The 108,897-nt window shown below is 60.4% G+C and carries 109 protein-coding genes and 10 pseudogenes (1 of these 119 cut by a window edge); 68 read left to right on the top strand and 51 right to left on the bottom strand.

What is annotated here, in order from left to right:
• Positions 1-337 precede the first annotated feature (337 nt).
• The 9 genes and pseudogenes from FW796_RS26770 to FW796_RS26730 all read left to right on the top strand — a co-directional run bounded on the left by FW796_RS26770 (position 338) and on the right by FW796_RS26730 (position 8,399).
• Positions 338-979: a DUF1345 domain-containing protein gene (locus FW796_RS26770; RefSeq protein WP_404937007.1), complete on the top strand. Its 642-nt coding sequence runs from the start codon at positions 338-340 to the stop codon at positions 977-979.
• Positions 980-1,057: 78 nt separating this feature from the next.
• Positions 1,058-1,897 (top strand): AraC family transcriptional regulator, encoded by an 840-nt coding sequence (locus FW796_RS26765; protein ID WP_346635387.1) that lies wholly within the window; start codon positions 1,058-1,060, stop codon positions 1,895-1,897.
• 50 nt (positions 1,898-1,947) lie between these two features.
• Positions 1,948-2,556, top strand: a complete 609-nt coding sequence (locus FW796_RS26760; protein WP_446440368.1) for a LysE family translocator — start codon at positions 1,948-1,950, stop codon at positions 2,554-2,556.
• Between the two features lie 81 nt (positions 2,557-2,637).
• Positions 2,638-2,955: pseudogene (locus FW796_RS26755) on the top strand (alpha/beta hydrolase fold domain-containing protein); the annotation flags it as partial.
• A 156-nt stretch (positions 2,956-3,111) separates the two neighbouring features.
• Positions 3,112-4,137 (top strand): LacI family DNA-binding transcriptional regulator, encoded by a 1,026-nt coding sequence (locus tag FW796_RS26750; protein ID WP_446440367.1) that lies wholly within the window; start codon positions 3,112-3,114, stop codon positions 4,135-4,137.
• A gap of 76 nt (positions 4,138-4,213) precedes the next feature.
• On the top strand, positions 4,214-4,996 hold the full coding sequence (locus FW796_RS26745) for a sugar phosphate isomerase/epimerase family protein (RefSeq protein ID WP_446440366.1): 783 nt from the start codon (positions 4,214-4,216) through the stop codon (positions 4,994-4,996).
• Positions 4,989-5,951, top strand: a complete 963-nt coding sequence (locus FW796_RS26740; RefSeq protein ID WP_346635391.1) for a sugar kinase — start codon at positions 4,989-4,991, stop codon at positions 5,949-5,951. The genes FW796_RS26745 and FW796_RS26740 overlap by 8 nt, the downstream gene beginning before the upstream one ends.
• A gap of 138 nt (positions 5,952-6,089) precedes the next feature.
• The gene (locus FW796_RS26735; protein WP_446440365.1) at positions 6,090-7,385 is read left to right on the top strand and encodes an MFS transporter; all 1,296 of its coding nucleotides are present in this window, start codon (positions 6,090-6,092) and stop codon (positions 7,383-7,385) included.
• Positions 7,386-7,403: 18 nt separating this feature from the next.
• The gene (locus tag FW796_RS26730) at positions 7,404-8,399 is read left to right on the top strand and encodes a 2-hydroxyacid dehydrogenase (protein ID WP_346635393.1); all 996 of its coding nucleotides are present in this window, start codon (positions 7,404-7,406) and stop codon (positions 8,397-8,399) included.
• Positions 8,400-8,520: 121 nt separating this feature from the next.
• On the opposite strand, the gene FW796_RS26725 is transcribed toward FW796_RS26730, so the two are convergent.
• The 3 genes and pseudogenes from FW796_RS26725 to FW796_RS26715 form a co-directional block, all read right to left on the bottom strand.
• Positions 8,521-9,720: a pyridoxal phosphate-dependent aminotransferase gene (locus FW796_RS26725; protein ID WP_346635394.1), complete on the bottom strand. Its 1,200-nt coding sequence runs from the start codon at positions 9,718-9,720 to the stop codon at positions 8,521-8,523.
• Between the two features lie 85 nt (positions 9,721-9,805).
• Positions 9,806-10,510: a methyl-accepting chemotaxis protein gene (locus FW796_RS26720; protein ID WP_446440374.1), complete on the bottom strand. Its 705-nt coding sequence runs from the start codon at positions 10,508-10,510 to the stop codon at positions 9,806-9,808.
• A gap of 201 nt (positions 10,511-10,711) precedes the next feature.
• Positions 10,712-11,431 (bottom strand): annotated as a pseudogene (locus tag FW796_RS26715) (MCP four helix bundle domain-containing protein); the annotation flags it as partial.
• A gap of 379 nt (positions 11,432-11,810) precedes the next feature.
• On the opposite strand from FW796_RS26715, the gene hpaB reads away from it, so the two are divergent.
• Together hpaB and hpaC are read left to right on the top strand one after the other, a co-directional pair.
• Positions 11,811-13,373 (top strand): 4-hydroxyphenylacetate 3-monooxygenase, oxygenase component, encoded by a 1,563-nt coding sequence (gene hpaB, locus FW796_RS26710; RefSeq protein WP_346635396.1) that lies wholly within the window; start codon positions 11,811-11,813, stop codon positions 13,371-13,373.
• A gap of 237 nt (positions 13,374-13,610) precedes the next feature.
• Positions 13,611-14,123, top strand: a complete 513-nt coding sequence (hpaC, locus tag FW796_RS26705) for a 4-hydroxyphenylacetate 3-monooxygenase, reductase component (RefSeq protein WP_123725454.1) — start codon at positions 13,611-13,613, stop codon at positions 14,121-14,123.
• Positions 14,124-14,140: 17 nt separating this feature from the next.
• Here hpaC and FW796_RS26700 read toward each other — a convergent pair whose 3' ends face one another.
• Together FW796_RS26700 and FW796_RS26695 are read right to left on the bottom strand one after the other, a co-directional pair.
• Positions 14,141-14,491, bottom strand: a complete 351-nt coding sequence (locus tag FW796_RS26700; protein ID WP_346635397.1) for a VOC family protein — start codon at positions 14,489-14,491, stop codon at positions 14,141-14,143.
• A gap of 83 nt (positions 14,492-14,574) precedes the next feature.
• Positions 14,575-15,426, bottom strand: coding sequence for a helix-turn-helix domain-containing protein (locus tag FW796_RS26695; protein ID WP_404937010.1), 852 nt, complete (start codon positions 15,424-15,426; stop codon positions 14,575-14,577).
• A 214-nt stretch (positions 15,427-15,640) separates the two neighbouring features.
• On the opposite strand from FW796_RS26695, the gene FW796_RS26690 reads away from it, so the two are divergent.
• The 4 genes from FW796_RS26690 (at position 15,641) to FW796_RS26675 (ending at position 20,026) form a co-directional block, all read left to right on the top strand.
• Positions 15,641-16,618, top strand: a complete 978-nt coding sequence (locus tag FW796_RS26690) for a helix-turn-helix transcriptional regulator (RefSeq protein WP_346635399.1) — start codon at positions 15,641-15,643, stop codon at positions 16,616-16,618.
• Between the two features lie 136 nt (positions 16,619-16,754).
• A complete protein-coding gene (locus FW796_RS26685) occupies positions 16,755-17,627 on the top strand; it encodes a transporter (RefSeq protein WP_346635400.1) in 873 nt (290 codons plus the stop codon).
• 24 nt (positions 17,628-17,651) lie between these two features.
• The gene (locus FW796_RS26680) at positions 17,652-18,842 is read left to right on the top strand and encodes an MFS transporter (RefSeq protein ID WP_446440364.1); all 1,191 of its coding nucleotides are present in this window, start codon (positions 17,652-17,654) and stop codon (positions 18,840-18,842) included.
• A 62-nt stretch (positions 18,843-18,904) separates the two neighbouring features.
• On the top strand, positions 18,905-20,026 hold the full coding sequence (locus tag FW796_RS26675) for a class II histone deacetylase (protein WP_446440363.1): 1,122 nt from the start codon (positions 18,905-18,907) through the stop codon (positions 20,024-20,026).
• Between the two features lie 648 nt (positions 20,027-20,674).
• Here the strand turns inward: FW796_RS26675 and FW796_RS26670 are convergent.
• Positions 20,675-21,682 (bottom strand): helix-turn-helix domain-containing protein, encoded by a 1,008-nt coding sequence (locus FW796_RS26670; protein WP_346635403.1) that lies wholly within the window; start codon positions 21,680-21,682, stop codon positions 20,675-20,677.
• A gap of 307 nt (positions 21,683-21,989) precedes the next feature.
• On the opposite strand from FW796_RS26670, the gene FW796_RS26665 reads away from it, so the two are divergent.
• Genes FW796_RS26665 through FW796_RS26645 form a run of 5 tightly spaced genes read left to right on the top strand, consistent with a single transcriptional unit; the run spans position 21,990 to position 27,939 of the window.
• Complete coding sequence (locus FW796_RS26665) at positions 21,990-22,523, top strand: 2,4'-dihydroxyacetophenone dioxygenase family protein (RefSeq protein WP_346635404.1); 534 nt, start codon at positions 21,990-21,992, stop codon at positions 22,521-22,523.
• 33 nt (positions 22,524-22,556) lie between these two features.
• Positions 22,557-23,828, top strand: coding sequence for an MFS transporter (locus tag FW796_RS26660; protein ID WP_404937013.1), 1,272 nt, complete (start codon positions 22,557-22,559; stop codon positions 23,826-23,828).
• On the top strand, positions 23,825-24,889 hold the full coding sequence (locus tag FW796_RS26655) for a 2,3-butanediol dehydrogenase (protein ID WP_446440362.1): 1,065 nt from the start codon (positions 23,825-23,827) through the stop codon (positions 24,887-24,889). The genes FW796_RS26660 and FW796_RS26655 overlap by 4 nt, the downstream gene beginning before the upstream one ends.
• 51 nt (positions 24,890-24,940) lie before the next feature.
• Positions 24,941-26,242, top strand: a complete 1,302-nt coding sequence (locus tag FW796_RS26650; RefSeq protein WP_404937015.1) for a carbohydrate porin — start codon at positions 24,941-24,943, stop codon at positions 26,240-26,242.
• Positions 26,243-26,277: 35 nt separating this feature from the next.
• Positions 26,278-27,939: a GMC family oxidoreductase gene (locus FW796_RS26645; protein ID WP_446440361.1), complete on the top strand. Its 1,662-nt coding sequence runs from the start codon at positions 26,278-26,280 to the stop codon at positions 27,937-27,939.
• A gap of 8 nt (positions 27,940-27,947) precedes the next feature.
• Here the strand turns inward: FW796_RS26645 and FW796_RS26640 are convergent, their stop codons facing one another.
• Complete coding sequence (locus FW796_RS26640) at positions 27,948-29,039, bottom strand: DUF1176 domain-containing protein (RefSeq protein ID WP_446440360.1); 1,092 nt, start codon at positions 29,037-29,039, stop codon at positions 27,948-27,950.
• A 126-nt stretch (positions 29,040-29,165) separates the two neighbouring features.
• Entirely contained in the window at positions 29,166-30,095 is a 930-nt protein-coding gene (gene hpaA, locus FW796_RS26635; protein ID WP_446440359.1) for a 4-hydroxyphenylacetate catabolism regulatory protein HpaA, read from the bottom strand.
• 206 nt (positions 30,096-30,301) lie between these two features.
• Here hpaA and FW796_RS26630 point away from each other — a divergent pair, with 206 nt between their 5' ends.
• From FW796_RS26630 to hpaI, 8 genes are all read left to right on the top strand, one after another.
• Complete coding sequence (locus FW796_RS26630) at positions 30,302-30,961, top strand: fumarylacetoacetate hydrolase family protein (protein ID WP_346635411.1); 660 nt, start codon at positions 30,302-30,304, stop codon at positions 30,959-30,961.
• Positions 30,962-30,970: 9 nt separating this feature from the next.
• Positions 30,971-31,771 (top strand): fumarylacetoacetate hydrolase family protein, encoded by an 801-nt coding sequence (locus FW796_RS26625; protein WP_446440358.1) that lies wholly within the window; start codon positions 30,971-30,973, stop codon positions 31,769-31,771.
• Complete coding sequence (gene hpaE, locus FW796_RS26620) at positions 31,772-33,232, top strand: 5-carboxymethyl-2-hydroxymuconate semialdehyde dehydrogenase (RefSeq protein ID WP_325984799.1); 1,461 nt, start codon at positions 31,772-31,774, stop codon at positions 33,230-33,232. It abuts the gene before it with no gap.
• 54 nt (positions 33,233-33,286) lie between these two features.
• A complete protein-coding gene (gene hpaD / locus FW796_RS26615) occupies positions 33,287-34,144 on the top strand; it encodes a 3,4-dihydroxyphenylacetate 2,3-dioxygenase (RefSeq protein WP_325984801.1) in 858 nt (285 codons plus the stop codon).
• A gap of 135 nt (positions 34,145-34,279) precedes the next feature.
• Positions 34,280-34,669, top strand: a complete 390-nt coding sequence (locus FW796_RS26610; protein WP_325984803.1) for a 5-carboxymethyl-2-hydroxymuconate isomerase — start codon at positions 34,280-34,282, stop codon at positions 34,667-34,669.
• A gap of 161 nt (positions 34,670-34,830) precedes the next feature.
• The gene (locus FW796_RS26605; protein WP_346635414.1) at positions 34,831-36,138 is read left to right on the top strand and encodes an MFS transporter; all 1,308 of its coding nucleotides are present in this window, start codon (positions 34,831-34,833) and stop codon (positions 36,136-36,138) included.
• Between the two features lie 2 nt (positions 36,139-36,140).
• Positions 36,141-36,944 (top strand): 2-oxo-hept-4-ene-1,7-dioate hydratase, encoded by an 804-nt coding sequence (hpaH, locus tag FW796_RS26600; RefSeq protein ID WP_015635875.1) that lies wholly within the window; start codon positions 36,141-36,143, stop codon positions 36,942-36,944.
• Between the two features lie 10 nt (positions 36,945-36,954).
• Positions 36,955-37,755 (top strand): 4-hydroxy-2-oxoheptanedioate aldolase, encoded by an 801-nt coding sequence (hpaI, locus tag FW796_RS26595; protein WP_446440357.1) that lies wholly within the window; start codon positions 36,955-36,957, stop codon positions 37,753-37,755.
• Between the two features lie 84 nt (positions 37,756-37,839).
• Here hpaI and FW796_RS26590 read toward each other — a convergent pair whose 3' ends face one another.
• The gene (locus FW796_RS26590; protein ID WP_346635416.1) at positions 37,840-38,982 is read right to left on the bottom strand and encodes a glycerate kinase; all 1,143 of its coding nucleotides are present in this window, start codon (positions 38,980-38,982) and stop codon (positions 37,840-37,842) included.
• 207 nt (positions 38,983-39,189) lie between these two features.
• Positions 39,190-40,320, bottom strand: coding sequence for a sugar diacid recognition domain-containing protein (locus tag FW796_RS26585; protein WP_346635417.1), 1,131 nt, complete (start codon positions 40,318-40,320; stop codon positions 39,190-39,192).
• Positions 40,321-40,475: 155 nt separating this feature from the next.
• Here FW796_RS26585 and FW796_RS26580 point away from each other — a divergent pair, with 155 nt between their 5' ends.
• Positions 40,476-41,786, top strand: coding sequence for an MFS transporter (locus tag FW796_RS26580; protein WP_446440356.1), 1,311 nt, complete (start codon positions 40,476-40,478; stop codon positions 41,784-41,786).
• A gap of 78 nt (positions 41,787-41,864) precedes the next feature.
• Here the strand turns inward: FW796_RS26580 and FW796_RS26575 are convergent, their stop codons facing one another.
• On the bottom strand, positions 41,865-42,275 hold the full coding sequence (locus tag FW796_RS26575) for a hypothetical protein (protein ID WP_446440355.1): 411 nt from the start codon (positions 42,273-42,275) through the stop codon (positions 41,865-41,867).
• Positions 42,272-43,003 carry an SDR family oxidoreductase gene (locus tag FW796_RS26570; RefSeq protein WP_404937021.1) on the bottom strand — a complete coding sequence of 244 codons (732 nt, stop codon included), beginning with the start codon at positions 43,001-43,003 and terminating at the stop codon, positions 42,272-42,274. The genes FW796_RS26575 and FW796_RS26570 overlap by 4 nt, the downstream gene beginning before the upstream one ends.
• A gap of 100 nt (positions 43,004-43,103) precedes the next feature.
• Here FW796_RS26570 and FW796_RS26565 point away from each other — a divergent pair, with 100 nt between their 5' ends.
• The 3 genes from FW796_RS26565 (at position 43,104) to rarD (ending at position 46,288) form a co-directional block, all read left to right on the top strand.
• On the top strand, positions 43,104-44,003 hold the full coding sequence (locus FW796_RS26565; protein ID WP_346635421.1) for a LysR family transcriptional regulator: 900 nt from the start codon (positions 43,104-43,106) through the stop codon (positions 44,001-44,003).
• Between the two features lie 185 nt (positions 44,004-44,188).
• Positions 44,189-45,202, top strand: a complete 1,014-nt coding sequence (locus FW796_RS26560; RefSeq protein ID WP_446440354.1) for an aldo/keto reductase — start codon at positions 44,189-44,191, stop codon at positions 45,200-45,202.
• A 204-nt stretch (positions 45,203-45,406) separates the two neighbouring features.
• On the top strand, positions 45,407-46,288 hold the full coding sequence (gene rarD / locus FW796_RS26555; RefSeq protein ID WP_346635423.1) for an EamA family transporter RarD: 882 nt from the start codon (positions 45,407-45,409) through the stop codon (positions 46,286-46,288).
• Positions 46,289-46,339: 51 nt separating this feature from the next.
• On the opposite strand, the gene hpaR is transcribed toward rarD, so the two are convergent.
• From hpaR to FW796_RS26540, 3 genes are all read right to left on the bottom strand, one after another.
• On the bottom strand, positions 46,340-46,762 hold the full coding sequence (gene hpaR / locus FW796_RS26550) for a homoprotocatechuate degradation operon regulator HpaR (protein WP_123725484.1): 423 nt from the start codon (positions 46,760-46,762) through the stop codon (positions 46,340-46,342).
• Between the two features lie 129 nt (positions 46,763-46,891).
• The gene (gene hppD, locus FW796_RS26545) at positions 46,892-47,968 is read right to left on the bottom strand and encodes a 4-hydroxyphenylpyruvate dioxygenase (RefSeq protein WP_346635425.1); all 1,077 of its coding nucleotides are present in this window, start codon (positions 47,966-47,968) and stop codon (positions 46,892-46,894) included.
• Positions 47,969-48,219: 251 nt separating this feature from the next.
• The gene (locus FW796_RS26540; protein WP_404940037.1) at positions 48,220-49,176 is read right to left on the bottom strand and encodes a DMT family transporter; all 957 of its coding nucleotides are present in this window, start codon (positions 49,174-49,176) and stop codon (positions 48,220-48,222) included.
• Between the two features lie 85 nt (positions 49,177-49,261).
• Between FW796_RS26540 and FW796_RS26535 the strand changes: the two genes are divergently transcribed.
• The 3 genes from FW796_RS26535 to FW796_RS26525 all read left to right on the top strand — a co-directional run bounded on the left by FW796_RS26535 (position 49,262) and on the right by FW796_RS26525 (position 52,386).
• Complete coding sequence (locus FW796_RS26535; RefSeq protein ID WP_346635426.1) at positions 49,262-50,155, top strand: LysR family transcriptional regulator; 894 nt, start codon at positions 49,262-49,264, stop codon at positions 50,153-50,155.
• An 81-nt stretch (positions 50,156-50,236) separates the two neighbouring features.
• Entirely contained in the window at positions 50,237-51,775 is a 1,539-nt protein-coding gene (locus FW796_RS26530) for an EAL domain-containing protein (RefSeq protein ID WP_446440353.1), read from the top strand.
• 245 nt (positions 51,776-52,020) lie between these two features.
• On the top strand, positions 52,021-52,386 hold the full coding sequence (locus tag FW796_RS26525) for a histone-like nucleoid-structuring protein, MvaT/MvaU family (RefSeq protein WP_123725488.1): 366 nt from the start codon (positions 52,021-52,023) through the stop codon (positions 52,384-52,386).
• A 230-nt stretch (positions 52,387-52,616) separates the two neighbouring features.
• On the opposite strand, the gene FW796_RS26520 is transcribed toward FW796_RS26525, so the two are convergent.
• Positions 52,617-53,144: a DUF4946 domain-containing protein gene (locus FW796_RS26520; protein WP_446440352.1), complete on the bottom strand. Its 528-nt coding sequence runs from the start codon at positions 53,142-53,144 to the stop codon at positions 52,617-52,619.
• A 199-nt stretch (positions 53,145-53,343) separates the two neighbouring features.
• Between FW796_RS26520 and gloA the strand changes: the two genes are divergently transcribed.
• Positions 53,344-53,865 (top strand): lactoylglutathione lyase, encoded by a 522-nt coding sequence (gloA, locus tag FW796_RS26515; RefSeq protein WP_346635429.1) that lies wholly within the window; start codon positions 53,344-53,346, stop codon positions 53,863-53,865.
• A gap of 168 nt (positions 53,866-54,033) precedes the next feature.
• On the opposite strand, the gene ahpF is transcribed toward gloA, so the two are convergent.
• The 3 genes from ahpF to FW796_RS26500 all read right to left on the bottom strand — a co-directional run bounded on the left by ahpF (position 54,034) and on the right by FW796_RS26500 (position 57,386).
• Entirely contained in the window at positions 54,034-55,599 is a 1,566-nt protein-coding gene (ahpF, locus tag FW796_RS26510) for an alkyl hydroperoxide reductase subunit F (RefSeq protein WP_446440351.1), read from the bottom strand.
• A 133-nt stretch (positions 55,600-55,732) separates the two neighbouring features.
• Entirely contained in the window at positions 55,733-56,296 is a 564-nt protein-coding gene (gene ahpC / locus FW796_RS26505) for an alkyl hydroperoxide reductase subunit C (protein WP_011061677.1), read from the bottom strand.
• A gap of 151 nt (positions 56,297-56,447) precedes the next feature.
• On the bottom strand, positions 56,448-57,386 hold the full coding sequence (locus FW796_RS26500) for a site-specific integrase (protein WP_446440350.1): 939 nt from the start codon (positions 57,384-57,386) through the stop codon (positions 56,448-56,450).
• Between the two features lie 181 nt (positions 57,387-57,567).
• On the opposite strand from FW796_RS26500, the gene FW796_RS26495 reads away from it, so the two are divergent.
• Complete coding sequence (locus FW796_RS26495; protein WP_346635432.1) at positions 57,568-58,575, top strand: DNA-binding protein; 1,008 nt, start codon at positions 57,568-57,570, stop codon at positions 58,573-58,575.
• Here the strand turns inward: FW796_RS26495 and gorA are convergent, their stop codons facing one another.
• Together gorA and galU are read right to left on the bottom strand one after the other, a co-directional pair.
• Entirely contained in the window at positions 58,576-59,934 is a 1,359-nt protein-coding gene (gorA, locus tag FW796_RS26490; protein ID WP_404937027.1) for a glutathione-disulfide reductase, read from the bottom strand.
• Positions 59,935-60,065: 131 nt separating this feature from the next.
• Complete coding sequence (gene galU, locus FW796_RS26485; protein WP_003182953.1) at positions 60,066-60,905, bottom strand: UTP--glucose-1-phosphate uridylyltransferase GalU; 840 nt, start codon at positions 60,903-60,905, stop codon at positions 60,066-60,068.
• 465 nt (positions 60,906-61,370) lie between these two features.
• Between galU and FW796_RS26480 the strand changes: the two genes are divergently transcribed.
• Positions 61,371-61,652: a hypothetical protein gene (locus tag FW796_RS26480; protein ID WP_102863257.1), complete on the top strand. Its 282-nt coding sequence runs from the start codon at positions 61,371-61,373 to the stop codon at positions 61,650-61,652.
• A 15-nt stretch (positions 61,653-61,667) separates the two neighbouring features.
• Here the strand turns inward: FW796_RS26480 and FW796_RS26475 are convergent, their stop codons facing one another.
• From FW796_RS26475 to FW796_RS26460, 4 genes are all read right to left on the bottom strand, one after another.
• The gene (locus FW796_RS26475) at positions 61,668-61,898 is read right to left on the bottom strand and encodes a hypothetical protein (RefSeq protein WP_102863256.1); all 231 of its coding nucleotides are present in this window, start codon (positions 61,896-61,898) and stop codon (positions 61,668-61,670) included.
• 69 nt (positions 61,899-61,967) lie between these two features.
• A complete protein-coding gene (locus FW796_RS26470; RefSeq protein ID WP_430962747.1) occupies positions 61,968-62,819 on the bottom strand; it encodes a c-type cytochrome in 852 nt (283 codons plus the stop codon).
• Between the two features lie 65 nt (positions 62,820-62,884).
• The gene (locus FW796_RS26465; RefSeq protein WP_446440349.1) at positions 62,885-63,535 is read right to left on the bottom strand and encodes a c-type cytochrome; all 651 of its coding nucleotides are present in this window, start codon (positions 63,533-63,535) and stop codon (positions 62,885-62,887) included.
• 157 nt (positions 63,536-63,692) lie between these two features.
• Positions 63,693-64,043 carry a hypothetical protein gene (locus tag FW796_RS26460; protein ID WP_346635436.1) on the bottom strand — a complete coding sequence of 117 codons (351 nt, stop codon included), beginning with the start codon at positions 64,041-64,043 and terminating at the stop codon, positions 63,693-63,695.
• A gap of 209 nt (positions 64,044-64,252) precedes the next feature.
• On the opposite strand from FW796_RS26460, the gene FW796_RS26455 reads away from it, so the two are divergent.
• The 5 genes from FW796_RS26455 to ada all read left to right on the top strand — a co-directional run bounded on the left by FW796_RS26455 (position 64,253) and on the right by ada (position 67,406).
• Positions 64,253-64,555: a DUF1883 domain-containing protein gene (locus tag FW796_RS26455; RefSeq protein WP_011061687.1), complete on the top strand. Its 303-nt coding sequence runs from the start codon at positions 64,253-64,255 to the stop codon at positions 64,553-64,555.
• 32 nt (positions 64,556-64,587) lie between these two features.
• The gene (locus FW796_RS26450) at positions 64,588-64,758 is read left to right on the top strand and encodes a hypothetical protein (protein WP_317068900.1); all 171 of its coding nucleotides are present in this window, start codon (positions 64,588-64,590) and stop codon (positions 64,756-64,758) included.
• 102 nt (positions 64,759-64,860) lie between these two features.
• On the top strand, positions 64,861-65,577 hold the full coding sequence (locus FW796_RS26445) for a 2OG-Fe(II) oxygenase (RefSeq protein ID WP_446440348.1): 717 nt from the start codon (positions 64,861-64,863) through the stop codon (positions 65,575-65,577).
• Positions 65,567-66,247 (top strand): DNA oxidative demethylase AlkB, encoded by a 681-nt coding sequence (gene alkB, locus FW796_RS26440; RefSeq protein WP_446440347.1) that lies wholly within the window; start codon positions 65,567-65,569, stop codon positions 66,245-66,247. Before FW796_RS26445 ends, alkB begins: the two co-directional genes overlap by 11 nt.
• 85 nt (positions 66,248-66,332) lie before the next feature.
• Positions 66,333-67,406 carry a bifunctional DNA-binding transcriptional regulator/O6-methylguanine-DNA methyltransferase Ada gene (gene ada, locus FW796_RS26435; protein WP_446440346.1) on the top strand — a complete coding sequence of 358 codons (1,074 nt, stop codon included), beginning with the start codon at positions 66,333-66,335 and terminating at the stop codon, positions 67,404-67,406.
• Here the strand turns inward: ada and FW796_RS26430 are convergent.
• Positions 67,370-67,858 carry a GyrI-like domain-containing protein gene (locus FW796_RS26430; protein ID WP_446440345.1) on the bottom strand — a complete coding sequence of 163 codons (489 nt, stop codon included), beginning with the start codon at positions 67,856-67,858 and terminating at the stop codon, positions 67,370-67,372. The genes ada and FW796_RS26430 overlap by 37 nt on opposite strands.
• A 202-nt stretch (positions 67,859-68,060) precedes the next feature.
• On the opposite strand from FW796_RS26430, the gene FW796_RS26425 reads away from it, so the two are divergent.
• The 4 genes from FW796_RS26425 to modC all read left to right on the top strand — a co-directional run bounded on the left by FW796_RS26425 (position 68,061) and on the right by modC (position 71,872).
• Positions 68,061-69,125: an NAD(P)H-dependent flavin oxidoreductase gene (locus FW796_RS26425; protein WP_446440344.1), complete on the top strand. Its 1,065-nt coding sequence runs from the start codon at positions 68,061-68,063 to the stop codon at positions 69,123-69,125.
• A 211-nt stretch (positions 69,126-69,336) separates the two neighbouring features.
• Complete coding sequence (gene modA / locus FW796_RS26420; protein ID WP_446440343.1) at positions 69,337-70,104, top strand: molybdate ABC transporter substrate-binding protein; 768 nt, start codon at positions 69,337-69,339, stop codon at positions 70,102-70,104.
• Complete coding sequence (gene modB / locus FW796_RS26415) at positions 70,105-70,785, top strand: molybdate ABC transporter permease subunit (protein ID WP_346635442.1); 681 nt, start codon at positions 70,105-70,107, stop codon at positions 70,783-70,785.
• A 4-nt stretch (positions 70,786-70,789) separates the two neighbouring features.
• Positions 70,790-71,872: a molybdenum ABC transporter ATP-binding protein gene (modC, locus tag FW796_RS26410; RefSeq protein WP_346635443.1), complete on the top strand. Its 1,083-nt coding sequence runs from the start codon at positions 70,790-70,792 to the stop codon at positions 71,870-71,872.
• 194 nt (positions 71,873-72,066) lie between these two features.
• On the opposite strand, the gene FW796_RS26405 is transcribed toward modC, so the two are convergent.
• On the bottom strand, positions 72,067-72,822 hold the full coding sequence (locus tag FW796_RS26405) for a carbonic anhydrase (protein ID WP_446440342.1): 756 nt from the start codon (positions 72,820-72,822) through the stop codon (positions 72,067-72,069).
• Positions 72,823-73,225: 403 nt separating this feature from the next.
• On the opposite strand from FW796_RS26405, the gene FW796_RS26400 reads away from it, so the two are divergent.
• Together FW796_RS26400 and FW796_RS26395 are read left to right on the top strand one after the other, a co-directional pair.
• Entirely contained in the window at positions 73,226-74,866 is a 1,641-nt protein-coding gene (locus FW796_RS26400; protein WP_446440341.1) for an ABC-F family ATP-binding cassette domain-containing protein, read from the top strand.
• Positions 74,867-74,954: 88 nt separating this feature from the next.
• The gene (locus FW796_RS26395) at positions 74,955-75,347 is read left to right on the top strand and encodes a VOC family protein (RefSeq protein WP_446440340.1); all 393 of its coding nucleotides are present in this window, start codon (positions 74,955-74,957) and stop codon (positions 75,345-75,347) included.
• A 45-nt stretch (positions 75,348-75,392) separates the two neighbouring features.
• On the opposite strand, the gene FW796_RS26390 is transcribed toward FW796_RS26395, so the two are convergent.
• From FW796_RS26390 to FW796_RS26375, 4 genes are all read right to left on the bottom strand, one after another.
• The gene (locus tag FW796_RS26390) at positions 75,393-75,713 is read right to left on the bottom strand and encodes a YbjQ family protein (protein ID WP_346635447.1); all 321 of its coding nucleotides are present in this window, start codon (positions 75,711-75,713) and stop codon (positions 75,393-75,395) included.
• A 144-nt stretch (positions 75,714-75,857) separates the two neighbouring features.
• The gene (locus FW796_RS26385; protein ID WP_221811941.1) at positions 75,858-76,016 is read right to left on the bottom strand and encodes a hypothetical protein; all 159 of its coding nucleotides are present in this window, start codon (positions 76,014-76,016) and stop codon (positions 75,858-75,860) included.
• A gap of 224 nt (positions 76,017-76,240) precedes the next feature.
• Positions 76,241-76,633, bottom strand: coding sequence for an MliC family protein (locus FW796_RS26380; protein WP_346635448.1), 393 nt, complete (start codon positions 76,631-76,633; stop codon positions 76,241-76,243).
• A 182-nt stretch (positions 76,634-76,815) separates the two neighbouring features.
• On the bottom strand, positions 76,816-77,415 hold the full coding sequence (locus FW796_RS26375; protein ID WP_346635449.1) for a GNAT family N-acetyltransferase: 600 nt from the start codon (positions 77,413-77,415) through the stop codon (positions 76,816-76,818).
• A 203-nt stretch (positions 77,416-77,618) separates the two neighbouring features.
• Between FW796_RS26375 and FW796_RS26370 the strand changes: the two genes are divergently transcribed.
• Both FW796_RS26370 and mddA read left to right on the top strand, forming a co-directional pair.
• A complete protein-coding gene (locus FW796_RS26370; protein WP_446440339.1) occupies positions 77,619-78,554 on the top strand; it encodes a hypothetical protein in 936 nt (311 codons plus the stop codon).
• Between the two features lie 112 nt (positions 78,555-78,666).
• Positions 78,667-79,440, top strand: a complete 774-nt coding sequence (gene mddA, locus FW796_RS26365; RefSeq protein WP_404937033.1) for a methanethiol S-methyltransferase — start codon at positions 78,667-78,669, stop codon at positions 79,438-79,440.
• 148 nt (positions 79,441-79,588) lie between these two features.
• On the opposite strand, the gene FW796_RS26360 is transcribed toward mddA, so the two are convergent.
• The 3 genes from FW796_RS26360 to FW796_RS26350 all read right to left on the bottom strand — a co-directional run bounded on the left by FW796_RS26360 (position 79,589) and on the right by FW796_RS26350 (position 81,154).
• Complete coding sequence (locus FW796_RS26360) at positions 79,589-80,320, bottom strand: ABC transporter substrate-binding protein (protein WP_346635452.1); 732 nt, start codon at positions 80,318-80,320, stop codon at positions 79,589-79,591.
• Between the two features lie 493 nt (positions 80,321-80,813).
• On the bottom strand, positions 80,814-80,951 hold the full coding sequence (locus tag FW796_RS26355) for a PA0050 family protein (RefSeq protein ID WP_259744916.1): 138 nt from the start codon (positions 80,949-80,951) through the stop codon (positions 80,814-80,816).
• Positions 80,952-81,013: 62 nt separating this feature from the next.
• Complete coding sequence (locus tag FW796_RS26350) at positions 81,014-81,154, bottom strand: PA0050 family protein (RefSeq protein WP_346635453.1); 141 nt, start codon at positions 81,152-81,154, stop codon at positions 81,014-81,016.
• A 321-nt stretch (positions 81,155-81,475) separates the two neighbouring features.
• Here FW796_RS26350 and FW796_RS26345 point away from each other — a divergent pair, with 321 nt between their 5' ends.
• The 4 genes and pseudogenes from FW796_RS26345 (at position 81,476) to FW796_RS26330 (ending at position 82,955) form a co-directional block, all read left to right on the top strand.
• Positions 81,476-82,006, top strand: a complete 531-nt coding sequence (locus tag FW796_RS26345) for a GNAT family N-acetyltransferase (protein WP_346635454.1) — start codon at positions 81,476-81,478, stop codon at positions 82,004-82,006.
• A gap of 33 nt (positions 82,007-82,039) precedes the next feature.
• A pseudogene (locus FW796_RS26340) lies at positions 82,040-82,177 on the top strand (XRE family transcriptional regulator); the annotation flags it as partial.
• Between the two features lie 46 nt (positions 82,178-82,223).
• The gene (locus FW796_RS26335) at positions 82,224-82,433 is read left to right on the top strand and encodes a hypothetical protein (RefSeq protein WP_346635455.1); all 210 of its coding nucleotides are present in this window, start codon (positions 82,224-82,226) and stop codon (positions 82,431-82,433) included.
• Positions 82,434-82,706: 273 nt separating this feature from the next.
• Complete coding sequence (locus FW796_RS26330) at positions 82,707-82,955, top strand: hypothetical protein (protein ID WP_446440338.1); 249 nt, start codon at positions 82,707-82,709, stop codon at positions 82,953-82,955.
• Positions 82,956-83,132: 177 nt separating this feature from the next.
• Here the strand turns inward: FW796_RS26330 and FW796_RS26325 are convergent, their stop codons facing one another.
• On the bottom strand, positions 83,133-83,516 hold the full coding sequence (locus FW796_RS26325) for a c-type cytochrome (protein ID WP_446440373.1): 384 nt from the start codon (positions 83,514-83,516) through the stop codon (positions 83,133-83,135).
• A gap of 1,112 nt (positions 83,517-84,628) precedes the next feature.
• Between FW796_RS26325 and FW796_RS26320 the strand changes: the two genes are divergently transcribed.
• Both FW796_RS26320 and FW796_RS26315 read left to right on the top strand, forming a co-directional pair.
• Complete coding sequence (locus FW796_RS26320) at positions 84,629-85,516, top strand: ETX/MTX2 family pore-forming toxin (protein WP_346635457.1); 888 nt, start codon at positions 84,629-84,631, stop codon at positions 85,514-85,516.
• Positions 85,517-86,248: 732 nt separating this feature from the next.
• Complete coding sequence (locus FW796_RS26315; RefSeq protein ID WP_446440337.1) at positions 86,249-88,654, top strand: acyltransferase family protein; 2,406 nt, start codon at positions 86,249-86,251, stop codon at positions 88,652-88,654.
• Positions 88,655-88,863: 209 nt separating this feature from the next.
• Here FW796_RS26315 and FW796_RS26310 read toward each other — a convergent pair whose 3' ends face one another.
• Positions 88,864-89,271 carry an acyl-CoA thioesterase gene (locus FW796_RS26310; protein WP_346635459.1) on the bottom strand — a complete coding sequence of 136 codons (408 nt, stop codon included), beginning with the start codon at positions 89,269-89,271 and terminating at the stop codon, positions 88,864-88,866.
• Positions 89,272-89,396: 125 nt separating this feature from the next.
• Here FW796_RS26310 and FW796_RS26305 point away from each other — a divergent pair.
• A pseudogene (locus tag FW796_RS26305) lies at positions 89,397-89,704 on the top strand (hypothetical protein); the annotation flags it as partial.
• A gap of 143 nt (positions 89,705-89,847) precedes the next feature.
• Here the strand turns inward: FW796_RS26305 and FW796_RS26300 are convergent.
• Positions 89,848-90,165 carry a hypothetical protein gene (locus FW796_RS26300; RefSeq protein WP_346635460.1) on the bottom strand — a complete coding sequence of 106 codons (318 nt, stop codon included), beginning with the start codon at positions 90,163-90,165 and terminating at the stop codon, positions 89,848-89,850.
• 335 nt (positions 90,166-90,500) lie between these two features.
• Between FW796_RS26300 and FW796_RS26295 the strand changes: the two genes are divergently transcribed.
• Together FW796_RS26295 and FW796_RS26290 are read left to right on the top strand one after the other, a co-directional pair.
• Positions 90,501-90,692: a DUF4224 domain-containing protein gene (locus tag FW796_RS26295; RefSeq protein ID WP_446440336.1), complete on the top strand. Its 192-nt coding sequence runs from the start codon at positions 90,501-90,503 to the stop codon at positions 90,690-90,692.
• A gap of 20 nt (positions 90,693-90,712) precedes the next feature.
• Positions 90,713-91,745, top strand: a pseudogene (locus FW796_RS26290) (tyrosine-type recombinase/integrase).
• Positions 91,746-91,967: 222 nt separating this feature from the next.
• Here FW796_RS26290 and FW796_RS26285 read toward each other — a convergent pair.
• Positions 91,968-92,165 (bottom strand): annotated as a pseudogene (locus FW796_RS26285) (DUF4113 domain-containing protein); the annotation flags it as partial.
• A gap of 411 nt (positions 92,166-92,576) precedes the next feature.
• On the opposite strand from FW796_RS26285, the gene FW796_RS26280 reads away from it, so the two are divergent.
• The 7 genes and pseudogenes from FW796_RS26280 to FW796_RS26250 all read left to right on the top strand — a co-directional run bounded on the left by FW796_RS26280 (position 92,577) and on the right by FW796_RS26250 (position 100,044).
• Positions 92,577-93,113, top strand: coding sequence for an AidA/PixA family protein (locus tag FW796_RS26280; RefSeq protein ID WP_346635462.1), 537 nt, complete (start codon positions 92,577-92,579; stop codon positions 93,111-93,113).
• 467 nt (positions 93,114-93,580) lie between these two features.
• A pseudogene (locus FW796_RS26275) lies at positions 93,581-93,787 on the top strand (hypothetical protein); the annotation flags it as partial.
• 1,235 nt (positions 93,788-95,022) lie between these two features.
• Positions 95,023-95,259, top strand: a complete 237-nt coding sequence (locus FW796_RS26270) for a hypothetical protein (protein WP_041752391.1) — start codon at positions 95,023-95,025, stop codon at positions 95,257-95,259.
• An 820-nt stretch (positions 95,260-96,079) separates the two neighbouring features.
• A complete protein-coding gene (locus FW796_RS26265; RefSeq protein ID WP_015636211.1) occupies positions 96,080-96,406 on the top strand; it encodes a hypothetical protein in 327 nt (108 codons plus the stop codon).
• A gap of 112 nt (positions 96,407-96,518) precedes the next feature.
• Positions 96,519-98,393: a D-arabinono-1,4-lactone oxidase gene (locus tag FW796_RS26260; protein WP_446440335.1), complete on the top strand. Its 1,875-nt coding sequence runs from the start codon at positions 96,519-96,521 to the stop codon at positions 98,391-98,393.
• A gap of 67 nt (positions 98,394-98,460) precedes the next feature.
• Positions 98,461-99,174 (top strand): SOS response-associated peptidase family protein, encoded by a 714-nt coding sequence (locus FW796_RS26255; RefSeq protein ID WP_446440334.1) that lies wholly within the window; start codon positions 98,461-98,463, stop codon positions 99,172-99,174.
• Positions 99,175-99,354: 180 nt separating this feature from the next.
• Positions 99,355-100,044 carry an EndoU domain-containing protein gene (locus tag FW796_RS26250; RefSeq protein ID WP_446440333.1) on the top strand — a complete coding sequence of 230 codons (690 nt, stop codon included), beginning with the start codon at positions 99,355-99,357 and terminating at the stop codon, positions 100,042-100,044.
• A gap of 88 nt (positions 100,045-100,132) precedes the next feature.
• On the opposite strand, the pseudogene FW796_RS26245 reads toward FW796_RS26250, so the two are convergent.
• The 13 genes and pseudogenes from FW796_RS26245 to FW796_RS26185 form a co-directional block, all read right to left on the bottom strand.
• Positions 100,133-100,647: pseudogene (locus tag FW796_RS26245) on the bottom strand (lysis system i-spanin subunit Rz).
• Positions 100,644-101,053 (bottom strand): annotated as a pseudogene (locus tag FW796_RS26240) (lysozyme). The pseudogenes FW796_RS26245 and FW796_RS26240 overlap by 4 nt, the downstream one beginning before the upstream one ends.
• 78 nt (positions 101,054-101,131) lie before the next feature.
• Positions 101,132-101,650 carry a hypothetical protein gene (locus FW796_RS26235; protein ID WP_446440332.1) on the bottom strand — a complete coding sequence of 173 codons (519 nt, stop codon included), beginning with the start codon at positions 101,648-101,650 and terminating at the stop codon, positions 101,132-101,134.
• Positions 101,651-101,662: 12 nt separating this feature from the next.
• Entirely contained in the window at positions 101,663-101,851 is a 189-nt protein-coding gene (locus FW796_RS26230; protein WP_446440331.1) for a hypothetical protein, read from the bottom strand.
• A 12-nt stretch (positions 101,852-101,863) separates the two neighbouring features.
• Positions 101,864-102,610 (bottom strand): TipJ family phage tail tip protein, encoded by a 747-nt coding sequence (gene gpJ, locus FW796_RS26225; RefSeq protein ID WP_446440330.1) that lies wholly within the window; start codon positions 102,608-102,610, stop codon positions 101,864-101,866.
• A 57-nt stretch (positions 102,611-102,667) separates the two neighbouring features.
• The gene (locus tag FW796_RS26220; RefSeq protein ID WP_446440329.1) at positions 102,668-103,267 is read right to left on the bottom strand and encodes a tail assembly protein; all 600 of its coding nucleotides are present in this window, start codon (positions 103,265-103,267) and stop codon (positions 102,668-102,670) included.
• A gap of 646 nt (positions 103,268-103,913) precedes the next feature.
• A complete protein-coding gene (locus FW796_RS26215; protein WP_346635472.1) occupies positions 103,914-104,324 on the bottom strand; it encodes a hypothetical protein in 411 nt (136 codons plus the stop codon).
• 128 nt (positions 104,325-104,452) lie between these two features.
• The gene (locus FW796_RS26210; protein WP_346635473.1) at positions 104,453-104,812 is read right to left on the bottom strand and encodes a DUF2388 domain-containing protein; all 360 of its coding nucleotides are present in this window, start codon (positions 104,810-104,812) and stop codon (positions 104,453-104,455) included.
• 514 nt (positions 104,813-105,326) lie between these two features.
• Positions 105,327-105,710, bottom strand: a complete 384-nt coding sequence (locus FW796_RS26205; RefSeq protein WP_306393865.1) for a Rap1a/Tai family immunity protein — start codon at positions 105,708-105,710, stop codon at positions 105,327-105,329.
• 42 nt (positions 105,711-105,752) lie between these two features.
• On the bottom strand, positions 105,753-106,523 hold the full coding sequence (locus tag FW796_RS26200) for a C40 family peptidase (RefSeq protein ID WP_346635474.1): 771 nt from the start codon (positions 106,521-106,523) through the stop codon (positions 105,753-105,755).
• Positions 106,524-106,525: 2 nt separating this feature from the next.
• Positions 106,526-106,669, bottom strand: coding sequence for a hypothetical protein (locus tag FW796_RS26195; RefSeq protein ID WP_346635475.1), 144 nt, complete (start codon positions 106,667-106,669; stop codon positions 106,526-106,528).
• On the bottom strand, positions 106,606-107,328 hold the full coding sequence (locus FW796_RS26190) for a hypothetical protein (protein WP_346635582.1): 723 nt from the start codon (positions 107,326-107,328) through the stop codon (positions 106,606-106,608). Before FW796_RS26190 ends, FW796_RS26195 begins: the two co-directional genes overlap by 64 nt.
• Positions 107,329-107,629: 301 nt before the next feature.
• On the bottom strand, positions 107,630-107,806 hold the full coding sequence (locus tag FW796_RS26185) for a hypothetical protein (RefSeq protein WP_170003564.1): 177 nt from the start codon (positions 107,804-107,806) through the stop codon (positions 107,630-107,632).
• A gap of 105 nt (positions 107,807-107,911) precedes the next feature.
• Between FW796_RS26185 and yejK the strand changes: the two are divergent.
• A pseudogene (gene yejK, locus FW796_RS26180) lies at positions 107,912-108,897 on the top strand (nucleoid-associated protein YejK); it runs 22 nt beyond the window's last position.

Here is a 108,897-nt window from a genome sequence, read left to right as displayed (position 1 = left end):
CCCCCGGAGCAATGCCGAAGCGAGGGAACCCCGAGCCCCAGCGAGGGGCCCATGGAGGGGCAAGCGTTTTTGCTTACTTTTTTGGCGTTTGAAAAAAGTGAGTCGCCGTAAGGGCGAAACCATAAGTGGCCACACCCGCAGCACCGGATATGTACCCCAACCCCGCTGTAAGAGCGAAACCGCCAGCGGCCACACCCGCAGCAACGGATATGTACCCCACCCCCAAGCCATCAAGACGAACCCGCCAGCCGCCACACCCGCAGCAACCACTATGCCCCCCGATCCAAATCCCCCCACATGCTAATGTTCCCCCTCTGCCCAGAAGCTGCGAGCCCCCATGTCTTTCGTGATCCGAACCCACCCCCGCTTGACCATCGGCGTACTGATCGGCTGTGCCATCGGCCTCCTCGCCCCCGCCCAGACCCTGACCGGCAAGATCCTCATCGGCTGGAACGCCGCGGTCTGGACCTACCTGGCGCTGATGTTCTGGCTGACCGTGCGGGCCCAGGCCGAGGACGTGAAACGCATCGCCGAAGTCGAGGACGAAAACGCCGGGCTGGTGCTGTTGATCGTCTGCGTCGCCGCCATCGCCAGTCTGGTGACCATTACCCTGGAACTGGTGGGCAGCAAGGATCTGGATACCACTCAGCGCCTGCTGCATTACGGCTTCACCGGGCTCACGGTGATCGGTTCCTGGTTGCTGGTGGGGGTGATCTTCAGCGTGCATTACGCCCGCCTTTACTACACCTGGAACGGTAAGGAGCCGGCCCTGCGCTTCGCCGAGGAACTGACTACGCCGAACTATTGGGACTTCCTCTACTTCTCCTTCACCATCGGCGTGGCGGTACAGACTTCGGACGTCGGCGTGGCCACCCGCGAGCTGCGCAAGATCGTCCTCGCCCAATCCTTGATCGGCTTTGTGTTCAACACCGCGATCCTCGGCTTTTCCATCAATATCGCCGCCGGGCTGTTCAGCTGAAGCTGCACAAAACTTCTAGACCCAAGCCCTGGCACAGGCGCTAACTGCCAGGGTTGAACCTCGCTTTTCAGGTAGCCCATGACCGCCGACAACTGGATCGATCTGGCCCAGGACGCCGACACCGGCATCGAGACCCTGCGCGCCCATTTCACTGGCCACGCCTATGACCCTCACTGGCATGACAGCTATCTGGTGGGCGTCACCGAGCAAGGGGTGCAGCAGTTCAATTGCCGTCGGGCCCGGCACCAGAGCACACCGGGCAAGGTGTTCCTGCTGGAGCCCGGGGAAATTCACGATGGCGAGGCGCCCACCGCGGGCGGTTTCACCTATCGCATGCTGTACCTGGACCCACAGTGGCTGGAGCGGGAACTGGGGGCGCTGTTTGCCGAGGCGCCGGCCAATACCCAGCTGGGCTTCGGCACGACCCTGGCCAGTGACCCGCGCCTGGCCCAGGCCACCAGCGCCGCCTTTCACAGCCTGCATCACGGTGAACTGCGGATTGTCCGCCAGAGCGCCCTGGACCAGTTGCTCGAACAATTGACCGGGCATCTGCATTGGCGCCAGCGCTATGGCCAGGACCCGCGCCTGCCGCTGGTGGCGCAACGGGCCCGGGACTACTTGCATGCCCAGCTGTGCCAGGACTTGAGCCTGGACGCTCTGAGCCGGGCCTGTGGAGTTGACCGTTTTCGCTTGAGCCGCGCCTTCAAGGCGGCTTTCGGCTTGCCGCCCCACGCCTATCTGGTGCAACTGCGCCTGAGCCGGGCCCGGCGCCTGCTGGCTGGCGGCGCAGCCCCGGCGGACGTGGCCACGGCCCTGGGTTTTGCCGACCAGAGTCATCTGGGGCGCTGGTTCATGCGTGCCTATGGCCTGAGTCCGGCGCTGTACCGCAAGCGCTGCACAAAGCTTCCAGACGCTTGACGGGCCGACGGCGAAGATCACCTTCTCGATCTTCTCTGGAGTTGCCGGCCATGTCCCCTTCCATCTCGACCCTGCTGCCGTTCGTGCTGTTCGCCTTTGTCGCCTCCATCACCCCGGGGCCCACCAATATCCTGGTGTTGAGCAACAGCGCCCGCTATGGCCTGCGGGCCGCGCCGCCGATCATCCTCGGTGCCGCCTTGGCCGCGGCGAGTATCGTGCTCCTGGTCGGCAGTGGTTTGGGTGACTGGCTGGGGCGCCTGCCCGAAGTCCGGCAGAGCATGCAGTGGGCCGGTCTGTTGTGGCTGAGCTGCCTGGCCTGGCAGATCTGGCGGGCACCGGCCACGAACCTGGACGCCAATGGCCACGGCCGGCGCCTGGGGCTGCTGGGGGCCGCGGCCTTGCAACTGGTGAACCCCAAGACCTGGATGATGGCCCTGGCGGTGGTCAGTGTGTTCGCCGGCAATGGCGCCGAGCGCCAGGCCCGGGTGCTATGCCTGTCCCTGGTGTTCTTCTTCGTCGCCCTGCCCTGCCTCGGCACCTGGGCCCTGCTGGGTGCCGGCTCCGCCCGCTGGTTAGGGTCGCCCAGGGCGCTGCAACGCTTCAACCGCGCCATGGCCCTGCTGTTGCTGATCGCTACCTGGATGAGCCTGTGGGCGTGAGCGCGCCCAGGCAGTCGTCACCGTGCAAAAGCCGGTCGCCACAGAGCGTTTCCCGGACCGTTGGCGCCACGTAAGGTGGCCAGCAGCAGCGACTTGGACTGTTTCCAGGCGCTGTACCTGCCCGGGCCCGAACAAAGGTCGCCCTACGCCCGGCCGCTGCTGGCAGAGGACCTCAGTAACCTACCGGCGGCCTTTATCGCCCTGGCACAGTTCGACCCTTTGCGCGATGACGGCCAGTGCTATCACCAGCGCCTGTTGCACGCCGGCGTCACCAGCCAGCTGTACCCGGGCCTGGGCCTGGTGCACGGCTGCTTGCGGGCCAGAGGGCTGGTGGCGGAAGTCGATGAGCTGTATGACGCCCTGCTGCAGGCCCTGCGCCCATGCCTTGAGCAACCCTGAGCCCCTACCGTTGGTCAGCCACCTTCAGCGCTGATGCAGATTTATCGATGCTTCGCCCTTGACGACAGAATGGGTTTTGCGGTTTCCTGAAACCGGTTTCAGCGCCGCACTCGGAAGGACTGCAAACCGATAATTCCAAGAATAAGGTCGTCGCCCGTGAATCAGTTTTCCGCCGCCCAGCGCAGCCGCGTCACCATGCTCGATGTTGCCCGTCATGCCGGGGTCTCCAAGGCCAGCGTGTCGCGCTTTATCGGCGAAGACCGGGCCCTGCTCTCCGATGCCATTGCCTTGCGCATCGAGCAGGCCATCAGCGCGCTGGGCTACCGCCCGAACCAGATGGCCCGCGGCCTGAAACGCGGGCGCACCCGCCTGATCGGCATGCTGGTGGCCGATATCCGCAACCCCTACTCGATTGCCGTGATGCACGGCGTGGAAACCGCCTGCCGCCAGCACGGCTACAGCCTGGTGGTGTGCAACACCGACCGTGACGATCAGCAGGAAGCCCAGCACCTGGCCAACCTGCGGGCCTACAACATCGAAGGCCTGATCGTGAACACCCTGGGTCATCACCTGGAGCAGTTGCTGGAGTTGCAGCAGGAAATGCCCATGGTCCTGGTGGACCGCAAGCTTGAATCACTGCACGCCGATCTGGTGGGCCTGGACAACCCGGCGGCGGTGCACAGCGCCGTCGAGCACCTGGAACAACAGGGTTATCGCGACCTGCTGCTGGTCAGCGAACCCCATGACGGCACCAGCTCACGGCTCGAACGCAGCGCCGCCTTCCAGGACGAGGTCGCCCGGCGCCCGGCCTTGCGCGGCCAGTCACTGGAGACCGGCGAGACCCTGGCCCGCCATCTGAAAGACTTTCTCGACGCTCCAGGCCCCGGCCCCAAGGCGCTGTTCTGCGCCAATGGCGTGGCGGCCCTGGCGGCGACCCGGGTCCTGCGTGAACTCCAATGCCCGTTATTCGACGGCATCGGCCTGATCGCCCTCGACGACCTGGACTGGTACCCCCTGGTGGGCAGCGGCATCAGTGCCCTGGCCCAACCCACCGAGGCCATAGGCACCGCCGCTTTCGAATGCCTGCTCAAGCGCCTGCGAGGCGATGCCGGCCCGGCGCGGGTGCTGGACTTTGCGGCGCAACTGATGATTCGCGGCTCCACCCGAAAACACTCTGTGTAGTCCTGGGAACCCCTGCATTGCAGCGCGTCCCGGGTTTTCTCGAATAAAAATGAAACCGGTTTCAGAGGTCTGAAGCATGCATCAATCTCCCGTCTCCATCAGTCTGTCCAGCTACGGCGCGGATCTGGTCCGCCGGCACGGCCAGGGCCATTTCATTGCCCTGGTGGCCGCCGCCGGCGCTTCGTGCATCGAATGGCGCGAAGAACTGCTGACCCACGAGAAACCCGAGGAGCTGGCCCGCAGCGCCCGGGAACAGGGCCTGGAAAGCGTGTTTTCCTCGCCGCTGGAGCTGTGGCCGGCCGAGCACAGCGAACCCAATCCCGAACTGTCCGCCACCCTGCAGCGGGCCCGGGCGTTCGGCGCCAAGCGGCTCAAAGTGTCCCTCGGCCACTTCACCGAACATCACGACCTGCACAGCCTGGCCAGCCTGCTCTCAGGCCAGCCCCTCGCCCTGCTGGTGGAAAACGACCAGACCGCCCATGGCGGGCGCATCGAGCCCTTCCAGCGTTTTTTCAACGCCGTGCAAGGGTGGAACCTGCCCCTGCGCATGACCTTCGATATCGGCAACTGGGAGTGGCAAGAGCAGTCGGCGCTGACGGCCGCGCACTTGTTGGGCCGGCATGTGGACTACGTGCACTGCAAGGCAGTGCGCCTGCGGGTCGACGGCAAGCGTGTAGCCCTACCGCCCGGCGCCCCACAGTTGCAGCAGTGGGAACAACTGCTGCGGCACATGACTCAAGGTATTACCCGGGCAGTGGAATACCCCCTGCAAGGCGACGACCTGCTGCAAGTAACCACCGAGCAGGTCGACCTGCTGGCCCGCCTCGGCCAGTGGCGACTGGAGCCAGCCGATGTCTGAGATCGATATTCTGTCCTTCGGGGAAACCATGGCCATGTTCGTCGCCGAGCACAGCGGCGACTTGGCCCGGGTCGAGCACTTTCACAAGCGCATTGCCGGTGCCGACAGCAACGTGGCCATCGGCCTGTCGCGCCTGGGTTTCAAGGTGGCCTGGCTGAGCCGGGTCGGCAACGACTCCCTCGGGCGTTTCGTGCTCGACACCTTGCAGGCCGAAGGCCTGGACTGCCGCTTCGTGCGCCGCGACCCGCTGCACCCCACGGGCTTTCAGCTCAAGTCCCGCGAGGAAACCGGCGACGATCCACGGGTCGAGTACTTCCGCCGTGGCTCGGCCGCCAGCCACCTGAGCCTCGACGATCTGGCTCCGGCCCTGCTCCAGGCCCGCCATCTGCATGCCACCGGCATTCCCCCGGCGCTGTCGGAGTCGGCCCGGGAGCTGTCCGGCCACCTGATGCAGACCCAGCGCGCCAGCGGCCGCAGCGTGTCTTTCGACCCCAATCTGCGTCCCGGCCTGTGGGCCAGCGAGGCTCTGATGATTCGCGAGATCAACCGCCTGGCGGCCCTGGCCCACTGGGTGCTGCCGGGCTTGAGCGAGGGGCGCCTGCTCACCGGGCGGGACGACCCGGCGGACATCGCCGCCTTCTACCTGGACCAGGGCGCCGAAGCGGTGGTGATCAAGCTCGGTGCCCATGGCGCCTACTACCGCACCCATCTGGATGCCGGCTTCGTCGACGGCGTACCGGTGGCCCAGGTGGTGGACACCGTAGGTGCCGGCGATGCCTTCGCCGTGGGCCTGATCAGTGCCCTGCTGGAAAGCCGCAGCGTGATCGAGGCGGTACAGCGGGCCAACTGGGTCGGCAGCCGCGCCGTACAAAGCCGTGGCGACATGGAAGGCCTGCCCTTGCGCCACGAACTACCGGAGCACACGCCCGCCCTGAAAACCGCCAGCGCCCTGTAGGAGCTGGCTTGCCAGCGAAGTTGCCCGCCAGGGCGATACAAGGCTAAAGGGCCTCTTCGCCGGCAAGCCGGCTGCTACGGAAAACGAAAACCAAGAACCACCTGTTGCGACAAAAACAACAAGCTCAGGAGAACTTTCATGGACACGCTCAAACTCGCCGCCCGCCGCTGGTGGTACATCATGCCCATCGTCTTCATCACCTACAGCCTGGCCTACCTGGACCGCGCCAACTACGGCTTCGCCGCCGCCTCCGGGATGGCCAATGACTTGCAGATCACCCCGGGGCTGTCATCGCTGCTGGGGGCGCTGTTCTTCCTCGGCTACTTCTTCTTCCAGGTGCCGGGGGCGATCTACGCGCAAAAACGCAGCGTGAAGAAACTGATCTTCGTCAGCCTGATTCTCTGGGGCGGGCTGGCCACCCTCACCGGCATCGTGTCCAACGCCTACATGCTGATCGCCATCCGCTTCATGCTCGGGGTGGTGGAAGCCGCGGTGATGCCGGCGATGCTGGTGTACCTGTGCCACTGGTTCACCCGCGCCGAACGCTCCCGGGCCAACACTTTCCTGATCCTCGGCAACCCGATGACCATGCTCTGGATGTCGGTGGTCTCGGGCTACCTGGTGGAGCATTTCAGCTGGCGCTGGATGTTCATCATCGAAGGCTTGCCGGCGGTGATCTGGGCCTTTATCTGGTGGCGCCTGGCCGATGACCGGCCCAGCCAGGCCCAGTGGCTCAGCAACCAGGAGAAGCAGGACCTGGAAAGCGCCCTGGCCGCCGAACAGCAGGGCATCAAGGCGGTGAAGAACTACGCCGAGGCCTTCCGCTCGCCCAAGGTGATCATTCTCGCGCTGCAGTTCTTCTGCTGGAGCATCGGGGTCTACGGTTTCGTCCTGTGGCTGCCATCGATCCTCAAGCACGGCGCGCAAATGGACATGGTGGAGGCCGGCTGGCTCTCGGCCCTGCCCTATCTGGCGGCAGTGATTGCCATGCTCGTGGTGTCCTGGGGCTCGGACCGCACCCAGAAGCGCAAGCGCTTCGTCTGGCCGCCACTGCTGGTGGCCGCCATCGCCTTCTACGGCTCCTACCTGCTGGGCGCCGAGCACTTCTGGTGGTCCTACAGCCTGCTGGTGATCGCCGGGGCCTGCATGTACGCGCCTTACGGCCCGTTCTTCGCCATCGTCCCGGAAATTCTCCCGGCCAACGTCGCCGGCGGCGCCATGGCCCTGATCAACAGCATGGGCGCCCTGGGCTCGTTCGGCGGCTCCTACCTGGTGGGCTACCTGAACAGCGCCACCGGCTCGCCGGGGATGTCCTACCTGCTGATGAGCGGCGCCCTGCTGCTCTCGGTGCTGCTGACCCTGCTGCTCAACCCCGGTGCCAGTGCCCCCCAGGCCAAGGGCCTGCCCCTGCGTCGCCGTCTGGCCCACCCCTGAATTGCCACCGAGACCCTCATGAAAAAACACCTGGTGCTGTACAAGAAACTCTCACCGTCGCTGATGGCCCGCCTGCAGGAACAGACCGAGGTCACCCTGATCGAAGACCTGGGGCCCAGCGGCCTCAAGGCCCTGCGCCAGGCCCTGCCCAGCGCCGATGGCCTGCTGGGGGCGAGCCTGCGCCTGGACGCCGACCTGCTGGACCTGGCGCCGCGCCTGCAAGCGGTGGCCAGTGTCTCGGTGGGGGTCGACAACTACGACATCGACTACCTGACCCAACGGGGGATTTTGCTCAGCAACACCCCGGACGTGCTCACCGAAACCACCGCCGACACCGGTTTCGCCCTGATCCTGGCCACCGCCCGGCGTGTGGTGGAGCTGGCCAATATGGTTCGCGCCGGGCAATGGAACCGCAACATCGGCCCACTGCATTTCGGCAGCGACGTGCACGGCAAGACCCTGGGCATCATCGGCATGGGCCGCATTGGCGAGGCGCTGGCCCAGCGTGGGCATTTCGGCTTCGGCATGCCGCTGATCTACCACAGCAACAGCCCCAAGCCCGCGGTGGAGCAACGTTTCAATGCCCGCTACCGGAGCCTGGAGCAACTGCTGCAAGAAGCCGACTTCGTCTGCCTGACCTTGCCCTTGACCGAGAAGACCCAAGGACTGATTGGCCGTCGGGAGCTGGCGTTGATGCGCCCGGAGAGCATCTTCATCAATATTTCCCGGGGCAAGGTGGTGGACGAAGCAGCCTTGATCGAAGCCTTGCAGGAGCGACGGATACGGGGCGCCGGGCTGGACGTGTTCGAACGCGAACCGCTGGATCACCGTTCACCGCTGCTGCAGTTGCCCCATGTGGTGGCCACTCCGCACATCGGTTCGGCCACCCACGAAACCCGCGAAGCCATGGCCCGCTGCGCGGTGGACAACCTGCTGGCGGCCCTGTCGGGACAGCGCCCGCCCAATCTGGTGAACACCGCCGCGTGGACCACCAAGACACGGCAGGCCGGATAACGGCTTGACAACAACACAGCGCCCCCTTGTAGAAGCTGGCGTGCCAGCGAAGGCGCCCGCCAGAGCACCACAAGGCCCAAGGCCCTCTTCGCCGGCAAGCGCAACGCCGCCCGACAGGCGCCTACGGGTGGCGGGTTGGGGGGCGGCGTTCGAGGAGTTCGCCGGTGCAGCGGGCAATGCGCCGGCAGGCCTCGGCCAGGCGTTCGCAATCCAGCACCAGGCCTATGCGAATGTGGCCTGCCGCGCTGGGACCAAAGGCCTCTCCGGCCAGTACCGAAACCCCGTAGCCCTCCAACAGGCAGTCGGCAAAGGCCTGGGCGTCCAGCCCGGTGCAGCGTATATCCACCATGACGAACATGCCGCCATCCGGGCAGATCGGGGTCAGCCCCGGACACTGGCCCAGCAGCGTGCACACCAGGTCCCGACGCCGACGGTACTCGTCGCGCATCTGCGCCAGCTCCGGCAGGTCGCGGTCCAGGGCCACCACCGCGGCGTTCTGCACAAAGTCCGGCAGGCCATACAGCATGCACAGGGCCAGATTGCTCAGGTGCCCGACCAGGGCCGGCGGGGCAATCACCCAACCCACCCGCCAGCCACTCATGGCATGGGACTTGGACAGGCTGTTAATGGTGGCCGTACGCTCACCCATGCGCGGCAGACTGCCGGGGCTCAAGTGCTGGCCCTCGTACAGCAGGTCGCAATAGACCTCATCGGAAATCAGCCACAAGTCATGCGCAAAGCACAGCCGCGCCAGGGCTTGCCAGTCGTCGAGGGACAGGCTCGCGCCTGATGGGTTGTTCGGGCTGTTGAGCAACATCGCCCGGGTGCGCGGAGTGATCCGCGCCGCCATCTCCCGCGGGTCGACGCGAAACCCCTGCTCGGCCCGCACCGGCACCGGCACGATGCGCGCCCCGCAGGCACCGAATACGCCTTCGTAGGTGACATACATGGGCTCGGCCACCAGCACCTCGTCCCCGGGATTGAGCAGGCACTGGGCCACGGAAAACACCGCACATTGGGCGCCCGGCAAAACCACCACATGCTCGGCGTCGACAATCTGCCCGCTGCGCTGATGATGGCGACGGGCAATGCAGCTGCGCAGGGCCAGGTTGCCGCGCACGTCCGAATAGTGGGTATCACCGGCCAGCAAGCTGTCGATTGCTGCCTGGACCACGGGCTTGGGGGTATCGAAATCCGGGTCGCCGATGGTCAGCAACAACACATCCCGCCCCTGCTCGCGCAGGGCCAGGGCCCGGTAGTGGATGTTCCAGGCTGCGGAACCTTCTCCGACAATCCGTTGGGTCAGGGCTGAGTAGCGCATCGTTTTCTCCATGAAAGATGCTTCAGCCAAAACCCTAGGTGCTGGCGGGGCACTCGTCGAGCGCCCCGCCCCACCGTTCGCGCCCTTAGACCACGAAGCGCGCCACCATGGCGTTGAGATCCACCGCCAGGCGCGACAGCTCATGGCTGGCTGAACTGGTCTGGTTGGCCCCGGCCGCCGACTGGATCGCCAGGTCGCGGATGTTCACCAGGTTGCGGTCCACCTCGCGGGACACCTGGGCCTGCTCTTCCGAGGCACTGGCGATCACCAGGTTGCGTTCGTTGATCTGGTTGATGGACTCGGCGATCTGCTCCAGGGACACGCCAGCGGCGCGGGCCAGTTCCAGGGTGCTCTGGGTCCGCTGATTGCTCTGCTGCATGGACTCCACCGCTTCGCCGGTGCCGTTCTGGATACCGGCCACCATCTTCTCGATTTCCTGGGTCGACTGGGCGGTGCGATGGGCCAGGGCCCGAACCTCATCGGCCACCACGGCAAAGCCGCGCCCGGCCTCACCGGCACGGGCCGCTTCGATGGCGGCGTTGAGCGCCAGCAGGTTGGTCTGTTCGGCGATGGCGCGAATCACGTCCAGCACCTTGCCAATGTCCCGGCCCTGAGTCGCCAGGCCTTCGATCATCACCGAGGTGTTTTGCACGTCGTGGGCCATGGTCTGGATCGCCTCGACGGTCTGCACCACGCGGTCGCGGCCTTCACGGGCGGCCTGGGTCGACTGCTGGGAAGCCTCGGAGGTGGACACCGCGTTGCGTGCCACCTCTTCCACCGCCGCGGTCATTTCGTTGACTGCGGTGGCGGCCTGTTCAATCTCGGTGTTCTGCTGCTGTACGCCGCGAGAGGCCTCCTCGGTCACCGCGCTGAGTTCCTCCGAAGCCGAAGCCAGCTGAGTCGCCGAGCCGGCGATCTGCTCGATGGTGCGGCGCAGGCTGGCCTGCATTTCCGCCAGGGCGCGCAACAGGCGCGCCGGTTCGTCCTTGCCGTCGACCTCGATGGCCTGGCGCAGGTTGCCGCCGGCGATCACCTCGGCGGCGTTGAGGGCCTTGTTCAGGGGGGTGACGATGCTGCGGGTCAACAACAGCGCCAGCACGATGGTCAGCAACGCGGCCAGCAGCGCGACGATGACGATCCCGGCAATGGCACTGTTGTAGTGCTCGCCGGCCGCCTTGGAGGCACTCTTGGCGTCCGCGGCATTGATCGCGATGAGCTTGTTCAACTGCTCACCCATCTGGTCGGTGCCGTCCTTGATCCGGGTGTTGATCAGGGTGCGCAGCTCTTCCAGCTTGTCCTGGCGCGACAGTTCGAGCATCTCCTTCTGCGCCTGCAGGTAGTTGTCCAGGGTCGCGCTGAAGGTCTTGTACAGCGCCACTTCTTCCGGACCCGCCGGCAACGCCGCGTAGCTGGCCTGGGCCTGCTTGGCCTTGTCCACCAGCACGCCGATGCGGGTCTGGGCTTCGGCAAGGCCGGCCGGTTCGCGGTTCACCAGCACGCGAAATGACAGAATCCGCAGGCGCAGGACGTTCTCGGTCAGGTTGCCGAGGTAACCGACGCTGGGCAGCTGATTGCTTTCCATCTCCAGGGACGCGTCGCGGATGATCGACATGCGGTTCACCGCAAACACGCCCAGCACCATGACCAGCAAGGCAATGAAGGCAAAACCGAGGAAAGCACGCGGGGCGATATTCAGGTTACGCAAGGACATAGGGCGAGTCTCGAAGGAGAACGGGGCGGCGAGCATCCATGCCCTTGATCCGCCGACGCATCAGGACTGCATCGACGTGGGACACCATGGAAACAGTGTCCATGGGCCTATCAGAGATATCGGCCGAACTTGAGCTTTCATCTGGCTGATTGGCAAAAATATTTCGAAATGTGACCCCTGTTTCAGGACTGATACAGCACAACGCGAAGTGAATCGATAAAGCAGTGATTCGCTGCTCCGGGACAGTGCGCTGTATCCCGCCCGAGAGCACCAACGCGCCCTATGAAAAGTGCAATTCATTCGCCGTAAAAGCCATTTTTTCAGCGCCCACCCCTGCCCATCATGGTCCCAGTCAATAAAAACAACGCCGAGACTGGATATGAAACCCGAAGACTTTCGTGCCGCAACCAACCGTCCGCTGACCGGTGCCGAATACCTGGCCAGCCTGCGCGACGACCGTGAAATCTACATTTATGGCGACCGGGTCAAGGACGTCACCACCCACCCGGCTTTCCGCAACTCGGCGGCCTCCATGGCCCGTCTGTACGACGCCCTGCACGACCCGGCCACCAAGGAGCAACTGTGCTGGGACACCGACACCGGCAACGGCGGCTACACCCACAAGTTCTTCCGCTCGGCGAAAAGCCCCGATGAACTGCGCCAGCAGCGCGATGCCATCGCCGACTGGTCGCGCCTGACCTATGGCTGGATGGGCCGCAGCCCCGACTACAAGGCCGCCTTCGGCAGTGCCCTGGGGGCCAATCCGGAGTTCTACGGGCGCTTCGCAGACAACGCCCGCACCTGGTACAAGCGCATCCAGGAAGCCTGCCTCTACCTCAATCACGCCATCGTCAATCCGCCCATCGATCGCGACAAACCAGTGGATCAGGTCAAGGACGTGTTCATCTCGGTGGACGAGGAAGTCGAGGGCGGGATCATTGTCAGCGGCGCCAAGGTGGTGGCCACCAACTCGGCCCTGACCCACTACAACTTCGTCGGCCAGGGCTCGGCCCAGCTGTTGGGAGACAACACCGACTTCGCCCTGATGTTCATCGCGCCGATGAACACCCGGGGCATGAAGCTGATCTGCCGCCCCTCCTACGAATTGCAGGCCGGCATGACCGGCTCGCCCTTCGACTACCCGCTGTCCAGCCGCTTCGACGAGAACGACGCGATCCTGATCATGGACAAGGTGTTCATCCCCTGGGAGAACGTGCTGATCTACCGTGACTTCGAGCGCTGCCGCCAGTGGTTCCCGCAAGGTGGTTTTGGCCGGCTGTTCCCGATGCAGGGCTGCACCCGGCTGGCGGTGAAGCTCGATTTCATCACCGGGTTGCTGGTCAAGGCCCTGCAGTGCACCGGCTCCCTGGAGTTTCGCGGGGTCCAGGCCCAGGTCGGCGAAGTGGTGGCCTGGCGCAACCTGTTCTGGTCCCTCACCGACGCCATGCATGGCAACGCCAGCGAATGGATGAACGGCGTCTACCTGCCCAGCACCCAGGCGCTGCAGGCCTACCGGGTCCTGGCGCCCCAGGCCTACACCGACATCAAGAAGATCATCGAGCAAGTGGTGGCCAGCGGCCTGATCTACCTGCCGTCCGGCTCCCGCGATCTCAAGGACCCGGTGCTCAACCAGTACCTCGGCACCTACTGCCGCGGCTCCGGCGGCATGGGCCACGAGGAGCGGATCAAGATTCTCAAATTGCTCTGGGACGCCATCGGCACCGAATTCGGCGGCCGCCACGAGCTGTACGAGATCAACTACGCCGGCAGCCAGGACGAGATCCGCATGCAGTGCCTGCGCCACGCCCAGGCCAGCGGCTCGATGAAGGCCATGACCGACTTGGTGGACAAGTGCCTGGGTGACTACGACCTCGACGGCTGGACCGTTGCGCACCTGACCAACCCCGACGACATCAACATGCTGGACCGCATCCGCCAGTAACCGCTGGCGTCTGGTAGGAGCTGGCTTGCCAGCGAAGGCGACCGCCAGAGCGGCACAAGGCTCAAGGCCCTCTTCGCCGGCAAGCCGGCTCCTACAGGAAAGGCCAATGTCCACCTGTCGTCGTAGGAGCGGGCTTGCCAGCGAAGGCGACCGCCAGAGCGGCGCAAGGCTCAAGACTCTCTTCGCCGGCAAGCTGGCTCCTGCAGCGCAATGCCCTGCGTCCATGAGGAATTCGTTATGTCTGTACTCGATCCCAAGCAACTCGCCTTCCGCAACGCCATGGCCCACATGACCGCTGCGGTCAACGTCATCACCAGCAACGGCCCCGCCGGCCGTTGCGGCATCACCGCCACCGCGGTCTGCTCGGTCACCGACAGCCCGCCGACCCTGATGGTCTGCGTCAACCGCAACAGCGCCCTGAACCCGGTGTTCAAGGGCAACGGCCATTTGTGCATCAACGTCCTCAGCGGCGAACACGAGGAAGTGGCCCGGCACTTCGCCGGCATGACCGGGGTGGCCATGGACCAGCGCTTCGGCCTGCACCCCTGGCGCGACGGCCTGCAGGCCCTGCCGGTGCTGGACGGCGCCCTGGCCAGCCTCCAGGGACGCATCACCGAGGTCCAGGAAATCGGCACCCACTCGGTGATGCTGGTGGAACTGGATGAAATCAGCGTGCGCGAGCAAGGCGACTCGCTGGTGTATTTCAGCCGTTGCTTCCATCGCCTGCAGCGCCCTGGCCAGGCTGCCTGAACAGCTCCCAGCCCTGGCTAGGATTCAAGGAGGTCCGGCTGATGCAGGCCGAAGCACACGCCCTGGGGATCGTGGCACTGGCAGAACCGGCCGAAACCGGGTTCGTGGGGACTGATGTCACCGGCCTGCCCCCCCAGAGCCCGGACCCGGGACACGCTGTCGGCCATGTCGCTGACCCGGAAATACACGACCATGCGCGACTGCGGATCGTCGCCATGGACGCCGACCCGGATCGAGGGCGCCTGCAACCAGGCATCCTCCGTTGCACCTAACCGCTGCGGCGACCAGTCGAACAGGCGCTGGAAAAAAACCAGCGACTGCGAAGCGTCGGCAACCCCGATTTCCACATGAGAAAGACTTCCTGGCATACATCCTCCACGTTCACAGAGACAGAGCCATCACTGTCCGCTGCAAAGGCTCGGCGGGTCTTGAATAAAACTGACCGGGCCACTCAATTCTCCCGGCCTTCGAGCAACGATGCCGGTTTGCCAGGAATATCGGCCCAGCCGCCTCGGGCATAGGCTCCCGGGGAGCAGCCGGCGAATGCCTGGAACTCCCGGGTGAAGTGGCTCTGGTCGCTGTAGCCGCACAGCACCGCAACCTGCACCAGCTCCAGCGCCGGTAGCGATTCCAGCAACTGCTGGGCGCGAGCAAAACGAATATGCCGGGCGCAGGCCTTGGGCCCTTGTCCCAGATGGGCCTTGAAGCGACTGGCGAAATGCCGTCCGCTGCAGCCGGCCTGCCGACTCAGATCAGCGATCGAGGTACCGCCAGCGCTTCGCTGCAGTTCCTCCCAGGCCCGGCGCAGCATCTCGGGCACCTCACGGCGCGAGTTGTGCAAACGCTCGGCAAGAAAGGTTTCGACCCGCTGCAATCGACTCGTCCAGCAAGGGCTTTCTTCCAGTGCCTCGACCAACAAGCCAACCGACGTGCCCCACAGTTCCCGCAGATCCAGCCAAGGGCTGGCAAGCACTTGGCCATCGCCCTGAAACAGGCGATACGCGGCCCAGGGTGGTAGCTCCACCTCGATGCATGAATGCACACCGCGCTGCTCGACGAGCATCGGAGCTGCCGGGCGGCTCACCACGAACGCCTGACACCGCTCCTCGCGCCCATTGGCGGCAAGCCCGTAGGGGGACGCCAGCCCGATGACCAGCTTGACCTGTGGCTGCGCGACCTCAAGTCGCCGCACGGTGCCCGGCAGCGTCTCGCTGAAGCCATACAAGCGACCGCCCCAGGGCCGCAGCCTGACGGCATCAAACCCTGTGACGCAGTGCGAAACAGAGAAAGGCTGCATTGGCATCGAACTCACTCCCAATAGTGATCATGGTTTACCAACTGAAGCATAAGCGACCCGCGCCGCCGGGCCATGGGCCACCTCCTGCATCTGTAGGATGGCGGTGGCCGGCCAAGCCATCGATACTCGCACCAGGCCCTGCCCACGTCCCCCCGGCGTAACGGTCCTCAACCACTTCCGTGACGAAAACAATAACAACGTCGCACAGAGGTAAAGCCCCATGAACCGACCCGATCATGCTCCGGCCAGCCTGTTGCAGGCCTTCAGCGAGCTGACCCTGGAACTGCAGCAACTGGCGCAGAACAAGGACATCGAAAACCTTCACCAGCATGCCCTGGCGCGCATCAGCAAACTCTTGCCCTTCGACAGTGCCTGGTGGGGCCGCGCCGCACTGATCGACGGCTTGCCGGATGAACACAGTTGCTACCTGTACCGCCTGCCACCAAGCTACCTGCCGGACTGGCAATCGATCCGCCACACCGATGTCACCGTCAGCCGGGTCCACGAGGTGCCGGGACGGGCGGTGATCGTCAACATGGCCGATCCGCACAGCGGCCCTGGCCTCAACTGGCTGAGCCGGCTCTATAACATCGGCGAACTGCTGTGCGTGGTGCACATCGATCCCCATACCCAACTGAGCAACCACCTGGCCCTGTACCGTGCCCCTGGCGCCCCGGCTTTCACCCTGGACGACTGCCATGTGCTGAACAACCTGATGCTGCATCTGGTGGCAGCGGTATCGGCCAATCAGATCCGCACCCTGGTGGCCATGCGCGAGAAGCTCACCCGCCCGCGCAACCTGGCCCTGGCCGTGTGCGACCGGCGCGGTGTGCTGCAATGCGCCGAGCGCGGTTTTGTCGATCTGCTGCTCCATGAATGGCCGCAGTGGAACGGTCCGCAACTGCCCATGGCGCTGGACAGCAACGGCTTCGAAGGCAAACGCCTGCAGATCGACTGCTCGGCCGTGGGCGACCTGTACCTGCTGGCCGCCCGCAGCCGCAGCCTCCTGCCCAAACTCAGCCCCCGGGAAAATGCCGTCGCCCAGTGCTTCGGCGACGGCAAGACCTACAAGGAAGTGGCCCGGGACCTGGGTATGTCGCCCAACACCGTGCGCCATCACATTCGCGCCATCTACAGCAAGCTCGGGGTCAAGGACAAGGCGCGCATCGCCCAGTTGCTTCACGCCCCGCCCGACTGACCCCGGCCCCTGACCAGCGCTGATTTGCGCCGTCGCATTTGACGGCCACGGGCTGCCTTTGCCCTTTTTTTGCCCCACTGCCGTGTGCCGGCGAGCCCCTCGCCGAACAACAACGCCAACAAGAGACGCACCGCCCATGACAAGGCTCATTACCCGTACCACCCTGGCCGTGGCTGGCGCCCTGGCCAGCCTGTCGCTCAACGCCGCGGACCTCAACGCCCGGGACTTCTTCGCCGCCCCCGTGGGTACCAGCCTGGGGGTGCTGTACCTCCCGGCCACCCGCGCCGGCGACTTTCACGGCCCGGCCGACAGCACCGGCAAGGCCGAGCTGCGAGTCAATGCCATGGCCTACCGCCAGGTGTTCTTCAGCGACCTGTGCGGCACCCTTTGCACCCCCCAGTTCATCGTGCCCTTCGCCGACATCAACGCTCGCTTGCCCGGCGCCGAACGCCATACCGGGGAAAGCGGCTTCGGCGATCCCCAGGTGGGGGGCACGCTGTTTTTCATCAACCAGCCGCAAACCCGCACCTACAGCGGCCTGTTGACCCTGATCACGCTGCCGGTGGGCGAGTACCACAGCCGTAACCCGGACGTCTCCCCGGGAGCCAATCGCTGGGGCGCGACCTTTGTCTACAACTACACCCAGGGCCTGGGGGAGAAATGGGTGCTGGAGGCCAACCTCGAAGCCCAGTTGTACGGCACCAACGACGACTATTTCGGCAGTGACCTGAAGCAGGACCCGCTCTATCGCCTGCAAGCCTTCGCTTCCTACGACTTCACCCCCAGCACCTACGGCGCCCTGCGCCTGATCCACGCCGATGGCGGTGAACTGCGGATCAACGACCGGCGCATCGACGACACCCACAAGCGCTACACCCAGGTCGGCATCGAGCTCGGGCACTGGCTGGACAAGCGCAACCAGCTGATGTTCAGCCTGTCGCAGAACGTCGCCACCGATAACGGCTTTGCCGGCACCGACGCCCTGCTGCGCCTGGTCCACGTGTTCTGAATCCCTTGCCTTTGGAGCCTGTCCATGAACACCCAGAACCCTGTTTTGAGCGCCACCGCGCCGGCCACCCGCCAACCCCTGGGGCTGCTGGCAGCCATAGTGCTGTTCGCCGCCATCACTCCCGCCGTGCTGCTGATGGCCCCGGCCATCGCCGCCCAACTGGCCAGCCAGTGGCACTTGAGCCCCGCACAGATCGGCGACCTGTTCTCCGCCGAACTGGGCGCCATGAGCCTGGCCACGCTGCCGGCCATCTGGTGGCTGAAACACATCGACTGGCGCCGCGCCGCCCTGTGCAGCGCCGTGCTGTTCATCTGCGCCAACCTGCTGTCGATGCTGGCCCATGACTATTCGCTGCTGCTGATGGCGCGCATTGGTAGTGCCCTGGCCGGCGGCTCGCTGATGATCATCTGCCTGGCCAGCGCTGCCGCCAGCCCCAGCCCCAGCCGTGCCTACGGCTTCTGGGTGATGGGCCAGCTGGTGCTGGGCGCGGTCGGCCTGAGCCTGCTGCCGATGCTCTTCGAACGCTTCGGCCTGGGGGCCTGCTACCTGATCCTGGCGCTGCTGATGACCCTGTGCCTGCCCCTGGCCCGTTGCTTTCCAGCAGGCGCTGCGCGCCCGGCCGTCGACGCCCCGCAAGCCCCGGCGATCTCCTGGCTCAAGGCGAGCCTGGGTATTCTCGGCATCCTCACCTTCTACATCAGCCTCAGCGGCGTCTGGACCTTCATCGGCTCCATCGGCAGCCAGTCCGGCCTCTCGGCGCAGACCAACGGCGACATCCTGGCCATTGCCACCTTGATGGGCATAGTCGGCGCCTTGTGCGCCACCCTGTTCGGCGACCGCTTGCCCCGCAGAGCTCTGCTCCTGCTGGGCTACGGCCTGATGGCCGGCTCGGTGCTGCTGCTTCTGGGGCAGCCGCAGCTGGCGCGCTTCGCGCTGGCGGCGCTGGTGTTCAAGTTCACCTGGACCTTCATCCTGCCGCTGATCCTCGCACGCATGGCAGAGATGGATCGCAGCGGCCGGTTGATGAATGCCTCCAATCTGGTGATCAGCGCCGGCCTGGCCATAGGCCCGACCCTCGCCGGACGCCTGATCGAAAGCAGCGGCGGCTTCCAGGGCCTGTTGCTGGGGGGCGCCGTCATCACCCTGCTGTCCCTGGCCCTGGTACTCAGCTGCCGGCCCGCCCTCCAGGCCCCTTCCCATCCCCAAGGGCGATGACTGCCACCGGGCAGCGCCAGCGTGTCCTTGAACAACACTTTCCTTGAAAAATGGATATCACCATGACCTGTAGAACCGCTTTTTTCTTCGATGAACTCTGCCTGTGGCACAGCGGCGGCCCCCACGTCCTGACGCTCCCGGTAGGCGGCTGGGTCCAGCCGCCGTCTGCCGCCGGGCACGCCGAATCACCGGAAACCAAGCGCCGGCTGAAAAGCCTGATGGATGTCTCCGGCCTGACCCGACAGTTGCACCTGCGCAGTGCCCCAGCAGCCACCGAAGACGACCTGCTGCGGGTCCACAGTGCCGCCTACCTGCAACGTTTCAAGGCCTTGAGCGATGCCGGTGGTGGTCACCTCGGTGACGAGGCGCCGGTGGGCCCCGGCAGTTATGAAATCGCCAAGCTGTCCGCCGGGCTGGCCATGGCCGCCGTGGACGCCGTGCTCAGCGGCGAAGCCGATAACGCCTATTCCCTGTCCCGTCCACCGGGACACCACTGCACCCGCGACCAGGCCATGGGTTTCTGCTTCCTGGCCAACATCGCCATTGCCATCGAGGCCGCCAAGGCCCGTCATGGACTGGGCAAGGTCGCGGTCATCGACTGGGACGTGCACCACGGCAACGGCACCCAGTCGATCTACGAGGAACGGGCCGACGTACTGACCCTGTCCCTGCACCAGGACGGCTGCTTTCCAGCGGGTTACGGCGGTGAACAGGACCGTGGCCGCGGCGCCGGGCTGGGCTGCAACATCAACGTCCCGCTGTTGCCCGGTGGTGGTCATGACGCCTACCTGTACGCCATGCAGCGCATCGTGATACCGGCCCTGGAACGCTTCGAACCCGAGCTGATCATCGTCGCCTGCGGCTATGACGCCAACGCCGTGGACCCATTGGCGCGGATGCTGCTGCACAGCGACTCCTTCCGCGAGATGACCCAGTGCCTGCGGGACGCCGCCGAACGCCTGTGCGGGGGGCGCCTGGTGCTGGTGCATGAAGGCGGCTACTCCGAGGCCTATGTGCCCTTCTGTGGGCTGGCCACCCTGGAGGCGCTGTCGGGCGTGCGCACCGCGGTCAAAGACCCGATGCTGGCCTTCGTGCATCTGCAGCAACCCAAGGAAGCCTTCATAACCTTCCAGCGCCAGTTGCTGGACCGCCAGGCCGAGGCCATAGAGGCCGCCGGTCGCTAAATTCCCTTTGCAGTGGTGGCCGATGATCATCGGTCGCCAACTGTCCGGCAGCGCCCGTCGCCGGACAGCCAGCCTCACGGGCCTTTTCGGCCTTTTCGCCGGCAAGACGGCTCCTACGATCGTGCTGTAGGGGCCGACTGGCCGGCGAAGGCATTCTCTCTGTCCAGCACATTGGTCTCGGCAAAGCTGAAAGGTTTCCTATCCTCTCCTCAGCTACATGACCCTCAGGACAAGCACCTCAACACCCAATAACCCTGCGTGCCGCTGCGCCCCATGCCTTGAAGGCCGGGTGTGCCGCGCGCGCGGGGCTGCCCGTCTGCTTGTCCGCCCCTCCCTCGATGCCAGTGCTGTCCGGCAACGAGTCACTTGCGTTCCCGCTGAGACAAAGGAGATGTCCATGCACCGCAAAACCACGGATTACCTCGACGAAATCGGCTTCTGGCACTGCGCCCGGAGCCGACTGCTGCACCGCGCGGCCCAACTGCGGAACAGCCCCGAGGTCCCGCCGCAACCAAGCCCACCCACGATGCCCAGGGCCGCCCTGGATGACCTGTTGCAGAGGTGCGGCCTGGGGGAGCTCTGTCGCTGCTCCAGGCATGCAACACGAGGTGGTCCCGAAAGCGACTTGCCGGACTCACCCTCCGACTCTCAGGACTGATGGGCACCCGGGGCTGTTACTGGCCACTCCGATAAGGCGCCCTGAGCCCGCGCTTCACTGGGTGTGTGCTGATAACGAGCCTTGAATGCCCGGGCAAAATGCGCCTGGCTGGCAAAGCCATGACGGTAGGCGATTTCACTGATGTCCAGGCCCGCCCCCTGGCTGCTGCAGAGCAGCTGGCGGGCCTGCTGCAGGCGTTTTTCCAGGATGAAGCGGCTGGGCACGGTGTCTTCCATGGCGAACAGCCGGGCCAGGTGCCGGGTAGAAATACCGGTCTGGGCCGCGACCCGTTCGCAGCTCAGGGTCGGGTCCCCCAACTGTTCATGGATGCACTGTTTGGCCGCCAGCAGGTAGGAGGCACTCAGGGCATTGATGGGCCGCTCTCCCACCTGTCCGGCGATGATGCTGGCCAGGAGTTCGAAGGCCTGCTCCTGGTAGGCCTCGGCCTCGCCACACAGCGGCTGCTGGAAAAACGCCCGGGTGTGCTCCCCAAGGGTGCGCAACAACAGGCGCTGGACTCCGCTGTGCACGCTGATCTTCAGCGTCCGGTCGAAACGCTTCAGACAGCGCGCGGCAAACTGCTCCTGGGGAATATCGAAAATGAACTGGCGCATCGCCCCGGAGAAGCCGAACAGGTAAGGCTTGTCGGTGCGGTAGACCACCAGTTCCCCCGGCTCCAGTACCTGGCAGGCGCCGTCCTGATAGAAGAACGAACCGCTGCCGGTGACCAGGGACACGAAGATCGAGTCCTTGGGCACGCCACGGATCATCGAAGTGTCGCGTTCCACCACATGTTCATTGCCAACGATGCGCGCCAGGCGCATGGCACCCAACTGCAGGTTGTCCTGGCTGGCCATGAAACCGTCTTCGGCGTAGGAGTTGCACTTGAGCCCCACCAGGGTGCTGGCGTTGTAGTCCTCCCAGAACCTCAGGCGGTGATCCGGGTCGACCGCCTGGGTGCTGGCGTGCCGGGTTTCGAGCAAGGCGCATGGAGACATTGTTGTTCTTCTCATGGGCGGCGGGATGTTCCCCGGACGGCAAGGCAGTGTCCGGGCACCTGGGCCGCATGATCTGCGGGCTGCGGCCATTCATTAACATCTGAACTATATAGCCTGTCAACTTGAAACGCAGTGGGAGCCGTTCGCCGGAACGACCTCATTACATCGCTATTTTCGGTAGGAAAAATCCCTGTCCGAAACAGACAACAAACCGGTCCGATTCGATCAAACCGGCGCCCAGCCATGGGCCTAAAGTCGCCTCAGTCACCCCCATGACGCCCCCCTATAACAACAATCGAGGTCGACCATGCCTGAAGCCGCCACCCGTGAGTTCTGGAAAGACCTGCAACCCATCGCCAACTGTTTCAAGCCCGATGCCAAACCCGAGGTCTACCTGCCGGATGCCGCCAGTGACGACCTGAGCCTGTACGTGCCCTTCACCGAAACCGTGTCTTCGCGACCGCTGTGGATTTCCCCCAGCGAGAACCGCTGGTGCGACATCCTCATGGCCCGCAGTGCCGGGTTGGTCAACCGCCACTACCACCCCCACGAAGTCTTCGCCTACACCCTGTCCGGCAAGTGGGGCTACCTGGAGCATGAGTGGACCGCCAGCGCCGGCGACTTCGTCTACGAAACCCCGGGCGAAGGCCACACCCTGGTGGCCTACGAGCACGAGCAGCCGATGCGGGTGTTCTTCATCGTCAAGGGCCCGCTGATCTGGCTCGACGAACAGGGCGAGCCCGACGGCTACTTCGACGTGCACTCCTACATCGCCCTGTGCCGCGAACACTACGAAAAGATCGGCCTGGGCGCGGCCCATATCGACACTCTGTTTCGCTGATCGGCGTTTCTCACGCCTCCTCGGAGAACCACCATGGCTTATAAAAACAACAAGGCCGGTTACGAGAACACCTTGCTGGGGGTGCTGTTCCTGACCTTCGGCTTCGTCTTTTTCGATCGTCTTGCGCTGTCATTCCTGTTCCCCTTCATGGCCGACGAACTGCAATTGAGCAACAGCCACCTGGGCATGCTGTCGTCGGTGCTGGCCCTGGCCTGGGCGGTGTCCGGTGCCCTGGTGGGCGCCTGGTCGGACCGCCGAGGCGTGCGCAAGCCGCTGCTGATCGTCGCGGTGATCCTGTTTTCCCTGTGCTCGGCCCTTTCCGGGCTGGTCACCGGCTTCCTCAGCCTGCTGCTGTTTCGCGCCATCATGGGGCTGGCCGAAGGGCCGATCCTGCCCTTGTCGCAATCCTTGATGGTTGAGGCTTCATCGCCCCAACGCCGGGGCCTGAACATGGGCCTGCTGCAAGGCTCGGCGGCCGGGCTGCTGGGGGCCGTGATCGGACCGCCGGTGCTGATCGCCCTGGCCGAAGCCTATGGCTGGCGCCACGCCTTCATCATCTCGCTGGTTCCCGGCCTGCTGATCGCCCTGTTGATCTGGCGCTACGTGCACCCGGACCCGCCACGGGGCGAGCCCCGGACCAACGCCGCACCGAGCAACGGCGGCGGACATCGGCTGGCCCTGTTGAAAAGTCGCAACATCGTGCTCTGCACCCTGATCAGCTGCGTGTTCCTGACCTGGTTCATCATTCTGATTTCCTTCACCCCGACCTTTCTGGTCAAGGTCCGCGACTACAGCCCGGCCAGCATGGGCACGGTGATGAGTTGCCTGGGCGGCGCCTGGGTGCTCTGGGGCTTCGGCGTGCCGGCGATCTCCGATCGCATCGGCCGGCGACCGACCCTGGTGCTGTTCTCGCTGATCGCCGCCTGCTGCCCCATGGCCCTGCTCTACGCGTCTTCGCCCTGGATGCTCGGCGTACTGATGCTGCTGACCTACACCGGCCTGGGCTGTTTCACCCTGTTCATGGCCACCATTCCGGCGGAGACCGTGCCCCGTGAAGTCATGGCCACGGCCCTGGGCATGATCATGGGGATTGGTGAACTGGTGGGCGGCTTCGTCGCCCCGACCATCGCCGGGTTCGCCGCCGACCGCTTCGGCCTGTCCATCGTCATGTGGATGTCATGTGGCGGCGCCTTGCTGGCAGCGGTACTGGCGTTGTTCCTCAAGGAAACCGCCCCGGCGGTGCTGGCCCGTCAACAGCGCCGGCACGCCGACGCCTCCTCTGTCCTGCAAGGAAACCAGCCATGAACGCACTGCGTTGGCACGCCGCCCGGGACCTGCGCCTGAGCCAGGTACAACTGCGCCAGCCCGGCCCCGGGGAAGTCCTGTTGCAGGTGGCCTATTGCGGTATCTGCGGCAGCGACCTGCATGAGTACGCCGATGGGCCGCACTCGATTCCCCAGCACGCGGCCCATCCGCTGTCCGGCTGCCGGGCGCCACTGACGCTGGGCCATGAGTTCTGCGGCCAAGTGGTGGCCCTGGGCCCCGGCGTCGACCCACGTCTGCTGGGGCAGCGGGTGGCGGTGGAGCCGGAGTATCGCTGCGGTGAATGCCAGTACTGCCGCATGGGCCAGTACAACCTCTGTGAATCCATGGGTTTTATCGGCCTGATGGGCGACGGCGGTTTTGCCGAGCAGGCGCTGGTGCCCGCCTACATGCTGCACCTGCTGCCGGAGCGCGTCAGCTTCAAGCAGGCCGCCGTGCTGGAGCCGGCGGCGGTGGCCTACCACGCCCTGAACCAGAGCAGCCTGATGGCCGGCGACAGTTGCGTGGTGTTCGGTCTGGGCCCCATCGGCCTGCTGCTGATCCTGCTGGCACGGCTGCGGGGCGTGGAGCGCATCTACGCCGTGGACCTGGACCCGCAGCGCCGACGCCTGGCCCTGGAACTCGGCGCCTCGGCCGCCCTGGACGGCCGCGATCCGCAACTACAGGAACACCTGCGGCAACTGAGCGATGGCGGCCTCGACACGGCCTTTGAGGCCGCCGGCACCCAGCAGACCCTGAGCCATGCCCTGCACTGCCTACGCAAGGGCGGTGAAGCGGTGCTGGTGGGCTTGATGGGTCAGGTGCAATTCGACGCCTTTCATCTGGTGAACAACGAACTGCGCCTGCTCAGCAGTGTCGGCTACCGCCATGTGTATCCCGAACTGATCGAGCTGCTGGCCAGCGGACGCCTGGACCTGTCCCGAGTGGTGACCCGCTGCCTGGCCCTGGAGCAGGCGGTGGAACAGGGTTTCGAGGTGTTATTGCACGACAAGAGTCAGATCAAGGTGCTGGTCAACCCGACACTGGCCCTGGCCGAGGCCTGACCCATCGGTTTCAACACTCAAGACAAAAACAACAAGAAACGAGTACCCGACATGAATGCTTCCTATGCGCTGTGCCCGCTGCTGGCAGCCCTGCTGCTGCCCCTTGATTGCTTCGCCGATGCCCCAGTTGCGCCTCGTAGCGGGCCGCTGTCCGGTCTGGGCGACTACCTGGCCGACCGGGGCATTACGCCCCACGTGCAGTTTCTCAGCCTGGCCATGAAGAACCTCGACACCGGCCCCCGCCCCCACAGCTTCGGCAACAGCGGCGATCTGTTCGTCGGCGCCGACATCAACCTGGGGACCTTCGCCGGGCTCGACGGCGCAGCGCTGCACTTCGAGCAGACACTGTTCATCCTCGACCACCAGACCGGCGTGCCCACCTCACGCAACTGGCAGGGCGCCGCCGGCAGCTACTTCGGCGGCGCGCCGATCCACAACGACCTCACCAGCAACCAGTTGAGCCTGCTGACCTACCAGCAGACCTGGCTCGACGGCCAGGTCGACCTGAGCCTGGGGCGAACCAACGCGCGGCGCTACTTCTATATCTACAACTGCGAAAGCACCATCACCTGCAACGACCCGATCATCGATTCTTCCACCGGCATCCTGCCGCCGCCCTACGGCAGTTGGGGCGGCTACCTGAAGTACCAGCTGACACCCCAGTGGTACGTGCACGGCGGCGCCTTCGAATCCAACCCGGTGGACTACCTGAAGGAGCGCAAGGGCCTGGATTTCAGTACCGACGACGCCAGCGGCACCAGTCTGTTGCTGGGCATCGGCAGCCAGAACCGCGATGCCTACAGCTCCCACTACGAACTCAACGGCTACTACAACACCTCCAAGCAGGTGGACCCGCTGACCGGGGCCATGGCATTCGGCAGCGGCGGCGCCTTCTTCAAGTTCCAGCAGTCGCTGTGGCGCGCCGACGCCGGCACCGGTACTGCGCCCCAAGCCTTGCTGCTGTTCGGTTCGCTGTCGGCGGCGGCCGACGATAAACAGCCCTTCAGCCAGTTCGCCGAAGCCGGGCTGACCTACCTCGCCCCCTTCGACCGGCCCCAGGACAAGCTCAACCTCAAGGCCAGCTACCTGCGCCTCAACGATCACCAACTGCGCTTCCAGCAGCAGGCACGGACCGCCAACGGCGGCGACCCGCGCCTGGGCGAGCGCAATGTCTATGCCCTGGAAGCCAACGCCCACATCGCCCTGACCCGGCAACTGGCCCTGGAGCCCAGCGTCCAGTACCTGATCAACCCGGACAATTTCTACAACCCCGAAGCCCGCGAGCTGAGCGGCAACGGCTTTGTCGTCGGCCTGCAAGTGACCCTCGACGTCGGCTCGCTGCTGGGGCTGTGAGATGGATTTCTGTGACTGCCCAAGAGGTATCCCCCATGAGTGAACACACCACGCAAACCTTCGACTACATCGTGGTGGGCGCCGGTTCCGCCGGTTGCGTGCTGGCCAACCGTCTGTCCGCCGACCCCAAGCTCAAGGTGTGCCTGATCGAGGCCGGGCCCAGTGACCGCACCGTGCTGCCCGCCGCCTATGTGCGCACCCCGGCGGGGATCATCCGCCTGATCGCCAACCCGCGCTGGAACTGGATGCATCAATTCAGCGCCCAGGCCGCCAGCGGCGACCAGCCCATCCCCTGCCCTCGTGGCCGGGTCTGGGGCGGCTCCAGCGCCATCAACGGCATGATCTACATCCGTGGTCACCGTCAGGACTTCGACCGCTGGGCTGCCGCCGGCAACCAGGGCTGGAGCCATGACGAGCTGCTGCCCTATTTCAAGCGTTCGGAGCATTTCGAACCGGGAGACTCGCCCTGGCATGGCCAGCACGGCGAGCTCAACGTCGCCGAGCAGCGCAGCCCGAGCCCAGTCAATCAGGTGTTCTATGAAGCGGCCACGGAGCTGGGCTGGAGCTACAACCCAGACTTCAACGGCCCGGAACAGGAAGGCTTCGGGCCCTTCCATGTCACCCAGATCAACGGCGAACGCTGCAGCGCGGCACGGGCCTTCCTGCATCCGATCCTGCAGCGGGAAAACCTCACCCTGCTCAGTTCCACCCTGACCCACAGAGTGCTGCTGCAAGGCACTCGCGCCAGCGGCGTGGAGATCAGTCAGAACGGACAGGTCCGTCAGTTGCAGGCGCGCCGGGAAGTGATCCTGTGCGCCGGGGCGATCAACTCGCCGCAGTTGCTGCTGCTCTCCGGTATCGGCCCGGCAGAGGAACTGAAACCCCACGGCATCCTGCCGCGCCACCCGTTGCCGGGGGTCGGCCTGAACCTGCAGGACCACCAGGACATCGTGCTGATGTACCGCAGCGACCCCGAGCTGAGCTACGGCCTTTCGCCCAAGGGACTGTTGCCCCTGGCCCGTTCGCCCTGGCAGTACCTGACCCGGCGCCAGGGCCCGCTGACCTCCAACACCGTCGAGTCCGGGGCCTTTCTGCGCCTTACGCCCGAGGACCCGGTGCCGGAGCTGGGGCTGATCGTCGCCCCGGCCCTGAAGAACCAGCCCCAGCGCCTGATTCCCGTGGGCCATGGCATCAGCCTGCATGTGGCGGTGATGCACCCGCAAAGCCGAGGTCGGGTGCGCCTGAACTCCGCCGATCCCCACGACAAACCGCTGATCGAGGCCAACTTCCTCAGCCACCCCGAGGACTTGCGCAAACTGGTGGCCGGCTTGCGCCTGGTGCGCCAGCTGGCCGCGACCCGGGCCTTCTCCCGGCGGCTCAAGGGCGAACTGGTGCCCGGCCCGCAGGTACAGAGCCAGGAGCAGATCGAGCAATGGATTCGCCAGCACCTGGGCACCGTGTTCCACCCGGTGGGCAGCTGCAAGATGGGCCATGACGAACTGGCGGTGGTGGACGATCAACTGCGGGTCCACGGCCTCCAGGGTTTGCGGGTGGCGGACGCCTCGATCATGCCGAGCCTGATCACCGGCAACACCAACGCGGCGGCGATCATGATCGGGGAAAAGGCCGCCGACCTGCTGCTGGGCACGGCACCGGCGCAACCGCGCAGCATGCCTCAAGGCGAAACATGCACTTGAACCGGGGCTCAGGGGCGCTTCGGCGCCTCGGCACTCCAGAGTACCGGCCAGTTGTCGTAGCCCAGGCCACTGCAATTGGGCATGCGCCGGTAGTCGGTGAGCTGGAAGGCCTGGCCGTCGAAGTGCCAGCTGGCCATTTCACCGCAGTCACCCATCCCGCGGCCCATGAGGAAACTGCTGAGCTCGCCGGTCTCGGGGTAATAGTTGATGCCCCCGGCATGGTCGACGCTACCGTTCGGCAATGCCTGCATCTGCAGGGGTTGCAGCGCATAGGGCGCGGTGCGCGAGCGGCTGCTGATATCGAACAGGCAGATGTAGGCGCCGCAGTCGGAGAACTCGAACACCAGCGCCTGCTGCGCGGTCAGGGGATAAAGCTCGATCCTCGGCGGCATGACGTAGTCGTCGTCCTCTTCAGACTTGGGCGGCGGCAAGGTTTTCTGCACCGCTGCCCGCAGCCCGCTGCGTTCCCGGGCACTCAGGGGCGTCACCCCGGGATAGGCGCCCAGGGCCTTGGCCGCCTGGACCCTGGGCACCGCACTGACCGGTTGCGCGCCGGGAGCCGCCAGAGCGCTGACCGTACCCAGGCGTTCCTGTACCTGATCCACCCGTTGCAGCAGATCCGGCAACCCCTTGAGCTGCACCTGGGCCGGCTCCTCTCCCGGCAGTTCCAGCACCTGCCCGGTGCGCAGCCGCGCCAGCCATTGCCGGGCCAGGGCCTGATCGTCAACCCGGTAGTACTGTTGTTGACGGGTGCTGTCGGAGGCCTCCACTTCTTGCACCAGGGCTGCCAGCAAGCCGGGTTCCAGCGGCTGGCCATCCAGGCGCAGCGCGGCCGGATCGAAGGGCGCGCCCTGGTGTTCCAGTTGCAGCTGCACCTGGCCCTCGGGACCGGCCTGGCTGCGGATCAACAGGGTCAGGTGGTTGACCTGCTCGGCAAAGGCGATGTTCGGCGCGTAGAGCAGTTGACAGTCGCGGCGGTTGTCGCACGCGCTGATCCAGCCTTCTTGCTGCAGCCACAGCGGCGTCAGTTCCGGCAGCTCTCGAGCCAGGCACGGCGTGGCGCCAAGCGCCAGCAGGGACAACACAACGGCACGCAGCATGACGACGCTCCTTGTCGGGCAAAGGCGCGGATTCTGCCATGGTCGAAAGGCTTCGAATACAGCCATTGGCGACGGTCTGTGCAACGCCACGCGGCCCCCGCGGTCAACCTTGCCCTTCCCGCGGTCTCAGGGGCCGGGCGCCTCGGCCACTGGCGGGTTCGTCAGCCCCTGGCGCGCCCGGTATTCCCCCGGTGCGGTCTTGGCGTAGCGCTGGAAAAACCGACTGAAATAGGCCGGATCCTTGAAGCCCAGCTGGTAGCAGATTTCATTCACCGAGCTGGCGGTGAACAGCAGCAAGCGCTTGGACTCTTGCATCAGGCGCTCGTACACCAGGCGTTTGGATGGCAGATCGGCGATGCGACGGCAGACGTCGTTGAGGCGCGCTTCGGTGACCCCCAGCGTGCTGGCGTAGCGCGCCAGGGGCCAGTGCTCCAGGTAGCGGGCCTCGATCAGTTCGTTGAAGCGATGGAAGATCTGCAAGTCTTCATGCCGGGCCGGGCGGGCCTTGAGGGAATTGGCCGAAAGCCTGAGCAGGCTGATCATCAGCAGCCGGGTCAGGGCTTCCAGGGCCGGCTCGCGCCCAGCCCCCTGCCCGCCGATTTCCTGCTGCAACTCCTGGAACAGAGACTCCAGGCGCCGCACCTCACCGGCAAACTCCGGCCCCAGGCGCGTCAGCGCCACACACACCGGCGGCACCTGGGGCGCGGGGGCCAGCGTCGGATCGGCACCGATCAATTCCCACACCAGCTGTTGGCGCACGGTGAGTACGTGGCCTTCGCTGTCGGCCTCGGTGACGAAGGCATGGGGAATGGTCGGTGGCGTGAGAAAGAACATCGGTCCCGACTCCAGGTATTGCTGGTCGTCCAGATAGACCCGCACCGCGCCGCTTTGCACGTAATGCACCTGGAAGAAGCGGTCGTGGCGATGCACGGGCATGTTGCGCCCGAAGAAGCCGGCGAGATTGCTCAGCTTGTCGTAATGCACCTGGGCATCGGCGTAGCGCTGATCGTAGACCTGGCCGATGTTGATATTGGGAATGGGTTGGCGTGGGTTCATGGCACCCTTCTGTTTTTATTTTTCAGCACGCAGAGCGTTGGCATCCTGCGGGATTCACGGCTTGCCCGCCAGTGCACGAAGCAATCGATCAGGCTGTCGCTTGACGATCGTTAACATATTAAATATAACGTTAATACATTAACGAATTCACCCCGCGAGCGGCAAGCGCATTGCGGGCCCCGACACCAGGAACCAGGAGACGCTCGATGAGCCGTGCACTGAACGATCACGCCGGCGGCACCCTGTTCGGCGTTGCGCTGAACTACCAAGGGTTGCTGCAGAGCCATCTGCAAAGCTTCACCCAGCCGCCCTACCAGAAGCCTCCGGTGAAACCGGTGCTGTTCATCAAGACCCCCAACACCCGCAATACCCATGAGGCGCCGGTGGTGTTCCCCAAGGACGTCGAACGCCTGCAACCGGGCCCGGCCCTGGGGGTGGTGATCGGCAAGCGTGCCAGTCGCGTGCGCCTGGAGGACGCCCTGGAGCATGTGGCCGGCTACACCATCGTCAACGAGTTCAGCCTGCCGGAAGACAGCTACTACCGCCCCGCGGTGAAGGCCAAGTGCCGGGACGGCTTCTGCGCCATCGGCCCGCAACTGGTGCCGGCCGCCCAGATCAGCGACCCCCACGACCTGAGCCTGGAGCTGTTCGTCAACGGCGAGCGGGTGCAGCACAACAGCACCGCCAATCTGGTGCGCAGCATCCCTCAGCTGATTGCCGAGATCAGCGAATTCATGACCCTGCATGCCGGAGACGTGCTGATCACCGGCACCCCCGAGGGCCGGGTCGATGTGCGGCCCGGCGACCGGGTCGAAGTACAGATCAGCGGCCTGGGCCGCCTGGCCAACAGCATCGTTGCCGAATGAGGAACTGACATGAAACACGCGCGCATCCGTTATCAGGGCCAGGTCCACCAAGCTCGGGTCACCGGCCCCAATACCCTGGAGCTCGAAGACGGCCGGACCCTGGCCGAGGATCAGGTGCAGTGGCTGCCACCGGCCACCGGCACCATGTTCGCCCTGGGCCTGAACTACGCCGACCACGCCGCCGAACTGGCCTTCAAGCCGCCCACCGAGCCCCTGGTGTTCATCAAGTCTCCGGGCACCTACACCGGCCACCAGCAGGTGACCTGGCGCCCGGACAACGTCGCCTACATGCACTACGAGTGCGAGCTGGTGGCAGTGATCGGCAAGACCGCACGCAACGTCAAGCGCGAGGACGCCCTGGACTACCTGGCCGGCTACACCCTGTGCAACGACTACGCGATCCGCGATTACCTGGAGAACTACTACCGGCCCAACCTGCGGGTGAAGAATCGCGACGCCACCACGCCAGTCGGCCCGTGGATCATCGATGCCGCCGAAGTACCGGAGCCCAACAAGCTGACCCTGCGCACCTGGGTCAATGGCGAACTGCGTCAGCAAGGCAGCACCGCCGACATGATCTTCGACATCCCTTACCTGATTGAATACCTGTCCGGCTTCATGACCCTGCAACCGGGTGACATGATCGCCACCGGCACCCCCGAAGGCCTGTCCGACGTGGTGCCCGGCGATGAGGTGGTGGTGGAAATCGAAGGTGTCGGCCGGCTGGTCAACCGCATTGTCAGCGAGAGCGATTTTTTCGCCCATCACGCCCAACCAGAGCCCACTGCCGTGGCCAAGGAGCACGCATAAATGATCAAACACTGGATCAACGGCCGCGAAGTCGAAAGCCGTGAAGTGTTCACCAACTACAACCCCGCCACCGGTGAAGCCATCGGCGAGGTGGCCAGCGGTGGCGCCGAGGAAATCGCCCAGGCGGTGGCCGCGGCCAAGGACGCCTTTCCGAAATGGGCCAATACCCCGGCCAAGGAGCGCGCCCGGCTGATGCGCCGCCTGGGCGCGCTGATCGAGGAGAACGTGCCGCATCTGGCGGAGCTGGAAACCCTGGACACCGGCCTGCCGATCCACCAGACCCGCAACGTGCTGATTCCCCGGGCCTCGCACAACTTCGACTTCTTCGCCGAGGTCTGCACCCGCATGGATGGCCACAGCTATCCGGTGGACGACCAGATGCTCAACTACACCCTGTACCAGCCGGTGGGCGTCTGCGCCCTGGTGTCGCCGTGGAACGTGCCGTTCATGACCGCCACCTGGAAGACCGCACCCTGCCTGGCCCTGGGCAACACCGCGGTGCTGAAGATGAGCGAACTGTCGCCACTGACCGCCAATGAGCTGGGCAGGCTGGCGGTGGAAGCCGGGATTCCCGCCGGGGTGCTGAACATCGTCCAGGGCTACGGCGCCACTGCCGGCGATGCCCTAGTGCGCCACCCGGACGTGCGGGCCATCTCCTTCACCGGCGGCACCGCCACCGGCAAGAAGATCATGCAGACCGCCGGCTTGAAGAAGTACTCCATGGAACTGGGGGGCAAGTCGCCGGTGCTGATCTTCGAGGACGCCGACCTGGAACGGGCCCTGGACGCCGCACTGTTCACCATCTTTTCCCTGAACGGCGAGCGCTGCACCGCCGGCAGTCGGATCTTCATCCAGGAAAGCGTCTACCCGCAGTTCGTCAAGGAATTCGCCGCCCGGGCCAAGCGCCTGATTGTCGGCGACCCGCAAGACCCCAAGACCCAGGTCGGCTCGATGATCACCCAGGCCCACTACGACAAGGTCACCGGCTACATCCGCATCGGTCTGGAAGAAGGCGCAACGCTGCTGGCCGGCGGTCTGGAACGCCCGGTCAACCTGCCGGCGCACCTGGCCCGCGGGCAGTTCATCCAGCCCACGGTGTTCGCTGACGTGGACAACCGGATGCGCATCGCCCAGGAAGAAATCTTCGGCCCGGTGGTGTGCCTGATCCCGTTCAAGGACGAGGCCCAAGCCCTGCAACTGGCCAACGACACCGAATACGGCCTGGCCTCCTACATCTGGACCCAGGACATCGGCAAGGCCCATCGCCTGGCCCGGGGCATCGAGGCCGGGATGGTGTTCATCAACAGCCAGAACGTCCGCGACCTGCGCCAGCCCTTCGGCGGCATCAAGGGCTCGGGCACCGGCCGCGAAGGCGGCGAGTACAGCTTTGAAGTGTTTGCCGAGATCAAGAACGTCTGCCTCTCCATGGGCAGCCACCACATCCCGCGCTGGGGCGTGTAAGGTTCAGAACCGTCCCGGATCACGCCAACAATAAGATGTTTCAGGAGAAGCACCATGGGCGAAGTCGTCATGGCCGCCAAGGTCTGCCACGTACCATCGATGTACCTGTCCGAACTGCCGGGCAAGCACCACGGCTGCCGTGAGGCGGCCATTGCCGGGCACAAGGAAATTGCTCGCCGCGCCCGGGAGCTGGGGGCCGACACCGCGGTGGTGTTCGATGTGCACTGGCTGGTCAACAGCGGGTACCACATCAACTGCGGTGAAGCCTTCAACGGCACCTACACCAGCAACGAGTTGCCGCACTTCATCAAGAACATGACCTACGACTACCAGGGCTGCCCGGAGCTGGGTCAACTGATTGCCGCCGAGGCCAACGCCGCCGACGTGCGCACCCTGGCCCACAACATCCCCAGCCTGGAGCTGGAGTACGGCACCCTGGTGCCCATGCGCTACATGCACATGGACGTGCCCGCCGCCGAGCACTTCAAGGTGGTGTCCATCGCCGCCTGGTGCGCCTGGCACCGGCTTGAGGACAGCTTCACCTTCGGCGCCGCGGTGCGCCGCGCCATCGAGAAGAGCGACCGCAAGGTCCTGGTGCTGGCGTCCGGTTCGCTGTCCCACCGTTTCTCCAACGACCGCGAGGCCGAGGCCAACATCCACAACTGGACCCGGGAATTCGACAAACAGGTGGACCAGCGGGTGGTGGAACTCTGGCAGCAGGGACGTTTCCGCGAGTTCTGCGCCATGCTCCCGGACTACGCCGCCAGCTGCCATGGCGAGGGCGGCATGCATGACACGGCGATGCTCCTGGGGCTCTTGGGCGGCGCTGAATACAACCGCCCGGCCGAGATCATCACCCCGCTCTTCGGCAGCTCCGGCACCGGTCAGATCAACGCCATTTTTGAAATTTAGAAGCAGCTGCAAGCTCCGAGCTACCCGCTGCAAGACGACATCGACAGCAGCGACAAACCACAAGCGCCAAGTCACAGGAGTCCCCTCTTGCGGCTTGTAGCTTGCCGCTTGCCGCTGCCTGCGAAGGAGGCCCTCATGCCCCATTTCATCGCTGAATACACCGACAACATCGAACAGGCGGCCGATCTGCCAGGGCTGTTCTCCAAGGTTCATGACTACCTGGGCGCCACTGGCGTGTTTCCCCTTGGGGGCATTCGCAGCCGCGGCGTGCGCCTGGACACCTGGCGCATGGCCGACGGCAAGCACGACTACGCCTTTGTCCATATGCGCCTGCAGGTGGGTGCCGGTCGTGACCTGGCCACCCGGCGACAAGTAGCCGAGGGGCTGTTCGAAATCATCAAGGCGCACTTCGCCGAGCTGCAGGCGCAGCGCTTGCTGGCCCTGTCGTTCGAGATGAGCGAGCTGGATGCCGAACTGAACTTCAAGCACAACAACGTGCATGAGTTTCTGCGCGGACAGGCCTGAGCATTGTGCCGGTGCTTTCGCCGGCAAGCCGGCTTCTACCAACGCCCATGTGCCCCGTAGGAGCTGGCTTGCCAGCGAACAGGCCCGCAAGCCTTGCGCCAACCCAGAGTGCGCTTTCGCCGGCAAGCCGGCCCACACAAGAACAATAACGAGATCGCCCCATGTCCCATCCCGCAATCGCCGAGGCTCCTGTGGCCGAGGTCAACGACTGTTATCGCAAGATCACCTGGCGCCTGATGCCGTTGTTGTTCGTCTGCTACATCTTCGCCCACCTGGATCGGATCAATATCGGCTTCGCCAAGTTGCAGATGACCCAGGATCTGGGCTTCAGCGACAGCGTCTACGGCCTCGGCGCCGGGCTGTTCTTCGTGGCTTACGCGCTGTTCGGGGTGCCCAGCAATCTGGCCCTGGACCGGGTCGGGCCACGGCGCTGGATCGCTTTCCTGATGCTGGTCTGGGGCTTGCTGTCCAGTGCCCTGATGCTGGTGGACAGTGCCTGGGGCTTCTATGCCCTGCGCTTTCTGCTGGGGGTCGCCGAGGCGGGTTTCTTCCCCGGCATCCTGGTGCTGCTCAACCGCTGGTACCCCGCCAGTCGCCGCGGTCAGGTCACCGCGCTGTTCGCCATCGCCGTGCCCATGGCCGGAGTGATTGGCGGGCCCTTGTCGGGGTGGATTCTGGAAAGTTTCCACGACTTCGGCGGCCTGCGCGGCTGGCAATGGATGTTCCTGATCGAAGGCTTGCCCGTGGTGTTGCTCGGGCTGGTGGTGCTCAAGGCCCTGCCGGAAAGCATCGAGCAGGTGAACTGGCTGACCCCGGCGCAGAAAACCCAGCTGTTGCAGGCGCTGCAACAGGAAGAACAGCGCAAGTCCATCAACCGCTTCAGCGACATCCTCACCGACCGCCATGTCTGGCTGCTGGTGTGCATCTACTTCGCGGTGATGCTGGCGGTGAACACCATCGCCTTCTGGATGCCGACCCTGATCCACCACGCCGGCATCGCCCGGGACAGCAACGTCGGCATGCTCAGTGCCCTGCCCTATCTGGCCGGCTGCCTGTTCATGCTCGGCGTTGGCCGCTCCTCGGACCGCCTGCGCGAACGCCGCTGGCACCTGGGGGTACCACTGCTGATGTCCAGCCTTGGCCTGATCCTCACCGGGCTGGCCCCGGAAAACCCCTGGCTGGTGATGTTCGGCCTGCTGGTGGCGGGCATGGGCGCCAGCGCCGCGCTACCGATGTTCTGGCAGTTGCCGCCGGCCTTTCTCGCCAGCAGCACCCAGGCGGCGGGCATTGCCCTGATCAGTTCCTTCGGCAGTGTTGCCGCTTTCCTCGCGCCCTACCTGATTGGTGTGGTGCGTGACGCCACCCAAAGCGCCAGCCTCGCCCTCTATGCCCTGGCCCTGCTGATCGCCCTGGGCGCCTGGCTGGTGCTGCGGGTGCCTGCCCATATCGTCAACCCTCGGGAGAAATAAACATGCTCAGCCCCTCGGATATCCAAGAGGCCGCCGCACGCCTCAACGCCGCCGAACGCAGCCGCGAACAGATCGGCCAGTTGTCCCTGCAATACCCGGCCATCAGCATCGAAGACGCCTACGCCATCCAGCGCAGTTGGGTGGAGCAGAAGATCCGCGACGGCCGCAAGCTGGTGGGCCACAAGATCGGCCTGACGTCCCGGGCGATGCAAGTGTCGTCCAACATCACCGAGCCGGATTTCGGCGCCCTGCTGGACGACATGCTGTTCGATGAAGGCAGCGACATTCCGTTCCAGCGCTTCATCGTGCCCCGGGTCGAAGTGGAGCTGGCGTTCATCCTCGGCAAACCCTTGAAAGGCCCCCACTGCACCCTGTTCGATGTGCTGGACGCCACCGACTGGGTGATTCCGGCCCTGGAGATCATCGACGCCCGCATCCAGCAGGTGGACCCGCAGACCCAGGCCACCCGCAAGGTCTTCGATACCATCTCCGACAACGCCGCCAACGCCGGGGTGGTGATGGGCGGCCGCGCCGTGCGTCCAGGGGATGTGGATTTGCGCAAGGTGCCGGCGGTGCTCTACCGCAATGGCGTGATCGAGGAGTCCGGGGTATCCGCCGCGGTACTCAACCACCCGGCCAAGGGCGTGGCCTGGCTGGCCAACAAGCTCGCGGCCTATGACGTCGGCCTGGAAGCCGGGCAGATCATTCTCGGCGGCTCCTTCACTCGCCCGGTGGCCGCCCGTCCCGGAGATGTATTCCATGTGGACTACGACCAGTTGGGCAGCATTGCCTGCCGTTTTGTCTGAGGAGACTGCCATGGACATGCCGCTGAACCTGTTCAAGCAACGCCTGCAACAGCGCGAGCCGCAGATTGGCCTGTGGCTCGGCCTGGCGGACGGCTACTGCGCCGAGCTGGCGGCTAACGCCGGTTTCGACTGGCTGCTGCTGGACGGCGAACACGCGCCCAACGATCTGCGCAGCCTGCTGGCGCAGTTGCAGGCCATCGCCCCCTACGCAGCCCAGGGCATTATCCGCCCGCCCATTGGCGATACAGCGCTGATCAAGCAATTGCTGGATATCGGCGCCCAGACCCTGCTGATCCCCATGGTGGAAAGCGCTGACCAGGCCCGTCAGCTGGTTCGAGCCATGCGTTACCCACCCCAGGGCATTCGCGGGGTTGGCAGCGCCCTGGCCCGGGCGTCGCGCTGGAACAGCATCGCCGGCTACCTGGACCAGGCGGACGAGCAGATGTGCCTGCTGGCGCAGATCGAGAACCTCGAAGGCCTGCGCAACCTGGATGAGATGCTTGCGGTGGACGGGGTCGACGGCGTGTTTATCGGCCCGGCGGATCTGTCGGCGGCCATGGGCCAGCGGGGCAACCCCGGGCACCCTGATGTGGTGGCCGCGATTGAAGACGCCATCGTGCGGATTCGTCGAGCGGGCAAGGCCGCGGGAATTCTCAGTGCCGATCAGCGACTGGCGCGGCGTTGCATCGAACTGGGGGCGAATTTTGTCGCGGTGGGCGTGGATACCACCGTGCTGATGAAGGGCCTGCAGAGTCTGGCCGGCCAGTACAAGACCCTGGACACCCCCACCAGCGAGGGCGGGGTCTATTGAGCGGCGATTGCCGACGAAGGCAATCTGACGGGTGCGGCAAGGCTTGAGGGCCTCTTCGCTGGCAAGCCAGCTCCTGCAGGGCGCTTATGCGGGGGTGCTGGCCAGGCGCCAGAGCCGGGCGATGTCGGCGGCGCGTTCGCGCAGCAGGCGCGGGGCTTCGCGGCAGGCCTGTTGCAGGCTCATGGGGCCTGAGGTCAGGGCGAAGGCTGCATCCACGCCGTGGGCATACATCTGCTGGTAACCCTCGCCCAGGGTGCCGGCAATGACGATCACCGGAACGCCCTGCTCCCGGGCAATGCGTGCTACGCCAAAGGGGGTCTTGCCGCGCAGGGTCTGGGCGTCGAAGCGGCCCTCGCCGGTAATCACCAGATCGGCACCGCACACGGCCTGCTCCAGGCCCACCAGCTCCGCCACCACTTCCACGCCGGGGCGAAATTGCGCGCCGAGGAACGCCTTGGCGGCAAACCCCAGGCCGCCAGCGGCGCCGCTGCCGGGCTCATCACGGACATCCCGGGTCAAGACGCCGGCACACAGGTCGGCGAAGTGCCCCAGAGCCCGGTCCAGCGCTTGCACTTGTTGCGGCGTGGCACCTTTCTGCGGACCGAAGATCGCCGAGGCACCGTGATCGCCACAAAGCGGGTTGTTGACGTCGGCGGCGATTTCAAAACGCACCTGGGCCAGACGCGGGTCCATGCCATCGGGCTCAATGCCGGCCAGATCAGCCAGGGCCAGACCACCACGGGGCAATACCTGACCCTGGCGATCCAGCAATTTGAGACCCAGCGCTTGCAGGGCGCCGGCGCCGCCATCGTTGGTGGCGCTGCCGCCGATGGCCAGGATGATGCGTTGGGCACCGGCCTCCAGCGCGGCCAGGATCAACTCCCCCGTACCGAAGGTGCTGCTGTTGCAGGCATCGCGCTGGTCCAGCGCCAGCAATTGCAGGCCGCTGGCCTCGGCCATTTCGATGATTGCCGTGTGGCTCTGGGGCAGCCAGCCCCAGCGGGCTTCGACCGTCGCTCCCAGCGGCCCCTGGACCCGATGGCTGCGCAGTTGCCCGTCACAAGCGGCAAGAATCGACTCCACCGTGCCCTCGCCACCGTCAGCCATCGGGCATTGACGTAGCTCGGCGTCGGGCCAGACTTCGGCCAGCCCCAGGGCAATGGCCTGGGCCACGCCTTCGGCACTCAGGCTGTCCTTGAACGAGTCGGGGGCGATGATGATCTTCATGGGCTATCTCCGGTTCTTGTGCTGCCATGCTGCCATCTGGCGCAGGCGCTGACCCCGGTCCGCTGCACAAGTCCGAGGGCGCTTTATTGTTCATTGCTACAACGGCGCAGGAGACGCCGCGATCTCAAGGCCGTCAGCACCTCGACGACGAGTCGCCAGGCAGGGTCCCGGGGACCTTTGCGCCGCCTCGCTGACGCTCGGCAGCGGCTACAGGGAATGCTGTTGATCGGTGCTGTGAGGCAGCAATTGCACCCCCAGGTACAGGGCCAGCATGCCATCCAGACGCAAGGGGTCGACGCCGCTGAGTTCGGCAATCCGCTCCATGCGATAGCGCAGGCTGTTGCGGTGGATGCCCAGGGCATCGGCGCAGGCCTGGCTCTGGCCATCGTGGTCGCACCAACTGCGCAGGGTCGCCAGCAACTGGCCGTTGCTGTCCTTGGCCAGGACCTTGCGCAACGGTGTCAGCAGTTCGTCCAGGGCGTCGTCGTTGCGGTGGCGCCAGAGCATCACCGGCAAGCGGTAGCGGTTGAGGGTTAGCAGGCGCGAGTCCGGCAGGATATCGCGGCCGTAGGCCAGCAGGTCGCCGACCCGACGATAGCAGCGGCGCAATCCGGCCAGGCCATCGGCCTGCCCACCCACGGCGACCCGCAGGATGTTCCAGCCCTGGCCGTCGAGTTTTTCCAGCAGCCGCGGGTTGTCCAGGCTGAGGTTCGCCGGGCGGCACCAGAGCAGGGATGTCTTTGACGAACTGACGCACCAGCTGTCCGGGTAACGGCTCATCAGCCAGCTGCTGAGGGTCTCGACGCCCTGCCCTGCGGCCTGCTCCGGCGCCAGTTCGAACAGATAGGGGGTTCGCGCCAACTGCGGTTTGAGTCCCATCTGCTGGGCTTCGTCCACCAGGCGCGGGGAGTCGCCGCTGTCGCTCAATAGCAGGGCCAGCAAATCGTCGCAGCGCTGGCGCCGCCATTGCTGCTCAGCCTGCTGGTGGCGCTGGCTCACCAGCATCTCGGCGGTCATGCGCACCAGTTCGGCGTAGGTGCGCAGCAGCGCCGGATCACCGGTGATGCCCAGCACGCCAATCAGCCGCTGGTCGTGCAGCAACGGTAGGTTGATCCCCGGCTGCACTCCCTTGAGCTGGCGCGCGGTGGGCTCGTCAATCTCCACCACGCGGCCGTTGGCCAGCACCAGTTGCGCGCCTTCGTGGCGGGTGTTGATCCGCTCCGGCTCGCCGCTGCCAAGGATCAGGCCCTGGCTGTCCATGACATTGACGTTGTAGGGCAGGATGGCCATCGTGCGGTCGACGATGTCCTGCGCCAGGTCATGATCGAGTTCGAACATAGAGGGAAGATCCTTGGACGTTGTTCAGAGGCACAGGGTCGGCAGCCAATCGCTGTGCGCAGGCACAAAGACAGCGCTCTCGGTGTGACCGAGACTCTCAGGGCGGTCAACGTTACCCTTGCACCGCAAAAAATCATAATAAAGAGAGACACACCATGTCACAGAGCGCCGCTGCCCCACTGGCCCAGGCTGACGACAAGAACGCCGTCTACAAGCGCATCACCCTGCGCCTGATTCCCTTCATCTTCGTTTGCTATCTGTTCAACTACCTCGACCGGGTCAACGTTGGCTTCGCCAAGTTGCAGATGCTCGATGCCCTGAAATTCAGTGAAACGGTCTACGGCCTGGGCGCCGGGATCTTCTTTATCGGCTACGTGTTGTGCGGCGTACCGAGCAACCTGGCGCTGAACAGGTTCGGCCCACGGCGCTGGATCGCGCTGATGATGATCACCTGGGGCACCCTGTCCACCTGCCTGCTGTTTGTCACCACGCCGACCCAGTTCTATACCTTGCGCCTGTTCACCGGGGCCGCCGAAGCCGGCTTCTTCCCCGGGGTGGTGCTGTACCTCTCGCAGTGGTTCCCGACCTTCCGCCGTGGCCGGATCATGGCCCTGTTCATGTCGGCGATCCCGGTCTCGGGCCTGTTGGGCAGTCCGTTTTCCGGCTGGATCCTCAATCACTTCGCTGCCGGGCAAGGCGGTCTCGCCGGCTGGCAGTGGATGTTCCTGCTGCAGGGCATTCCCACGGTGGTACTCGGCGCCCTGGCGTTCTTCCTGCTCAGCGACAGCTTCGCCCACGCCAAGTGGCTGACGCCGGCTGAACGCGCGGTGCTGGAGGCCGACCAGGCCACGGACGCCGCCAACCAGCCGAAAACCGCCAGTGACTCCCTGACGGCCGTGTTCAAGAATCCGGCGATCTGGGCCTTCGGCCTGATCTACTTCTGCATCCAGAGCGGGGTCTACGCGATCAACTTCTGGCTGCCGTCGATCATCAAGAACCTGGGCTTTGCCGACAATCTGGTAATCGGTTGGCTGAGCGCGATTCCCTACCTGCTGGCGGCGGTGTTCATGCTGCTGGTGGGCCGCTCGGCGGACCTGCGCAAGGAGCGCCGCTGGCACCTTGTGGTGCCGATGCTGATGGGCGCCGTAGGTCTGCTGATCGCGGTGAACTTCGCCACCACCCCGGCCCTGGCCATCTTCGGCCTGACCCTCGCCACCATGGGCGCCCTCACCGGCCTGCCGATGTTCTGGCCGGTGCCCACCGCCCTGCTGAGTGCCGGAGCGGCGGCCGGTGGCTTGGCGCTGATCAACTCCATGGGCCAGATGGCCGGCTTCCTCAGCCCCTACCTGGTCGGTTGGGTCAAGGACAGCACCGGCTCCACCGATGCCGCGCTGTACCTGCTGGCCGGGGTGATTGTCGGCGGTAGTCTGCTGGCGCTGCGCATGACCCGCACCCTGAACCGCTAAGCCCCGGCCATACACAGCCCCGGCAACGACAAAAGCCCGTTCGAGCCTCTGCTCCAACGGGCTTTTTCACGCCTGGCCTCAGGCCGGTGCGCCACCTTGCTGGGCGTAGTCGTGACTGATGCTCAACTCCCCCGCCGCCGGAGCATCCAACTCCAGCACCAGGCCACCGGGCAAGCGGACGAAGATCTGCCAGATGCCGTCTTCCGGCACCTGCGCCACTTGATGCTCCAGGCCACTGGCTTGCACCCGCCGCAATACCGCTTCGGCCGCCTCCTGGGTGCTGAAGGCGATGTGGCTCAGCTGCGGCTCAGGGCAATCGGCCTGTTCGATGACGTGAACCAGCGCCTGCTGGTCCTGATACAGCCAGCGTCCGGGAAAGGGAAACGGTGGACGCCGTCCCGCTTGCAGGCCCAACAGATCGGCGAATGCCTGCTGCAACGCCTCGCCCTGGACGCAGTTGAACGCCAGGTGATCGAAGCGCCAGCTCACAGCAGGCCACCGCCATCGACATCGATCAGGCTGCCGCTGATAAAACCGTTCTCCATGGCCAGGATAAAGGCCGCGGCTACATCGTCCGGCTGCCCGACACGGCCCACCGGCAAGTTTGCAGCGGTGCGGGCGAACATGGCCTGCCGAGCCTCCTCGGGCATCCCGGCATAGGCTTCAGTGTCGGTGACCCCGGGGCTGATGACATTCACCCGACGCGGCGCCAGTTCCTTGGCCAGGTGCTTGCCCAGGGCTTCGAGGGCGGCATTGAGGGTGGTCTTGAGCACTTGCCCGGGGACCATTTTGCGCGACAGCAGACCCGAGGTCAGGCTGATGCTGCCCTGGGGCGCGAGCGTCGGCAGCGCCGCCTGGACCGCACGCCACACGCCCCAGAACTTCACCTCGAAAGCCCGCTGGGCATCCAGCAGGTCAGTGTCGGCCAGGGGCTTGGCGGCGATGGCCGGACCGGCACTGATCACCAGATGGTCAAAGGCACCCACGGCGCTGAACAGGTCACGGAGGCTGGCGGCGTCGGTGATGTCCACGGCGATGCTGCGGGCCGAGGGCGGCAACTGCGCCTGCTGCCGTTGCAGGGCTTCCAGGCTGCGCCCGGCCAGCACTACCTGTGCCCCTCGTGCGGCTGCCTGACGGGCCACGGCAGCACCCATGCCGCTACCGGCGCCAATCACCACTACGGTCTTGTGCTGCAAGCTTGCGTTGGAAAAACTCATTGCGATCACCTGGGTCATGTAAAGGTGATTGCATCTTCACAGCTTGCCAATCGAGGAAAAATCCCGCTAAAACGCAAAGATCTTTAAAGGATTTTTACTAATGAGCTCAATCCTCGACCTGGAAATCTTCATGCGCACCGCCGATTCCGGGAGCATATCCGCCGCCGCACGCTCCCTGGGCATGACGGCTGCCGCGGCCAGCATTGCCCTCAAGCGTTTGGAAACCCGCCTGGGCAGCCGCCTGCTGGCGCGCTCCACCCGCAGCATGCGCCTGACCGAAGAGGGGCGCCGCTACCTGGAAAGCGTGCGCCTGGCCCTGGCCACCCTGGAGGACGGTGAACAGGCGCTCAAGCAACAGAGCCAGGGCCTGGCTGGTGTGCTGCAACTGTCGGCCCCGTCGGACTTCGGCCGCAACGCGCTGCTGCCCTGGCTTGACGAGTTCAAGGCCGAGCACCCGCAACTGCGCCTGCAACTGCGGCTCAATGACCGCCACGCCGACCTGTTCCGCGACACCGTGGATGTGGCCCTGCGCTTTGGCGTGCCCGCGGACTCGAGTCTGGTGGCCCTGCCCATTCTCCCCGAACATCGCCGCCTGGCGTGCGCCAGCCCGGCTTATCTGGCCCGTTGCGGTACCCCGCAGTCCCCCGAGGCACTGTCGCACCACAGCGCCCTGCTTTACCTGCGTAACGGCCAACCCTATGACAGCTGGCGCTTCAGTCGTGGCGACGAGATTCGCGAGGTGTCGGTGCGTGGCGACTACCTGTGCGATGACGGCGAAGTGGCCCGACGCTGGGCCCTGGCCGGCCACGGCATTGTCTACAAGGCCCGGCTGGATGTGGCCGAGGATATCCGTGCCGGGCGCCTGGTGCCGCTGCTCGGCGACTGGCAAGGGGAACCGGCGCCGTTCAATCTGCTGTGTCCCCATCGTCTGCAGGTTTCCGAGCGGGTGCGCCTGCTGCACAGCTTCGTGTTGCAGCGCTGTCGGGCGCTGTGCCCCTGACCAGCACCGGCCCGGGGCGGCTGGCCGCTGCGCGGTTCGCCGGCAAGCCGGCTCCTACACGACAGCAGAATCTCCTTGCAGGAGGCGCCATTCAGGCATTGCAGAAGCCGGGCTTTGTGGTATTTGATGGTCGCCCCAATGGCCGGAAATGCCCTGGCCACCCCTCTAGCACAAGGATTTCGCCCATGAGCTATCGCATCCTCGGCCATTCCGGTCTCAAGGTTTCCAGCCTGACCCTGGGCACCATGATGTTCGGCGAGCAGACCAACACCGAAGACTCGCTGCGCATTATCGACAAGGCCTGGGACCAGGGGATCAACTTCATCGACACCGCCGACGTCTACACCCAGGGCCACTCCGAAGAAATTGTCGGCGAGGCCATTGCCAGCCACCGTCATGAGTGGGTGCTGGCATCCAAGGTCGGCTTCGGCCCGGCGGATGGCGTGCCCAACCGCAGCGGCCTGAGCCGCAAGCACATCTTCAACGGCATCGACGCCAGCCTGAACCGCCTGGGCACCGATTACCTGGACATCTACTACCTGCACCGCGAGGACCACGACACGCCGCTGGAGGTGAGCATCTCGGCCATTGGCGATCTGTTGCGCCAGGGCAAGATCCGCTACTGGGGCCTGTCCAATTACCGGGGCTGGCGGATTGCCGAGGCGATTCGAGTGGCCGACCAGTTGGGGGTGGACCGTCCGGTGATCAGCCAACCGCTGTACAACATCGTCAACCGCCAGGCCGAGGGCGAGCAGATTACCGCGGCCAAGGCCTATGGCCTGGGCGTCGTGCCCTACAGCCCCCTGGCTCGTGGTGTGCTCAGCGGCAAGTACGCTCCGGACGTGGCCCCGGACAGCGCCAGCCGCGCCGGACGCCAGGACAAGCGCATCCTGGAAACCGAGTGGCGGGTGGAATCTCTGCGCATCGCCCAGCAGATCCAGGAATACACCCAGGGTCGCGGGGTCGGCATCGTCGAGTTCGCCATCGCCTGGGTGCTGAATAACCAGGCGGTGAGTTCGGCCATTGTCGGCCCGCGCACTGAAGCCCAGTGGGACGCCTACACCCGGGCCCTGGAGGTGAAGATCAGCCCTGAGGATGAAGCCTTCATCGACGCCCTGGTGACCCCGGGACACGCCTCGACCCCGGGCTTCAACGATGTGAGCCATTTCGTCTCCGGTCGTTTTCCGCACCTGGGCTGAACGCTGCCGGTGGCGGCGCAAAGGCGTGCGCCACCGGCCTTGGGCTCAACCGGCTCTGCTGCACTTTGGCCTTAAACGAGAAAAAATCCCGCCGCGATGGCGCAATCAGAGCAAATATCTCGCGTCTGACCCTCTATATTCCTCCTCGCTTCTCCCCCCCCTTATTTCTATGTGTCCCGAGCGTTCGGGTATTACGAGGACAGTGTGTCTAAAGGAATTGCGTTATCGGTCCTGGCGTCGGTGCTGTTTGCCGTCATGTATTTCTACACCTCCCTGCTGACGCCCCTGACCGGGGTAGAGATTTTCGGCTGGCGCATGCTGCTGACCCTACCCTGCATGACCCTGTTCATGATCTTCAGTGGCGAGTGGCACCGGGTCGGCGAAGTGCTGCGACAGGTGGCGAGCAAACCGATGCTGAGCCTGGCGCTGCTGCTCTCGTCAGCCCTGGTGGGGGTGCAGCTCTGGTTGTTCATGTGGGCACCGCTCAACGGCTACAGCCTGGATGTGTCACTGGGGTATTTCCTGCTGCCACTGACCATGGTCCTGACCGGACGCATCGTGTATGGCGAGCGTCTGTCGCGCTTGCAGAAAGTCGCCACGGTGCTGGCCTGCCTCGGGGTGCTCAACGAGCTGTATCAAGTGGGCAGTTTTTCCTGGGCGACCCTGGTGGTGGCCGTAGGCTACCCGTTGTATTTCGTCCTGCGGCGTCGCCTGGGCACCGATCATCTGGGCGGCCTGTGGCTGGACATGGCGTTGTTGATCCCGGTGGCACTGTGGTTTGTGCAAGGAGGCGAACAGGGATTTGCCGTGGTGGACAGCCATCCCGGCCTGTACCTGCTGATTCCTCTGCTGGGGGTGATCAGCGCCTCGGCGTTGGCGTGCTACGTCATCGCCAGTCGCTTGCTGGCCTTCAGTCTGTTCGGCCTGCTCAGTTATGTGGAGCCGGTACTGCTGCTGTTTGTCGCGCTGCTGCTGGGGGAAAGCATCAAGGCCGGGGAATGGCTGACGTACATCCCGGTCTGGCTGGCGGTGCTGGTGCTGGTGCTCGAAGGGGTCAAACACCTGCTGCGCCAACGCCGCAACTGATCGACGCGCCCGCATGGGCCTGGGCAGGCCAGGTTCGGGCGCCGTTGGGGATCAGGGCTTGATCTGCTTCAGCTCATTGAGCAGGGCCAGCAAGGCCTGCATCTTGTCCTCGCCAAATTGCTGCTGGATTTTCTGGTAATTGATTTCCATGTCACCGCTCATGGACTCGAAACACGCCTGGCCCTTTTCGGTCAGGGTGATGAACAGGCGGCGCTGGTCCTCCGGAGATTTGCGGCGGCTGACGTACTCATCGCGCTCCAGGCGAGTCAGCACGCCGGTCATGCTGGGCGGCAGGATGCAGGCCATCTTCGCCAACTGGTGGCTCTCCAGCTCACCGTTCTGGCGCAGGATGCGGATGACCCGCCATTGCTGCTCGGTCAAGTCGTGCTGGTTCAGCGATGGGCGGAAAAATGCCATGGCGGCCTCACGGGCCTGCAGCAGGGTCAAGGTCAGGGAAGGTCTGGGTGTTTTCATCGAGGCGTCGGTCAAGGGCTGGGAAACAAAGGCGGAAACATTAACACATTCACTATCGCCAACCGACAGGCAAAATAAAGCCCGATCAGGCATGGCCTGATCGGGCTCTGTGCTCAAGCCTGCCGAGGGTTACTCGGTGGCCAGTACACCGCGACGCACCTGGTCGCGTTCGATCGATTCGAACAGTGCCTTGAAGTTGCCCTCGCCGAAACCATCGTCGCCTTTACGCTGGATGAATTCGAAGAACACCGGGCCCATCAGGGTTTCCGAGAAGATCTGCAGCAGCAGGCGCTTGTCACCGGCTTCCGAGGAACCGTCCAGCAGGATGCCGCGGGACTGCAACTCATTGACCGGCTCGCCGTGGTTCGGCAGGCGACCTTCGAGCATCTCGTAGTAGGTTTCCGGCGGCGCGGTCATGAAGCGCATGCCGATCTTCTTCAGCGCGTCCCAGGTCTTCACCAAATCGTCGGTGAGGAAGGCCACATGCTGGATGCCCTCGCCGTTGAACTGCATCAGGAACTCTTCGATCTGCCCGGCGCCCTTGGACGATTCCTCGTTCAGCGGGATGCGGATCATGCCATCCGGAGCGGTCATGGCCTTGGAGGTCAGGCCGGTGTATTCGCCCTTGATGTCGAAGTAACGGATCTCGCGGAAGTTGAACAGCTTCTCGTAGAAGCCGGCCCAATAGGCCATGCGCCCGCGATACACGTTGTGGGTCAGGTGATCGATGATCTTCAGGCCGGCACCCGGTGGGTTGCGGTCCACGCCTTCGAGGTAGACGAAGTCGATGTCATAGATCGAGCTGCCTTCACCGAAACGGTCGATCAGGTACAACGGCGCGCCGCCAATGCCCTTGATCGCCGGCAGGTTCAGTTCCATCGGGCCGGTTTCAATGTGGATCGGCTGGGCGCCGAGTTCCAGGGCGCGGTTGTAAGCCTTTTGCGAGTCCTTGACCCGGAACGCCATGCCGCACACCGACGGGCCGTGTTCGGCCGCGAAGTAGGAAGCGACGCTGTGGGGCTCGTTGTTGAGGATCAGGTTGATCGCGCCCTGACGGTACAAATGCACGTTTTTTGAACGATGGGTCGCGACTTTGGTGAAACCCATGATCTCGAAGATCGGTTCGAGGGTGTTGGGGGTAGGCGATGCGAATTCGATGAATTCAAAGCCCATCAGGCCCATTGGGTTTTCGAAGATATCTGCCATGGTTGGCGCCTCATCATATTTTTAGAATTAACGGATCGTTAGTTGCTATCAATGCTGAGGAAAGAAGGTGGTGCGCAGGAGATACCCCGCACGCTGCGGGCGAGGAAGTCACCGTAGATCAGTTGAAACCCGAGAATCTTCATTTCGACCCTGTCTTACAGGCTGGGGGACGAGGCTTCTGCTGCCAGAAGACTTTATTATTGTATGCGTAACCGGATTCTACACAGCGTAAAAGCCTTTGTCCGCATTCTCTATAAAATCGCCTTTTTCGCCTGGCCCGCAAGGGGTTTGTTGCACTGGTAGATGCCGCCGAGAATCAACACCCCGCCCAATCCCATCACCAGGCTCAGTTGCTCTCCCAGCAACAGTGCGCCCAGCAGCACTGCCGTCAGCGGGTTGAGGGCAATGAACACTCCGGAGCGGGTGGCACCGATGCGTCGCAGGCCGTCGTAGTACCAGATATAGGCCAGCGCCGATCCCAGGACACCCAGGTACAGCAGGCTCAAGCCCTGGCTCAGGTCCAGGCGGACAATGGCATGCAGGTCGAACTCGCCCCGAGCCAGGGTCGTGGCCCACAGCATCAGGGTTCCCATCAGGATCGAATAGGTGACAGTCTGCAACGGGCCGAGGTGCTGATTGAGGTCTTTGGAAAACAGCGAGTACACCCCCCAACCCAGGACGCAGCCGAGTATCAACAGGTCGCCATACCAGCCCCCTGCCCCGGCAGCCAGGGCCGAAGGATCGCGACTGCAGATCACCAGGGCGGCACCGCTCAGGCACAACAGGATGCCCAGCAACTTGCGCCGGCTCAGGCGCTCCTTGAACAGTGCCCAGGACGCCAGGGCAATCAGTGCAGGATTGAGCGCCACGATCAAGGATGCCCGCGATGCGTTGACCTGTTGCAGGCCGAGGAAGAAGCACAGGTTGTAGAAGAAGATGCCGAAGAACCCCAGGAGTGCCAGTTGGCCGAGCTGCTTGAGGCTGGGGCGGACCAGGGCAATACGCGCCACCGCCATGAAGCCAAGTAGGGCCAGGCTGGCGAGCAAGAAACGCAGGCTGGCAGCCAGCAAGGGGGAAAAGCCACCGGCCAGGTAACGTCCGGCGACGAAGGTGCCGCCCCAGATCATGGTCACTGCTGCCAGTTTGCAATAGACCACCAGGTCCCCGTGATCGGCCGCCAGGGGGCCGCTAATACCGCTTTCATTCATGTTCATGCTGCTCTGTGGCCGTGGATTTGTGCTGCAAGGCCATTCTTTGTCTAATAGTTAATCATCGTAAAATGAGCGTTTACTCATGACCCTGACCCAATTGGAGATCTTCTCCCGGGTGGCCGAGCTTGCGGGCTTCACCAGCGCCGCCACGCGCCTGGGCATCACCCAGTCGGCCGTGTCCCACGCCATCAAGTCCCTGGAACAGGAACTGGGGGTCGAGTTGTTCCGCCGCCATCAGGCCCAGGTCGAGCTCACCGATATCGGTGGCCAACTGTTGCTGCGGGCCCGGGCCATGCTGGGGCTGGCAGCGACCTTGGAGCAGGAGGCCGCCGATGCTCGGGGCATGAAGCGCGGCACTTTGCGCATCGGCTCCTTTGGCCCCACGTCCTCCATGCACCTGTTGCCATCCATCCTCAAGGAGTACCGACGCGAGCATCCGGGAATCGAGGTGCATATCGACGAGGGACCGGATCGCCAGGTGCTGCAATGGCTGGAGGAGCGACGGGTCGACGTGGGGTTCGTGGTGTTGCCCGAGGAGCGTTTCGATACCTTCGCACTGATCGAGGACCAGTTGGTCGCGCTGATTCCCGCAGGCCATGCCCTGGCCCGGGAGCAACAGATCCGCCTCGAACAGCTGTGTCACGATCCCTTCGTACTTACCGAAGCCGGCTCGGCCGAGCTGGTTACGCGCTTATTCACCGGCGCCGGCCTGAGTCCCAACATCCGCTATCGCAGCTCGCAGTTGCTCAGCACCCTGGAAACCGTGGCCCGGGGTGACGCCTTGAGCATTCTGGCCGAGCTGTCCTTGCCACCGGCTGCGGACGCCCGCTATGAAAGCAAGCCCCTGTCGCCGCCGGTGCGGCGCCAGGTGGGGATCGCCGTGCTCGACCGGCGCCAGGCATCGCCGGCAGCTCTGGCCTTTATCCAGCATGCGCAACGCCTGTATCGTCATCCAAAGCCGTCTATCCTGCGATGATCGAGACAACACCAGGAGGCTGCTGCCCCTGCTGCGGCAGCCACACGCTGGCAGGCCCCTCCTCTTCCACAGGTTCGATCCATGCCCCTGACCGCCAAAGGTCCGCTAAAGCGCTCTACCCGCACACTCTGGACATTGCTGGCGATTGTGCTCCCCATCGCACTGGGGGGCGTCATTCTCTATGCCCAGGCCGAACGAGCGCTGGTACGCAGTAGCCTGGAAACCGCCGAAGAAGCCATTCGCCAGTTCGACCTGATGCTGGACAACACCGACATCGCCGCCAGGGCGCTGCTGCCCCAGGCAGGCCTGGAGTGCGACGAGGTCCGGCAACTGGCCCTGCGCGACCAGGTGACTCGCCGGCCATTCGTGCGCTCGACCAACCTGGTGTGGCGCAACAACAACTATTGCAGTTCATTGCTGGGCAACTATCCGGTACCCCTCGAGCCCCGGGACTACGTTGATGGCCGGCTCTGGCTCATGAGTGGCAACCCCATCACCCCCAACACCGCGCTGCTGGTCTACCGCTGGAGTGAGGGCGAGCGCTCGGCCCTGGCGACCATCGACGGTTATCACCTGACCAACGCCCTGCGCCTGATCAGCCGCTTCGCCCATTTGCAACTGCAGGTGGGCGAGCACTGGTTGTCCAGTGACGGCAGGGTCCACGACGGCGCGCCGCCACTGGCAGCAGTGGCCAGCGAGCAATTAAGCTCATCACGCTATCCCTACAGCGTCAGTGCCGGATTTCCCGAGGGGGACACCTGGAAATACATGAAAAGCCAGTATCCGGCGTTGTTCAGCCTGCTGGTGTTTCTCGGTGCCGCCGCCGGTGTCCTGGCCCATTGGCTGCAAAAGCGCTCCGCCTCTCCCAGCCATGAATTGCGCCGGGCACTGGAAGCCCGGGAATTCATTCCATACTTTCAGCCGGTGGTGCGCGGCGACACGCTGCAATGGGCCGGCATTGAAGTGCTGATGCGCTGGCAACATCCGAAAGAGGGGCTGGTGCGTCCGGACCTGTTCATCCCCTTCGCCGAACACTCGGGGCTGATCGTGCCCATGACTCGTTCACTGATGCAGCAGACGATGCAGGCGTTGGCCCCCCACGCTGCCGACTTCACTGACGGTTTTCATATCGGCATCAACATCACCGCCAGTCACTGTCATGACCTGCAGTTGCTGGAGGACTGTCGGGAGTTTCTCGCCGCCTTCCCTCCCGGCAAAGTGATCCTGGTACTGGAGTTGACCGAACGCGAGCTGATCGAGCCCACGGCCACCACCCTGCAGCTGTTTGCCGCCTTGCATGAGCTCGGGGTAATGATCGCCATCGACGACTTCGGCACCGGGCATTCCAGTCTGGGTTATCTGCGTCAGTTCAATGTCGATTACTTGAAGATCGATCAGAGCTTCGTCGCCATGATCGGTGCCGACGCACTGTCGCTGCATATACTCGACAGCATTATCCAACTCTCGGCCAAACTCGATCTGGGCATCGTCGCCGAAGGTATTGAAACTGCCGAACAACGGGATTACCTCGCAGCTCAAGGGGTGGATTTCCTGCAGGGTTATTTATTCGGACGCCCCATGCCCAGTGCAGAATTTGTTGCGACCGTTGCGCGCCATTAAATGGCCATACCAGAACATCAAGTACTCGATACCGATAACTCGGGACATGCACCAATTTGATTAAATTGGCAAATACAGGCTTGAACAAGAACAACCTGATTTACTCGCGCGCCATTAACTACTACAATTTTTCCCGCCTGTACAAGATTCACAGGTAGGCCACTTAATCGAGCCTTAACCGGCTTATGGCTTATAGCTTTGTTTGTGGTTTGTATCAGCCAAAATAGACTATTGGAGTGAAGATATTGTCCAGACTTGCTGAATTTCGTGCTGCAGAAAAAGCACTTCAAGAACAGCTCGCGCAGCTTGAATCCCTGAAGAATGACGCCGGACTCAAAAAGGAAATCGAGTTCGAAGAGAAACTCCAGGCCCTGATGAAATCCTACGACAAGAGTTTGCGTGACATCATCGCAATCCTTGATCCCAACCTGGGCAAAGGCGGCCTGCCACAAGCCAACGCCCCTAAACAGCGCCGCGCACGCGTGGTGAAGGTCTATCAGAACCCGCACACCGGTGAACTGATTGAAACCAAGGGCGGCAATCATCGCGGCCTGAAAGCTTGGAAAGAACAGTACGGTGCTGCCACTGTGGATTCCTGGCTGCGCGCTTGAACAAAGCCGCAACCTGAAAAAGGCCCTGCATATGCAGGGCCTTTTACATTGATAAGAATATTCTTATTACGACTTGAATCTAAGGGAAGATCCAGCCCAGCTGCTGGCGATGAGCCAGCCCATGATAGACCTTGCAATAAGGCCAGCCCCGAACCAACTACTCGCTTAATGCCTTTTCGATAACGAACTCGCCACACGCGAAAAGCAAACCGACTATTTCAGATTTTTCCTTAAAGTTTGAGGCTATTTCGTACAGCGAGTATTTGATCCTGACTGTCGGCATAAGCCGCTGCTTGGCCGGCGTATGAAAGTACATAAGCCTTATCCCCATCCAGCGCCGCCACCAGTGTTTGCGACAACACATGTCGCCCATTCTGGGTAATGGTACAAGTGGTCTCCAGAGCGTCGAGACGACTCAACTGCGCGGCATGAATCTTGTTACAGACACTCTGATATCCGCCTCGGGCAAAGTCTTTCTGTACCGACTTGCGCATTTCCAGCAATACCCCTTGAAGATTGACTACATGCCCACTCTCCACCTGGGTCATGGTCAACTCCATGACCAGTTGCGGATTGCCCGCGGCATCGTTCTTCACCGCCCGCTGCCGGGAAACCTGGGCGGCCTGATCCGCCTCCTGGACGGGCACTGGCTCCACGGTCCAGCCCTCGGGCCAGGCAACCTCCGGTTGCGCCTGGACAGCGCCCGCAAACATCAGCAGCAACAGGCCCGCAGCCTGGGTTCTAAACGACTCGATCATGGACTGGCACACTTGAGGAACAGGCCTTGAAGTCTGAGCCTGGCGCCAGGAATGGGCAATAGATCAGGAGCTTTGGGTTTGGCGCCATCCTGCCCAATTGCGTATCATTGCCCGATTCCAAGGATGTCCGAACCATTGCCTGCCAAGGACTTCCCCACCCTCGCGGGAAGCCTTTGCCGCACTTTCTTCTGGAGGGCCCATGAGCCTTAACGAACTCAACACTTTCCCCGGCGTGACTGCCCAACCGGACCCAGCCACTGCCCGTTTCGTGTTCAACCACACCATGCTGCGGGTCAAGGACATCACTCGCTCCCTGGACTTCTACACCCGGGTCCTGGGCTTTTCCCTGGTGGAAAAACGCGATTTCCCCGAAGCCGAATTCAGCCTGTACTTCCTCGCACTGGTGGACAAGTCGCAGATTCCGGCCGACGCTGCGGCCCGTACCGAATGGATGAAGTCGATCCCCGGAATTCTCGAACTGACCCACAACCACGGCACCGAGAACGACCCGGACTTCGCCTATCACAACGGCAACACCGACCCGCGTGGCTTTGGTCATATCTGCATCTCGGTGCCGGACATTGTCGCTGCCTGCGAACGTTTCGAGACCCTGGGCTGCGACTTCCAGAAGCGCCTGAATGACGGCCGCATGAAGAGCCTGGCCTTCATCAAGGACCCGGATGGCTACTGGGTCGAGATCATCCAGCCGGCGCCGCTGTAACCCTTTGCCGGTACAGAGCCGGCCTGTGTAGGCGCTGGCCTGCCAGCGAACGCGTCCTCAACGGCGCAAGGCCCAAGGGCCTCTTCAGCGGCCAACCGACGCCTACCAGCACAGCAATAAAAAACCCCATGAGCCAAGCTCATGGGGTTTTGTTTTTTCAGCGGCCGATCAAGCCGGTGCTGATGTGCGGATCAAGTGATCGAATGCACTGAGGGAGGCCTTGGCGCCCTCGCCCACCGCAATCACGATCTGCTTGAAGGGCACTGTCGTTACGTCACCGGCAGCAAATACTCCAGGCAGCGAAGTCTCGCCACGGGCATCGACGATGATCTCGCCACGGGGCGACAGTTCCACCGCGCCCTTGAGCCAATCGGTGTTGGGCAATAGGCCGATCTGCACAAAGATGCCTTCCAGGTCCACCGTGTGGAACTCACCCGAATCGCGATCCTTGTAGGCCAGGCCGGTGACCTTCTGCCCATCACCCTTCACTTCACTGGTCAGGGCACTGGTGATGACCTTGACGTTGGCCAGGCTGTACAGCTTGCGTTGCAACACGGCATCGGCCCGCAGCTTGCTGTCGAACTCCAGCAAGGTTACGTGGCTGACGATACCCGCCAGGTCGATCGCCGCTTCGACGCCGGAGTTACCGCCACCAATCACCGCCACACGCTTGCCTTTGAACAGCGGACCATCGCAGTGCGGGCAGAAACACACGCCCTTGGCCTTGTACTCCTGCTCACCCGGCACACCCATTTCACGCCAGCGGGCACCCGTCGCCAGGATCACCGACTTGGCCTTCAGGCTGGCGCCGCTTTCAAACTGAATCTCATGCAGACCGCCCACTTCCTTGGCCGGCACCAGGGCACTGGCACGCTGCAGGTTCATGATGTCGACGTCGTATTGCTTGACGTGCTCTTCGAGTGCCGCGGCCAGTTTTGGCCCTTCGGTCTCTTTCACCGAAACAAAGTTCTCGATGGCCATGGTATCCAGTACCTGGCCGCCGAAGCGCTCGGCCGCGACCCCGGTACGAATGCCTTTACGAGCGGCGTAGATGGCTGCCGCAGCGCCGGCTGGACCGCCGCCGACCACCAGCACATCGAAGGCCTCTTTGGCGTTGAGCTTCTGCGCCTGCTTCTCTACCGCACCGGTGTCGAGTTTGGCGAGGATCTCTTCCAACCCCATGCGACCCTGGCCGAAGTTCACGCCATTGAGGTAGACACTGGGCACCGCCATGACCTTGCGTTCATCAACTTCGGCCTGGAACAGCGCGCCGTCGATCGCCACATGACGGATGTTCGGGTTGAGCACCGCCATCAGGTTCAGGGCCTGGACCACGTCCGGGCAGTTCTGGCAAGACAGCGAGAAGTAGGTCTCGAAGTTGAACTCACCTTTGAGCGAGCGGATCTGTTCGATCACTTCAGCGCTGGCTTTCGATGGGTGACCGCCGACTTGCAACAGGGCCAGCACCAGCGAGGTGAATTCGTGGCCCATGGGAATGCCGGCGAAACGCAGGCTGATATCACTTCCCGGGCGATTCAACGAGTACGACGGCTTGCGCCCATCGGTACCGTTGTCGAGCAACGTAATCTGGTTGGAAAGACTGACAATGTCTTTGAGTAACTCGAGCATTTCCTGGGATTTCGCACCGTCGTCGAGGGAGGCGACGATCTCGATCGGCTGGGTGACCCGTTCCAGGTATGACTTCAACTGAGCTTTAAGATTGGCGTCCAACATACGGGCGATTTCCATGTTCTGAATAAAGAGATGATTCGGTAAAAAAAAACGCCCGAGCGAATCTCGCCCGGGCGTTTTGGGGGCGGTGCAGCTTACTTAGGTGCGGATCACCGCCCTGGAGTCAAACATGGACTTAGATCTTGCCGACCAGGTCCAGGGACGGAGCCAGGGTGGCCTCACCTTCTTTCCACTTGGCTGGGCAGACTTCGCCTGGGTGCGCGGCAACGTATTGAGCGGCCTTGATCTTGCGCAGCAGCTCGGAAGCGTCACGGCCTACGCCGCCATCGTTGATTTCAACGATCTTGATCTGGCCTTCCGGGTTGATCACGAAGGTGCCGCGGTCAGCCAGACCGGCTTCTTCGATCAACACGTCGAAGTTGCGAGAGATGGCCAGGGTTGGGTCGCCGATCATGGTGTACTGGATCTTGCCGATGGCTGGCGAGGTGTTGTGCCAGGCAGCGTGAGCAAAGTGGGTGTCGGTGGAAACGCTGTAGATCTCAACACCCAGCTTCTGGAACTCGGCGTAGTTGTCGGCCAGGTCTTCCAGCTCGGTTGGGCAAACGAAGGTGAAGTCAGCCGGGTAGAAGAACACGACAGACCATTTGCCTTTCAGATCAGCGTCCGACACTTCGACGAATGCGCCGTTTTTGAATGCGGTAGCTTTGAACGGTTTAACTTGGCTGTTGATGATAGGCATCGTTGACTCTCCATCAGTGGTTGAAAACATTGGGTGAAAACTTGATGGAGAGAATCCTAACCAATGAGTCTCCGCTTGGCTCATTGGCAAACCTGATGCTACCGATTGGTTTTGGCTATCAGCCGACAGTATTAATAGAAGAAACCTCTGACTACTGGCGAACCGGCTTCGGATCAATCAGCGCCATACCCATGAACGGGCTGGCCTCGACATAGCGCATGGCGGACTTCAGGTCCTTCCAGCCCACATAGCTCATCAGGGACTTGAGGTCCCAACCGCTGCGGTGGGCCCAGGTGGCAAAACCACGGCGCAGGGAGTGGCTGGTGTAATGCTCGGCGTCGATGCCGGCGCGCTCCAGAGCCTGGCGCAGCAACGGAATCACGCTATTGGCGTGCAGCCCCTGTTCGCTCAGGTGGCCCCAGCGGTCGATGCTGCGAAACACTGGGCCGCGCACCAGTGCGGCGCCGTTGATCCAGTCGACATAGGCCTGTACCGGACACAGACGCTGCAGCGCCGGCGTGTGAAAGGTGCGCCCCAGATTGTCGCGATCACCCTTGCTGCGCGGCAGATAGAGGCTGATGCCGGAACCGGCCATGGCTTGCACATCCTCGACCTGCAGGCGACACAGTTCATCACTGCGAAAACCCCGCCAAAACCCCAGCAGGATCAGCGCCCGGTCGCGGCGCGCTCGTAACAGGTCGGCCTGACGGCCTTCGGCGGCAGCGGCTGTACCCTCCTCGTCAAGCCAGGCAATCACCTGCTCCAGATGCTGCAACTGCAAGGGCTCGGCTTGTTTCTCGCGCACTGGATGCAACGCACGAATGCCCTTGAACACCTGGCGTACCACTGGCGCCTTGGTCGGATCGGCAAAACCCTGGCTGTTGTGCCATTGAGCCAGTGCAGAAAGGCGCAACCTCAGGGTGTTGATCGACAACTCCCCGGCGTAAGCCGCGAGATAACGGGCCACGCTCTCCGCCGTCGTCGGTAGGAACCCGCCCCACTGCACCTCGAAATGCTCGATCGCCGCCCGATAACTGCGACGGGTGTTATCGCGGGTAGCGGCTTGCAGGTAACGCTCCAGCTCACTCATGACAGTTCAACCCCGACAGATGTACGCCAGCGAAAAGACAAAGAAGCGCCGAACGCCCCATGACACTGGGTAATACTACAATATCCCAGGTCATATTCTCTCTATCTTGAAACTTTGCCTACCTGTACAATAATCATTAATTACATACCATGTATCACAGTATTAAATCGTTGGAGGAGCCATGGCTCGCGGAGGCATAAACAAGGCGGTGGTGAAGAAAGCGCGTCAGGCGATTCTTGCCCGCGGCGAACACCCCAGCATCGATGCAGTACGCATAGAAATGGGCAATACCGGCTCGAAAACCACCATCCACCGCTATTTGAAGGAGCTGGATGACGGCACCAGCCGCCGAGATGCGGGCCCGGTGCCACTGGATGAGGAGTTGAGTGAACTGGTAGGACGACTGGCTCAACGCCTGCAAGAGCAGGCCCAGGAACCTCTGGAACAGGCCCTCGCCCACTCCGAACAACAGAAGCAGGCCTTCGAGCAACAACTGGAGCAAGCGCGGCACACCCAGGAACAACTGCATCAGCAGCTACAGATCCAGGCCAGCGCCCTGGCCGGGGAAAGTGCCGCCCTGCAAGACACCCGCTCCATGCTGCAGAGCGAACAAACCCGCAACGCCGAACTCAATCAGGCTTTGAAGGATTGCCACCTGCGCCTGGAAGACAAGGAGCAACAGATCCGCTCCCTGGAAGAAAAACACCTGCATGCAAGGGACGCTCTAGAGCACTACCGCGCCGCCAGCAAGGAACAACGCGAACAGGAACTGCGTCGCCACGAAGGCCAGATCCAACAGGTGCAGATGGAGCTGCGCCAGGCTCAGCAGAGCGCACTGGTACGCCAGGACGAAATCACCCAACTGCATCGCGACAACGAACGCCTGCTCAGCGAGCAGCGAGCCACCCACAAGGAGCTCAAGCAGGCCCAGGACGCAGCGAGCAAGAGCGCTGTATCGCAGGCACTGCTTAACGAACAACTGGCGCGCCAGGACAGCGCCGGCACCCTGCTTCAGGAACGCTTGCGCGTCGCCTCGGAGGAGATTCAGGCACTCAAGGAAAGAGCCGACAAACAGGCTCGATTGAGCAAGGAGATGGAGTTGCGCGCCACCAAGGCCGAGGCCGGCCTCGAGGCGCTGCGCCTGGCTGCGGCAACCAAGGCGCAGCCAGACACACCCGCGGACTCGTGATCAGTCCGCGACAGGGGTACGCATGGTAACGAACTCTTCGGCAGCCGTCGGATGCACCCCGATGGTTTCGTCGAAATCGCGCTTGGTGGCTCCCGCCTTCAGGGCGATCGCCAGGCCTTGGACGATTTCCCCGGCATCAGGCCCAACCATGTGGCACCCCAGCACCTTGTCACTGTCGGCGTCCACCACCAGCTTCATCAAGGTGCGCTCCTGGCAGTCGGTCAGGGTCAGCTTCATCGGCCGGAAGCGGCTTTCGAAAATCTGCACCTTGTGCCCCGCCTCGCGCGCCTGCTCTTCGGTCAAGCCAACGGTGCCGATATTCGGCAAGCTGAAGACCGCCGTCGGAATCATCCGGTAATCCACCGGGCGGTACTGTTCCGGCTTGAACAGACGCCGAGCCACAGCCATGCCTTCCGCCAGGGCCACAGGCGTCAGTTGCACACGCCCAATCACATCGCCAATGGCCAGAATCGACGGCTCGCTGCTCTGGTACTGATCGTCAACCTCGATAAAGCCGCGCTTATCGAGTTTGACGCCGGTATTCTCCAGCCCCAGGTTGTCGAGCATCGGCCGACGCCCAGTAGCGTAGAACACGCAATCCGTCACTAGCTTGCGACCATCCTTGAGGGTGACCTCCAGGCTGCCATCGGCCAGCTTGTCGATGCGCTCGATATCCGCATTGAATTGCAGCCCCAGGCCGCGCTTGGTCAGCTCTTCCTGCAAGTGCTTGCGCACCGCGCCATCAAAGCCACGCAGGAACAGATCACCGCGATACAGCAACTGGGTATCGGCACCCAGGCCGTGGAAGATCCCGGCAAACTCCACCGCAATATAACCACCGCCCACCACCAGGACACGCTTGGGCAAAGCCTTGAGGAAGAACGCCTCATTGGAACTGATGGCATGCTCGCGGCCGGGAATATCCGGAATCTGCGGCCAGCCGCCCGTGGCAATCAGGATGTGCCGGGCACTGTAGCGCTGGCCATTGACCTCCACCTGATGGGGATCGATCAACTTGGCATGGCCTTCGTGCAGGGTCACACCACTGTTGACCAGCAGATTGCGGTAGATGCCGTTAAGGCGATTGATTTCGCGATCCTTGTTGGCGATCAGGGTCGCCCAATCAAAGTCCGCCTCGCCCAGGGACCAGCCAAAACCCGAGGACTGCTCGAAGTCTTCAGCGAAGTGGGCACCGTACACCAGGAGTTTTTTCGGCACACAGCCGACGTTGACACAGGTACCGCCCAGATAGCGGCTTTCGGCCACCGCGACTTTCGCCCCGAAACCCGCGGCAAAGCGCGCGCAACGCACACCGCCGGAACCGGCACCAATTACATAAAGATCAAAATCGTAGGCCATTTCACTCTCCCAGGCAGGCTGACAAGCATAACCGCAGATGGCGATTGGGTCAGCGCAGAGGATCTACATAAGGACGACAAATGAAAAAGCCACCCGAAGGTGGCTTTTCCGACAAACCCGTGCAGCAGCTATCAGTACGCCTTACCGGTCTTGTAGAAGTTCTCGAAGCAGAAGTTGGTCGCGTCGATGTAACCCTCGGCGCCACCACAGTCGAAACGCTTGCCCTTGAACTTGTAGGCCATTACACAGCCGTTCTGCGCCTGCTTCATCAGGGCGTCGGTGATCTGGATTTCCCCCCCCTTGCCCGGCTCGGTCTGCTCGATCAGATCGAAGATATCCGGAGTCAGAATGTAACGACCGATGATCGCCAGGTTCGATGGAGCGTCTTCCGGTTTTGGCTTCTCGACCATGCTGTGAACGCGGTAGATGTCGTCACGGATCATCTCGCCGGCGATCACGCCATACTTGTTGGTTTCCTGCGGATCGACTTCCTGGATGGCCACGATCGAGCAGCGGAACTGCTTGTACAGCTTGACCATCTGGGTCAGTACGCCGTCGCCTTCAAGGTTGACGCACAGGTCGTCCGCCAGCACCACGGCGAAGGGTTCGTCACCGATCAGCGGGCGACCGGTAAGAATGGCGTGGCCCAGACCTTTCATTTCGGTCTGGCGAGTGTAGGAGAACGAGCACTCGTCCAGCAGTTTGCGGATACCGACCAGGTATTTTTCCTTATCGGTGCCCTTGATCTGGTTTTCCAACTCGTAACTGATGTCGAAGTGGTCTTCGAGGGCGCGCTTGCCACGGCCGGTCACTATGGAGATTTCAGTCAGTCCAGCATCCAGCGCTTCTTCAACGCCGTACTGGATCAGTGGCTTGTTCACCACCGGCAGCATTTCTTTAGGCATGGCTTTAGTCGCTGGCAGGAAGCGAGTACCGTAACCGGCTGCTGGGAACAAGCATTTCTTGATCATATGAGTCCTTAAAAAGGCTGTGCGTACGAGTTTCGGCGCAGTCTAATCAGGCGGCGTGCACCTTACAATGCCCCGCGCTGGCTAACCGCTGCCATCATAGAGAAATAAAGCGCCAGATAGTTCCGCAGCATCCTCTAGATAGCGCATGGCGTAAACCTTCATCACCTCACAGGGCTTGTAAACCGGTGCCTGAGCGCCTTGACCGGCCAAGTCGAGACGCTTTCCGGGCAAGCCCATAAGGGCACGCTCAATTGCATTTTCCACGCGACACTGATGGCACCTTCAATGGCAGCGAAATACCCCCGAAATGCCCGATTCAAGGTCCGTCATATCCAGGCGTGGCACTTTTCGCCAACGCTCGCGGACTAAGGTGATGCGCTGTACCGAAATGGCCATTAGCTATAGCATCGCCACATCGATACCCACCCCCCCCAAGACATCCCTCTTCCAGACGACGAAATCCCCATGAACAGACTTCTCGCAGTCACCGCTGTACTGGCTCTGACCGGATGCGCCACGGCTTCCAACACCTATCTGACCAATGGCGAACAAGGCCTGAGCATCGATTGCTCCGGGGAAGCCGGCTCCTGGGCCAGTTGCTATGAAAAAGCCGAAGCGTCCTGCGCCGGCACTGGCTATCAGATCGTCAGCACCGAAGGCACACCTGCCCCCAAGGAAAGTGACAAGACCCTGGGAGTCGACGTTGGCAACTACAAAAGCCGTAGCGTGATAGTCGTCTGCAAGTAGTGGGCGAACGCGCCACTACATGTGAATCTCGGCGAACTTGATGCCCAGGCCGCGAATGGTTTCAATCAGATCGTCAAGACGGGAAAAGGATTCCACCTCGTCGCTCTCATCCACCAGAAAGTAGCTGCGCCCGGCGCTCTTCTTGAAAAACACAATCCATTCCCCGGAATTGGCCGGGTTCTGAATCACGTGGGTGGCAGAGATCAAGCCCTCTGCATGCTTTTCCCTGACGTGTTCCCGCTTCATGCTTTCTCCCAAAAAGACGATGCCGCCAAGGTTTGAACCCGGGCGGCATCGTTGACGATGAGGGATAGTTTATCGGATGCCCTGGCCTATCAGCACGCCCTCTACCGTCTGACCGTACAAATTTACCCCGTCATTGGCGTGGAATTTGACTCGGGTCTTCTCGATGGAGCCCTCCACCAGGCGCGGATCCTGCGGCCGCTCGTGGCTGTTGACGAAGGCTGCCACGTCCCAGGCCTGCTGGTCGCTCAGGCTGCCGCCCTTGCCCAGTGGCATGTTGTGCTTGATAAAGGACGCTGCGGTATTGATCCGATGCATCCCCGCTCCCCAGTTATAGGAATCCTTGCCCCAGAGCGGCGGCATCACATAGTCCGTCCCGGCTTTCTGGCCCTGGCCTTGCTCGCCATGGCAGACCGCGCACTGCGCCTGATACACCGCCGCGCCCTGCTTGAGGTCATAGCCCTTAGCGGGCTGGGCCACATCGGGGTACCCCCTTCCAGGCAACTCCACACCCAGGGGCGCCTTGCTCGCCAACCAGTAGGCATATACCGACAGCGCGGTAATCTCCGGACTGTCCGCCGCCGGCGGCTTGCCACCATTCATGCTGAACTGGAAGCAGCCCTGCAAGCGTTCGGCAAAGGTGTTCACCTTGTCGTTCTTCTTGCGGTAGGCGGGGTACATCGGATAAGCGCCCCAAAGCGGCGCGGAGTTGGCCAGACGGCCCTGGTCAAGGTGACAGTTGCTGCAATTGAGCCCATTGCCCACGTACTGCGGCGCCAGGCGCTTGGTGTCGACAAACAAGGCATGACCTTCGCGCACCAGCCTGCCGTAGGCATTGTCCGGCAACTCACTCTCGGCCGGCGACTGGAAGTACTCGGCATGAGCGGAAGCGCTTGGCGCCGGTATCTGCGACTGATCTTCCATGGCAATGGAAGCCGCCTGCACTTGAACCGCAAGCAATGCCATCAACGATCCTGCAATCAATGGTTTCATGGCCGCGCCTCCTGAGGTTTCAAGCTGGCAAAGTAATCCGCCACTGCGGTGACTTCTTCAGCACTCAAGGACTTGGCAACATGCCCCATCAGGTCATTGGGGTCGTTGTGCCGACTGCCATCACGCCAGGCATTGAGTTGCGCCACCAGGTAGCCGGCCGGCTGCCCGGCCAGGGGCGGAAAAGCCACACCGACACCGACACCGCCAGGCCCGTGGCAACTTACACATTCGGGAACCTGCCGCTCCCAGGCGCCACGCAAGGCCAGGCGCTCACCGACGCCGCTGGCGACTTGACTACGGCCGACCGCTTGGGCTTTCGGCCCGGGCATGGCCGCGAGGGTGCCGGTCACGGCGCTGATTTCGTCTTCGCTCAATGCCTTGGCAAGAGGCTGCATGACCGGGCTGCTGCGCGCACCGCTGCGAAAGTCATGCAGCTGTTTGGCGAGATAGCCTGCCGGTAAGCCGGCAAGACGCGGGAACCCGGCGGGGGCGAGGCCCATCGCATCAGCCCCATGACAGGCCTGGCAGGCTGTTGCCCCTGGCTGGGTGCCGCCCTGGGTGAAAACTTTCTGCCCATCCACGGCGTGGGCAGATTGCACAAACAGCAGCATCAGGCCACTCAATAGCATTCGATCCAGTGGGATCATATGGACTCCATTATTCTAGTTATATGCTTAGACCCAGTCGGAATAAGCACACAAATAGTAGGGCAATCGATCCATAGCGACAATGCGAAATTGGTGCGGCTAGCTGTTGCTGCTCACCAGAGCAGTCACAGGCCCTGGCAAGGCCCTGGGCTTGGGGTCAGCCAGAGATACAGGCCTCTCCTGCCTTGCGCACATCCTGTGGCCGCAGGGGGTTGTTGGACATTTGCTCGTGCAGTTTGATGCTACTGCCGCCCGAGCGTTCATCGATGTAGAACACCGCCGCCGGAGCCGCCGACAGGCTCTGGGGCACGATCACCCGGTAACCTTCCTTGCGCGGCTCGACCTGCAGTGCGCCACGGCTGTCGGAAAGCTTCCCGGACAGGCACTTGGCGTAATCCTGGGGCTTCTTGCCAGAGATGACGCTCAGGGTCGGCGGCGTCTGGTTGATATCCGAGACGGAGGCGCAACCGCTGATGGCCAAGGCCAGAACCCACACCCAGCGCTTCATATAAAATCTCCAATAAAAGTCCCTCCGACAGCAAAGGCGCTGTTTTTCTCCAGAGGCACGGCTTTATCGCCGATAAAAATCCAAATAACTGTTTTAAATTGTCAAAGCCCGAGGCTGGGGCCGAATAATAACCCTTTGGGCCTGATAAACTGCGCCATCGCCCACGCCAACGTTTTGTTTTTGTAGATATAGCCCTTCTGGAGGCGCCCATGAAATTCATCCACCAGCGCGAGCACCTGAACGAAGACGATATCGTCGTCATCGAATGCTCCCAGGTCTGCAACATTCGCCTGATGAGCGACGCCAATTTCCGCAGCTTCAAGAATGGCGGCCGTCACACCTATCACGGCGGAGCCTTCGACAAGTTCCCCGCCAAGATCACCGCCCCCAGCACCGGCTTCTGGAATATCACCATCGACACCGTCAACCGGCGCCCCATCAGCGTGACCCGCAAGCCGAACCTGACTCACTCGATCCGCATCATTCGTCGCTCCAGCTCGAAACTGCGCTAAGCCCCAAACTCCTCGCGACAACAGGTAGCCCCGTGCCCCAGACCACCAAGTACGTCATCAAATACAAGCTCAATGGTGAGCGCCGCTTCGAATTTGCCCAGCTTGAAAACGGCACTCAGGAAGAGGCCCTGGCCGCCCTGGAAGCCCTGCATGGCCAGTCCGACGACGTCATCAGCGACGTCAGCGTCAGCAAAGCGTTGTAGAGCCGCCCTCCCCGCGACCGATTCAAGCACAAGCAACGGAGTGTTCAGCAGGCACCCCAGCCGCAGACTGGCCAGACTCTTACTGCCCAGGACACTCCCGCCATGCCCGCCTCATCGCTCCATGATCGCCTGCAACAACTGGATTGGGCCTGCATCGAGCAGGCCCTCGACCAGGACGGCTGCGCCCGGCTCGAAGGCCTGCTGACGGTGCCGCAGTGCCAGGCCCTCAGCCGTCTCTACCAGAACCCTGGGCTGTTTCGCTCGAAAGTGATCATGGCCCGCCATGGTTTCGGCCGCGGCGAGTATCAGTACTTCGGTTATCCGCTGCCAGACCCGGTGGCGCAGTTGCGCCAGTTGCTCTACCCGCGCCTTGTCGACCAGGCCAACCGCTGGAACCGCCTGATGAACATCGACGTTCACTACCCGCCGGAGCATTGCGCATTCATCCAGCGCTGCCATGGCGCCGGGCAACTGCGCCCGACCCCATTGCTCCTGCAATATGGCCCTGGGGACTACAACTGCCTGCACCAGGATCTGTATGGCGAACACGTTTTCCCCCTGCAAGTGGCCTTCCTGCTCTCACAGCCGGGAACCGATTTCAGCGGCGGCGAACTGGTGCTCACCGAACAGCGCCCGCGCATGCAATCACGGCCACAGGTCATTGGTCTGAAGCAGGGTGATGGCCTGGTATTCGCCGTGCATCATCGCCCAGTAGTCGGAGCGCGCGGGCCCTATCGAGTGACCTTGCGCCATGGTGTCAGCCGCGTTGACAGCGGCCAGCGCCACATACTTGGAGTGATTTTTCACGATGCGTTGTAATAACGGCGGGCCCGCCAACCTCGGGCTGTTCAGTGACAGCGACCTGCAACAGCCGGCCCGCATCGAAGCGCTGGGCCCACAATCCAGGGTCTTGCGCGGCTTCGCCCTCCCCTGGATCGAAGCACTGCTGCCTCAGCTCGACGCCGTGCTTGCCTCGGCGCCGTTTCGCCACATGATCACGCCAGGCGGCTTCACCATGTCTGTCGGTTTGAGCAGTTGCGGCCAATTGGGCTGGACCACCGACAGCAACGGCTATCGCTACAGTCCCATTGATCCGCAGAGCCAACGGCCCTGGCCGGCAATGCCCGAGGTGTTCCGACAACTGGCGGAGATGGCAGCCGATGCCGCCGATTTCAAAGGCTTCAATCCCGACTCGTGCCTGATCAACTGCTACCGGCCAGGAGCGAAGATGTCCCTGCACCAGGACAAGAACGAGCGCGACTACAGCGCGCCCATCGTCTCCCTGTCCCTTGGTCTGCCGGCGATCTTTCTTTTCGGCGGCAAGCAGCGCGGCGACAAGAGCCAGCGGGTGCCGTTGCTCCACGGTGATGTGGTGGTCTGGGGCGGCGTCGATCGCCTGCGCTATCACGGGGTGCTGCCCCTCAAGGACGGCAGCCATTCCCTGCTCGGCCGGCAACGGATCAACCTGACCTTTCGCCACGCCGGCTGAGACGTGGAATTCAACCGCAAGCCCCGGAGTGCCGAACGGGGCCCGGGCCGTTAATCTGACCGCCACTCCCCGTCGAGCACCGACCATGAATGCCCTGACACGCAAACAACAGATTGAACAGGACCCACGTTGGCAGGCCGTGCTCAAACGCGACGCCAGCGCCGATGCCAGGTTCGTCTATGCCGTGCGGACCACGGGGGTGTACTGCCGTCCCAGCAGCCTGTCGCGCCTGCCGAAAGCGGAAAACGTCGAGTTCTTCGACAGCGCCCAACAGGCCGAAGCGGCGGGCTATCGTCCGAGCAAGCGTCAAGCCAGCGACCAGACCCAGGTCGCCGCGCACCATGCGGCGCTGGTGGCTGCCGCCTGCCGGCTGATTGAAGCTGCCGAATCGGCTCCCAGCCTGGAACAACTGGCGCAGCACGCGGGCGTCAGCAGCTATCACTTCCACCGGGTGTTCAAGGCTGCCACCGGGCTCACACCGCGGGGCTACGCCAATGCGCAACGCTCGCGCAAAGTCCGCGGCCATCTGCAAAGCGGACACTCGGTGACCACAGCGCTGTACGACGCCGGCTTCAACTCCAACAGTCGCTTCTATGAAGCCGCGGACCAGTTGCTGGGCATGAAACCCAGCGACTACCGCGCCGGTGGGCCCAACACCGATATCCGCTTCGCCGTGGGCCAATGTTCCCTGGGAGCGATCCTGGTAGCCCAGAGTCACCGGGGTGTCTGCGCCATCCTCCTGGGGGACGACCCCAACCCGTTGGTGGAGGAACTGCAAGACACCTTTCCCCGGGCCAACCTGATCGGCGCCGACGCTGATTTCGAACGCCTGGTCGCCCAGGTCGTGGGCTTTGTCGAAGCGCCAGCCCTCGGCCTGGACCTGCCCCTGGACCTGCGCGGCACCGCATTCCAGGAGCGGGTGTGGCAGGCCCTGAAAAGCATTCCCGCCGGCAGCACCGCCAGCTACGCCGAGATTGCCCAGCGCATTGGTGCCCCCAAGGCCATGCGTGCGGTGGCCCAGGCCTGCGCGGCCAACGCCCTGGCGGTGGCGATCCCCTGTCACCGGGTGGTACGTAGCGACGGCAATCTTTCAGGCTACCGCTGGGGAGTGGAACGCAAGCGTCAGTTGCTGGAACGCGAGACGCCATCCGAGGCCTGAATCCCGATGTAGATCGCCACCGAATCGGCGCTGGTATAAACCTCAAAGTCCGTAGCGAAGGCGCGCTGCACCTGCGGGTTGTCCTGGAAGTAGGCCCAGATCAGGCCCCAGGTCTGGATCACGCAATCGGGCATCGCGCCCTTGGCGCTGAACACCAGATAATCACCGCCCTGGATGTCCACGTTGGGGTAGTCCGCACAGGCACTCGTCACTGCCACACCGGCGGTCACATCGAAATGCCCCGAAGCGTCGGACTCGTAATTGGAATAGACGCCATAGACGAAAGAGTCCGCCTGACGAGGGCCGATTTTGTCGAACAGGCCATCGACATAAAAGCGCTGCCACATCGGTCCGATCCTGGCACTGTCCGCCTGCTGCTCTTCGACATTGAGGGTGCGAACTTGCAGGCCTGCGACGCTGAAGGGCAATACTTCGCGCAGTTTTACTTCCATGATCAAGCTTCCTTACGCCGCGATGAGGGAAAATATCCGCCGCAGTCTAGCGTCGGATCAACCTCCGCGACAGCCACCCTGCCACCGCGGTAAATGCCTGTATTTGAGCCCACCCGGGAAAAGTCAGCTGGCCTAGGGCGCCCCTCTCCTGCTAAAAACCATCGCCTGCCTCGTCCAATCCTGCCGCCGGAGAACCATGCACATGAGCCAATGGACCGATAGTCGCCTCCTCGATCTGCTGGGCGTCGACCTGCCCATCATTCAAGCCCCCATGGCCGGCGCCAACGGCTCCGCCATGGTGATTGCCGTGTCCCGGGCCGGCGGCCTGGGCTCGTTGCCATGCGCCATGCTCACCCCGGAACAGATTCGCCAGGAAGTGCAGGTCATTCGCTCGGCCACTCGGCACCCGCTGAACCTGAACTTCTTCTGCCATCAGGTGCAAGCCGTGGACAGCGAACAGGAGCGCCGCTGGAAGAACGCCCTGCAACCCTACTACCGGGAACTGGGCGCCGACTTCGATGCGCCAACCCCGGTCAGCAATCGGGCGCCCTTCGACGAAGCCGGTTGCCAGTTGGTGGAAGAGCTGCGGCCCGAGGTGGTGAGTTTTCACTTTGGATTGCCGGAGCCGGCGCTGCTGGCCAGGGTCAAGGCCACCGGGGCCAGGGTGCTCTCGTCGGCCAGCACCGTGGACGAAGCCTTATGGCTCGAAGAGCGCGGCTGCGACGCGGTCATTGCCATGGGCTACGAAGCCGGTGGTCACCGGGCGATCTTCCTCAGCGACGACCTCAACAGCCAGGTGGGCACCATGGCCCTGGTGCCGCAGATCGTCGATGCGCTGAAGGTACCGGTGATCGCCGCTGGTGGCATCGGCGACGCCCGAGGCATTGTCGCAGCCCTGGCCCTGGGCGCGTCGGCGGTACAACTGGGCACCGCTTACCTGTTCACTCCAGAAGCCAGCATCAGCGCTGCCCATCACCGGGCCCTGCGTACCGCCAAGGAAAGCCAGACTGCGCTGACCAACCTGTTCACCGGCCGCCCTGCCAGAGGCATCGTCAACCGGGTGATGCGCGAAATCGGTCCCATCAGCCCCCTGGCTCCGGCATTTCCCCGAGCCGGCGGAGCATTGCTGCCGCTGAAGGCCAAGGACGATGCCGACTTCGCCAACCTCTGGTCCGGGCAGGCCCTGCGCCTGGGGGTGGAGCTGCCAGCCTACGAGTTGACCCTGCGCCTGGCCGAACAGACCCTGGCGCAGCTCAAGCGGCGCTGACCGCCCGGCGCCGCGACCGTGATCGCGGCGCCGGGTGCTGCACCGGTTAATGTGCCGGTTGCAGCCCATTGCCAGCGAGGCCTGCAGCACAGTTCCGTTCATCGAGAATTCGCTATATATTTCACTATACAGCGATAAGCCCTGCCATGGGTGCAGATTCCCTCCAAGCATTCGCTGCCCAACGCGTCCTTCCCCCCAATGGAGCTGTTCGATGAACCTTCGTGCCTCAGGTTTTGCCCCGACTTGCCTCGCTGGCCTGCTCGCCCTCTTCGCCTTCGGCTCGGCCCAGGCCGCTGAAGTCCAGGTGGCGGTCGCTGCCAATTTCACCGCACCGATCCAGGCCATCGCTGCCGACTTCGAAAAAGACACGGGCCACAAGCTGGTGGCCGCTTATGGTGCCACCGGGCAGTTCTACACCCAGATCAAGAATGGCGCGCCTTTCGAAGTCTTCCTCTCCGCCGACGACAGCACCCCGCAGAAGCTCGAAAACGAGGGTGATATCGTCAAAGGCTCGCGCTTCACCTACGCCATCGGCACCCTGGCCCTGTGGTCGGCCAAGGACGGCTACGTCGATAGCAAAGGCCTGGTGCTCAAGGACAACCAGTACCAGCACCTGTCCATCGCCAACCCCAAGGCGGCGCCTTACGGCCTGGCCGCGACCCAGGTGCTGGCCAAGCTGGGCCTGACCGACAAGGTCAAGGCCAAGATCGTCGAGGGCCAGAACATCACCCAGGCCTATCAGTTCGTCTCCACCGGTAATGCCGAACTGGGTTTTGTCGCCTTGTCGCAGATCTATAAAGACGGCAAAGTCACCAGCGGCTCAGCCTGGATAGTCCCGGCCCAGATGCATGATCCGATCAAGCAGGATGCGGTGATCCTCAACAAGGGCAAGGACAACCCGGCTGCCAAGGCGCTGGTTGACTACCTCAAGGGGCCCAAAGCCGGCGCTGTCATCAAATCCTACGGCTATCAACTGTAAATGACCCTTTCGAGTGCCGATTTTTCCGCCATCTGGCTGACCCTTAAACTGGCGTCCCTGACGACCCTCATCCTGTTGGTCATCGGCACTCCGATTGCGTTGTGGTTGTCGCGCACCCGCTCCTGGTTGCGCGGGCCGATCGGCGCCGTGGTGGCATTGCCCCTGGTATTGCCACCGACGGTGATAGGTTTCTACCTGCTGCTGGCCCTCGGGCCCAACGGCTTTTTCGGCCAGTTCACCCAGTCCCTGGGGCTGGGCACCCTGACCTTCAGTTTCAGCGGCCTGGTGCTGGGGTCAGTGATCTATTCCATGCCTTTTGTGGTGCAACCGCTGCAAAACGCCTTTTCTGCCATTGGCAGCCGTCCCCTGGAGGTGGCCGCCACCTTGCGTGCCAATCCCTGGGACACCTTTTTCTCGGTGATCCTGCCCCTGGCGCGGCCGGGCTTCATCACCGCCTCGATTCTCGGCTTTGCCCACACCGTCGGCGAGTTCGGCGTGGTGCTGATGATCGGCGGCAACATCCCTGACAAGACCCGGGTGGTCTCGGTACAGATCTACGATCACGTCGAAGCCATGGAGTACGCCCAGGCCCACTGGCTGGCCGGAGCCATGCTGGTGTTCTCGTTCCTGGTGTTGCTGGCGCTGTATTCCAGCCGCAAGACCAAAGCAGGCTGGAGCTGAATCGATGAGCATTCACGTCAAGCTGCACCTGGGCTACCACGATTTCGCCCTGGACCTCGACTTGCAACTGCCGGGGCGCGGCGTCACGGCGCTCTATGGCCATTCGGGCTCGGGCAAGACCACTTGCCTGCGCTGCATAGCCGGCCTGGAAAAGGCCGGGCATGGGCGGATCCAGATCAACGACGAAATCTGGCAGGATAGCCAGCGCAAGCTGTTCGTCCCGCCCCACAAGCGCTCCCTGGGTTATGTGTTCCAGGAAGCCAGCCTGTTTCCCCATCTGTCGGTCCAGGCCAACCTGGAATTTGGCCTGCGCCGCATCCCCAGGCTGCAGCGCCGGGTGGACATGGCCCAGGCCACCGAGTTGCTGGGTATCGGCCACCTGCTCCAGCGCCACCCGCAGAACCTTTCGGGCGGCGAACGCCAGCGCATCGGCATCGCCCGAGCCCTGCTCACCAGCCCACGGCTGTTGTTGATGGACGAGCCCCTGGCAGCCCTGGACTCGAAACGCAAAAGTGAAATCCTGCCCTACCTGGAACGACTGCACGACGAGCTGGATATCCCGGTGCTGTACGTCAGCCACTCCCAGGATGAAGTGGCGCGCCTGGCCGACCATATCGTCCTGCTCAGTGACGGCCGCGCCCTGGCCAGCGGCCCCATCGGCCAGACCCTGGCGCGACTGGATCTGCCCCTGGCTCTGGGGGATGACGCTGGCGTGGTGGTGGAAGGCCGGGTCAGCGACTATGACGCGACCTACCAACTGCTGACCCTGCAACTGCCCGACAGCCAATTGCAGGTGCGTGTGGCCCACCAGCCCCTGGCGCTGGGCAAGTCCCTGCGCTTCAAGGTCCAGGCCAGGGACGTCAGCCTGAGCCTGCAGGCCAGCGAACACAGCAGCATTCTCAATCGCCTGCCGGTAACCGTCAGCGACGAGATTCCCGCCGATAACGCCGCCCACGTCCTGGTGCGCCTGGACGCAGCCGGCACCCCTCTGCTGGCACGCATCACCCGCTACTCCCGGGACCAGCTCAACCTGCACCCCGGGCAGCAACTCTGGGCGCAGATCAAAGCGGTGGCAGTGCTGGCATGACACTGGACAACTCAGCCCTGCGGCATACGCGAAGAACCGGCACCGATCGCCTGAGCGTCAGGCTGAAACGCGCTTGAATATAAAAAGAAACAAGTACAGTAGAAAGCGTTCGATTACTTCATCGTAGTTGCCCGAAATGCTCGGCCCATCGAGCAACTACGACTAATACCAGCACTGTTTCAGAAGGAAATCTTTCAGACAGTAAATTCAACCATTCCGCCATTCAAGTGATACATAGCACCGACTATTTTTATTTTTCCTTCTTTTTCCAGTTGGCTCAGTATCGAACTTTCCTGACGAATTTCATTGAGGGTGTTCTGCACGTTGGTCTTGGCCACTGCATCCACAAACTCATCATTCTTACTGCTGCGTTCTCCGGAATACTTAGTTGCACCGATTGCCGGTTTGATCTTGTTCAGCAGCCCGGTCAGGCTACCCAACTCGACATTATCGATAGCACCTTTGACGGCGCCGCATGCGGTATGCCCCATCACCAGAATGACTTTGGCGCCGGCGGCCGCACAGGCGAATTCCAGGCTGCCGATCAGGTCACTGTTGGTGACATTCCCGGCTATACGGGCATTGAAGGTATCGCCAATCCCGGCATCCAGAATGATCTCCGCCGGCGCCCGCGAGTCAATGCAACTGAGGATGACCGCTGCAGGAAATTGCCCAGTCGCACTGGCTCTCTTCTGTGCCAGGTAGTCGTGCTGATCCATTTTTCCGTTGCGAAAACGCAGGTTGCCCTCCTTCATGCCGGCAATGATCTGATCCGGCGTCATGTTGTCGCGCTCTTCCTTGGTCAAGGACGCGGCATAGGAAAAACTTGATACACCCAGCCCCGCCCCTGCAACAATACTGACAGCAGTCAACCCTAGTGCTGTTTTCAACACCGTGCGCCTACTATTGGACAAGCATTCTTCACAATCATTACCAATGTTATTCTGCATGCCAGCTGCCTCAAACAATAAGTTTCAGAGATCCACCGCTTGAATTAAAGTTCGCACCCCAACCTTAGTCAACCTGAACACAGTCAAACAATCTGAAGTCCAAACAACTGCAATAAAAACAATAGCAATAAAGAATAAAAAAACTTTCACATTGATAATATCCAGTCTCATTCCAGGACTGGGGAGCCTTCTGCGGGACCTGGAGCAAGTGCCGAAATCCACCTGAAAGATCCCGACTGCGAATCAGCGGACTTGTCAGCCAGATAATTCCGCGGTTAGGCTACGCACCTTCTTTCCCGTCCCAGGACGATTGCCGACGTGAACAACTAAGCCTTCCAAAATGTATCCGCGACGAGCCTTGCTAGCGCTCGTTGGCCTGTTCCAACATTTTCTGGAGGTGCTGATGACTCACGTCACCCGGCTGCCTGCGCTGGTTTCACTGAACCAGCTGACTTATCAATTCGCCAATGGCGAAACCTTGCTTGATGCCCTGAACCTGAGCTTCGATCGCCTGCCCACGGCCATAGTCGGGCGTAATGGCATGGGTAAATCCCTCTTGCTGCGCCTGATCGCCGGTGAACTGCAACCCTCTTGCGGCAGCCTCAATCGTAACGCCAGCCTGGCCTATGTCCCCCAGGACCCGCTGCCGGCCCCACAACAGACTGTGGCTCAGGTCGCAGGCGTCGCTGATACGCTGCAAGCCCTGCAGCGCCTGGCAGCCGGCACCGCCGCCCCGGAAGACCTGCAACGGGTGGATGATCGCTGGGACCTGGCCGAACGCCTGCGCCAGGCTCTGGATGAGGCCGGCCTGCAACATTTGGAACCGGATCATCCGGCGGCCAACCTGAGCGGCGGGCAACTGGCCCGGGTGGTGCTGATCGGCGCCCTGCTCAGCGACGCCGACCTGCTGTTGCTTGATGAGCCCAGCAACCACCTGGACCGTGCCGGACGCCGTTGGCTGATGGAGCAACTGCAACAGTGGCGCGGCGGTCTGATCCTGGTCAGCCATGACCGCCAGTTGCTGATGCAGGTGCAACGCATCGTTGAACTCAGCCCCCAGGGAGCCCAGGTCTACGGCGGCAACTACGCGCTGTACCAGGCTCAGCGTCAGGCCCATAACGATGCCGCCCAGGCGGCACTGGAACACGCTCGTACCCAGCGCAGCCGTGAGCACAAACGTCTGCAACGCGAGCACGACACCATCCAGCGCCATGCCGCTACATCGCGCAAATACGCCAAGACCGCCAACGTCTCCGGCTTTGAGCGAGCCAAGATACTGGGCGCCGCCCGGGACATCATGGGCCAGGTGCGTCACAGCCATCAGGGGCACAAGAGCACCCTCGATGAACAGGTACGCAGTGCCTACGCCCGGGTCGCTGCGGAACAACCGACCTTGCTGACACTGCCCGATACCAACCTCCAGGCAGGCCAGCCAGTGCTCAACCTACAGCAGGCGCAATTGCCCTGGCTGGACAGTCGGTCGCCGGCGTCCTATCTCACCTGCCACGTCAGCGGCCCGGCACGTATTGCCCTGATCGGCCCCAACGGTTGCGGTAAATCCACTTTGCTGAAGATGCTCGCCGGTCAATTGCAGCCCCTGAGCGGCGAATGCCGGGTGGCGGTGACCGGTGCCTACCTTGACCAGCACCTGCTGCAACTGGCCCCCGAACCTTCGCTGCTGGAGCAACTGGCCAAGGCCGCTACACCGCTGGAGGAAAGCGCCTTGCGCACCTGCCTGGCACGCCTGCAACTGGACGCTCGGCGGGTGCAGCAACCCTGCGCCCAGCTCAGCGGTGGAGAGCGGCTGAAAGCGGCATTGGCGCTGGCATTGTGGGGAGGCAGCCCGGCCCGCCTGCTGCTGCTCGACGAGCCAACCAACCACCTGGATCTGGAATCGGTACAGGCCTTTGAGCGAGCCCTGCGGGACTACCCCGGGGCACTGGTGGTGGCGTCCCACGATCAGGACTTTCTCCAGGCCCTGGCACCGACCCATGAACTGCAATGGTCCCCACGTGGCTGGCAGCTGCTGGAGCGTCGCCAATGAATCAGCGCCTTACCGCAAAAAGCCGCGGGCAAGCGAGCGCCCATGCTAGATTCGCGTCCTCTTATCCATAGACAAGGAGCGTCACGCCATGCAGTTCGGCTACACCATCATCTATGTGCCCAAGGTTGAAGACTCCCTGGCCTTCTTTGAGCATGCCTTCGGCTTCAAGCGGCGGTTTCTCCATGAGTCCGGCACCTACGGCGAACTGGAAACCGGTAGCACCACCCTGGCTTTCGCCGACCACGACCTGGCAGAACTGAACTTCAAGGCCGGCCACGTCGCCGCCCACTCCTCGCCGCAACCCCTGGGCATGGAACTGGGACTGGTGACCGATGACGTCCATGCAGCCCATGCCCGGGCCCTGGAACAGGGCGCCCAGGAACTCGCGGCCCCCAGCAGCAAACCCTGGGGGCAGACGGTGTCCTACGTGCGTTGTCCGGATGGCACCCTGGTGGAGCTCTGTACCCCGGTAGGGGCTTGAGTCCAGGGGGGGCGGGGACAGTTGGGCGGGAAGTTGGGTAGAGCGTTACTTGAGCTTGACGGCGGTCCCGGTGGCAAACACCACCACCATGCCGCCACGCCCGGAAGGCATGCTGATCTCGAAATCCACGCCGACCACTGCATCAGCGTTGAACTGACGGGCCCGCTCCTTGATTTCATTGGTGGCCTGGATCCGCGCCTCCTTCAAGGCGCGTTCCAGGGTCTGGGAGCGCCCGCCAAAAAAGTCGCGCATGCCGGCGAAGATATCGCGGACCACGTTGATGCCCTGGACGGATTCAGCACTGACGATATCCAGATAGGAGGCAATTTCCCGACCTTCGATATGGGCGGTAGTGGTGACAATCATGTATTTCTCCCTTGAACAGATATTCCGTCCCGAGGTCCCGGGACATTAAGGCTGGGGATGGTATCAGAGCGACGGCGACGGTCGGTCATGGGCAACAATGGCTTCGCCACAAACAGCAGCCCCGCTCTGGAGCGGGGCTTTGGATCAGGGTTTCAAGGGACGCTCTTCGTCCCGTTCCGACAGGCTCTTGCCATCGTCCGGGTGTTTCCAGGTTTGCGGTGGCGGCTCTTTGTGTTCGACCTCGTACTGCGCCGCCTCATCGCTCCGTTCCTGCTCATAAGGGCGTTGCTGTTGTGTTGCCATGCCCACCTCTCTTCCTGAAGGGATTTTTGACTCGCCATTTCAGGTTAGAACAGATCCGACAACGGCTTGGCTGAGCCGACAAAACAACCACCACGCAAGATGAAACTTCTTTCACCCAGACGCCGATCCCGCCTGTGTATAGTTCCTTCGCTCATTCAAGCAACTACGTTCGCCCGCGCTCTGCCGCGGGCTTTTTTTGCCTGAAGGCCAGCTGCTTGGAACTGTTACTGCGGATCGATCTCCTGGCAATCCTTGAGCAGTTGCTGCTCCTTGGCGGTGTGATCTGCCTCCAGGAACGACAACATGCCCAGCTTGCCTTTGGTGTGCCAGCGAAAGCTGTTCTGCTCGTCGTCCGCCACATACAGCGCGCCGGAAGCCGAACGGGCAATGTGCATGGGAATCAATTGGTCCTTGTAGTAGAGCGTGGCGAACGAGGTGCCATTGTCGATGTTCAGATAGGCCGCATCGATGCGGACATTGCCCTCGCACTGATAGCGCGCCACCTGGCTCTGATAGGTCGGTTCAGGAGCGGGTGACTGAGCCTGGGCAGCCTCGGCCAGAATTGGCAGGGCCGAAGCCAGAGCTGCGGCGCAGAGCGTTGCGAGACGAGTTTTCACGGTATTTCCCCGAATGGTCAAAGATGTCCCATGGGACTGGCGACAGCGGTTTTAGTTCATGCCCGAGAGGCCTTCACCATGTCCTGCCGACCGCTCCAGAACAGCGGTTGCACATGTTCAGGACTAGCGCTAGCGGCCCCAGAAATCGATGACATACAGCTCGCCATTTTCAACCATTTTTATCAGACCGACACCAGAGGCTCGACCCGGTCGCGGGGCATAAGGGTCAGGTAGTCTTCGAGGGAGTCCGAGGACAGCGGCTTGATCATGATGCGCACCCGGTGCCGTAACTGGCCTAGCTCTATCCCGTCACGGGTACGGGCCTCGACATAGCCACAGGCTCTCCAGAAACCCTCGGCCCGGACGTTCTCGAACACCACGCTCAACCGCAGCCAGCGCGCGCCCTGCCCGGCCGCCCAGTCTTCAAGCTCGCGGTGCAACTGCCGGGCAACGCCCCGGCCCTGCAGCGAGCTGGCCACCATGAACAGACCAATGTGCCAGACCCTGGATGCCAGCAGATCACTGACGATACTGACCATTGCCACCAGGGCACCGGTCCCGTCGAAGTAACCGATCTTCCACTTGCGAGTGAAGGACCAGCCCTCTGGCAAGCTGTCATCGATTTCATTGCGGGCTTCATCCGGCTGCGGTGCACAGCCGTGGACGATGTGAAAGTAGTCCGGATTCTCAACGAAGAACGCCTGCAGCCGCTCGACATCTACCAGGGTGATCTCCCTGGCCAGCAATCCAGTGGATGAATGAGGCAATAGCCCTTGTGGCATGGGGTAACACTCCGAAAGGTCCACAGGACCCGTGCATGAAAGGGCGATCCTAGCGCTCCCTGCGCCCCCGGGAACATGGTTGATTTGTTGAAAAAATGTGTAAGGCACTGTGCCGGACCAAGACTCAGGTAGGCGCCAGGACTTATCATGGCCGCCCCTAGCCAGCGGCTCAGCCCGGCCCCACCCAGCAGCGGATTCCAACCATGTCCCTCCCTCTGTCTTCGCCGGGCTACCAGCGCCTGCTGGCCCTGCAGCAACGCATCCATGACTTCACCCGGGACCAGGCAGCCGAGCGCGACGACAACCCCGAAGACCTGACGGGGCCGCTGTGGGTCAGCGACTACAACTACCTGGCCCTGGCCCCAATACGTGGTGGCCTGCACCTGGAGTTTCATGGTGACCTGTGGGAAGAGCCGTTTGCCTGGACCCTGGAGTGTCTCGCCGACCAGGCAGTGGCCGACACCCTCAGTTCCCTGGCCTTTTCCGGCCCGGACCAAGGGGCAAACGGCACCCGCGAATGGGAGTTCACGCCCTTGTTGGACAACGCCGTCAGCTTTCCGATTCTCAGGTCACTGTCCATTCGCCCCAGCGAGCCCCAGGACCACAACGCCTCGCTGATCCAGAAAGCCGGCACGCTGATGGAGGAAGCAGGAGAAATCGCCCGCTTTGTAGCGAAAGCCCCGCACTTGAGCGAACTGACCCTGCCCAACGCCCCCGACTCGAGCTTCTTTCAGGTCCATCTGCCGCACCTTGCCCACCTGCGCATTGGCGGCCATTGGGACACCCAGCACTTCATTGCCAACCTGGCCGGCTCGGACAATCTGCCGCGGCTGAGCAACCTGGACTTCACCGAGTCCAGCGAACTGCAGAACAACTGGGCGGATCAGCGCGAAGAACAGGCCGTCACCTCCTTCGCCAGCTATGAAAAACTATTCGCCAGTGCTGCCTGCGAGCCACTGAAAGTGCTGCGCCTGCGCAACACCTGCCTGAGCCTGGAACAGCTCGAGACCCTGCGCCAGCTCCGCCCTGCGTTGCAGTTCATGGTGATCCAGGCCACCCGCGGCGGCTACGTAACGCATTTTGCTCGACAGGTATTCCCCTGGCGGCATCTGGTGCAGCCTGATCCGGGACAGCGCTGAAACAGACAAGCAACGGCAACCGACAATCAGTGCTAGGTTTAAGTGTCGATTAATTGAGTTTCCACTCTGGGCGCAAGTTTGCAATCTCCGCCATGACCGAAAGGAATCGTTCATGAACGCGGACTCCACACTGAAAAAAGCACCAAGAAGCACTGCCACAAACCTGCTCTATCTGCTCTACAGCCTCAGCAGCTATGTGATTTTTCTCCTGACCTTCCTCTACTTGATTGGCTTCCTTGGTGCGTTGTCGGTACTGAAGAACATTGACTCAGGGGAAAACCGCCATTGGCTGGTTGCAACAGCCATAGATGTCGCCCTTATCACCCTGTTCGCCGTCCAGCACAGCGTCATGGCCCGCGAAAGCGTCAAGAAAAAAATGTCCAGGATTATTCCCGTCCCCATAGAGCGAGCGACTTATGTTCTATGCAGCAGCCTGGCGCTGATCCTCTTGTTCATTTTGTGGCATCCCATACCGACCATGGTCTGGAGCGTTCAGTCCGAGGTGCTCAGGGCGTTGCTGAACGGCTTGTACTGGGCAGGATGGGGGATTGCGTTAGTGGCAACGTTTCTGATCAGTCATTTTGAGTTGTTTGGTTTGAAACAGGCTTACCCTAGCCTCTACAAAACCCAGCCGGAGCCCCTCAACTTCATCACGCCCTTTCTCTACAAGATTGTTCGCCACCCCATGTACCTGGGCTTTCTCATTGCCTTCTGGGCAACACCGGCGATGAGTGTCGGACACCTCGTATTCGCACTGACCTGCACCGCTTACATATTCGCGGGAACCCATCTCGAAGAGAAAGACATGGTCAGAGTCTTTGGCAAGCAGTACCTCGCTTATCAAAAGCAGGTCGGCATGCTACTGCCTTCACGCAGAAAGCCCTGAGTTGGCCAAGAAGGTTGAGAGTTCTTGAAATCTTGATCAGGAGAATGACTTCAACTGTCGCGCGCCTCCCGCCCTCACGACGAGACCACAGACCCTCCAAGAGACATGCACCTGTCGCCTGCATGGACCTGAAATGACCAATACGCAGTCATTGAAGAGGTGCGACAGTCACGTCGGCCTGACCGCTCTGGGCCAATGCGGCCTTAATGAATCCTTCGGCCTTCTTGCGCTCGATGAAACCCCTGACATAGGCCGCTCCTGCTTCCCGCGGCCGAGGCACTGCCATGGCCTGCCGAATAGCCGTAAAGGCCCCCTCCAGTACTCGATAACCCGGAGTGTTTGCCGCCATCAACTCCAGGGGTTGGCGCACACCCGCCGCCGCATCCAGGTGCTGTTGCAGATAAAGATCTACCGCGCCCGCCGAGGTTTCCGCCCGTTCAAGCTGAGCATGTTTCAACGTGCGAGACAGAAACAGGTCGTAGGCCGCGCCCTTGCCCACCGCCAACCGCAGGCCTGGCTGGTCGAGATCCTCGACCGCCTGGAAAGGTGAGTCTGCCGCCACCAGATAGGTGCCTTCGATGATGACGTAAGGCTCGCTGAAGGCTATCTGCTCCTCACGCACCGGCTCGATAGCCAGAAAAGCGACGTCCCAGCCCCCCTCCTCCAGCGCCGCAAAGACCTTGCCGGCCGCATCGAAGGTGGTCATCTGCAAGCTTACGCCGAGCTCTTCAGCCAAAGCTTTTGCCAAGGCGACCGACACACCTTGCGGCGAACCATCGCTACCTTTTTGCGCCAGGACAGGGTTGCCAAAATTAATCGCGGCCCGCAGCACGCCTTGCGGTGCCAGGTCGTCCAGGACCGCGCGGTTGATAGCACTCATGTTTTGCTCCGTGAATGAGGTTCAGAAAAAAGCAGGACCGGTTGACCGGCGACAACTACCTGATGGGCTCGGACTAGCGCATTACTGTCTCTGCACTAGCAGCACAGCTACCTCAATCCTTCTGCCGTTGTGACCACCCGATCATCATAAACACGCTCCCGGGTATCCAAAAACCGGGGTTTGAGGTCCCTATTCCTACAGCAAGCAGAGTCATGCCGACTACGAACAACGGTTGCTTGAACACATTTTCCATAACAAAGAACCTCCTGTAAAAATGAGCCACATTTAACCAGAAGCACGCCGTTTGAGTACGGTAAACACCAGACACCCTCTACCGCGCCCGGTTGGCACGCCTGCCGATCTTTTCTCAGTGCAATAAAGAACCCGCTCAGGGCGGGTTCTAAGGGAGCGCGCTTTACTGCCTGCTCGGGAGCGGACAATACCAACTTCACAAAGCAGGTCCGGATCCAACCGGACCCGCCAGATAACCTCCCTAAGGGCATTCGCAGGTAGACGGACCAAACACCGGACCACTGCACGGATCCTCAGATGGGCCAAACACCGGGCACGCTGCCTGGGCAGTCAGGGAAAAACCACAAAGCAGCAGTACAGCCAACATGACTTTCTTCATTTGTAACCTCCTGGTCAGTAAACGAGCAATCCATGCCCCCCTATCGAGGGCACAAGCCAATATCAGGGACATTCGCAAACCGTAGGCCCTAGAACCGGGCCCGCACAGGGATCTTCCCCAGGCCCCAGTACCGCGCAATCCGCCTGCGCCGTCAGCGAGAACATCCACAACAGCAACGAAGCCGCCAACATTTTCCTGTTCAATATGAGCTCCTTGGTCGAAACATCGATAACGATCCGTGTAGGCTCCTGTAGCCAGGCCGTTGCCTGCCGAAGGATCAAACACCCGTCCCTCGCGCGCCTGCCGCCAGACCGGTCAGCGAGCACAACAACGGACCCGAAACAGAAAAGACCAGTCACGTCAGTTGCGCCAGTGCGGTGTATTGTCACGTCAGAGGCGAAGCTGATCAGGCAGTCATCGTCCCCATCGGAGAGACTATGACTTTTCGAAGGCAGTCCAATCGATAAATGCGCCAATGTGACAGTGAACGGACAAAAACACTCTTGAGCCCAAAGGGAAAAATGATGCAACTGCTGCCACTCGCCCCCTCAACTATTGGTAAATCGCTAGAACTGCGCCCACTGGAAATTGATGACTTCGAAGCGCTGTACCGTGTTGCATCCGACCCGCTGATCTGGGCTCAGCATCCAAGCCCAACGCGCTATCAGGAACCCGTTTTTCAGCAATGGTTTAACGAGGCGCTTGCTTCAAAGTCTGCGCTTATCGTGATCGACCGCAGGAGCAACCAAGTGATCGGCTCCTCTCGCTACTCCGAGTTCGATGAGAAAAAACGAGAAGTGACGATCGGCTATACCTTCCTGGCTCGTGATCATTGGGGAGGCGGAACCAATAGAGAGTTGAAACATTTAATGCTGACTCATGCATTCCAATGGGTCGACACTGTTTGGTTTCAGGTTGACAGCCAGAACGTTCGATCTCAACGCGCCATGGAGAAAATCGGTGGACGCCTCTTCCGTCGCGCCACTAGACAACTCACCGATCGCACTCAAGAGTACCTGCTCTACAAAATAGATAAGCCGAGTCGCTCTGCTTGAAGAACAGATAAGCTCAACAGCATGGCGTCTCCACTGCGAGTGAAGCAAGTCTAGCGACTGCCAACAGGGCGGCGCCTGCGCAGCTTCTATCAGGATGAGCGTCAGCATGAGAGCTACACATTTACTGAGCTTCAGGAGCTGCAGGTTACAACCCTAGGTCACGTGTTCTAGTGGACAATGTATTCGCGCTGATTCTCAAGCGCCCAGGAAATATTGAATGCCAAAGAAACAGCCAGCGGATAAAAAAACAGCGACTGCCGCTGATATAGAACGATCCATTCAGGCGCTCAACACAATGGCTGAAAGGCTTTGGGGAGATGGCCGGGAGGCTGAAGCGCAAGCCTTGTTGAATGCGCTGGATGCGTTAAACCGAGCGCTTGATCGTATCAGAATTGGAGAAAATCGCAGGATTGCGACTCTCCATTAGAGTCAAGGGGAAACGTCGGACACTGATGGACTTTTTAGAATTCATATCCAACCTTCTCAGTGTCTTCGGTAACTACCAAACTTCTGGCACCAAGCCTCGCAGGGTTTTTACTCGAGGTTTTGTCGGGTTCTGCCTGATGGTTGTGATGTTTGAGCTGATAACGCTGAGCTACCTCTATCGACAGACTTGATGGTGTTTGGGCACAGGTAGCTCGTCACTAACATTTGGCCCCAACCGCCCCGACTAGCCAATCAGGGTGGTAATACAGTCCCGATGAAAGAAGTGACATGCCTGGCTGTTATGATTCCCAGCCCAGACAGTCAGGCTTCATATCCAGTGTCTCCGATCATCTGCGCCAATGAATTCGACCTCAGCGTATCCATGCCTGTTATCGAAGCCCAGACGTTGCTGGGGCTCGTCTGTGAACGGCATCTGGAAACGAGCTACACGGCCAAAGTCTTTCAAACAAGTGATCACAAGTGGGCAGCCGTGCAAGATATGAAAGCCACGCCGAAAAAATAACCAACTGCGGAACGAAAACAAGAAGGGCCTGCATAGTAAAAACCAGGCAAACCCTTGATATGAATGCTGCCCGAAGTCTGAATCGAAATGCCACGTCCTTACGAGCGGTAGCCTTTAAGCCCCTAGGCAAATCGTTAAATACCCCTTAAAACTCCATATCGCACTCTTACCTCAACATCATCGCTTCTTTAAAATCACACCACTCATATATTGATTTAAATCGCGAAAATCATTAACCCGCCAAGAGAATGGCGATAGCTTCACACCATTTTCTCGCAAAGTTTTAGGAATCAAGTCGCCATTTGGACGCAATATTATCGATGACACAATAACGCCCGGGTAATCATTCAGTCGTTTTTTGAAAGCGGACGTTGTTAGATCTGGCGTAGGAGGATTGCTTTTATTTGCCAATGGTCCTGCCCCTTTGATATCTGCTCCATGGCACATAGCGCAGCGCTGTAAATAGATATTTTTTCCATTGGCATCATCCGCGAAGGATAGTGATGCTTGAAACAGCGATAGAATCCCTAGCGAAGCGATGAATAGTACTTTTATTTTCATTTTTCCATATGGCCTTATTGGATAAATAAGATCTGAATCGAAGGCAAATCCCTGGCGTGCTTCTGCAGCACTCAACTCTCTCGAGAACATTTGAACCGAGGCTGTTCATGAGCAATGTGTTCGCGCTCGTAAGAGAAGAACTTCAGATCACACGGTGTTTCGCTTGGCATGCCCGTCCACAAGCTTGATACCAACTCACTGATTTCACTGAGCAATCCTGGTGACGGTGATTAGAAGCCCGCCATTCTCCTTCGGGACGCCCTTGCGTGCAACGATCGCCCAGAGGAGTTGATGACCAATCCCGGGGCAATGCTCGCGTCGATAAGGTCATCCCCGGGCATTTCTTCCGCAAAATCTGGGCAAACCGGACGGTCCCCCCAATCGATAGCTTGTTTGAATGGATCAATGAGGGTAGGCCCAAGAAACAACACTGTCTTATTCGATACCGCGGCAACCTGCAATATTCTGCAGCTCAATTGGACTTCTCCCGGATCATCAGCGCCAGTCGATGGTCCTGGCGCCAGACCCGACAACGCCAAAAGAGCGCACCAAGCAGAAGCAATCAAAGCTCGGAACCAATAGAGTCACTGACCAAGGCCACAGGTGGTGGCATGGTGAACAGCGGCTGATCATCGGCAGGTTTACTGAAGGAATAAATGCCCGATCCATTGCCGGCGCTCGGCCAGGCCGACATGCACCGTCAATGGAGACTGAGGGCTGTACAGATAACCATACGGGCAACACCGCTTACGCCATCGCTTTAAGCGCTGGGATCAGGGCTACGTATTACCGGACTTTATCGCTTAGATGTCTAAATGCTTTTGCATAAAAACCACTAGTGTCCGACGGCGTAAGCCTTAAGTTCGACGAAGATGCTGAAGCCAAGCCGAAGATGAAAATTCTGTGCTTGGAAGGAAAATACCTCCAACCACATACCTTGGCCCCCATTTAAAGGACCAAGAGGGATAAATCTTTCAAACTACAGTGTCAGGCTGGACGAATGTTGATGGCGTAGTTGAGCGGATGTCGTGCCCTCCACAATATTGACACCGAAAACCAATCTGCTAGCGTTAAATTCTATGGAGAATTCATAATCAAAGGACGCTAAAAAAATGAAAAAGGATAGTGTTGATACAAGTGCACGATCTGGGGTGGATTTAGACACCATGCTCAGAACCATGTTGGTAAATTATGCAACACATACCCAGCGGCCCGGTACTGCAAACACCCCCCTTGATTATCTGGGGCATCGAGTTGATGATGCCAAACTGTCAGGACAGAGCATTCCCGCATCAGTCGCTGGATCAGTCGAAATATTAACTGTTACGCAAAACATCATGAGCAATGATTTGTCGCATGAAATATCTCTCCCTGTGCCCGGCTTCAGCTATGTAGAGACAAGCGAAACATCAACCACAAACTCAAGTGGATGGGTGTTTACTTATGGAGTAGAGACTACTGCATCTGTAGATGTACTATTTGCCAGCGGAGGAATTACTCACAACTTTAGCGTTGAATACAATATGTCCACTCAAAATACCGTCACAAGGACAACGCAGAGGAGCTGGACCGTTGACCCGTTTTCGATTTCGGTCCCTGCAAACAGAAGGTATCGAGTTGATTACATTATGGAGAGAGTGATTGCTTCGGGTAGAAGTACAGTTCGTGCCGAGCTTTATGGCACTGCCAACTATAGAGCTCGGACTAATCATGTGCGACATGACTCTCCGCTTGGTAGTATTGCAAGAGTCATGAGTAACTGGGGAGAAAACCCGTCTCAATCTGAAGGTTTTTTAGACGGTGGCTGGCCACTCAATTCAGCAATAAACTCGGCAGAAACAAGGTTCGTCACTAATCATGGACTTCGATTTGACGTTCGAATTTTTGATATAACCAATATCAGAAACCTAGAAGAAAAAGGTGTATTGATTGAGGAGAGTCACTTCCCAGCAAGATTTGAAATAATCCATGACAATGTGGCCGTTTCACAGTCAGTGTAAATATTGGTATGCGTTCAGGATTCAACCCTTGTGTAACTAGACCAGCTGCCACTTATGTGGCAGCACGTCATCAATCTTGCTCTCCCACTGCGGCGGCAGGAGCGTAAGCCAGGCAGCCGATTTCGGTCATACCTTTCTCGAAGCCGATTTTAGTAGCCCATGAAATCGTCGCACACCCGCTTGCTGCTCCAAACACCAATGCCTTTGTCTATAAGAGGTCTAGCCAACAAAGTAGATTGCGGCTACATAGAGGATTGCGACAACTTGCTTTCTGCCTAAGAAGCGAGGAAACACGCCTAAGCTCTTGAAGTAGATGGGTCCCGAAGCCGGAGTCTAATTAAGCCAAAAACGTCAATGTTTGATAGGAAAAACTGGACTGGCGCAATTCAGATGTATTTCCTGCTTTACTATTTTTTCGGCGCTGGATGGCATCCAAATCCTGATGAGCGCCAAGGCATAATATATCCCGGCGTCCTGCCGAACAGAATTGGCGATGAGTCGGTCACCGCTGCGACTCTACACATCGCTTACCAGTTCTCAGGCCTCATTTCAGCGCCAGAAGGCTTGTACCGCTGCAGATTCGATGATCAAGGCATCTAGACCGATAACCCCTAGTTCGTTATATTGAAAAGTCACCAAATCAAGATATGTCACAAGGATGATGACGTGATAGATTTAAGTTTCAGACTCATACTGCACACTCTAAAAACTTAAACCAAACCCTGGTGTAGAATGATACGTTTATTCGCAAAAGCATCTTCTATATTATTGATCGCCCTACTCGCTATATATGTGGCACGTCCAACAGCATCAGTAGACTTAAATAATATAAAACACCAAGATCGCAACGCTTATATTGCAGCCGTACCTTTCTGGATTACAATATTTTCCGCGCCAGAGAATCAAAAAAGCATTTTTAAGGATGGCATTTTATTCGAAAATGGCAGGCCGATAGGACGCGGAGGAGCACTTCATGACGACATAAGCGAAAATGGAGGGGGAAAATGGTCTTACTGGGGGAGAGATATCTATCTCTCCCAGACGAAACAAAACTCAAGCACCACCCCATCAGAGATGGCCTACAGGCTCTCCGTTAGCTTTGATCCGCCACTTTATATAATATTGCCAACAGCAACACTCCTTATACTATTCATCCTCCTTCACACAACCATAAGAACAAGAGAACTAAGTGCCGACCATTTAAAAAGAGCTGCCCCCTGTAAAAGCTGGAAAATAAAAGCCTTAAAGTACTCTCCAGAAATTGACGGAATCCGCGCTATAGCCGTAGGTCTTGTATTACTTTATCACTTTGACTTTCCGCACCTTAAAGGTGGTTTTGTAGGAGTTGATGTATTCTTTGTAATCAGCGGATACCTAATAACAAGTATCATATGCCAAGACTTGCACTCTGAAAAATTCTCTTTTAGAAAATTTTACTTCAGGAGAGCCAGGCGAATATTCCCCGCATTGATAGCAGTGTCGCTGCTTACGATTTTATGTGCGACTGCAATCACCCCTCCTGAAAATTATAAAGAATTCGGTGGCTCGCTCCTTTCCTCATCATTATTCATTTCAAATATTTACTTCTATTTTCAGTCAGGATATTTCGACTCAGACGCCATTAGCAAACCGCTACTACACACATGGTCGCTTGGAGTTGAAGAACAATTCTACATATTCTTTCCACTGCTTTTATTTTTTACTGGGCGACTCTTAAATCAATCAAAGGCCATAATTTCAATAATAGTTTTTGCATTAATCTCTTTAATCTCCGCAGAGATCGCATTAAGCTTTAGCAGAAATGCCGCTTTCTTCCTGTCTCCGTTTCGATTTTTCGAGTTTACTTTTGGCGCAATTCTTGTATTTATAAACAAAGACTATTTAAATCAAAAAAATAAGGAAGTCGTGGCTGCTATAGGAACATTGCTAATCTTAGCCCCAAGCTTTCTTTACTCAAGCCAGATGAGTTTCCCAGGAATCGCCACATTACCAATATGTATAGGGGCGGCGTTACTAATATATTGCAATGACGCTCCGATAACTTCAAAAATTCTCAGCTCAGGAGCTTTTGTTGCTATTGGAAAAATTAGCTATTCTGCATATTTGGTGCACTGGCCAATCGTTGTTTTTTACAAGTCCATAAGAGTAAGTCAGGCTCCGCTATCACTACTGGAAATTGGAGCCTTGCTATCTGCAACATTAATTATCGCAAAATTACTATATCAATATGTAGAAACACCATTTAGACACATCGAATACTTAAAGCAGCATGGCCGCATTAAGGCAGGCCTCATATCTTTCTGCGCATTACTGGCACCACTTGCAATTATTGGAGGCTTAATTTACTCCTCCAGCGGTCTGCCACAACGGTTCTCAGATGCTACTCAGCAGCTACTCAAAACGCCAATAGAGCAACATCGTGCATATGTATGGAATCGCTTCAACAAGCTTGAAGGGAAAAAATTTTCAAACAACCACAGAAAACGAGTACTGATTATTGGAGACAGTCAAGCTGCTGACTTTTTGAATATAATAGAAGAAACAACCCCTGAAAAACTGGACATCTCCACAATTTTAATACCAGTTTCATGCCAAGCGGTAATACCCATAAATACAGAGTTTTACGACAACATTCCCACTGATACCATGCAAAAAAAAGAGTGTCGAGAAAGGCAAAATAACATCTTAAATGACATACGCATTTCATCGGCCGACATTATAGTAATAGCCTCATCCTGGACAGACTATGGAATAGATCAAATACAAAACACCATACATGCACTGACGACATCAAACCGAAACGCCAAACTAATCATCATACCTTCAAAAGCTCAAGGTAAAGGGGGCATTGACGTAATGCTTCTATCTCGTTGGAAAGATGTCATCCCAGAAAAAATAGCTTTCGCCTCTCGAACCTCAAATCTTGAAAGCAAGAGAGCCAAGCTTATGGATCAAGCTCACGGGGCGCAAATCCTAGACATTGGAAAATACATCTGTAACTGGAACAAAAAAACATGCTCTGTTTTTTCAAATACCGGTGATCCAATATTCTCTGATGTCTCTCACATTACAAAAAGTGGAGCGATTTTTATTGGAGAGAAGCTTCAGAAATCAGGCGAACTTGAAATTTTCAACTAGGATGAATGGACTGCCCCCGCCCTTCAGTCAGATCTGAACGAAAGAGATCAGCGCATAGACGAGCTGACCTTCAACGACAATGATCGCGAACTGTCACGACGCAGCTGGGCCGCCAGCGCTGAAGATTGAGAGCTCGACAGTGACGAAGCTGGTCATTACCGGCGAGCCAAACTTCGATACGCTGCGCCCTGTCCAAGCAACTACAACTCTCAAGACAGGAGTAGCGCCCTCAGTTGCTCAGGAACCTCAATAACTTCTCTGGTAACCGGCGAGACGCAAACGTGCGTAAGACTAGAAGTAAATGCTATGACACCTGGCGCTACATGCCCCTCGACTTCAAATGTGAACGAGTGAAGTCCAACACTGGAAACACTCACTTTCATCGAAAGCTCATCATCCCAAGTGACTGGGCGAAGAAACTCTAGAGAGAAAGCCCTCGCTGGAGGCAGTAGATTAAAACCCAGCAGAGTTCTTAATCCGGGGCCGGAGAGCCACACTGTAAGTGCATCATGAACAGCCTCAACAACGAAGTACGAAAACCTAGGTGTATAGACTATCCCCTCCGGATCACAATCGCCGAACAATACCTTTCTCTTAATAATCACAGAGCTCGGCACTAGATCAATCCTTAATATTGAGTGATAGAGATCGCAAGACCACATCGCAGCTCCTGCGTGTTCGGGTCGGACGATACCTCCCTCCCCCTTCAAAGTCAGCCGCTATAGCGGCCAAGGACGAAGTCATGCCTGAAGAAATCAAACTGATCCAAGCAGCACCGGTCGTTCGCGACGAATACGGAATGTTCCAGCACCCGAGCTGCCGGACTTCGACGAGGGCGACGGCGAAAAGTGCAAGGCTTGGGTCGCACAGCAGGGCCTGAAGCTCGTCATGATCAGCCTGGAGGCAGACGCACCGGAAGAGGTCGCAGATCGCTACTTCCAGTCCGATGAGCCGCACTGCGGCTACTGGGAGCCGGGCAAGCCTGAAGGCGAAGGCTGGTTCTGCTTGGCTATCCATGACACCAACGATGGCCCGGTCTGTTGGTGGGCCGCCGGGAGGCGCAGCCATGATCCTCCCCGCCCTCTACATGCTCTACCTGATCTACACGGGGCCAAGGCCATGAATGACGTTGCCGAACCTGCGCGGCCTAGACAAAATCCAGCGTTACCCATAACCGTAAATGCACTTTTGGTTCATTGCCCAAGGTTAGGCTGGACGGGAATCAGATCCTGAACTTCTGCGCAAGAGTAGGTGTTGGAATAGTCGAAGAATTTCGGCCTTAATTCGGAGCCGTAGCTCATACATTGGAACGCAGACGAGCCTTTTTGCAAGATTAGAAAGTGAACCGTGCCGACTCTTGCTGGCGACTGGTAGGCGGCTTTGATCTCATAGCCACTGCGTAACAGATCGGTCACCTTTTGAGTTTCCGCCAAGGCCAATGTGCTAGTGACTAGTAGGCCCAGCAGCGAGATGCTCAGGGCATTTTTTGCAATACGATTCGTTCTTGGCATGAATCCGTCATCCGTGAAGGGAAAATGCCAAGTTACCTAAGTTCAACAAAACCGTCACGGCCCAAGCCAGCTGAGTCGTAAAACTCAGCGGACTGGTCACACTCCGACAGGACTGGTCCAGAAGAGTCCACCCGACCCGAGAGCCCAGGACTTGGATGAAGGACTAGGCCGGACGAACGCTGCAACCCTGCCACGGCGCAACGCCGGCGGCGATCAGCGCCATCTGCCCCCCCCTCAACAATCGGAAAGCCTATCCGCGGCGCCGGTACACCACCTACTACCAGCTACAGGCCGAATAACTACTTTCTGCCGCCACGCGCGGCATGGATATCTGCATGAGTATTATTGAATTTTTGAGTCATGACGAAGCGTGTGAGCTGACTGGCGCAAAAACAAAAGCCAACCAGATTGCTGTGCTGTGCAAAAACGGAATCAGGCACACAATCAAGCGTAACGGTTGGCCCTGCGTCACCACCGCAGCACTGATCGCGGGGAAAGTGGAGCTAACGACAGGGCGTGCCAAGTGACAACCGCGTAAGGCTCGATGATGGGCAGAAAACCGACACTTCCCGGGAGCATCCCTCGCCTGAGACTTCGCAAGCGCGGGGACAAGATCTACTACCTCTACGACACTGGAGGCAAGCCACGAAAGGAGATTTCCCTGGGGACTGATTACGGTCTGGCCATCATGGAGTATGCCAAGCTCGAGCAAACAAGAACCGCGTCAGCTCTGGCACAATCAGTGCTGACCGTTGCCTATGTGTCCGACCTCTACATGAGCGAGGTCGTCCCAACCAAGTCAGCCGCCACCCAGAAGGACAACAAGCGCGAGCTGAAAAACCTACTCGATTTCTTCAATGACCCACCGGCGTCGCTCGAGGATATTGAGCCGCAACATGTGCGGCAATACCTACGGGAACGAGGAAAGACCGCGCCTGTTCGGGCGAACAGGGAAAAGGCGCTGCTCAGCGCTATCTGGAACTTTACACCCGAGTGCGGATACACCGCGCTGGCCACCCCCTGTGCCGGGGTAAAGGGGCACAAGGAGACCGGTCGTGACGTATACGTCGAAGATGAAATGTTCGCGGCTGTCTACGCGAAGAGTGATCAGCCGCTCAAAGACGCCCTGGATCTCTTCTATCTAACCGCACAGCGAATCGCCGATACGCTGAAAATGGATGAGCGGGACATCAAGGATGGAAAACTTGCTGTTGCCCAGAGCAAGACCGGAGCCAGGCGCAGGATTGAGACCATTGGGGAACTAAGGGTCGTGATTGACCGCATTGCGGCCAGGAAAGCGGGCTACAGAGTGAGATCTACTCGGCTTGTAGTGATGGAGGATGGACAGCCAATGACCACCAGTATGCTGCGGGGAAGGTTTGATGCGGCGCGCCAGGTGGCAGGAGTTGAAAAAGCTGATTTTCAGATGCGAGATTTGCGAGCGAAGGCCGGCACCGACAAAGCGGAATCCAGTGGCGACATACTTGCAAGCAAGAGATCAGCTCGGGCACACCACGGTGGTGATGACAGAGAACTACATCCGCAAACGGATAGGCAAAAAGGTCACGCCTACAAAGTGAATTGCGGAGCAGTATTTGAAATTGCGGAGCAGTTCAGGATAAGGCTCACTCAAAAAAACCGTGCAAGCCCTTGAAATAGATGGTGCCCGAAGCCGGAGTCTAATTCAGCGCAAAAACATCAACGTTTACTGGCCAAACCTAAAGCGACGCTATTCAGATGTACTTCCTGCTGTACTTTTTTCTCAGCGCTGGCTTGCATTCAAGCCCTGATGAAAGCTGATGTTACCACCCTCCAGCGTCCTGCCGACCGAACATCTCCCACTCAAATGCATGTTTCCACATCAGATCTAGCCTAGTCGTGTAGCTCTGACTCATCATTTCGCGCCGCATCCCCCAGTCCGGATTGCTCGGCACGCTGGCCGAACGAAGCGTTCTCCTGCCCCATCGTTGATTGATCTCGTCCAGACCCCCCTTCAGCTTTGTCGAGGCGCGCGAATGTGAACAAATGGTGACGTAGCAAGGCAGGCCGTTCGAGGATATTGGAATATTCAGGGCTGTATGCTGAATTGATCGCCCCGTGGGTAAGTGCACCATTTGCGAGTTTATGTGTATTGATAGCAATATCAGAGCTGACAAAGTCCAAAACTCCGCACCGTACCTTTAAGCCAAAACTGAATATTGAAATAACAAAATACAACCCTTTGCAATAAAAAAAACACCTATTCAACCCATGCTGGGCTACCGCTCATCTCTTGTCTACAAATATTTAAGATAATTATTTGACTCCCCAAACCTTGGACCTATAGTCAACTCGAAAACTGCTTAACAAAAGCCAATCCGCCGAGCATTTAATTCATTGCACCCCTCTAACCCAGACAAAGGAAAGTCATAATGGGAATTATTGTTGATGTACTAACCGTGATAGATGTAGACACCATTATTCAATACTACAACGAAAAGGGACACCCGGACATCAGCACTAACCGCAACCAACCAACTGCGCTGAGCTATGATTTAGCCCAAAAAACAATCCACATGACTGCCAAGTTTAGCAATGGACTTCGACATCAAGGAACAGGCGACCTATATCTCCCAGTAGGAGTTGGCGATGTCATTCGATGGCGCGCAACAGACATCTCAAGGAACCTCGGCACTGCGGTGATATTAGATAAATTCAATATCCTTAGTTCCACCCCCCCTGGAATTATTACCCAGCCTAGACTAACGCCAATCACTGACAACGTATCATCGCTTAATCCCAATAATCCAAACGGACCACCAATCCCACAGATGATCACTATAAATTCATGGGAGGCTACTGCAGAAGCAAGAGGTACCGTATTATACACATGGTCCTTTATTATCGTCGACAGATTTAACAAAGTCGTTGGATGCTGCATATGGGATCCAACACTCAACATCGAATAAACTGGACGACTATTAGGCAGCAAGACTCTCGCCCAACACAAATTGGGCGAGAGCCCTAGTACTGTTCACCTATTACGAAAGTCTATTTAGTACATACGCCACACTCGCAGCACTAAGTCGCCCCCCCCTAAGCGCTGACATTTAAAGAATTCAATACTTGTAAAAACCCCAATTTTCAGAAACATCCATTGCATACGCTTGACACGCAGCCAGCGCGATCATTCCTCGGTCTCCGTCGTCGGTGATACCGATAACGGGATTTTCCGCCACAAATTCCAGTTAACTGGATTCGGTCCAGAACACCCGACTCAGAGCGCTCGTACCCGGCATGCTAATTTTTACGCCCATAAATGTAGGCGAAAGCGTCATTCTTCTTAAAGCGGATTTTCAGCTGAATTTTATTCTTTTTGAATTTCCCGAACATACGCTTGGCAGGCCCGCAGCGCGATCAGTCCCCGGTCGCCGGAATCGGTGACGATGTGACTGAAGGGTTCAAGGCCACGCTAATCCAGGCCGCCGCCGGCAAGATCAACATCGCGGTGTCGAGCAGCCACATGATCTACAGCAACGCAGGGGGCCGCACGCGCACGCTCAACCCCCTAGATGAATTGGAAGTCAGCACCTTCCCATTCGGCCCGGTGTACCTGGCCTTCTGTGTCAGACCTACTGCATAACGATCTGTCGCGCGCCGGCTGAGCCTTCACTCAACGCCAGCGTCGTACTCACATCCGAGCCACCGACAAACCTGGTCGACGATACCGGCCAGCGGCATCGAAGAGCTAGGCCATGGCCAAGACCAACGCGGAATTGCAACAGCAGAAACGCGCCAAGGAGAGGGCGTTGCTCGAGCGGATCGGCGCTGAGCAGCCTACAGCAACTACTGAGCAGCCGAGGTAGTAGAGGTAGTGGATGAATTCGATTAACGCTCCACGGTTGCCACTAGCAACACTGCCAAGATCAACCATAGGCGCCAAGCAAGCGTTGTGGGCGACAACACTTCCCCAGGACCGGAATCTGCTGAGCGCTCCGGCTTCGAGATAACTACGTCTATTGACAGGTACCGAAGTAGTTCTTGTTGCCCTGCTTCTTATATGAGAAAGCGTGGCATGACTTAGAGGGCCTCGCGCTGGTGGGTTTATCATAAATATAAACAGTCACATGCACATCCTCCGAAAAAGGAACTGAACCCCCTTTATGCCATAGGTCTTTCTTGAGGTAGAGATTTTTACCTTTCGGATCCTTAGTCTTGTAAGCACTGGAAATTTCTGTCTTTACTGAATTCTCCAGGGTCGCCTTAATAGTGGTTTTATTACTATCTGGAGACTTTATATTACGTTGATCTTCTGTGAGTGGAGTCGGCTCCCAAGTATTACAAGGATCGGATGTACAAAGGTATACATCCGCTAGAGCATAACTAGAAAGAACAGATAGACTCAGCGCCGAGGCAAGTGAAATCAAACAGGCTGGTAGTTTTTTCATTGGTATCCCTCCCAATGGGAATTTGCTAGATATAACTGTGAAACGTGGCCGATTCCTACCCTGCACTGAATGCCTCCTGGCACGCTGAAGTAAGAACTGAGATAGACCTTAGACCGGTCAGGGAAATTAGCAAGGTTGCAATCGCAACGTCCACTGTAGTGGCCTAATAAAACCGGACACCTGCAACCTGAACCTATTTCACTGCCCGCCAGCATTTCCAGGGGCAACTAACTCTCTTCAGTTATCCCTTCTTACCAGAAGGAATTGAGAGAGCACGCTGAGCGAGCGCTGAAGGCAGGTGTCCCACCGGCTTCTGCCGTATCCCCCCTGAAGCTCGGCATCGATATTGGCAATATCAAGACCAATGCCACTACCACCTTGCCCGGCATCAGCAGTAACGTGTTGCCCCTCTCAAAGACAAGGAGCAGTGATGTCAATCAGAAGCCTCAGGAAAAACCTTCCCGCTGACCCAGACAACAACGGCTGGGTACTCGGCTGGGCAGTGATGAGGGACGTTCCCGGATCATGGCAATTCATCGATATCTACGCAGATAAACCTACCGCCGAAGCGCAGGCTAGACGTCTTGGTGGGTGGTACGTCGTCGAATACGGTGCCCACCAGCCTGGTACTGAAAAATTCATTGGCGGCTCTGCACCTCCGCAATAACGGGCCGATTCTCCTCGGCCAATCCCCTGCGGCACGAACCAGGCCCCGGTTCAGCAGTGAGCCCGGCTTTACCCTTTTGTGCCGCCAATCAGCACCCCGGATCTCGCGCCCGCATCCACCCTGGATGCCGTGCTTGCGGTCCCTATCCTGCAGGTGGTGCATCTGCATCAACCGTGCAACGGCGCACTGACGCGCTGCAAGCCTGTCGCGCCCGCTGCTTCAGGTGCAGGTTCGCGCTCTGCCCCGCCAGCCATCCTTCTGCTCGGGGATAGTGCATGCCGAATTGATCACCGCCAGGTAGTTACGCCCCGCAAGACGTCTAGCAGTAGAGAGGCCCACCCTCTATAACCATCAACAGCTTGATTGCTAAAAACATCCTGTTTTTATCGTATTCCCGAATGCCCCGTTTAATAGGGACAACTATTAAACCCAACTCAAAACTACACCCACATTAAAAATATGCTTGCTACAGTTTAAGTAGCCAAAGCGCAGCAACCGCCATTCAACCTTTACATAAAATTGAATCACCCTATCGGCAACAACGCTCGTTCCTGCTGTGATATTTGGCCCGCAACAGCTGTTGCAATTGTTTCAACAAACCTCACCCCAACCCACGAAAACAGACCCAGCATCAAGCAGCATCGATTGGCATGCCACACAACCCACATGCCATTCAACGGCACTAAGGAAAGCAGACAAGAATAATTGCTTTATACATCCCTAGTTCAACACTTGTCGAACAAGAAACAAGGCATCCACCCGCCAATGGTGGATATCGAATTATCTTGATTGAAAATTTTTACCCTAACAGGAGATTACTATGAGACCGGTCCAGAAAATCACCGTTAACAACAAAGGCGGCTACGTATTCAACTTCTCGGTCCAATGGCTGGGCAGCGACGGCAGGTGGGTGACTTCCGAATGGAATAGCGGCAACTATCCCGTGGCGACCTCGCGGACAACTCCCGATCTGAACACCATTGGGGTTCCGGCCAATGCGCTGGCGGTCACGGTCTATGGACACGCAGTAGCCGGGACTTCCGGTCAGGGAACGCCGTTTGTCGCGTTCGCGGCTAACGGTCAGATCGCCACCTATGACGCTGTCGGTACCACGTTCATTGGCTTTGCAATCAACTTGATCGAGTAGACCGCAACCCTTGTCCCGATGATGCCTGGCGCCAATGCTCCATGGAGGGTTGGCGCCAGCGCATTTCATCGACCGCATGTTTCATGCCGCCACCACCCAACTGGACATCACCATGAGAAAAGTCGAGCGCATTGGCTGCCTTAACAATGGCATCTTCATCATGAACTTTTCGATTCAGTGGTTTGATTCGAAGGGAAGCTGGCATACCTCAGCCTGGAACAGCGGCAACTTCAACAACGGCCTGTACAAGGTAAGCCCGGCACTTTCGTCGCTCGGAGTTCCAGCCGATGCGATCGGGGTGGCCCCTTATGTTTGTGCAGTGCTTGGAACAAGTAGTCGAGGGACGCCCCTGGTGCAGTCGGCAGATAACGGCAGGCTGGCAGCTTACGAAGTGACAGGAACGACCCTGGACTTCAAGGTCCAGCCTCTGCCGTGGAGGAACTGGGCTCAGAACATCGTTCATACAATGTCGATCGATGGGGAATATTACTTCTCGCCGACGAACCTGGTTGAACTCCAGGCCATCGTCAGTCAAGCCGTACTGGCTGGCGCGACTGTCCGCGTTTCCGGCCAGCGGCACGCGCAGCCGGCCCTGGTGGCCGAAGACAATCGCCTCGCGCCGAACCCGGCGCGCTGGCTGATCGACCTCTCCTGCTACAAGGACCTGGGGCCCGAGGGCAATCAGTCCATCGTGCTGCACCCCTCCGAAACCAAGGTCACGGTGAACACGGGTGTACGCGAGGATGCACTGGATGCGTTTCTGACGGGCCACGACATGATGCTCAAGACCGTGACCGCCGGCGGTTTTTTCAGCCTTGGTGGGATGACCGCGGTGGACGTGCACGGTGCCACCATCAACGCGCCGATCTTCGCGGAAACGGTCTCGGCGTTCAGCATCATGGGCCCGGATGGCCAGGTAAGGACCCTCGACACACAGACCCCAGCGGTGGATGGCTGGTCGCCCCTGCAGTTCGCCCGCGTCTCTCTGGGGGCCCTGGGAATCGTCACCTCGGTCACCGTGGAGGTGATGCCACGCCCCTGGGCCACGACCTTGAAATCGGGCAAGGAGGGCAACATCACCTGTAACGATCAGCAGGCGTTCATTGCCCAATTCAAGACCCTGCTCGCGAGCCATGACCGCGTTGAGTCCTTCGTCAATCCGTACACCCACCACTTCCTCATCCTGTGGTGGGACCTGGTTTCGTCCCCAGCGACGAAGATTCCGAACCTGAAGGCAAGCGTTCCCGATGCCTGCGCCCTGGCGCAAGAAAACATCTTCGGCGCGCCCTATTTGATACCGATGGAGCCAATCCTCGAACCGCCCCTGATTGCGGCGCAGTATCTTGGAAACAAAACGGCGGCCAACGCGATCATCGATGCGGGCTACCTCACCATCGAAACGCTCTTCGATCAGGCTGCGGCTGTCTACTCCGACTTGTGGCTGACCCGGGCGTCGCGGGTGATCTTCATGTCTTATTTCATCGAACTCCCGGCACTCGATGACTCAGGGCTGGGCAAGGCCTGGCAGGGTCTTGACGCGGTCATGGAGCGCCTCAAGCGTTCCAGCGACTTCCTGCTGGTTGCCCCCATGGAGTTCCGCTTCGTCCGTGGCGGCGACAGCGTACTGGCCGGAACCTACACCGAAACCCCCAACGCGACCTTCGTCAATCTGGACCTGATCGGTTACGTACCGGCCGTCGCGGGGGCTGAATACCCCCAGCTCCTGCTGCACTTCTTCGCCGACATCGAGCGCGCCTGGGTGGCCCTGGGAGGAATGCCGCACACCGGCAAGATGTTCGGTTTCTACGACCCGAGTCGCCCCGTTGGAACATTTTCGCCACCGTTCAACCCGGCGTTCCTCAAGGATCTGGCGACGCGGCGCGGTGCCAGAATCAAGGCCTTCGATTCCTACCGCAGAAGCTGCGATCCACAGGGTGTGTTCCACAACCGTTTCGTAGCGGCGCTGTTGGGAGACACGCCCCAGTAGAGCTGCCCCGCCAAGGAAAGCGTCCGGTGCCTGATCTACAGTTGAAGCAGGCATTGAGGACATGACCATGTGCGGGCGCCTTTCCCAGTACCGTGGCATTCATGATTTCGTGGCGGCCTTGAGCATGCCCGGGGCCCTGGTCGACAACCTGGGCGAGCAGCCTCTGGGACACTACAACGGCGCACCGAGCATGCAACTGGCCCTGTTCCATGTCGCCGCTGGCAGGCTTTACGCCGACCCGGTGCGCTGGGGCTGGAAGCCGCACTGGGCCAAGGATCGAGCCCCACCGATCAATGCCAGGGCCGAGAACGTGGCCCACGGCCCGTTCTTCCGGCAAATCTGGCCACACCGGGCCCTATGCCCAATAGACAACTGGTTTGAATGGGTGGACGAAGGCGGCCCGAAGAAGCAGCCTTACCTGATCCGGCACCGGGACGGCTCGCCGATTCTCTGCGCTTCGATCGGACAACTTCCGAATCCAGACGAAGGCCACGGGGAGCACGAAGGCTTTGTGATCATCACCGCCGACAGCGCCGGCGGCATGGTCGATATTCACGACCGCCGACCTGTGGTCCTTGCGCCTGAGCTGGCCCGGGAGTGGCTCGACCCGGCCACGCCGAAGGAGCGCGCCGAACAGATGGCCCTGCACCAGGGCGAGGTCGCCAAGGCCTTCGAGTGGTTCAGGGTCAGCACTGCAGTAGGAAATGTACGCAACCATGGGCCGGAGCTGATAGTGCCGCTGGCCAAGGCCGTCGGCGACAACATGATGAACTGCGGATAATCACTAGCGAGCAACGACAGCCGCCACCAACCAGAAACTCCGTTCGTCAGTTCTACATGAAATACCAAACTCTCACGTTTGAAAGTAGAGTGCTAGGATCTACAGTGAAATCGCAACATCGCCTTTTAGCACCCTGCATAGCCTCCGAACACAGAAAAAATTAAACACTCGTTATCAAGGATGATAAAGATGAGCGCAACCCAAAAATTACTTCTAATTTCCATATCGACACTGGCACTCATCTCATGCAGTAATTTCACATCACCACCTACCACGAAGCTAGCAGCAACCACATGCCTTCCCAAACAAGTAGTGTTGCCATCTACAAAGACGCCAATAGATCAGGGACATATTTTTTGCGGAGAAGTGAAGTCCGGTATCGCAAAAGGCTTTCATTCAGCGGCAAATGCCACATTCGTCAGTACAATTCTTGCCGAAACAACGATAACAATGACAAAAATCACAACAACTACAACTACAAAAACAAGTCCACCGCCTACTTCATTACCCCCAACACCCTTACCACCGCCCTTAATATTCAATCTCAACAACACTCAAATATACAAACTGTTCAACTTCATTATTCATGATGGATCAAACTCTGCAGTCAAATCAAGTTCGACAATGTTTCCAAACAGCTGCACAGCAAGCCAAGTACTAATGAGTATTGATTATGCCTATAATCATAAGTACGATCAAAAAAACCCTATACCAACCTCGTATAACTGCGACGCCGACGCAAATAGTAGGTGCGGCCCCTCCTCACCCATTCCCGTAGACAAAAAATACTGTCTGGTCTTTAACAAACCGATTCCGCTACAAACTTTTTTCGACGGCAAAACCATCACAACTGCGTATCCAATTTTCTAAAAGGCACGCCCCAACAAAGGTTACAACCTGGCACGCCATTTATAGGAGAGTGATGGAGCATGAATTGAGGTCATGCTTAAAATGTAGGTCAGTGCGTAACCTCTCTGACATACGCTTGACACGCGGCCAAGGCGATCAGTCCTTGATCGCCGTCACCGGTGATGGCGACAATTCGTTGAGCAGCCGCTGGGTCAAGTTCGGCTCGCGTTTCTCCATGAACCACGCCGCAGGTGCCGGCGGTGGCTGACACCCCACTGCCACCACCCGTGGCGGCGGTGTTGAGTAGGACGGACAACCGCAGGTCAGCAGTAGCAAGCCGATCACGCAGGCGAGCTTGGATCGATTGAGCATCGCGTAATTCCTTGTAGTGGTTTTTGTCATTCGCCTGCAGGCGGTCCTCCAGCGCCCGGCGCGTGTCCTGCTGGGTTTCCTGCCAGTTGATCACCGCCGTGGCAGCCTGCTCGCGATCCGTGCTGTACGCCTGAGCCTTCTCGGCCAGAGCCTTACCGTAGCGTTGGCCTGCCACGCCCATGCGCTCCAACCGCCCAGGGCGACCCCCAGAACCAGGGCCAGGGCTGGCAACAACCAGCTCAAGGCCTTCATGCAGCCTCCAGGAACAACGCTCGCTCGGCCTCCCGGCGGCGCGTCAGGCCGGGAAGCACCTTTCCTCCTGCCTTATTCCAGCGCGGGAACTGCTCGGCCGCGGCAGCATAGTCGCCAGCATTGAGCAGACGACGCAGCGTCGACGACTCCAGGTTCGCCGCTCCCAGGTTGTAGGTGAAGCTCATCAGGGCGTCCCACTGGTTCTGGTTCAGAGGCACCGTAATCAGGCGCTGCACCTCGGGCTCGAAGCGCTGCGCATCGTTCAGCAGCATGCGCTCGGCCGCTCTTTGCTGATCGACATGCAGGCCTTCACACCGCGCGTTGTTCCATAGCCAATGGTCCAGACGCCAACACTGTCTTGGTAGGCCTGCAGGCGCAGGCCTTCGAACGACTTGATCAAGTTCATGCCGCGTTGTGATGTACGCATTACTTTTCTCCAGGCAATAAAAAACCCGCTCAAGGCGGGCGTGTTTACACGTCGCAGTTACAACTGCGGATTGAAGGGGTATGGGTATTCAGCAGTGTCTATGTACGAGCAAGAAGGCATGCGATCTGAAAGCAGCGACATGAACCCCTGGGGGGTCGTGCTGTGAACGCCGTCGTACGTAGTTTCCGGCGAGTTCCACATGCAGTGCACAATTGACCCCTGCTGCCCGTAGCAGCCCTCATGAACAGCGCCTCTGAAGACGGTACTGCTGCCGAGCTGGCTCACAAAGCCGCAGCCGCGGTCCCATGGAATATGCGCGGCATATGCCTTGCTTGGATTGAGGTTAACCGTGTAATGCGCCCACAACACGCCGCCAAGTGTCGAGCCCGTCGGCTGCGGTATGTAAACCGGGTCCTCGGGTATGTCGGCAATAGCCATGACCGAACCGGCAGCCCAGTAGGACATGCCGCGGAACGTGGTGGCCAAGTCCTGCAGCACGTCCAGGGCGTTGGAGCGGGTCTGCAGGAACAGATTGCAGGTGAACCGCGGTTCTTGGCCGCCCTTCCCGTCCGGCACCAGCTGATCGCATTACTGGCCGATGCGGTACAGCTCCCATCGGTCCACCTGGCCCTCGTTCAGCAGGTGGCCCAGGCCATAGCGGAAGTGCAGCAGCAGATCGTAGAAGATCCAGGCTGGGTTATCGGTCCAGGCGGACTTGAACGAGCCATCCCAGACGCCGGAGTACAGCCGGCTTTCAGGATCATAGTTGCTCGGCACGCGTATGATGCGTCAGCGCAGGTCGAAAGACCCGGTGGGGATTGCCTGGAACTGCGAGGCGTCGAACTGCAGGCCGACGACAGCGGAACCCGGATAGCGCAGCTTGGCGTCGATGACCTCGGTGATGGCTTCGATGTTGGTGGTGTCGGCGATCACGCTGCTGGTGCCGTTCGGCGTTAGGCGAGTGACGCGAATCTGCCAGTTGCTGCTCGCCAGCGGCAGGTCCACCCGGTGGGAGCGCTCGTACTTGGTCGAGGTCTTGCCGCTGAACGCCGAGGCCAGCACCTGCACATAGGGCCCGCCGTCGGTGGAAACCTCGATCTTGTACTGCACGGTGTAGCCGTTGGTGTCGCCGTTGCTGGTGTTGGTCTGGGCCAAGCACGGGGTGGACAAGCGCACGCGCACAGCCGACAGCTGCAGGTTCTGCACAGCGCGAACCCAGGGCTGGCCATACTTCAGCTCGACTCCCGCGGCGATCTCGCTTTCGACCGCTGGAAAGCCCGGGATATGCAACTGATCCTGGCTGCCGGTGCGGGCATCCAGAGTGACACCACTGAAGTTCCTGGTGCCGTCGGCATTGGCCAGCGGAGTCTCGTCCAGGTAGACCGAGCGCTCACCCGCGACCAGGCCCTGGATCTCTCCCTCACTCACCAGGTCGAGAATCCGCGCATAGGCGGTGCTTTGCAGGCTATCGGGAGCCTCAACGGACGGCCGCGGCTTCGACTCGCCCCCTTTGCTGCCGGTAATGTGCTGGTTCATGACTTTCCTTCAGGCAAAAAAATACCCGCGCTCGGCGGGCCTGGTGGCGGGTTCGATTTACATCTGGTCTTCGGAATAGATCCCGGCGCTTATCACCGCACTGCCGACGATCATCCGGCCATAAAGCAGCGGGACAGGATTGCCCTGGACGCTGGTGTTCACGGCGCCGTTGAAGCTGTAACTGGGGCGGTTGTTAGGGCTGTCCTGAGACCCTAACCCCTTCGCCTGGGGGCTCAACATCATGACCACGCCACCCAGAGCCATGGATGCCCCTGTTGCGCCTGCAAACGAAACGGCGGCCGCAGACCATCCCAGCGGGTTCCACCAGGCAAGGGCGAGAATCACCACGCCAACAACTGTCTGCAGCATCCCCGCTCGCTTTGATCCAGCAATCACGGGAACGAAACGGATAACGTTCTTTCCCGTCGGCTTCCCAAGATCATCCCCGCCGATATTTTCCTTGCCGTTGAAGATTGCATACCGCAGCCCTTTGCCTTCGCTTTCGACCATGCAGCGCTCGAAACCAGGAAATTGTTTGAAGTAGCCAATCACATCACGGAGGCCGCCACTGGTAATCATTCGGTGTCGACGACCGAATTGACGAGCCAGGGACCCGGACAGCAGGACGGTTTGCATTTTCTCAACAGGGTTTGACATGTTTTCTCCTCATATAAAAAAGCCGCCCTAGGGCGGCCGGTGTCAGACATGAGCTACTTGTTGGTGCAATCACTCACCACTTTTGTGACTTGGGCAGATGGTGACTGCCAGGTTCTGAAGAAGTGATATCGAACAGCTGATCCGCCCCCGACGGGCACAACATCAGCAACATGCCATGGCGACTCGCTATTGGGCGCGATGACAGAGAAGCGCTCCCCAGACTGCTGGAGGATGCCGCCAACACTCCCGCCCACGATGGAAGTGGCCTGCCATCCATCCCGAATGCACTCGGCAACGGCCCTGGCCGGTTTTTGACTGGAAAGATTCAGTACCGCGGGTGTTGCCCTTATTTCGGCAACGCTTGAGCAGCCCGCCAACAGCGCCACCGCAACCGCCCCTACCAGAATTCGCATTTCGGTCCCTCTATATGGTTTGAGGGGAATCTACCACCGACATGGAGCATGTCAGTCTAATCGTGTATGAAAAAGGAAACGTTTATGCCTGGGGGAAACCATCAAAATGGCCAAACTGGTTAAAGCCATCTTGCTCGTAGAAAGCAGGGGGCTGGAAATCAAAGGTATCGGGCCCACCCCAGGGCAGCCCCTTTCATGAGTAACCTCTTCCACCATTCGAATTAAGCGAGAACCTAGCCGTAAGGCGACTTTTGGCTGCGTTGATCGATACTTACAGCAATACCTGCAAGCACAATGGCCAAGGCGTAAGCCACCAGCCCTAAATTGAGCCCAAGGATCATTTTCTCTGATCCGTCGGTGAGGACCATTGATCCACCGTAACCATCCCGAAGCCAATAGGCCAACAAGAACCCGCCCGTTACGAACGTCGTGAGAAGACTCGCGAGCTTAAGCTGATTCGCCCCCCAAACAAGCCAGACACTGAATGCCCCAATCGCAGTATTGGTAAATAACTGCCAAGTCTCATGCAGCCTGGCATGTGGCTCCCATGCGGGGTTGAATACATGAGTGTCGTTAATCTCTAAAATCGGTACGACCACGGCATAGAAAACAATGCCAACCGTTACCAATAGCTTTGCTAACATCAGCCACCTCCTTGTCCGTGGTTTGCTCCAAACCATCGACCCGCACTGTAACGTGACGCCAGAAAGTGTTCCAGAAGCAAAAGTCAGGCGCGGGGCTGGGCTCGTTACCAGTGATCGAAACGCTTTAGTTAACGATATTCGTAGACCAAAACCGCTTGAGCCAGTGTTATGTCGCTAACAGCACCCATTTTGTTCTGAGTACGTAGCACCTCAAATGCAGCCTCTAAGCTCGCGCCTCGAATATCTCCATCACTTGCGACGAAAGCCGCAGCATCGTCGAGAGCGGCCAGTATTTTTGGGTCACCGCTCTGAGAGCTATTCCGGCTACTTTCTTGACTGTCTTCGGTAAGGGTGAACGGGAAAAAAGTCACAGCAAGAGTCGATGAAACAATCGCCCCATAGATTGAAACCTTGACGCCGCCGTCACCGGCCACCACAGGAAAACTGCACGATAAACTCAGCAGAAGCACAGCAATCAACTTGCGCAAAAAATCCACTCCATAGATAAGAACCGTCCTTTCTGTCTGAATCTACCGCGTTGCTATCCACCCATCCAGCGTGGATGACAGGCCGCGACTGATCCAAGAAAACACGATCAGGTCTTATAAATGCGGTGGAAACGCGTTTTGCCACGATAAAAGCGCGTGCAAACTTTCTGAGCCACATACCCGCTAGCAAGAAAGGCGGCCCCGAATACTATCCAGAGCACTGTCGAGTTGGTGGTAATCAAGGTGTGCACACCTTTGGCAGCCCACCAGCCTGCTATAACGCAAGCGAAAATGAAGAAAACGACGACTCCCTGGGGCGTGCCGTAGCTTATCTCCGCATGGCATCCCCTACATACACTTGCGCCCCATGGCACTGAATTCATGCAGTGAGGACAAGTTACAGTCGAACCAGAAGTCATTGATCATTCCTTTGAGAGCTTGCGCAAAATCGCGAAGTTTAAGATAGGCAACGATCTTATGCACTCCTGGCTAGGCATCCAGTGTGGATGGAGTACTATTTACAGGGGTACTCAGCTTTGAGTACGAGCAATGCTATCAGCGTAGGGCTTTTCGTCGAGAGATCAGAGTGGTCTTCAGAGTGCTTGACGATCGCCTGTATGCCCATTTGATCAATGTAATTTTCTGGCAAGCAAATACCTGGGAATTTGTTTTCTGCTCCTCCGGTAAGGTACTGAAGAGTCTCACGAACCCCAGCAACCACTCCCACGCAGTAACCCATACTAACTTGATTGTCGTTCGCGGCCATTTGCTTCGTTTCCCAGAAGCGTAAGGCGAGTTTGCACCCGCTTAGAAACCTCGTTCCAGCGCCACTTTCAGCAAACACCACATTACTTGTCAGTACTCCAAATAGTAATACCGCTGCTATCAAAATCCGCATGCCTTCCGTTCCTTGTGAGATCGGCAGACGATAGCATTTTGATCAGGGCCTGGCGTCTCGGTGTCGCCAGTAGCTGACGGTTACTTCGCGCCAATAGCCGCCATAGGGGTCCCGTTTGCTGTCCCGGTTGTAGAGGTGATGCAGGATCGACCCGGGCGCCGGGAAGTGCTGGGGCCCGGTCCTCAGCACACCGTCGGCCAGATAGACCCCGGCGTGGTTCGGCACCTTCGAGCGAATTTGCATCAGCACGATGTCACCGTGCTGCGGCGCACTGACCTGCGTGAAGCCGGCCGCCGGCAGGTTCTCCAGGTACAGGTTCCCGCCCTTCTCCCACCAGCCATCCGTACGCTCGTACTGGCCCAGGTCGATGCCCATTTCGCGACAGTAGAAGTCGAGGATGATGCTCAGGCAGTCGTGCACGCCGTGGGCGAACTTGCGGCCGATCAGTGGGGCCTGGTAGCCCTCAGGCACGAAGCTCATAAGCTCGCCTACGCGCACCTGTTCATCATCGCCCTTGCGGACCTCAAGGATGTGCCAAGGAAGCCCGGAGGCCTCGCAGGAGACGCGATCGGCCTCGCTGGGTGCTGCCGGGTAGTCTGGGTGGCTGTGCACGACCGCCAGAACCTGGCCGCGGTCCTCGGCAGCGGCGAAGTCCTCCGGCGCCAGGCGGAAATGCTCGCTGGGCGTCGAGGCCGTGTTGCGGCAAGGCACATAGACCTCCTTACGTCCCTCGCGGATCATTAGGCCGCAACACTCACGCGGGTACTCAGCCAGCGCATGCCGCTCGATCGCGGCGCGGGTGGACTTATTCATGGTCAGCTCCGAAGCAGGCCGGCGGCCGGGAATGAGCCGTAAGGCAGAGGGTTGTTCTGTCCGAAGCGCAGTTTGCAACTGCTCAAGCGCCCGCCGCATTTGTCCTGGGAGGCATCGGTGACGATGATGTCGTTCTCATCGGCCACCGGCCCGCCGTTGTAGCCGCAGTAGGGCCCGCGATACCCGTCAAGTACTTTGCCTGATCTCCAACTGCTGGAGCCGGAGCAAGCCCAGGCTTGCCGGCGGACGACGCCGTTGCTCCAACCATCTGTGCGGTGTAGAACGAGGCAGGCTGGCCTCCGAGCTTTTCGGAGTCGGTTGCCACCTCACTCCTACCCAGCTTGGCGTTGAGCTGGCCCTGCAGCTTTGCAAAAGCCTGCAGCAACGTGTCGGTTGCCAGGATCGCAGCATTGACCAGAGCGCCCAGGCCAGAAAGAGTCGTCGAGCGCACGCGGGACTGCGTGAAGTATTGGTTTGTCGATCCTTCCGGGACTTGATCCGTCGAGCCCGGAGAGGACGGGATCAACACATACGCTGAGCCGCTCCACCGGTAATGACGAGTAGGATTCGTCGGGCTGTCGCCATCATTGATCGCAAGGTAGATCTTCCCTGTCTCGCCCACCGCGGGGAAATCGACCCGCGCCGGAAACTCCAACACATCATCAACGAAGCTCGGCAACTGAGAAGCGGGCACAACACCACTGACCAGTTGAGCGACAGAAATCCCGAGCGCAGCGCCTGGAACCGCGGCGTCAGCCTTCGATTTGGCAGCTTCTGCGGCGGCGTGTGCCGCAGCAGCATCCAAAACGCCCTGCTCAGCTTTCTCCTGGGCGGCAGCCGTGCGGGTACCCGGCAGATTGCACAAATCGGGCGGCGTACATCACCCAGCGGGAAAGTCACTAGATTGAAGCCCTGGCCGCGGTTGAGGCGGGCTTCAACACCGTTCGCCCTGCCGGCACCGCGGATCAAGATCAGATGCCACTGCACCTCGCTGATCCGGCCTGATCGCTCCAGATAAACGCCGAAGAAGACGGCGAAGCATAACCCATCCTACTCGCTGCATCCGGATGTCATCGCAAATGTGAATAAAGCCGTCTAGTTCAGGCTCAGACCTTTGTCGACTGAGTGAACATCCAACCAAGTGCAACGGCAGCAATGATAGGGCGTACTAGATCCGTTGCCGGAGCCGAACCAGCAAACACCTGCAGGCCGCTTGTTACGAAGACTGCCAATGCAGCAAGAATGCCCAGCACCGAAATCCAGCGGAAGTATCTTGGAAACATCGAGTAGCTCCTTTTAGAGGGGCACGATCGTAATTGCAATTAGCCACCACATCAACTATCGCTGCATCCGGCTACGGAGGGCGGCGCGCACCCGAGATAATCGCAATGCCAGTACTCCACAGCATCATCCACAAGATCGACAAGAAGCCAGACGGCAGCCCTGCAGTGCTCCACTACGCAGGCGCCGAGCTGGCGGAAAGCGAGATTCGCGACGACCTGATGCACCAGCTCAACGAAAACTACAACGCCAAGTAGGGTAAAGCCTGGGGCCTGTTCCATCCTGAATCCGGCGCATACCCCCTCAGCGGCTGGCTGGCCAAGTACCTGGCCGGCGGGGAAGACTTCATCGGGTTCAGTAATTCGGCGGTCGAGCACCTGACCAAGCTGATGGAGGAATCCAACCTCTCCATAGGCGGGCACGCCCTCTTCTGCCACTACCAGCAAGGCCTGACCCAGTACCTGGTTATTGCCCTGTTGCAGGAAACTGAAGCGGTGACCGTGGCTGACGGCCTCGCACTGGCTCCTGTTCGGCGCCTGGATCTGGACCACATCCACCTGGCCGCCCGTATCAACCTGAGCGAATGGAAAGGCAACCCGAAATCGCGCCAGTACATCTCGTTCATCAAGGGCAAGAGCGGCCGCAAGGCGAACGACTACTTCCGCGACTTCATCGGCTGCCAGGAAGGCGTCGACGGCCCGGGCGAAACCCGAACCCTGCTCAAGGCCTTCAGCGACTTCGTGGAGAGCGAAGACCTGCCAGAAGACTCCGCCCGGGAGAAGACCCAGACCCTGGTCAGCTACTCCATGGCCCAGTCCAAACTTGGCGAGCCGGTCAGCCTTGAGGAGCTGTCCGAACTGATCGACGAGGACCGTCCCAAGGCGTTCTACGACCACATCCGCAACAAGGACTACGGTCTGTCGCCGGAGATTCCTGCGGACAAGCGCACCATCAACCAGTTCCGCCGCTTCACTGGCCGCGCCGAAGGCCTGTCCATCAGCTTCGAGCAGCACCTGCTGGGCTCTAAGGTTGAGTTCGACCAACCCGGTGGAACCCTCATCCTCCGCGGCCTGCCAACCCAACTTGTCGAACA

It is taken from the genome of Pseudomonas sp. 910_21 (genome assembly GCF_052850735.1).
This window is presented reverse-complemented; position numbering and strand designations above follow the sequence as displayed.

Bases quoted from the DNA above. Each gene is read 5' to 3' on its own strand.
- FW796_RS26720 (WP_446440374.1), bottom strand. From the start codon at position 10,510: ATGACCGCGGCGGTGGAAGAGGTGGCACGCAACGCGGTGTCCACCTCC.
- FW796_RS26215 (WP_346635472.1), bottom strand. From the start codon at position 104,324: ATGTTAGCAAAGCTATTGGTAACGGTTGGCATTGTTTTCTATGCCGTG.
- FW796_RS26770 (WP_404937007.1), top strand. From the start codon at position 338: ATGTCTTTCGTGATCCGAACCCACCCCCGCTTGACCATCGGCGTACTG.
- FW796_RS26260 (WP_446440335.1), top strand. From the start codon at position 96,519: ATGAGAAAAGTCGAGCGCATTGGCTGCCTTAACAATGGCATCTTCATC.
- FW796_RS26405 (WP_446440342.1), bottom strand. From the start codon at position 72,822: ATGCAGAATAACATTGGTAATGATTGTGAAGAATGCTTGTCCAATAGT.
- FW796_RS26200 (WP_346635474.1), bottom strand. From the start codon at position 106,523: ATGAATAAGTCCACCCGCGCCGCGATCGAGCGGCATGCGCTGGCTGAG.
- FW796_RS26345 (WP_346635454.1), top strand. From the start codon at position 81,476: ATGCAACTGCTGCCACTCGCCCCCTCAACTATTGGTAAATCGCTAGAA.
- FW796_RS26690 (WP_346635399.1), top strand. From the start codon at position 15,641: ATGAACCGACCCGATCATGCTCCGGCCAGCCTGTTGCAGGCCTTCAGC.
- mddA (WP_404937033.1), top strand. From the start codon at position 78,667: ATGAACGCGGACTCCACACTGAAAAAAGCACCAAGAAGCACTGCCACA.
- FW796_RS26520 (WP_446440352.1), bottom strand. From the start codon at position 53,144: ATGATCGAGTCGTTTAGAACCCAGGCTGCGGGCCTGTTGCTGCTGATG.
- ahpF (WP_446440351.1), bottom strand. From the start codon at position 55,599: ATGTTGGACGCCAATCTTAAAGCTCAGTTGAAGTCATACCTGGAACGG.
- FW796_RS26685 (WP_346635400.1), top strand. From the start codon at position 16,755: ATGACAAGGCTCATTACCCGTACCACCCTGGCCGTGGCTGGCGCCCTG.
- FW796_RS26325 (WP_446440373.1), bottom strand. From the start codon at position 83,516: ATGAAAATAAAAGTACTATTCATCGCTTCGCTAGGGATTCTATCGCTG.
- FW796_RS26360 (WP_346635452.1), bottom strand. From the start codon at position 80,320: ATGAGTGCTATCAACCGCGCGGTCCTGGACGACCTGGCACCGCAAGGC.
- hpaE (WP_325984799.1), top strand. From the start codon at position 31,772: ATGATCAAACACTGGATCAACGGCCGCGAAGTCGAAAGCCGTGAAGTG.
- hpaB (WP_346635396.1), top strand. From the start codon at position 11,811: ATGAAACCCGAAGACTTTCGTGCCGCAACCAACCGTCCGCTGACCGGT.
- FW796_RS26395 (WP_446440340.1), top strand. From the start codon at position 74,955: ATGCAGTTCGGCTACACCATCATCTATGTGCCCAAGGTTGAAGACTCC.
- FW796_RS26185 (WP_170003564.1), bottom strand. From the start codon at position 107,806: ATGTTTCCAAGATACTTCCGCTGGATTTCGGTGCTGGGCATTCTTGCT.
- FW796_RS26700 (WP_346635397.1), bottom strand. From the start codon at position 14,491: ATGCCAGGAAGTCTTTCTCATGTGGAAATCGGGGTTGCCGACGCTTCG.
- FW796_RS26625 (WP_446440358.1), top strand. From the start codon at position 30,971: ATGAAACACGCGCGCATCCGTTATCAGGGCCAGGTCCACCAAGCTCGG.
- FW796_RS26250 (WP_446440333.1), top strand. From the start codon at position 99,355: ATGATAAAGATGAGCGCAACCCAAAAATTACTTCTAATTTCCATATCG.
- ahpC (WP_011061677.1), bottom strand. From the start codon at position 56,296: ATGCCTATCATCAACAGCCAAGTTAAACCGTTCAAAGCTACCGCATTC.
- FW796_RS26205 (WP_306393865.1), bottom strand. From the start codon at position 105,710: ATGCGGATTTTGATAGCAGCGGTATTACTATTTGGAGTACTGACAAGT.
- FW796_RS26445 (WP_446440348.1), top strand. From the start codon at position 64,861: ATGCCCGCCTCATCGCTCCATGATCGCCTGCAACAACTGGATTGGGCC.
- gorA (WP_404937027.1), bottom strand. From the start codon at position 59,934: ATGGCCTACGATTTTGATCTTTATGTAATTGGTGCCGGTTCCGGCGGT.
- alkB (WP_446440347.1), top strand. From the start codon at position 65,567: ATGCGTTGTAATAACGGCGGGCCCGCCAACCTCGGGCTGTTCAGTGAC.
- FW796_RS26640 (WP_446440360.1), bottom strand. From the start codon at position 29,039: ATGCTGCGTGCCGTTGTGTTGTCCCTGCTGGCGCTTGGCGCCACGCCG.
- FW796_RS26610 (WP_325984803.1), top strand. From the start codon at position 34,280: ATGCCCCATTTCATCGCTGAATACACCGACAACATCGAACAGGCGGCC.
- modC (WP_346635443.1), top strand. From the start codon at position 70,790: ATGAGCATTCACGTCAAGCTGCACCTGGGCTACCACGATTTCGCCCTG.
- FW796_RS26400 (WP_446440341.1), top strand. From the start codon at position 73,226: ATGACTCACGTCACCCGGCTGCCTGCGCTGGTTTCACTGAACCAGCTG.
- FW796_RS26300 (WP_346635460.1), bottom strand. From the start codon at position 90,165: ATGCCAAGAACGAATCGTATTGCAAAAAATGCCCTGAGCATCTCGCTG.
- FW796_RS26390 (WP_346635447.1), bottom strand. From the start codon at position 75,713: ATGATTGTCACCACTACCGCCCATATCGAAGGTCGGGAAATTGCCTCC.
- FW796_RS26695 (WP_404937010.1), bottom strand. From the start codon at position 15,426: ATGCCAATGCAGCCTTTCTCTGTTTCGCACTGCGTCACAGGGTTTGAT.
- FW796_RS26655 (WP_446440362.1), top strand. From the start codon at position 23,825: ATGAACGCACTGCGTTGGCACGCCGCCCGGGACCTGCGCCTGAGCCAG.
- FW796_RS26220 (WP_446440329.1), bottom strand. From the start codon at position 103,267: ATGTCAAACCCTGTTGAGAAAATGCAAACCGTCCTGCTGTCCGGGTCC.
- FW796_RS26745 (WP_446440366.1), top strand. From the start codon at position 4,214: ATGCATCAATCTCCCGTCTCCATCAGTCTGTCCAGCTACGGCGCGGAT.
- FW796_RS26570 (WP_404937021.1), bottom strand. From the start codon at position 43,003: ATGAGTTTTTCCAACGCAAGCTTGCAGCACAAGACCGTAGTGGTGATT.
- FW796_RS26530 (WP_446440353.1), top strand. From the start codon at position 50,237: ATGCCCCTGACCGCCAAAGGTCCGCTAAAGCGCTCTACCCGCACACTC.
- FW796_RS26280 (WP_346635462.1), top strand. From the start codon at position 92,577: ATGGGAATTATTGTTGATGTACTAACCGTGATAGATGTAGACACCATT.
- FW796_RS26480 (WP_102863257.1), top strand. From the start codon at position 61,371: ATGAACAGACTTCTCGCAGTCACCGCTGTACTGGCTCTGACCGGATGC.
- FW796_RS26330 (WP_446440338.1), top strand. From the start codon at position 82,707: ATGAAAGAAGTGACATGCCTGGCTGTTATGATTCCCAGCCCAGACAGT.
- FW796_RS26355 (WP_259744916.1), bottom strand. From the start codon at position 80,951: ATGAAGAAAGTCATGTTGGCTGTACTGCTGCTTTGTGGTTTTTCCCTG.
- FW796_RS26255 (WP_446440334.1), top strand. From the start codon at position 98,461: ATGTGCGGGCGCCTTTCCCAGTACCGTGGCATTCATGATTTCGTGGCG.
- FW796_RS26295 (WP_446440336.1), top strand. From the start codon at position 90,501: ATGAGTATTATTGAATTTTTGAGTCATGACGAAGCGTGTGAGCTGACT.
- gloA (WP_346635429.1), top strand. From the start codon at position 53,344: ATGAGCCTTAACGAACTCAACACTTTCCCCGGCGTGACTGCCCAACCG.
- FW796_RS26320 (WP_346635457.1), top strand. From the start codon at position 84,629: ATGAAAAAGGATAGTGTTGATACAAGTGCACGATCTGGGGTGGATTTA.
- FW796_RS26585 (WP_346635417.1), bottom strand. From the start codon at position 40,320: ATGTTCGAACTCGATCATGACCTGGCGCAGGACATCGTCGACCGCACG.
- FW796_RS26650 (WP_404937015.1), top strand. From the start codon at position 24,941: ATGAATGCTTCCTATGCGCTGTGCCCGCTGCTGGCAGCCCTGCTGCTG.
- FW796_RS26540 (WP_404940037.1), bottom strand. From the start codon at position 49,176: ATGAATGAAAGCGGTATTAGCGGCCCCCTGGCGGCCGATCACGGGGAC.
- hpaD (WP_325984801.1), top strand. From the start codon at position 33,287: ATGGGCGAAGTCGTCATGGCCGCCAAGGTCTGCCACGTACCATCGATG.
- hppD (WP_346635425.1), bottom strand. From the start codon at position 47,968: ATGGCAGATATCTTCGAAAACCCAATGGGCCTGATGGGCTTTGAATTC.
- FW796_RS26425 (WP_446440344.1), top strand. From the start codon at position 68,061: ATGAGCCAATGGACCGATAGTCGCCTCCTCGATCTGCTGGGCGTCGAC.
- FW796_RS26765 (WP_346635387.1), top strand. From the start codon at position 1,058: ATGACCGCCGACAACTGGATCGATCTGGCCCAGGACGCCGACACCGGC.
- FW796_RS26375 (WP_346635449.1), bottom strand. From the start codon at position 77,415: ATGCCACAAGGGCTATTGCCTCATTCATCCACTGGATTGCTGGCCAGG.
- FW796_RS26315 (WP_446440337.1), top strand. From the start codon at position 86,249: ATGATACGTTTATTCGCAAAAGCATCTTCTATATTATTGATCGCCCTA.
- FW796_RS26535 (WP_346635426.1), top strand. From the start codon at position 49,262: ATGACCCTGACCCAATTGGAGATCTTCTCCCGGGTGGCCGAGCTTGCG.
- FW796_RS26465 (WP_446440349.1), bottom strand. From the start codon at position 63,535: ATGATCCCACTGGATCGAATGCTATTGAGTGGCCTGATGCTGCTGTTT.
- FW796_RS26660 (WP_404937013.1), top strand. From the start codon at position 22,557: ATGGCTTATAAAAACAACAAGGCCGGTTACGAGAACACCTTGCTGGGG.
- FW796_RS26730 (WP_346635393.1), top strand. From the start codon at position 7,404: ATGAAAAAACACCTGGTGCTGTACAAGAAACTCTCACCGTCGCTGATG.
- FW796_RS26475 (WP_102863256.1), bottom strand. From the start codon at position 61,898: ATGAAGCGGGAACACGTCAGGGAAAAGCATGCAGAGGGCTTGATCTCT.
- hpaH (WP_015635875.1), top strand. From the start codon at position 36,141: ATGCTCAGCCCCTCGGATATCCAAGAGGCCGCCGCACGCCTCAACGCC.
- FW796_RS26580 (WP_446440356.1), top strand. From the start codon at position 40,476: ATGTCACAGAGCGCCGCTGCCCCACTGGCCCAGGCTGACGACAAGAAC.
- modB (WP_346635442.1), top strand. From the start codon at position 70,105: ATGACCCTTTCGAGTGCCGATTTTTCCGCCATCTGGCTGACCCTTAAA.
- FW796_RS26590 (WP_346635416.1), bottom strand. From the start codon at position 38,982: ATGAAGATCATCATCGCCCCCGACTCGTTCAAGGACAGCCTGAGTGCC.
- hpaC (WP_123725454.1), top strand. From the start codon at position 13,611: ATGTCTGTACTCGATCCCAAGCAACTCGCCTTCCGCAACGCCATGGCC.
- galU (WP_003182953.1), bottom strand. From the start codon at position 60,905: ATGATCAAGAAATGCTTGTTCCCAGCAGCCGGTTACGGTACTCGCTTC.
- FW796_RS26370 (WP_446440339.1), top strand. From the start codon at position 77,619: ATGTCCCTCCCTCTGTCTTCGCCGGGCTACCAGCGCCTGCTGGCCCTG.
- hpaR (WP_123725484.1), bottom strand. From the start codon at position 46,762: ATGAAAACACCCAGACCTTCCCTGACCTTGACCCTGCTGCAGGCCCGT.
- ada (WP_446440346.1), top strand. From the start codon at position 66,333: ATGAATGCCCTGACACGCAAACAACAGATTGAACAGGACCCACGTTGG.
- FW796_RS26430 (WP_446440345.1), bottom strand. From the start codon at position 67,858: ATGGAAGTAAAACTGCGCGAAGTATTGCCCTTCAGCGTCGCAGGCCTG.
- hpaI (WP_446440357.1), top strand. From the start codon at position 36,955: ATGGACATGCCGCTGAACCTGTTCAAGCAACGCCTGCAACAGCGCGAG.
- FW796_RS26630 (WP_346635411.1), top strand. From the start codon at position 30,302: ATGAGCCGTGCACTGAACGATCACGCCGGCGGCACCCTGTTCGGCGTT.
- FW796_RS26670 (WP_346635403.1), bottom strand. From the start codon at position 21,682: ATGTCTCCATGCGCCTTGCTCGAAACCCGGCACGCCAGCACCCAGGCG.
- FW796_RS26645 (WP_446440361.1), top strand. From the start codon at position 26,278: ATGAGTGAACACACCACGCAAACCTTCGACTACATCGTGGTGGGCGCC.
- FW796_RS26680 (WP_446440364.1), top strand. From the start codon at position 17,652: ATGAACACCCAGAACCCTGTTTTGAGCGCCACCGCGCCGGCCACCCGC.
- FW796_RS26565 (WP_346635421.1), top strand. From the start codon at position 43,104: ATGAGCTCAATCCTCGACCTGGAAATCTTCATGCGCACCGCCGATTCC.
- FW796_RS26740 (WP_346635391.1), top strand. From the start codon at position 4,989: ATGTCTGAGATCGATATTCTGTCCTTCGGGGAAACCATGGCCATGTTC.
- FW796_RS26675 (WP_446440363.1), top strand. From the start codon at position 18,905: ATGACCTGTAGAACCGCTTTTTTCTTCGATGAACTCTGCCTGTGGCAC.
- FW796_RS26455 (WP_011061687.1), top strand. From the start codon at position 64,253: ATGAAATTCATCCACCAGCGCGAGCACCTGAACGAAGACGATATCGTC.
- FW796_RS26605 (WP_346635414.1), top strand. From the start codon at position 34,831: ATGTCCCATCCCGCAATCGCCGAGGCTCCTGTGGCCGAGGTCAACGAC.
- FW796_RS26500 (WP_446440350.1), bottom strand. From the start codon at position 57,386: ATGAGTGAGCTGGAGCGTTACCTGCAAGCCGCTACCCGCGATAACACC.
- FW796_RS26335 (WP_346635455.1), top strand. From the start codon at position 82,224: ATGCCAAAGAAACAGCCAGCGGATAAAAAAACAGCGACTGCCGCTGAT.
- FW796_RS26560 (WP_446440354.1), top strand. From the start codon at position 44,189: ATGAGCTATCGCATCCTCGGCCATTCCGGTCTCAAGGTTTCCAGCCTG.
- gpJ (WP_446440330.1), bottom strand. From the start codon at position 102,610: ATGAACCAGCACATTACCGGCAGCAAAGGGGGCGAGTCGAAGCCGCGG.
- modA (WP_446440343.1), top strand. From the start codon at position 69,337: ATGAACCTTCGTGCCTCAGGTTTTGCCCCGACTTGCCTCGCTGGCCTG.
- FW796_RS26265 (WP_015636211.1), top strand. From the start codon at position 96,080: ATGAGACCGGTCCAGAAAATCACCGTTAACAACAAAGGCGGCTACGTA.
- hpaA (WP_446440359.1), bottom strand. From the start codon at position 30,095: ATGAACCCACGCCAACCCATTCCCAATATCAACATCGGCCAGGTCTAC.
- FW796_RS26665 (WP_346635404.1), top strand. From the start codon at position 21,990: ATGCCTGAAGCCGCCACCCGTGAGTTCTGGAAAGACCTGCAACCCATC.
- FW796_RS26460 (WP_346635436.1), bottom strand. From the start codon at position 64,043: ATGAAGCGCTGGGTGTGGGTTCTGGCCTTGGCCATCAGCGGTTGCGCC.
- FW796_RS26760 (WP_446440368.1), top strand. From the start codon at position 1,948: ATGTCCCCTTCCATCTCGACCCTGCTGCCGTTCGTGCTGTTCGCCTTT.
- FW796_RS26725 (WP_346635394.1), bottom strand. From the start codon at position 9,720: ATGCGCTACTCAGCCCTGACCCAACGGATTGTCGGAGAAGGTTCCGCA.
- FW796_RS26470 (WP_430962747.1), bottom strand. From the start codon at position 62,819: ATGGAAGATCAGTCGCAGATACCGGCGCCAAGCGCTTCCGCTCATGCC.
- FW796_RS26735 (WP_446440365.1), top strand. From the start codon at position 6,090: ATGGACACGCTCAAACTCGCCGCCCGCCGCTGGTGGTACATCATGCCC.
- FW796_RS26385 (WP_221811941.1), bottom strand. From the start codon at position 76,016: ATGGCAACACAACAGCAACGCCCTTATGAGCAGGAACGGAGCGATGAG.
- FW796_RS26270 (WP_041752391.1), top strand. From the start codon at position 95,023: ATGTCAATCAGAAGCCTCAGGAAAAACCTTCCCGCTGACCCAGACAAC.
- FW796_RS26495 (WP_346635432.1), top strand. From the start codon at position 57,568: ATGGCTCGCGGAGGCATAAACAAGGCGGTGGTGAAGAAAGCGCGTCAG.